Here is a 115,343-nt window from a genome sequence, read left to right on the forward strand (position 1 = left end):
AAAACAACTTCAAATGATTTCTCCTTATCGCGACAATTTCTAAACACATTCTTTTAACCGCTTATGTAGACCTTTGAAAACTGAACAAAGCAAGCAAACGAACCAATGTGTAGGATGCTTCTTTTATAGAAGCAAACAACATGCAAGCAATAGCTAGCAAAGAATCAATTTTATTGAGCTTAACAGTCTTTTGACTGTTCAAACACTTTTTATGAGAGTTTGATCCTGGCTCAGGACGAACGCTGGCGGCGTGCCTAATACATGCAAGTCGAACGCTTCTTTTTCCACCGGAGCTTGCTCCACCGGAAAAAGAAGAGTGGCGAACGGGTGAGTAACACGTGGGTAACCTACCCTCAAGCGGGGGATAACATTTGGAAACAGGTGCTAATACCGCATAATATTAATGAACTCATGTTTATTAATTGAAAGGCGCTTTTGCGTCACTTGAGGATGGACCCGCGGTGCATTAGCTAGTTGGTGAGGTAACGGCTCACCAAGGCCACGATGCATAGCCGACCTGAGAGGGTGATCGGCCACACTGGGACTGAGACACGGCCCAGACTCCTACGGGAGGCAGCAGTAGGGAATCTTCGGCAATGGACGAAAGTCTGACCGAGCAACGCCGCGTGAGTGAAGAAGGTTTTCGGATCGTAAAACTCTGTTGTTAGAGAAGAACAAGGATGAGAGTAAAATGTTCATCCCTTGACGGTATCTAACCAGAAAGCCACGGCTAACTACGTGCCAGCAGCCGCGGTAATACGTAGGTGGCAAGCGTTGTCCGGATTTATTGGGCGTAAAGCGAGCGCAGGCGGTTTCTTAAGTCTGATGTGAAAGCCCCCGGCTCAACCGGGGAGGGGCATTGGAAACTGGGAGACTTGAGTGCAGAAGAGGAGAGTGGAATTCCATGTGTAGCGGTGAAATGCGTAGATATATGGAGGAACACCAGTGGCGAAGGCGGCTCTCTGGTCTGTAACTGACGCTGAGGCTCGAAAGCGTGGGGAGCAAACAGGATTAGATACCCTGGTAGTCCACGCCGTAAACGATGAGTGCTAAGTGTTGGAGGGTTTCCGCCCTTCAGTGCTGCAGCAAACGCATTAAGCACTCCGCCTGGGGAGTACGACCGCAAGGTTGAAACTCAAAGGAATTGACGGGGGCCCGCACAAGCGGTGGAGCATGTGGTTTAATTCGAAGCAACGCGAAGAACCTTACCAGGTCTTGACATCCTTTGACCACTCTAGAGATAGAGCTTCCCCTTCGGGGGCAAAGTGACAGGTGGTGCATGGTTGTCGTCAGCTCGTGTCGTGAGATGTTGGGTTAAGTCCCGCAACGAGCGCAACCCTTATTGTTAGTTGCCATCATTTAGTTGGGCACTCTAGCGAGACTGCCGGTGACAAACCGGAGGAAGGTGGGGATGACGTCAAATCATCATGCCCCTTATGACCTGGGCTACACACGTGCTACAATGGGAAGTACAACGAGTTGCGAAGTCGCGAGGCTAAGCTAATCTCTTAAAGCTTCTCTCAGTTCGGATTGTAGGCTGCAACTCGCCTACATGAAGCCGGAATCGCTAGTAATCGCGGATCAGCACGCCGCGGTGAATACGTTCCCGGGCCTTGTACACACCGCCCGTCACACCACGAGAGTTTGTAACACCCGAAGTCGGTGAGGTAACCTTTTGGAGCCAGCCGCCTAAGGTGGGATAGATGATTGGGGTGAAGTCGTAACAAGGTAGCCGTATCGGAAGGTGCGGCTGGATCACCTCCTTTCTAAGGAATATTACGGAGACTACACAGTTTGTAACTTGTCTTTGTTCAGTTTTGAGAGGTCTACTCTCAAACAATTTTGTTCATTGAAAACTGGATACTTGAAGAAAAGAATCAAAACAAACCGAGAACACCGCGTTGAATGAGTTTTTTAATAAGTTCAATTGCTTATTTTCTTGAGTAAGCTTCTATCGCTAGAAGAACTGCTCAAAACCAGACCGAAAGGTCTTATAAGGTTAAGTGAATAAGGGCGCACGGTGGATGCCTTGGCACTAGGAGCCGATGAAGGACGGGACTAACACCGATATGCTTTGGGGAGCTGTAAGTAAGCTATGATCCAGAGATTTCCGAATGGGGGAACCCAACATCTTTTATAGGATGTTACGTATACGTGAATACATAGCGTATACGAGGTAGACGCAGAGAACTGAAACATCTAAGTACCTGCAGGAAGAGAAAGAAAAATCGATTCCCCAAGTAGCGGCGAGCGAAAAGGGACCAGCCCAAACCAAGATGCTTGCATCTTGGGGTTGTAGGACTCCGATATGGTAGTTCTTTCAGATAGTCGAATGACTTGGAAAAGTCAGTCAAAGAGGGTAAAAACCCCGTAGACGAAATTTGGAAGGCACCTAGGAGGATCCTGAGTACGGCGGAACACGAGGAATTCCGTCGGAATCCGGGAGGACCATCTCCCAAGGCTAAATACTCCCTAGTGACCGATAGTGAACCAGTACCGTGAGGGAAAGGTGAAAAGCACCCCGGAAGGGGAGTGAAATAGATCCTGAAACCGTGTGCCTACAACAAGTTAGAGCCCGTTAATGGGTGATAGCGTGCCTTTTGTAGAATGAACCGGCGAGTTACGATTGCATGCGAGGTTAAGTTGAAGAGACGGAGCCGCAGCGAAAGCGAGTCTGAATAGGGCGAATGAGTATGTAGTCGTAGACCCGAAACCATGTGATCTACCCATGTCCAGGTTGAAGGTGCGGTAAAACGCACTGGAGGACCGAACCCACGTACGTTGAAAAGTGCGGGGATGAGGTGTGGGTAGCGGAGAAATTCCAAACGAACTTGGAGATAGCTGGTTCTCTCCGAAATAGCTTTAGGGCTAGCGTCGAAGTGAAGAATGATGGAGGTAGAGCACTGTTTGGACTAGGGGCCCATCTCGGGTTACCGAATTCAGATAAACTCCGAATGCCATTCATTTATATTCGGCAGTCAGACTGTGAGTGATAAGATCCATAGTCGAAAGGGAAACAGCCCAGACCACCAGCTAAGGTCCCAAAATGTATGTTAAGTGGAAAAGGATGTGGGGTTGCACAGACAACTAGGATGTTGGCTCAGAAGCAGCCACCATTTAAAGAGTGCGTAATAGCTCACTAGTCGAGTGACCCTGCGCCGAAAATGTACCGGGGCTAAACATACTACCGAAGCTGTGGAGTACACCGTAAGGTGTATTGGTAGGAGAGTGTTCTAAGGGCGTTGAAGGTAGATCGTGAGGACTGCTGGAGCGCTTAGAAGTGAGAATGCCGGTATGAGTAGCGAAAGACAGGTGAGAATCCTGTCCACCGAATGACTAAGGTTTCCTGGGGAAGGCTCGTCCGCCCAGGGTTAGTCGGGACCTAAGCCGAGGCCGACAGGCGTAGGCGATGGACAACAGGTTGATATTCCTGTACCCGTTGTATTTGTTTGAGCAATGGAGGGACGCAGGAGGCTAAGAAGTGCAGACTGATGGATATGTCTGTTCAAGCAGTAAGTCTTGAGATGAGTCAAATGCTTATTTCTATAAGGACAAGCTGTAATGAGGAGGGAAATAATAGTACCGAAGCTTCTGATGTCACACTGCCGAGAAAAGCTTCTAGTGAGAAGACAACGGCCCGTACCGCAAACCGACACAGGTAGTCGAGGAGAGAATCCTAAGGTGAGCGAGAGAACTCTCGTTAAGGAACTCGGCAAAATGACCCCGTAACTTCGGGAGAAGGGGTGCTGACCGCAAGGTCAGCCGCAGTGAATAGGCCCAAGCGACTGTTTATCAAAAACACAGGTCTCTGCAAAATCGAAAGATGAAGTATAGGGGCTGACGCCTGCCCGGTGCTGGAAGGTTAAGAGGAGTGCTTAGCGTAAGCGAAGGTACGAATTGAAGCCCCAGTAAACGGCGGCCGTAACTATAACGGTCCTAAGGTAGCGAAATTCCTTGTCGGGTAAGTTCCGACCCGCACGAAAGGCGTAACGATTTGGGCACTGTCTCAACGAGAGACTCGGTGAAATTTTAGTACCTGTGAAGATGCAGGTTACCCGCGACAGGACGGAAAGACCCCATGGAGCTTTACTGTAGTTTGATATTGAGTGTCTGTACCACATGTACAGGATAGGTAGGAGCCGTAGAAATCGGGACGCTAGTTTCGATTGAGGCAATGGTGGGATACTACCCTTGTGTTATGGCCACTCTAACCCGCACCACTAATCGTGGTGGGAGACAGTGTCAGATGGGCAGTTTGACTGGGGCGGTCGCCTCCTAAAAGGTAACGGAGGCGCCCAAAGGTTCCCTCAGAATGGTTGGAAATCATTCGCAGAGTGTAAAGGCAGAAGGGAGCTTGACTGCGAGACTTACAAGTCGAGCAGGGACGAAAGTCGGGCTTAGTGATCCGGTGGTTCCGCATGGAAGGGCCATCGCTCAACGGATAAAAGCTACCCTGGGGATAACAGGCTTATCTCCCCCAAGAGTCCACATCGACGGGGAGGTTTGGCACCTCGATGTCGGCTCGTCGCATCCTGGGGCTGTAGTCGGTCCCAAGGGTTGGGCTGTTCGCCCATTAAAGCGGCACGCGAGCTGGGTTCAGAACGTCGTGAGACAGTTCGGTCCCTATCCGTCGCGGGCGTTGGAAATTTGAGAGGAGCTGTCCTTAGTACGAGAGGACCGGGATGGACTTACCGCTGGTGTACCAGTTGTCTCGCCAGAGGCATCGCTGGGTAGCTATGTAGGGAAGGGATAAACGCTGAAAGCATCTAAGTGTGAAGCCCACCTCAAGATGAGATTTCCCATTTCTTAAAGAAAGTAAGATCCCTGAGAGATGATCAGGTAGATAGGTCAGGAGTGGAAGTACAGCGATGTATGGAGCGGACTGATACTAATCGATCGAGGACTTAACCAAAGTTAAAAGAAAACTCGGAAGAGTTTTGATCCCCTTCAAGATCCAGTTTTGAGTGAATAACATTCACTTTAATTAAATAGTGTGGTGGCGATAGCGAGAAGGATACACCTGTAACCATGCCGAACACAGAAGTTAAGCTTCTTAGCGCCGATTGTAGTGAAGGGTTTCCCTTTGTGAGAGTAGGACGTCGCCACGCGGTTATTCCGGCATAGCTCAGTTGGTAGTAGCGCATGACTGTTAATCATGATGTCGTAGGTTCGAGTCCTACTGCCGGAGTTCTTAAGACAGCTTAATAGCTGTCTTTTTTTGTTATAATTTTCATACCTCCATGATTTATGGAAAACATGGTAAAATACAATATATAGTCCTATTGAGGAGGTATGAACAGTGAAAATTACACAGTTATCTATTGAGACATTATTAAGAGCAAAGGAACGATTTGAAGACTCTTTGGAACAAATGAGTGTAACTGAGGCAAATACTATGCCAGCATCATTAATTAAATCTGTAACATGGTTGATGTGGCATACGGCACGTGAGTTGGACTTTCAGATGTCTGACTTAAATAAATCACAACCTTTATGGATTAAAGAAGGATGGCGTGACAAGTTCGCCCTTCCTCTTGCGGATAAGACTGAGGATTGGCATCATACCCCACAAGAAGCTGCAAAAGTAGTCGTGAATGATAAAAAACTATTAATAGATTATTTAAATGCCAGCATAGATTTTACCAGTAATTACTTGCAGAATTTAAAAGAAGAAAGTTTAAAAGATATCATTGATACGAATTGGAACCCGCCAGTATCGCGCCAAGCGCGTATTGTATCGGCTATCGATGACGCTGTAATGCACTCAGGCCAAGCAGTTTATACACGGCGGTTAGTGATTGGAAAATAGAAAGTTAGTCATGCAGGGAGATACTTTTACCCCTGCTTTTCTTGTGTAAAGTTAATCAGTACTTTTTTGAAAAACGAACAGTTGAATAGATGAACAGATGAATAGAGGTTGCTAAAATGAAAAATATTAAATTAACGATAGAATATGACGGTAGACGGTATCTAGGTTGGCAGAGATTAGGGAACTCAGATAAAACCATTCAAGGTAAAATTGAAAGTATCTTGTCTCAAATGACTGGAGAAAAAATTGAAATTATTGGTTCTGGGCGAACAGATGCGGGAACACATGCAAGAGGCCAAGTTGCCAATTTTAAAACCGAATCCGATTTATCTGAAGTCGAGATGCTCTCCTTTTTAAATCGTTATTTGCCAAACGATATTGTCATTAAAGCAGTGGAAGAAGTGGGAGAAAGATTCCATGCGCGCTATAATGCAATAGGCAAACAATACAGTTATTATGTCTGGAATGATACGATTCCAACAGCTTTTTATCGTCACCATAGTTTCTATGTGCCTCAAAAATTAGACTTATTAGAAATGGAAAAAGCTGCTGAAAAGCTATTAGGAACTCACGATTTTATTGGTTTTTCTGCTTTGAAAAAGACGAAGAAATCGACTGTTCGAACTATTAAAGAAATTCGTCTGGAAAAAGAAGGAAGTATGCTGCACTTCACTTTTATTGGAGATGGTTTTTTGCATAAGATGATTCGAATTTTGACAGGGACTTTACTAGAAATCGGTATGGGAAAATTAGATATGCAAGTGATTGAGGAAGTTTTAGTAAAGAAAGTTCGACAAGATGCTGGTGAAACTGTTCCGGCATCTGGATTATTTTTAGATCAAGTTTTTTATGAATAAAAACGTTAAAGTGGAAAAGCTGGTTAAATAGCCTCAGTTTTAATCTTTTTAACTGTGAATAAAATATTTTTAGTAGTAATTTTTGCCAGGAAGATTAATAATTTAAATATAAAGACAACATGATATGTCAATTAAGTTGGCAATCATGTTGTCTTTTTAAGCAAAGGGATTATAGGATTGTCACTGGGAATAAGTCCGATATACCTCGCCTGTTGATGTTTAGTTTCACGCACGGGCTCTCCACGATAATAAGACAAAATTTTAAATAATGTAAGAGTAATTTATCAAGATTTCGTTTTAGTGTTGAAGAGCTAAAAGAATCCGTTCAGTTTTTCTTCATTGAAATACAGGATAGGATGAAAATTTAAAATAGTTTCGATATATATTATGAATTAGGATATCAATAAGCTTTAATCTTGCGAAAATAAAAAGAATAAAGTATATTTTATCAGTTCGCTTAAATAAAAAATTAAATTTTCGAGAAAGAAGTTATGAAATGACAAAATTAGTGAATAATAATTTTAGTGATATCGCATTAAACCGTAAATCAATTCGACGTTACGATGAAAATGTAAAAATCAGCCATGAAGAAATGCTGACAATGTTAGACGAGGCTAATCGGGCTCCTTCATCTGTTAACTTACAACCTTGGCGTTATGTTGTAATTGATACGAAAGATGGAAAAGAAAAATTGCGTCCTTTTATACATTTTAACCAATTACAAAACGATACGTCGTCGGCTATGATTCTAATTTTTGGTGACCGTAAGCCGCATGAATATGGTGAAGAGATTTACGGCAAAGCCTTAAAAGCTGGTTTGATGCCCCAAGAAGTTCATGATCGCCAATTAGCTACTATTATTCCTCTTTATCAAAATTTGTCGCAAGCAGAAATGGATGCTATTATTTTGCGAGATGCCAGTCTTTCGGCAATGCAGCTGATGTTAGTAGCGCGAGCGCATGGCTATGATACGAATGCAATAGGTGGTTTTGAAACCACTAATTTAGCCCAAACTTTTGATTTATCTGAAGATCGCTACTTACCAGTCTTAATTTTATCTATCGGAAAAGCTGCAGAAGAAGGCTATCAATCCGTAAGACTTTCTGCAGATAAACTTACGACATTTAAATAAGAAAGTGAATGTAATTTTGTGACACTAAAATCGATAAATAAACACCTGTATTTCTCGTATATAAGAGAAATACAGGTGTTTTGCTTAAACAATCAAATTGTATTATTTTAATTGTTGTTAGATCAGACCATCTGATAAGCTAGCTTGTGAAAAGCCACTTTTACGCAGCAACTTCCTTGTCTTTAAATTGGGTTTGATAAAGTTTTGCATATAGGCCAGCTTGTGAAACAAGTTGGTGGTGATTTCCTTGCTCTACTATTCTACCTTGTTCCATCACAGCAATTTGATCAGCATTTGCAATGGTAGAAAGGCGGTGGGCGATGACGATGCTTGTCCGGTTTTGCATGAGATTATCCATCGCTTTTTGAACGTAATATTCCGAAATGGCATCTAGTGCTGAAGTGGCTTCATCTAAAATTAAAATTTGCGGATTTTTCAAAATGATTCGCGCAATGGCAATGCGTTGTTTTTCACCGCCGGAAAGTTTAATACCACGGTTGCCCACCACAGTATCATAGCCTTTTGGTAGTGTCATGATGAAGTCATGAATGTAGGCAGCCTTAGTAGCAGCAATTAGATCTTCATTTGTGGCTTGCTCATTAGCGTACATCAGATTGTCGCGGATAGTTCCATTAAAAAGGAATGTTTCTTGACTGACCACTCCAATATTTTGTCGTAAGCTTGTAAATGTGACATCTTTGATATCTTGACCATCAATTAGAGCAACGCCGTGTGTTGGATCATAAAGACGGGTTAAAAGGTGTGTTAAAGTGGACTTGCCTGCTCCAGATAGTCCAACGAGAGCCAACGTTTCACCTGACGAAATGTGTAAATTGATATTTTTTAAGACTTCATTTTCTTCATAACGAAAATCAACATTTTCAAAAGTTATTTCACCCTCCTGGATGACAAGTTCTTTAGCAGTAGGGCTATTTTTAATCTCAGGTGTAATGTCTAAATATTCAAAAATACGTTCAAATAAGGCAAAGGAGCGCATTAAATCCACTTGAATATTAGATAATTGGGTAACGGGATTGTAGAGTCTACCTAAAAGGGAAGCAAAGGTGATAATACCCCCAATAGTCAACTGGCCTTTTGCAAGTAAAAATCCACCTACTAAATAAATTAACATAGGTCCAATTGCCATTAAGACAGACATAGCCATGCGAAACCAACGACCTGCTAAAGATTCTTTGATCTGTAGGGCAGTTACTTCTTGATTAATTTGATCAAAAGTTTGGAAAGATTCATCTTCTTTGGTAAAAAGTTTCATCAGTGTACTACCACTTGTGTTTAGCGTCTCTTGGGTGTGTTGGTTAAGTCGACTTAGCGCAGTCTGACTTGCTGATGCGATTTGCCACCTTTTTTTACCAACTTTACGGGTAGGTAAAATAAATAGTGGTACCGTCACTAAAGCAACTGCTGCTAGAATTGGACTAATGGAAAACAAAGCAAAAAGAGTGGTGGCTAAAATAAAGATACTACTTAATGCATTGATGAAAGTGGTTTGGAAAACTTGTTGAATGCCATCAACATCACTAGTTAAGCGAGTTAAAATTTCCCCTTCTTTGACAGTAGTAAAGAAACTTTGTGGTAAAAAAGTTAAATGACGATACAAATTGTTCTTCATTTCTAACGTAATATTTTTGGCAATCCAAGTACTCAGGTAGCCTTGAGCAACTTGCAGTAAATTTAATAAAATTGTGGCAGAAATAGAAAGTCCGATTAAGATACTTAATTGCGTCAAATCATGTTGGGGCAATGCTTTATCAACAATTTTTTGTAATAAAAGTGAAGGTACAAGTCCCAAAGCAGAAGTAGCGAGTATTAAAAGAATTACAAAAACCAATTTTAGTGTATGTGGTTTAAAATAATTGAGGATTCGTCGGATAAAAGTAAGTGTCAATTCAGGTTTTTTAGTTTGGTCAAAGTCAAAACGCATTCGCGCCATTAAATCCCCTCCGTTTATTAGTTAGGTACCTAATAATTATACTCTCGTTTTTTGAATTTGTAAATAGATAGGCACCTAACTATTTGACGAAAGAAAAATCTTTGCGTAAACTTAAGAAAATAAAGGATGTGTTTTGATGAAAGAAGAAGTACTATTTGAAGAATTTCAACGTTTAAATCACTTATTGTGCCGTCATACAAAACGAAAAACAACGGAGGAAGAATTTTCTTTTGGGCAAAATCGGTTATTACGAATTTTAGCGCGACAAGAGGGGTATTCTCAAAAAGAATTAGCTGAGATGATGCATATCAGGCCAGCTTCTTTAAGTGAATTATTAAAAAAATTAAGCCAAAAAGATTATTTGACTAAAAAGCAAAATACAGTTGATCGGCGCGTAACGAATTATTTTCTGACTGAGGCTGGGAAAAAGTATATTTCATCGTTACAAGATGAGCGAAAACATTTAGGGGAAGATTTATTTGCGACTTTAACGTTAGATGAAAAACAACAGTTACACCAGATTTTAAATAAACTTATGACCCAGTTGGAGGGAAACAGTGATGAGTAATATCAAAGAACGTGTGGTTGTTTTTGGAGATGCCATTATTGCGATTATTTTAACAATTATGGTCTTAGAAATTCCAATCAAATATGCTACGAATGGTGATATTGTTTGGCAGACATTATTTAGTGCTGTCGGAATTTATTTTATTAGTTTTTGCTTTGTCGCCAACCTATGGTTTCAGACGGCGTACGCCTTTAATCGTATTGAACAAGTAAAAAATAAAAGTTTAGTGGTTTATTTGTTACTATTATTTTTCCTATCTTTAGTACCTGCGGCAACCAGAATTTTAATTGAAGATACTACCAAGCAGACGGTTCTAATTTATGGTGTACTAACACTGATTGTGACAATACTGATGCGTCGTTTAATTACAGCTTTGACTAAGCAGTCAATTTCTGATAAAGCTTTGCAAAAGCGTCGTGTCGATGAATTAAACCGTCAAGATATGATCAGTTTTATTGCCCGCGTGATTATTTTAATAATCGGGTTATTTCAAGTTCATATCGCTCTTATTATCTATTTAGCGTTGCCCATTTTAGCGTTTTTACAAAATATGATTGATCGTGAAGAAGATCTTTTTGTAGATACATTAGACCAAACAGAACAAGCAGATTATTTTGCTGATCGCAATCAAATTTGGGGAAATTCTATGAAACGGTATTCTCATTTATTACGAGATTCTTTGAAAGATCCCAATGAAAAGGATAGCCCGTCGTGGCAAGGGATTATGAAAGAATGGTTGGGAAAAGTTGATCAAGAAATTGCGATGCGTCAAAAAGCGATGACAACAGCTTCTGCTCGTGAAAAAGAGCAATTACAACAAGAGATTAATCGGCTGCAATTACAAAAATCACGTTTACACGAACGTGAAAATCGTTTGGAAAAGCAGCCTTTTGACAGAAATGATTTTAAATTTCATTCAAATCATAAAGCTTTTGGGAGTAAAAAGAAAGATAATAATTTTAAGACAAAATAATTGAAAAGAAAAAAGTTTGGCGTTATCCTTTTTATGTTGCATAAATGGGATATAGCCAAACTGGTAAGGCACTTGACTCTGAATCAAGCAATTGCAGGTTCGAACCCTGCTATCCCAATAAAAAGTCACTTCCAATTTATGGAGGTGACTTTTTTTGGTGAAAAAATCTATTCGATTAAATTTGCTGCAGCAAGGGTAATTCATGTAAATTTTTCTTTTGAGAAGGAGAAAAAGAAAAGGTTTTATCTGCTTTATTTTGTAATGCTATCAATAATTGTTGAAATAAATCACCTTGATAATCAGGATGCTCAAATGATAATAAATAGAGAGTCTCTTTTATGTCAAAGTGATCTTTTGTTACCCCAATATAAAAATCATAAAATTTATTTTCTTCATAAATTTCATAGGAAACAAATTGAATTTGATCGAGAAAATTACATAAGCTGGTCATCATATAGTGATTAGGCAGTGGCTGAATTCCAACACTCAATATGGTTTCGTAGCTTTTCTTTTCTAAATAGGGATAAACTGATTCAGCTAAAAAATAAGGTAAATCAGCAATTTGTTCGTAAGAAAGATTCGTTTCTTTTAAATAGCCCTCATAGTCGGACATAAAGTGCTGGCAAAAATTAATTAAAGTACTATAATTTTTTTTATGTTGAATGGACACAGGGAGTAATGTTTGCAAGCGAGTTGCTGTTAATAAAGAAGGGGACTCTAGTAGATAAAAAATCATAAAAATATTGCATTGCAACACCGCGGTTTCACTAGGCGTGAGAGAATAATGAAAATAGTCACTTTGTAATTTAGCTATGAAATCTTTGCACATACTGGCAGTAGGAACTTGTTTTTCTAAAAAATCTGTGTATAAATGAGTAACTTTTTTTATGCGCCAATCATCTTTAGAAAGATAATGGTTGGTAAACAATCTGAAATATAAAGAGTGAACTGTATTTTCAATTTCTTCTGGATCGCTACTAAAATTCGCAAAATAGGCACGTAAAATCTTTGCTTTATTTTCAAATAATGGTGGTGGACAGTTAGGTTTTTGCAAGGAATAATTATTTGAAAGGCGTAAGCGAGCAATTAATAAGCAAGATATCCCAACCCATTTATTGAGTGCCGTTGCACCCGTATGCATTAATTTTTCTAACACCTCTTCTTCTTCTTTAATGGGGACAGTACCATTAATTAGATCCGATCCAAAGGTGCCTAAACCTAATAAATTAAAAAAAACAGCTTGAACGTCTTCTTCATCTTTGCCAGCAATAGTCATTTGAGCAGTATTTAACGTGATATTATATCCTTTTAAATAATGAATTAAGGCGCGAAGTCTTCGCAGTAATGTAGACCGGCTAATAAATTGTTCTTGGCAAAAATCTAGGAGAGATTTATCTGGAAAGAGCAAAATTGACAGCAAAATTTGATAGCCCATCGATTGACGGACTAAAAAGCGATGGTATTCCAATTCTTTGCCATGATCCTTTTCCCAAATGATAATGCCTTTTTCGAGGATTAAAGCATCCCAGCCTATCTTTATGAAGTCCTGTTCAATCTCCAAAACGAGTTGATAAGCTTTTTTGTAGTTAATATTTAATTCGATACTGAGTTGATTAATAGAAAAATGGGGACCTTGTTGATTGTTTATATGGTGTAACAAGTCTTTTTTTTTCATTACTAATTTTATCAAGCACGACTGAAAATAACTCATTAATAACCATATTTTTTCTCCTTTTTTAGCGTAAAATCTCAATTTTCTTTAGTCTAACAAAATTAGAAAGAGAATTTATCTAAGTATTTTTACGGTTTATTAAAAAAATAACAAAATTATAAAATGATTATCGTGAGATATGGCGAGTTTTGTCAGTTAAAATAAAATATATCAAAAATGACAAATTAATTTTAGTTTTTTGGTAGCGTCTAGAGATTGCTTTTGGAAAAATAGTCATGAGAAAATCAAAATGAAATATTTCCTTTCTCAGTCAATTTGAAATTACGCTTATTAAATGCAAATACGGATAGCAGTTGACTAGTATACAAGGAAAAATAAATGGAGTGATTGCAATGTTTCTATGGGATTATGATATTGACACAGACTTAGCAAAAATGGATAGGGAAACAAAAATAGTGAAACAATTACGTACCCGAATTCTCGTGGCACATTTTAAAGAAGTTCGCCAGCAAACACGATTCTTTTTGGCAATTAATCAAGAAAATACTGTTGAAAAGTGGCGAAAATTAATTGATGCAGATGCTATTTTATACGCGTTGTTAGAAGCTATCTATTTGGGTGTAGTGTTTGAGGATTTGGCGGATTACTCGATTGAAGAAACATTGAACAACATTCAGCGTTATTATAGGCAAGATTATTTTTCATTAGAGCGACAGCAATTTCCTTTTGATAATGATCGACTATTTGTTCAGTATTTAAAATCTACTGCCCCCAATTTTCCCATATTAACAAAATTAGAACAAAGCGATGGAAAATATATGCTTTCTTAACTTAATTTAAAAGTGATACCAAAAAAGACATCTCTATTGTAGTACCTCAAAAAGTCTAACTTTTATGGGGCATTTCAAAAAGGATGTCTTTTTTTTGTAAAAAAAAGATTTATGGCATCATTCAGATTTATTGCGCCTTGTTTTTGTAAAAGAAGTGGGTGCCTATTTAGATGCAGATAATAATGTTAGGCCAATTGGAGCTAAGTTAACCATTTCCAACCTACGAATTGGAGGTGGGCCAACTTGGTTGAATGGTAACAATATTTATCTGTGGGTAGAGTTTTCCAATAATTTATACTCTGGTGTTGTTTATTGTTATGTACAAGGATTTGATATGGATGTTGAATTTTTTGAAAAAGGAAATGAAAGTAAATTAATTACTTTTGGTAATGAAGGAGACAATTCGGTATTTACATTCGCTTCTTTAAATGGTTATGGGAATGGAAGCCTTAATCCTACGCCAACTAAGAATATTAATCGCCATGAATTTGCTGGTCTAAGAAATAATGGTGATGGACAATTAGTCAAGGGTTCTTTGCTTAAAAAACATTCGGATGGAAAATATTTTGCTGACAATTCAACAGATGGTCATTTTACCGACAAATTGGCATCTAAAAATTTTAATTTAGCGGCCGTTTCTTTTCCTTTAAAAGGTACAAAGCATGAGTTTACAATGGGAACAACGTACGGGCGGGCTTGGAATACTTTTGCCAGTAGTCAAGTCAAAAAAGTACAGCAAAAATCCCCAACAAAAACGGTCCAACCATTGCAGCAATACAAAGACGGTGATCTTTGGAGTAACCCCACAGGAGAAGAGTCTGGTTTTAATCAACGTTATTGGAATGATTTAGATAGTTACGATCGTGATGGAAATTTACTGTGGGAATTTCCTGAAGCTTACCGACAAGAAGGGCATAATGTCGAAAAAGGAAACCTTGCAGTCGGTGTTCCAAAAAAAGAGAATCGTTTTGTCGAACCGGGAAAAGAGCATTATTACTTTATTAATCAAGAAACGATTAATGTCTATACCGAATCGATTTTAATGCCGGAAAGTTATGTGATTTCTGATGTACTACCTGAAGGCGTGACAATTGCAGGAGATGTTCAAGAAGCACTCACCCTGTACAATCTAGATGGTTCAAAACTTAGTCTGGAGAGCTCAAATATTTCTTATGATGCCCAAAAGAGAAAATTAGTAGTCAGGATTTCTTCAGACGTAGCTACTCAGATTCATCAAAAAGGCGCTCTGAGTGAATATGGTGGCAAAGACTTTAGTTTACGGTTAAAAGTAAACGTAGTGCAAAAAGATAGTGGGAACAGTAAGTCAACTATGACTAATAGTGCAAAAGTAACATTTGTATACGCAGACGGAACGACCTTAGAGGAAAAGGAAACTAACCACGTGCAGACACGGTTAAAAGAACCCACAATTGATGTGGAATTAAACAAAACTGATAACAGTGGTGCAGCACTTGCTGGGGCAGAATTTGGACTTTTTGTAACGGAAGAAAGTGAAAAAGCAAAATATGCAACAAGTACCACAGCGCAAAATGGAAAATTGAAATTCAAAGATGTATTACCTGGTAGTTATTGGCTAAAAGAAACCAAGACACCTGCTGGTTTTAAAACGATGACACCTATTAAAGTGACGATTAATGCTAACGGAATAATTAGAGGTAAAGATATTACAAATAATCAAATCAAAAACGAGTTAAAACCGATTGAAATTTCTGTTGAAAAAGTTAATCAAAAAGGAGAATTTTTGACTGGAGCTAAATTTCAATTAAAGAAAAAAGATTCGCAAGAAGTATTTAACTTTAGTGAAAATCCAGCCAAGTTGGGAGTCTATATTTTGGCAGAGTGCCAGCCGGGGACTTACGAATTAATAGAGACACAAGCACCCGCGGGTTTTGAAAAAATTCAGGGCACCATTGGTACGCTGAAAATAGCTTCTTCAGGGGAAATCACTTACTCCTTAGCAAATACTGTAGTTAATAAAGAAGGAAATACAATTAAAATTGCGTTGCCTAAGATAGTAAACCAGATGAAAAAATTTGATTTAAATATTATCAAAAAAGATGCTGTAACAACTGAATTACTAGATGGTGTGGAATTTACTCTATTTGATAGTACAGGAAAACAAAAAATAGGGGAATCACAAAAAACAACAAAGGGCGAAGTGAACTTTCAAGGATTACTAGAACCAGGAAAAACATATCGCTTACGAGAAACAACGGCATTGGCAAGCTATCTTAAATTGCAACATGATTTTATTATTGCTGTCGCAGTTGATGGGACTGTCAAGGTTACGTATAACAATAACGACTATGAGTTTACAGCGATTAAAGAGGTAGTTGGGGAAGTAAATAATGCCATTACTTTTACCGTTTTCAATCACCCTCGTACGCCACTGCCTAAAACAGGGGGAACAGGACGCTACCAGTTTAGCCTATTGTCAATAATCGCAATTAGTACGACGCTTACTTTCTTTGCCTATTACCAATCCAAAGCTAAGAAAGGAGGCGACGCATAATGAAAAAAGTAACTGTGATTTTTTTGCTAGCCATCTCTATTCTTTCTTTTTTTGGTGGTATGCTTCCCCAAAGTGGACAAGCTGAAACAGAAGAACACGTAGAGATTGTCTTGCATAAACGAATTTATCGTGATGTCCGCGCACCTGAAGAAAATTTTTATAAAAATGATGGGTTAACAATTAAAGAAGACAGTAACACTGCAGAAGATCGTGAGTTGATTGAAAAGACTGTAGGTTTAAATGGTGTAAATTTTGAAGTTTTTGATGCGACTACCCTTTATAACCAAACAGATTTAGCTTCTGAAAAATTTGTTGAAACATATTCCAAAATGTCCCGCAAAGAAGCTAAAAAAATCGCGAAAGAGGAAAATTTGTTACTGGTAGGAAAGATTACGACCCAAACGGATGAAAAGCTGCAAAAAAATGGAATCGCCCGTATTCAACTACCCAACCAAAAAGGCAAGGCCTATCTATTTATTGAAACAAAACTAAATGAAAATAAACAATTAAATGTAGATTTGGATAAGAAAGCAGCTCCTTTAATGGTGGTATTACCTCAATATCATCCAATCAATCATGAGGTTTTGAAAGAAATTCATTTATATCCCAAAAATGTAGGCTATGTCCGGGATCCTTACTTTTTTAAGTACGGGAAAACCTCTGCTAATGATCTGACTGAGGGAAAACCAATTCAAGGGGCAAAATTTGTCATTTTTCAATATGACAAAAATAATCAAAAAATCTATTTAGATATGAGTCCTGTTAATGACTTGCAAAATACTTGGGTAGCTTCAAATGATCCATTAAATGATATCCGGGTGAATAAATTTATGTCTGATCAAGATGGATTAGTAAATACAGGCGAACGTTTCTTACCAAGTGGAACATATTATTTTGAAGAAGTGGAAGCAGCACCAGGATTTGTTATCGATAGTGCTGCCCAAAAAATCAAAATTGAAATTCCGGAAGCGTGGTACGACGAAAAGGGTGTCTTTCAGCCGGTTATGATTAACGGGCAAGAAATGGATGAACTTATTTCGGGAAAAGTACCAGCATCCGCTTATCATAAAAAAGAACCGCGTGTGTATAACTATCAAGTTCATTCTGCATTATCGAATAATTTAGAAACAGGAGGCCAATTGCCGCAAACGTTAGGAACGATGATGTCGGCAGGTTTAGTTCAAACATTGCGCCAAAATTTACCGAAAACAAATGAAGGAAAGTCAATCTTGTTTGTTTTAGGTCTTGGCATAATTGTTGCAGTAATTTTTAGCTAGAATAAAAAGCTCAACTCTAAAAAAGTAAATAATAAATAGAAGGCTTATTGGCGCAAATGAAAAAATAGGAGGAAGAAAAATGAAAAAAGGTTCGAAGTGGTTACGTATTTTAACGGTAGTATTCGTATTGTTGCCGTTATTTTGGATGTTTGGTGGTAAAAGTGTCGCTGCTAAAGAAGGAAAAACACAAGGTGAAACACCAGCTGAAACACAAAACGTCACTATTCACAAAAGACAGTTTAGTGATGGTGAATATCCAAAAGATCTGAAACAAAATACCGGTAAAGAAATGATAGATTTTGGTGGAGATCCTTTAAAAGGTGTGGGCTTTACAGCATATGATATGACGAGTACCTATTGGGCAGCTTATGAAGCTGCTAATGGAGAAAGCATGAAGCTAAAGAAGAAGCAGCGCTTGCGGCAGCTCTTAAAGCAGGGTTACCAACAGAATCTACAAAAGCAACCGTTTTTGCTTTGACTAACGACTCAGGTGACGCAACGAAGGATTTACCTGTTGTCTCAAATGGCAAAAAGGCTATCTATCGTTTTGTTGAAACCACAAAACCGGCGGGAGTTGTAAGTGAGAAGAGTCAAGATTTCATTTTGGGACTACCAGTTTATGATGAAGTTACAGAAGAAAAGTTAGCTACTGTTCATGTTTATCCTAAAAATGAAGTGAAAGCGCTGAACTTAGAATTCACGAAATATGGTGTTGATGGAAAAGGTGCAGCGACAACTTTAGCAGGAGCAAAATTTAAGTTAAGAAATGACTCTGGAAATTATTACAAATATGGTGCCTTTACTGCACGTGAAACAGAGGCAGAAGTCTTGGAATCAGGAACAGCAGGGAAAGTTTCTGTACCGAATTTAACTTTAAAACCTGGGACATATATTTTCTCAGAAATTGATAGTGATGTTTCGACTTCAGGAAAACAAACAGCTGAAAATAACGAAATTTATCATTACAAAGAAAAAGACGTTGTGACAGCTACGGTTGATGAAAATATGAAAATTACGTATGACTATTTTAATGCTAATCAAGTGAAAGAAGAAGGTAAGGCTACGGCAGAAGCTTATAACTATAAAACTCCTCTTGTAACAAAAGTTGGCAATGATACGACTGTTGAAGCGGGACAAGAAATTACTTATACCATTACCACCACTGTACCAAAAGATATCTCAAACTACACGACTTTTAAATTAGTGGATACATTTGATTCTCGCTTAGCTTTAATTTCAACTGCTGAAAAAATTGTTGCTTCTCTAAAAATTGGTGACAATGTAGTGAACGATGTCGTGCCTGCAGTGGATGTGGATAGTAATGCCAATAAAGTTACTATTGCGTTAACGCCATCACAATTAAAGGCTTATAAAGGGGCAACAATCACCCTGCAAATTGATATGAAAGTAAAACCCGGCGAAAATCTAAAGCCAATTAACAATAAAGTCGATTTTGTGAATGATTTCAATGACAAAAGAGATACCGCAACCGTCAAAACTGGGGGTCATATCTTTAAAAAGATTGATAGTGTCGACAACAGTGCGTTGGCAAATGCCAAATTTGTAATTACAAAAACAATGGATAGTTCAACTTATTATCTTGTGTTAGATAATAAAAAAGGGAGTTCAGTCTCAGGTATCCAAACAATGGCTGATTTAAAAGTCTCTTGGACGACGGTTAAAGATGATGCAACCACTCTTGTTTCAGATGCTAACGGGGCATTTGGTGTATATGGATTAAAACCGGGGGAATATCAGTTACAAGAAACCCAAGCACCTGCTGGTTACGTTCTCTTAAAAAATGCGCTCGATTTTATTGTTACTGACGAGACAAATGCCTTTACAAATTTGTCTGATATGCAGGTTGATAATAAACCAAAAGGCGTTTTACCTTCAACTGGCGGCATGGGAATCGTTGGTTTGGTGGCAGCAGGTATATTAGCTGTCGGAGCTGCAGGGGTTTACTTTAAAAAAGGACGTCAAAAATTTGAAGCTTAATTAATAAGCGTAAGAAAAGCCAACCTATCAGTTGGCTTTTCCAATACATAAGAAGTGAGGATCCTAATGAAAAAAATTAGTCGATTAATACTAGACATAATAATGATTTTAATATTAGCGGTAGGACTCTTTGCGTTGATTTATCCTTTTGCTAGTGATGCGATTAATGATTTTTTGGATGAACAAATTGTTCGTTACCATACCCAACAAATAAATCAACAAACGAAAGCTGCAACCACAAAAAGAAAAGCCCAGCTTGAAAAGAATAAAAAGTTGGCACAAGGAGAGGGAAATCCGGGTCAAGATCCTTTTACGCAAAAAGACATCCCGCAAAAGCTTACCCCAAATTATTACCAACAACATACAATTGCCGTTGTCAATATTCCTAAAATCAATGTAAAGTTACCAATTTTTGATCATACAAACGAATTGTTTTTAAAAAAGGGAGCGGCACTGTTAGAGGGTACGTCTTATCCTACCGGAGGAAAAAGCACCCATGCAGTTATTTCTGCGCATCGTGGCTTGCCTGAGGCAAAGTTATTTACTGACTTACCCAAATTGAAGTTATCTGATCAGTTTTTTATTGAAAATGCGGGTGAAACTTTAGCCTATGAAATTGATCATATCCAAGTAGTGGAACCAATCGATATTGAAGTATTGGATATCGCTTTAGAGAAAGACTATGTAACTTTAGTCACTTGTACGCCATATATGATTAATAGTCATCGTCTTTTAGTGCGGGGACAGCGTATTCCTTTTAAAAAGGCAATGGGAAAAGCATTGCAAAAAAATGATCACCAACGCCAATTGAAGTTCTGGTTGACAGTTATAAGCTGTATCACTATATTGGCAGGAATGCTGAGTTTTCTCTATCTACGTATCCGTTCTTGGAAAATTTGTAATAAAGAATATGATTTGCTTTTTGCTATTTATGACCCATACGGAATACCTCAAGTGGGATTAGAAGCGGCAGTTTTTAGCTCCAATGGCAAATATCCGATTACCCGCAACGGCGCAGCTTTAAAGTCTTATACGACAAGAGAGGGTAAATTGTTTATCCCGCATATGAAAGGGGGACGCTATCAAATTAAAATTGGTTCCCTCGTTTTTAAAGTTAAGGTGAAAAAAGTTAGCGATAAAAACTTCTTTCTTCAAAAAATCGTTCAAAATCCTACTAGCTACCATGTGCAAACTATCGCTCAAAGTAAGGAAGAACCAACTAAAAAAGCCGCTGAAAAATTGATCGTCAAGGCACAAGGATAAAAGATTTTTTATAGGTATAGGGGTTATACGATATTTACAAGGATAAGGCGCAATTTTCTATAATTACGCCTTAATGCTAAAGAGCTACCCCCGGTTGTGTCACTTTTGTTTGAGGACAGAATAACATTTTAGCAGTTTAAAAAAAGGCTATCATTTTGTTAAATTTTACAAAATGATAGCCTTTTTAAGCTGCTTAGTAACAGCGAATATTTTATTTGTTTTTGGGAAAATAAGTAAGCTAAAAGTTCACAGGTAATGTCCGTTTTAAAGGAGTAAATTTTTACTGCTTTAAGAAGCTACTCTGACATAGTTGCATCAATTGCTGCAATTAAAGCATGGCGAAAATTATTAGCTTCCAATGCTGCCACGCCACGAATGGTCGAACCGCCAGGGGAAGTAACGCCATCTTTTAAGATAGCCGGGTGCGCCTTGCTTTCTAATGCTAATTTTGCTGTACCTTGGAGCATTTGTTCCACTAATTCATAAGCTAAATCGCGCTTTAAGCCATGAAGAACACCAGCATCTCCGAGACTTTCAATTAGCATCGCAATAAAAGCTGGCGTACAACCTGCAATAGAGCCGACAATTTCCAAATTGTTTTCAGGTACTTCATAAACTGCACCAAGCGGCTTTAGACTTTCCAAAATAAATGCTTTCGCTTTTTGATCAATATTTTCTGAAAAACTAATTCCCAATACTCCAGCTCCTACTTGAACAGGTGTATTTGGAATTGCATGGGCGATCGGATACTCATTACCTACTACTGCAGTCATGGCTGTTAGATTTATACCACCTGCGACAGAAACAATAGGGATTTTTTTAGCTAATACGGCTTGTGGCAATGATTTTAAAATTGGTAAGACACTACTATTATTTGTAGCGATAATGATGAGATCCATTGCTGTTAAATCATTTAAATCTGTTAAAAGTTGAAAACCCAATTCTTTTTGTAAATTAGTAGCAGTTTGACTACGACCACCTTTTACATAAATATCTTGCGCCGGCATTTGTTTGTCATGGAGCATCCCTTTAATTAAAGCACTGCCGATTTGTCCGGCACCAAAAAAAGTAATTTTCATCTGTTTTCTCCTTTCTCCACTTAAAAATTTTAGCGTAGTTGTAAATCATGGTTGAAATAATTTTTATAAGCTTTGTAGCCAGCAATAATGGCACCTAAACTGGTGGTTGAAAGTAGCATAAAGGTCACCATAATCTGATATTTAATGGCATGAACGGGATCTACCCCCGCAAAAATTAAACCAGACATCATTCCCGGCAAGCTAACTAAACCAACTGTTTTGGCAGAATCAATGGTTGGCTGCATAGCTGTTTTAATGCTTTCTTGGAGAATAGGTAAAGAGGCCAGTTTGACTGGGGCACCTAAGGCTAGCTTTTCTAGCACTTGTTGTCTTTGATCGCGAAATTTTGTATATAAATTACGGTAACATAATCCAATGGCTACCATCGAGTTACTAGCAATCATACCGCTAATTGGAATAATTTGCGAAGGAATGAATTTAATCGCGCCCGCAGCAATTAGAACACCCATTGTAATGTAAGTGCTAATAAAAATTGCGAGTAATGAATCCCAGTAATGCTTATGTGGGCTCGGGTTGCGTTTATGTGCATTCCACGCAGCGTTTAAAACAATGAAAAAGCTCATACAAGTAGTTAGCCAAAAATTATTGACTTGAAATAAATATTTTAAAAGATAGCCTACAATGAACAGCTGAATAACTGCCCGAATGATACTATAAAATATATCACGATTTAAGCCCAATTTTTCCTTATAACTAATTCCAACTGCCACTAAAACGAGAATAAATGCTAAAATGAGTGATTGATTATTAACTGCTAATTGGTTCATCGCTAATACTCCCTTTTTCAAGCCACAATATTTTGCTGGCATTTTTTATTTCCTCTGGGTCGTGGGTAACTTGAATTATTGTGACATTTTCTTTTTGAACAGCTGTAATCAAATCGTGCACAATATTCTTATTTTTTTCATCCAAGCCTGTGGTCACTTCATCTAATAATAAAATTTCAGGCAAAAACATTAAATTGCGAATTAGTGCCACGCGCTGTTTTTCCCCACCGGAAAGTTCGGTAATATTTTTATTGAGATAGTCATTGGGTAAAGCTACCAACTCTAACAATTCTGCTGCTCGCTTATGGTCAAAATTTTGATTGCGTACAGTATAGGGAAAACATAAGTTGTCATAAACTGTTTCACCAAAAAGACTGGGCTGTTGAAAGCAATAAGAGACTTGCTGGCGATAGTTGGTAATTTCGTAATCAGATTGGGACTTATCTTTAAAATAGATTGTGCCTGCAGTGGGTGTCAATAATGTGGCAATTAACTTGAGTAATGTACTTTTACCCCCACCAGAAGGACCGGTTAAAGTTAAAAACTCACCATTTGTTAGTGTAAATGAAATATTTTGGATGATTTTTTGTCCCGCAGTTTCATATTCAACATCCGTTAGATGTAATAGTGTCATAAGACTCTCCTTATATTTTTATTATTCAATTTTTTATTGTAAAGGAGAACCAAAAGAATTTCTAATGATGGAACTTAAATGAAAAGAACTATCAATGACTCAAGGGGGATAAAGCCAAAATTGATTTTTAACGTTATACTGAAAGAACAAGTGATTTATTTAGAAAAGAGGCCAGTAAATGAGAGCAATTAAAGTTGTAATGAGTGATGTCGATGGTACTATTTTGAATTCCCAACATCAGGTTAGTCAAAGATTAAAATCGGCAATTATGCAAATGAAAGAAAAAAACATTCCGTTTGTGTTAGCCTCTGCGCGTTCACCAGAAGGAATGAAACAAATCAGTCAAGAACTAGCTGTCGTAAATTCCCCGTTGGCGGCCTTTAATGGTGCATTAGTGATCAAAAAAGACCAAATAATTTATAGTCAACCGCTAGTAAAAGAAGATGTGCAACAAATATTAGCTACTTTAAAAGTACAATTTCCAAAGATTGCGGTGAATCTATATAGTGAAAATGAGTGGTACGTCAATCGTATGGATCAATATGTGAAATTAGAAAGTGAAATTACGCAGATTAAACCTGTTATTAAGGATTTAAGTCTACTTAGTGAGACACGTCCCGTGCATAAACTATTATTAATTGGCAATGGAGTTGAGATTCAGACTGTAAAAGATTCTTTAGAGCGGGAAGTTGCCGCCAGTGCCCTTTATTTGTCCAAAGATAATTATTTGGAAATAACACACCAAGAAGTTTCAAAAGAAATAGCGCTAAGAGCAATTGCACAATATTATCGTGTTACTGCAAACGAGGTCATGGCTTTCGGGGATAACTTCAATGATCTTCCTATGCTTCAAGCTGCTGGAACTGGTGTAGCGATGGCAAATGCACCCTTAGAAGTAAAAAGAGCTGCTAATCGGATTACCAAATCAAATGATGACGATGGGGTAGCCCTCGTTTTAGAAGAACTTTAATGCGAGAATGTGCGGCACAATAGGGCACAAGATTTTTTTGCACTAGAAAAAGGGAGAACATTTTCTATAAGCCGATTGTTAACGGAATGTAAATATTGTTTGAATAATCAGTGAATTTCGTTTACAACTGTTATTTTACATGATATAACCTTTCAAAAGAGAGTTTGAGGTGAGCCCTTGAAAAAAGAAGAAGTGTGTATAAATGCAGTGTATGATGCAGATGTTGTTGGCTATGATGAGCGAAAAACGGTAAAAGTTATCAGTATTTTTGAACGTACTGCAACAGTTGAAATTTTAGCTTGTGGAACGATAGCATTAGCTAAAATTGATACAATGAAGGAATCTTAAAGTGTATAAAAAAATGCAAGCGTTGAACGGGTCCTTAATTAGGAGACGACCGATCAAAGCTTGCGTTTTTTTATTTAAAATGATAAGAAATATGCTCGTCCTAAGCTTATAGCAAAAGTCACTTATTTTTTTTGGGAATAATCGTGATGCGATAATTTTCAAAGTAACTTGCATCGCTTTTACTTTGTGTAAAAGCAAAAATACCCATAAGAACAGCACCGATGGTATTGGTTAATAAATCGCCCATAGTATCCATCAAGGCAGCGCGTCCAATTAAATCGACGCCCCCAGCACGATAACGTTGTAAGTTCATATCTCCGATAGTGTCGCACAAAAACTCCCAAAATTCCCAAAAAACGCCGCAAACCCCGGCAAATGCAAAGCCAAAAAGTAAGAATAGCCAAGGAGATACATCTTTACTTTGTGCTTTTTTTAAAGCAATTGCTGCAATCCCATACCCTAAAGCCGTCAAAACCATGGGACTAATACTATGAAGTAATTTATCCCACCAACTGATGTAAGCAATCAAATGCAGACACGTTCCTAAAAATACCGAAATTAATAAAAAGAACCAATAAAAAATAACAATCATATCAGGGATCTCAATACGTAGGAACCTGCGGCATAATTGCGGCAAGTAAATCAAAATGATACCCGCGATACATTCAACAAAAACCACTGGGGAATCTGTTCGGGCCTTTGTTATCAATTCAAAAAAGTTAAACGCTAATACAAAAAGTCCAAAGGTTAAAAGTCCCAGTTGGATTTTTTTAATATTCATAAGCAAACCCTCCAACAAAAGTGTCAACAGTAACTGTTGCAATAAGTGCTGGTCTTAGTATACCAAAGATAATAAGATTACTAAATTAAGAGCTATTTGGATTACTCCAGCCACTCTTTTAATGCTTGTAAAACGTTTGTAACAGCAGAATCGGCTTCTTTTAAAAAATTTCCCCAGTTCAATACGCTATATTGGTATTTTAGTTTTCTTGTGATACGATAAAAAAATATGTGAAGAAGATTTTATACTGATTTTTGAAGGGAAGAATAAGATGTCTGTTTTCTTTTATACTGATCGCGGTAACAGTCAAAATGAAGACTTTGTCTATGGTAATGATGATTTTGGCTTTATTTTGGATGGTGCCAGTGGTCTAGGTACTAATTACTTAGCAGGTAACAGCGATGCACAGATTTTTAGTCATTTTATTGGCAATCAACTGATCACACTATTAGCAAATGAAAAAATAGCGACTAATCGAGCTTTAATGCAAGCAGTTACTAATTTTGCTCAAAAATACCGTAAAGAGTTAGGCAAGTTGTCCCCGGACTTATGGCCGAGTGCTACCTTTAGTTGTTATCGTAAAATCGGTGATGAGATGGAGTTTAGTTGGTTAGGGGATTCGCCCATTACCACTTTTTTAACGCAACAAATGCGGACGTTTTATGATCGGACAGTGCCCCAAAATGATCAACGAATTGTTACAGCTTTTCATCAGCTATTAAAAAAAGGTGAAGCAATCGAAGTGGCAAAAGAGGAAATCAAAGATGATTTGATTAAAAATCGTCAGATGAAAAATACACCCAATGGTTACGCTATTTTAGATCCATCCCCAATCGGAATTGCGCGGTTGTCACAAAAAAGGGTTGCTATTATGCAAGTAGAAAAAATTGTTGTGACCAGTGATGGTTTTTATCGTTTAGTGGATACTTTTAATGAGTATACACCTCATCAATTGGGACAATTTAAAGATTATGGCATGCTTGTATCGGCTTGTGATCATCTCCGCCAGCTAGAGAATGAGGATAACAAATTACTAACGTATCCTCGTTTTAAACAAAGTGACGATGCGAGTATTCTTGTGTGGCAGAAATAAAAAACAGAGCATTATTTTTGCATGTGGCAAAAAATAGTGCTCTGTTTTCTTAACAAGTAAAGGAATTGTATGATCTTCATAAAGAATAGGGTTGATATGCCAAGTAGGTGTCTAGCTACATGAACGAACTCTCTACGGCAATAAGCTGAAATTTTCTCTTATTGCTTGAGAGTAGAAAGAACCTATTCCACTTTTTTATTTAAGGGGAAATTTGATAGTATTTGTAAAGAGAATCTCTTAAATTCTCTGGTGTTACTTCATTTTAGTGTCTGTTTGGCAATTTTTCTTACGCATTTTTAACAATTTTTTGAATTTGATCGTCTAAACTACGAATGACAGATGCAGGATTATTTCTAAAATTTTCAATAAAAGAGTCCGCTGCTGTGACAGTGCCAACTTCTTGGTTCATGATATCATAGATGATTAAACTTTCATCTTCTTTGCCCCATTTTACTTTCCAATAAGGACCTTCCAACGCACCATTTAAAATATCTTGTGCGTTGTCTAAAACAGCTTGTAAAATGATTGCTCTTTGGGTGGTTTCAATTCCTCTATTTTTATCTTCGTTCAATTTTTCAGCAACTTCTGTCATATTAGTGGGAACAAGTATGGACATCTCACATTCCTCCTTTTTTTCTATTATAGCTTTAATTACAAAATGTGGGTAAAGATTGCTTTTTTATAATTGCTAAGGTTTTTATTTCACAAAAATAAAAAGAAGGACTACACTTTAAAGTGAAATAGGTAGTGAGCCTCCACAAAGAGAAGGGATGAATAAAATGAATAAACACAGTGAATGTACCACTATTTTGGTAGGAAGAAATGCTTCTATTGACGGTTCAACCATGATTGCTCGTAATGAAGATGGTGAAGCACCATTAAATCCCAAAAATTTTATCGTAGTAAATCCCGCAGATCAAAAACAAGATTATAAGGCTGTCATTAGTGGTGTAGAAATAAAATTACCCGCTAATCCTTTACGGTATACGGCTACTCCAGATGTTTCACCTAAAATTGGCATTTGGGGAGAGTCTGGCATTAACAGTGCTAATGTGGCGATGTCTGCCACAGAAACGATTACCAGTAATTCGCGCATTTTAGGTGTTGATCCCTATGTTGAAGGCGGTATTGGCGAAGAGGACATGTTAACAATTGTCTTGCCTTACATTAACAGTGCAAAAGAAGGAGTAGAGCGCCTGGGGGCATTATTAGAAGAATTTGGGACTTATGAACCCAATGGCATCGCTTTTTCTGATAAGGATGAAATCTGGTGGCTTGAAACAATTGGAGGCCATCATTGGGCAGCGGTTCGTATTCCAGATGATGCTTACGTAGTAGCACCAAATCGCATGAATATTACCAATTTTGATTTTGATGCTCCAGATACATTATGTTCCCAGGACTTAAAAGAATTGATTGATGAAAATCATTTGAATCCTGATTATGATGGCTACAATTTGCGCCATATATTTGGTAGTGCAACGGTTAAAGATAATCAATATAATAATCCTCGTGCTTGGTATATTCAACGTTATTTTACGCCTGAAGTAGAACAATCACCTTTTGATCAAAATTTGCCGTTTATTTGTAAAGCCAATCGCTTAATTAGTATTGAAGATGTGAAGTGGGCGCTTAGTTCCCACTATGAAGAAACAGTTTATGATTGTTATGGTGATGGCACCCCAGAACAAAAACGACAATTACGTCCAGTGGGCATTAATCGCAATCAAGAAGTTCATATTTTGCAATTACGGAATGACGTAGCTGCAGAAATTGTTGGCATCCATTGGCTAGCTTTTGGTCCGAACACATTTAATACTGTCGTGCCGTTTTATGCAAACGTAACGGATACTCCCGTTTTTTATAAAGAAGTAGGAGAAGCGTTTGGATTGGATAGTATGTACTGGTTAAGTGGATTAATCGCTGTCTTAGGAGACACAAATTATAACTTGTATTCTGATGTACGGGATGATTATGTCCAAGATAGTGTGGCTGCTTTCCGTCATATCCAACATCGCGGGGATAAAAATGCGATCGGACAAGCTGATATTTCCCGCTATTTAGCTTCGGTAAATGAAGAGTATGCCAAAGTAGCAAAAGAATTAACAACAAAATTATTAGGCCAAATGGTGATGTTAGGTGCACCACAAATGAAGTTGCGTTTTAATTTAGGTGACTAAAACGACTTATTTTACAGACAAGTCGAAATAAAATATCTAAAGAAAAAGAGAGTTGGCGGTGTCAATTGACACCGCCAACTCTCTTTTGATTACACAACAATGTTAAACTAAAATTAAATTTTTTAATACTTTATTTTAGTTGCGTTAATGCTTTTTGCGGAACAGCTTTTTCAGTAACTTCTTCCCATTGCGTCACGCCATCTTTTTTAGAATTATATGTCACTTTCAAATAGGCATTTTTCCGTAATGGCCGCTCTTTATTAGCTCTAAATGTTAATTCTTTACTTTTGCCTTTGTCGTCATAACCAGTTAGTTGATATTCATAATCCAAATACTCTTGGCCGCTATCGTCTTTTAGCGTGACTTGTTTGCCATCGGTCGTAACTTGTACATAATAAGTATCGCCGCCTACTTCTGTATTTTCAATAAATTTAAATAATCCAAAGGCCGCAGCGATAACTACTACTAAGCCGATTAATAGTTTTTTCATGTGTTCCACCATCCTGTTTACATTATACTCTTATCTTAAATGTATTTTAAAAAAGGTGCCATTGTTTTAGCTTGCGTTAGACTTACAATTTTGCAATGAATTTATTTGAAAAAAAAATAGCCTTAAAAAGGCTAAGATAATACTGTGATTGCTCATAAAAGAAACATTTCCATATGTAATACGGCTAAAGGTTTCAAAAATAGTCAGGCAGAAATGATGGGGAGATAATTTCCGCCTGTTGGAAATTAAGGTTATTGGGGAATATCCTTGTTTCTGTCTTTTATTGTACCTTCTTTTTTAGCATAACTATATTTTAGGCTGAATAAGGTAAATGATCCTTTTTTTAATATCGTTATTTTTAGTGTTTTAACGCTTGTATTGTTGCGTCTTATGGACGATGAGCTGTTTTTCTTCATTTTTTTTTGGATTTTGGAATTTTTTGATAAAAATTTGAAATTGGAAAAAAGACGATTTATTGTGAAGTTAAAGTTATGAAAATAAATTGGGTAATAGACTAAGCAATCGATTGCTTAATATTAAATGTTATTCGTCAGGAATAAAAGGAAAATAAATTTTAATTACTCTATTACAGGTTTTTATGCCGCTCTATTAAAATAGAAAGTAAATACCCTCTGCAATCGATTGCGTAATTTCGTTGTAATGCGCTTTTTTTTATGTCATAATAAAGCTGAAATGACAGTGAAGTATGGAAATTTAACAAGATAAAAAGAAAAGGTGTGATGAAATGAACACAGCAGCAATTGCCCACCGACCAGATAGTGAATTTGCTTACCTCTATCAAAAAGATATCATGCATATTCGTTTAAAAACGGCTAAAAATGATGTCGCAAACGTAGAATTAATTCATGGTGACACCTATACATTAGCAGAAGACAAATGGTACCAACATCCTTTAAAAATGGAAAAGTATCTGAGTACAGCTGTTCATGATTATTGGGTAGTCGCAACGAGTGAACCTTTTAAACGCATGGCTTATGCTTTTCGGGTAGTAGGCAAAGATGGAACGGAAGTATTTTATGGCGATCATGGTTGTTTTCCCTTTGAACAACAACATTTAGAAATGCCCAATAATTATTTTAGAATGCCTTATTTTCATGAAGTTGATCGTTTTAAAGCGCCGGCTTGGGTGAAAAATACAGTTTGGTATCAAATTTTTCCAGAACGCTTTGCTAACGGCGACAAAGCCAATGACCCTAAAGGTACGTTTCCGTGGGGGAGTAAAGTACCTGACCGACAAGATTTTTTTGGCGGCGATTTACAAGGAGTTTTGGATCATTTAGATCATTTTACTGAACTGGGAATTAATGGCTTGTACTTTTGTCCAATTTTTAAAGCCTATTCTAATCACAAATACGATACGATTGATTATTTTGAAATTGATCCTGATTTTGGGGACAAGGCGTTATTCAAAAAACTCGTAGACGAATGCCACAAACGCGGGATTAAAGTTATGCTGGACGCCGTTTTTAATCATATGGGTGATACTTCTCCCCAATGGCAGGATGTCATTAAAAACGGGGCCGATTCACCATATGCAGATTGGTTTCATGTCAATTCATTTCCAGTTAGTTATACAGAAGGAATAGATTTTGAAAACGCAACCGATATTACCTATGATGTTTTTGCTTTTACGCCTCACATGCCAAAACTTAATACTGCCAATCCTGAGGTAAAGGAATATTTATTAAGTATTGCAGCTTACTGGATTGAAGAATTTGATATTGATGCTTGGCGTTTGGATGTCGCCAACGAGGTGGATCATACTTTTTGGAAAGAATTTCGTGAAGTTTGTGATGCGATAAAAGATGACTTTTATATTTTGGGTGAAATTTGGCATTCAGCCCAAAGTTGGCTAAATGGTGATGAGTTCACGGCGGTAATGAATTATGCCTATACCGATGCAATCGTGGGAGCATTTGTCAAAAAAGAAATCAGTTTGGAAAAAATGGTCTCAGAAATTAATCGCCATTTAATGATGTACCGGGAACAAACCAACGCTATGCAATTTAACGTTTTAGATTCCCATGATACTCCCCGTATTCTAACTGAAGCCAACGACGATAAAGACTTAATGAAACAAGTGGAAGCCTTCACTTATTTACAACCGGGATCACCTTGTATTTATTATGGTGATGAATTTGCTATGACAGGTGGGATGGATCCTGATTGTCGTAAATGTATGGTGTGGCAAAAAGAAGAACAAGATCACGACATGTTTGACTTCTTTAAACAACTGGTTAGATTTCGGCGGGAGAATGCTCACATTTTAGCAGATGGAAAAATGATTTGGGAAACGGTGAATTTAGCCAATGATCAAATTGTATTAAGTCGTAAATTGAATAATGAAATAATTTGTGGTCATTTTAACTTGGGTACAACCAAAACTGTATTTGAGAAAAAAGGAACAATTCTCTTGGGGCATTATTTTGAAGAAGCAGACGAGCAGATAACGATTGCGCCAAAAGGATTTGTTATAACCAAAGCGTAGAAAAAGGGTGAAAGAAATGGAAAAACACTGGTGGCAAGAAGTGGTGGTGTATCAAATTTACCCCCGCAGTTTTAAAGATAGTAACGGCGATGGAATTGGGGATATCGGCGGTATTATTCAAAAATTGGATTATTTAAAAGAGCTAGGAATTGGCGCAATTTGGTTATCACCGGTTTATGCTTCTCCTAATGATGATAATGGTTACGATATTTCGGATTACGAAAAAATCATGACCGAATTTGGCACAATGGCAGATATGGATAACTTAATTACAGCGGCCGATCAGCGGAATATTAAAATTGTCATGGATTTAGTTGTCAATCACACTTCAGATGAACATCAATGGTTTATTGAAGCAAAAAAAGGACGTGAAAATTCCTATCGCGATTATTACATTTGGGCGGATCCCAAATCAGATGGTAGTGCTCCTAATGAATTACCATCGACGTTTTCTGGTAGTGCTTGGGAGTTTGATGAAGCAAGCGGACAATACTATTTACACCTGTTTTCTAAAAAACAACCGGATTTAAATTGGGCCAATGAACATGTTCGCCAATCGGTTTATGACATGATGAATTTTTGGATTGCCAAAGGTATTGGCGGTTTTCGTATGGATGTTATCGATTTGATTGGTAAAGTTCCCATGGAAATGATTACGGGAAATGGTCCGCAACTGCACGATTATTTACAAGAAATGAATCAAGCAACTTTTGGTAAACACGATCTTTTGACTGTCGGTGAAACGTGGGGCGCTACACCAGAAATCGCCAAATTATATTCTAATCCTAAACGTAATGAATTGAGTATGGTCTTTCAATTTGAACATGTTGGCCTCGATGAACAACCTCAAAAAAGCAAATGGGATTTGCGACCATTCGTAGTAGCAGAATTAAAAGCAGTCTTTGAAAAATGGCAAATAGAATTAGGGAATGAAGGTTGGAATTCGCTATTTTGGAATAATCATGACCTGCCGCGGATTATTTCCCGTTGGGGCGATGAAAAAAATTATCGCGTAAAAAGTGGTAAATTGTTTGCAATTTTATTGCATCTTCTAAAAGGAACGCCTTATATTTACCAAGGAGAAGAAATTGGCATGATCAATCGATCCATCACAGCGATTGAAGAAGTAGACGATATTGAAAGTATCAATATGTATCATGATCGCATTGCAAAAGGTTATGATCCTAAGGAAATTATTCAATCTATCAATGTCAAAGGACGGGATAATGCCCGTACGCCTATGCAGTGGGATGACAGTGAAAATGCTGGCTTTACCACTGGAACACCTTGGCTTTTTGTCAATGAAAATTATCAAAAGATAAATGTTGCCCAAGCGTTAGCTGACAAAGACTCACTATTTTATACGTATCAAAAATTAATTCAACTGCGCAAAAATAATCCAATTGTCGTTTGGGGAAATTTTCAGTTAGTTGAAACTGTCCCTGAAGTTTTTGCTTATGAACGGCAATATGAAGGGAAGACTTGGCTAGTGGTGACAAATTTTTCTGGTAATGAAAATAAATTTGATTACGACGGGATGATACAAGATATCGTTATTACCAATGGCATCTTGCCGCAAGATTTGAAAAATCTTACTTTAGCTCCATGGGACGCTTTTGTGGTGGAAGTTGGGAAGCCATGACAAGTTGGTGGCAAAATGCAGTTGGTTATCAAATCTATCCCCGCAGCTTTTTTGATAGCAATGGCGATGGAATCGGGGATATTAAAGGCATTATTGAAAAATTACCTTATTTAAAAGAATTGGGGGTCGATTTTATTTGGCTGAACCCCATGTATAAATCACCTAATGTTGATAATGGCTATGATATTTCGGATTACCAGGATATTGCGGCTGAATATGGCAATATGGCTGATTTTCAAGCACTTTTAAAGGCAGCCCATGCCATGGATTTAAAACTTATTTTGGATTTAGTGATAAATCATACCAGTGATCAGCATCCGTGGTTTGTTGAAGCCAAAAAAGGCAAGGATAATCCCTATCGCAATTATTATCACTGGCAAGATGCAACTGAAAGTAAGTTACCTAACAATTGGCAAAGTTTTTTTGGGGGACCAACTTGGACCCTAGATGAAACAAGTATTCAGGCGTATTTCCATGTTTTTGCTCCGGAACAACCGGATTTAAACTGGAAAAATGAAGCTGTTAGAAAAGAAATTTATCAAATGATTCGTTGGTGGCTCGATATGGGAATTGATGGTTTTCGTTTGGATGCGATTAGTCATATCCAAAAAGAGCCATGGGATTTTCAAATTACTGCAAATCCATGGGCACCATTTATGAATGTGGCAGGAATTGACGAGTACATGAAAGATTTACAACATATTTTTAACGAATATGATGTCATGACTGTTGGTGAAGCCAGCGGTGTTTCCAGCAAAAGAGCAGTTAATTGGACAGATAAAGACGGCTATTTAGATATGATTTTTGAGCTTGAACATAATGTACGCATGGGAAAACCAGGTGAAGAACGGATTAACTTACTGGGCTTTAAAAAAGTTATCGCCCGTTGGCAAAAAGATTTAGGTCAAAAAGGTTGGAACGCTCTTTATATTGAAAATCATGATAATCCCCGTTTTAATTCTATTTTAGGAAATGAAACGAGTAAGTCAGCTAAAGCGCTAGCGTTAATGTATTTATTTTTACGCGGAACGCCCTTTATTTATCAAGGGCAAGAACTCGGCATGACCAATTATCCTTTTCAAGATATTGCTGAGATTAATGCTAAGGACACATTGTCTTATTATAAACGCTTATTAGCTGAAAAAAATGACGAAGCACTAAAACTTGCTACTGCTTGGACAAGAGACCATGCGCGTACCCCTATGCAGTGGAATACCACAAAAAATAGTGGTTTTACTACTGGCTATCCATGGCTTAAAGTGAATCCTAATTATGAAAAAATAAATGTTGCTACCGAATCCAAAGATCCTGATTCAGTCTTAAACTTTTATCGGCAGGTGATTGCACTACGTAAAAAGGAAGAGACTTTTTCAACCGGTACTTTTACATTATTGGCGGCAAATGATCCGGATATTTTTACTTACTTGCGAACAGGAACAAAGCAGTTTTTAATTGTCACCAATATTAGTCAAAAGGTGCGCACGTTCTCTTTACCTAAAAAAATTTGGCAAAAAAATTGGCAGCTTGTTATCGCTAATGATAAAACTGCGCCTCAAACAGTTACCCAGCATATGAAAATAAATCCTTATGATGCATGGCTTTTTGAACAAAAGTAATGCACTCTTCTAAAGCAACTGAAAGCTCATTCCTGTTATTAAGATGAGCTTTCAGTTTTTTTAGGAAGGCAAGAGACTGTATGATTTAAACATAGAACAAGTCAGATATACCAAGGTTGTCGATGTTTAGCGTCCCAAACGAAATCTTCGAGACGTTAAAGCGGAATTATAAGAAATTATTCCTCAAGTTTCGTATAATTCCGCTTTAATGCACAAGAGCTGCTTACGTTTGTTCCTCTTTTCCTGTTATCTAGCACATACAGCAACTCCTCAGAAAAAATTTTATCAAAAATGGCTACTCATCTGGATTAGCTCAGACAAAGTCTTATGCCTTTTAATTTAATGCCAATAAATGTTTGCGTAAAATAGGATCAGACGCATAAAGGTAGAGGCCAAATTTTCCCCGTTTTAATAAAATATTGACAGAATTCATCACGATAGTATCTTTTGCTTGGTTTAAAGCGGGAATATCGTTTCTTTTTTTAAAAGCTTCATGATCTTCATAAAGACTGCTATCAATATAGATTTTGTCTGTTTTTTCATCGTATTTGACACTTGGACCTAAGATGACCCCGGCATAATTTAAATCAAAGCCTTGAATAGTGTAAATGGAGCCAACTTCGTCAATCGTTTCCGGACGCTCTGCCCATGGTCGATCGGTAAAATTAATTTTATCCCAAGGAAGTTTTAACTGTCCGGCTGTAACAAACCAAGTCTTATCATCTAAAACGGTAAAAGGAAAATCAGCGGTGGCCAGCATGCGCGATAATCCGACAGCCTTATTTTTCTCCTGTATTTTTTGGTAAAGGGGTAAACCATCAGCAAAAAATTCCAAGTCGAAATTGTTGATTTGGGGTTTTTCTAACAGGTGGCCCCTCGTAAAGGCATTAATCCAATCTGTAACGTTTTTATTTTGAACGCGATACTGTTGATTCAAGTGATAATACTTAGTGGGATAATCTTTTAATAAATTTTTCAGACCGTCATTTTGCCAGTAGCTTTTTAGTTTCACCACTTGTTGGGGATCAAAAACAAAAATGATAATTTTGGCTAACTGCATAATTTCAGTTAATTGATTCTGCTGTTTGAAATTATTAAAGGGATCGTCTTTAGTTAATAATAAATGGCCTTCATCAATCATCACAATATCTGCTTGCTGCTGAATTTTGTGGTAGTGATTAATGAAAGGTGTCGGCTTCATAAAATCTTTTTTATAAAGATAATCAGACTGGGGCGCGAGCTCTTTATAAATTTTTAGCATCTCATTGTGATTAACCAATAATTTGTTGTCAAAGCCGGTAAATGGGGTGTTTTTTTGACGCGCTAACGTTTGCAATTTTTCAAAAGCGCTGGCTAGAACAATACTTTTACCAGCCCCGGCATCTCCATTTAAAATAAAGATGGCTGTTTTTGGTGCGGAAATATTTTGCGCACTGAATTTTAAAATTTCATTTATGACTTTTTGTTGTGACGCGTCTAATTGCGCTGTTTTGGGCAGAATAAAACTACTGCTTAAAGTTTCCATCATTTTCACTTCCTAAACTTTATTGTAGGAAAAATCCTCTTATTTGTAGAACGTTTTGATTCGAGAGGTTATCATTTTCTCTTAGGTCAGAGATTCTTTATAATAAAAGTAAATTCATTTTTGTGAAAAGAGGAGATAAAAATGGCAGAAGAGAAAAAGCAGGGGATGATGGCCGTTATCGCTGCCTTAGTTGCCAATATTTTGGTCGCCATTAGTAAATTTATTGGCTATATGTTAAGCGGCAGTGCCGCCATGTTGAATGAAAGTATTCATAGTGTGGTGGATTGTAGTAATCAAGCACTCTTGTTAATCGGTGATAAGCGGTCGACAAGACCGATTAGTGAATTGCATCAATTTGGCGAAGGACGGGCCAAATATTTTTTTAGTACCATTGTGGCCACAATGCTTTTCTTTGGTGGTGGGGCACTTGGGGTAATGGAAGCATTGGAAAAGCTTTTTCACCCGGCACACGAAGTTGGAAACCAATGGCTGGTAATTGGGATTTTACTTTTTGGGATGATGGTGGAAGGTAGCTCATTGCGCATAGCCCTTAAAGAGATTAAAGAATTAAATGAAGAAAAACTACCGCTATTTCGTTTTTTAAGAGAAAGTCGTCATAGTGAAATTTTGATTATTTTTACTGAAGATTTTTGTGCAGTGATTGGGTTGTTAGTCGCTTTAGCGGGTACAATTTTAACAATGCTGACCGGTAACGCGATGTTCGATGCGTTAAGTGGTTTATTAATCGGGCTCCTCTTAATGTTTGCGGCAATCTTTTTAGCCCGTGAGTTTTATAGCTTAATTATCGGCGAAAGTGTAACAGCCGGTGATTTGAAAAAAATTAAGGCTGCTTTTAATCGTAAAGAGGTAAAACGTCTGATCGATATTAAAACGGTTCACTTAGGTCCAACAGAAATTATGATTGCGGCCAAAATTGATATTGTCGATGAAGATGAAGCCCACAGCTATACGGTCGTTAATGACATTGAACGCGAAATTCGTCACAGTTTACCAGATAAAAAAGCTTATATTTACATTGAAACCGATGAATATGATCCTAACTATGTCAGAAAATAAGCCCTGATTAGATAAATTTTGGCTAAAACTAGCATAAACGCCTCTTGTTTGCTACAATGAAAAAGAATTTTATAACAAGAAAGAAGGATTTAGACAATGATCGCAGCAAGTGACTTACGGGCAGGGATGACATTTGTCCAAGACGGTAAATTGATTAAAGTTTTAGATGCCAGCCATCATAAACCGGGTAAAGGAAACACAGTAATGCGTATGAAACTTCGTGATGTTAGAAGTGGTGCGACTTACGATACTACTTTACGTCCAGATGAAAAGTTTGAAAAAGCCCACATTGATACAAAACCAGTACAATATTTATATACAATGGATGACACCGCCTTTTTCATGGATCTAGAAACATATGAACAATATGAAATTCCAGTAGAAACAATTGAAGAAGAAATGAAATACTTACTAGAAAATATGGAAGTAAAAATCCAATTCTTTGGTTCAGAAGTTATCGGTGTTCAATTACCAACAACTGTTGTCTTAGAAGTAACAGAAACACAACCTTCTATTAAAGGGGCTACTGTAACAGGATCTGGTAAGCCTGCGACAATGGAAACAGGCTTAGTTGTGAACGTACCAGACTTTATTGAAGCTGGTGAAAGCTTAGAAATCAATACAGCTGAAGGTACTTATATTAAGCGTGCCAAATAATTAAATTTAAAAACCAAGAGTTGCAACTTTCACTCTTGGTTTTTTTGTAGATAAATGAAATACATAATTTTTATAAAAAATAAGGTTAATCTATTCGGGATATTAGTTTATTACTTGTGAGCTGAACGGACTGCTTCAGCTTTTCTGGTGCTGCTTTTTTGATAAGAAATTTTTTAAGAGAGGGCGTTGACATGAACTATTTGATTGTAGCTTTTTTTGCCTTTTTTGGCGGCAATGCCCGCTATTTATTAGGAGTAAATTTACCGGTAGTAAATGGTTTTCCGCTGGGGACGTTAGTAGCCAATTTGTTAGGCTGCTTTTTGTTTAGTTGGGTTGTCAAACATATTATGGTTGATAGAGATGTAAATGGTCGGTTGATCCTAGTGATAGGAACTGGATTTTTTGGGGCCTTTACGACATTTTCATCTTTTGCCTTAGATACAATTAAACTTTTTGAATCGAATATATTTTTGGCGTTCCTCTATCTAGTTCTATCGATTGGTGGAGGACTTTGCGCCGCTTATCTGGGAGAAAAATTTTGGCGACCTAAAACAAACAAGGAGGATTTTAAATGAATCTATTACTTGTTGGTTTTGGAGCGGCTCTAGGCGCAATGGCTCGTTTTGCAATTAATCGTTTTTTTGAAAAACGGCCGCATCCTTATCCTAAGGCTACCCAAATTATAAATTTAACCGGTGCTTTTCTTTTAGGTATATTTTCGGGGTTGCATTTAAATGATGGGTTGTATTTATTTTTAGGAACAGGGATGATGGGAGGGTATACAACTTTTTCAACTTTTAATTTTGAAATGTTGACGTTATATCAAACAAAACGAAAACTTTTTTATTACTATTTTGCTCTTTCTTATGGTGGTGGCCTCTTGTTAAGCTTTCTTGGCGTAGCACTTGGTAGTTTTTTGGCAAAATAAAAAGAGCCAAAGAATATTTATTTTCGCTGTCTGATTCTTCAGAGAATTTGTATTCTTTGGGTCTTTTTCCATTTCATTATTTGATAAACGTTTTTTGAAATTTTGGAGATAACTTCATAACCTGTTCCTTGGATACGTCTTAAAGTAACTGATTTTTTGTTTGGTGCTGCTTTAAATAGCGTTCTTTTTGGGGACGGCTTAACTTTTTAAAGGCGGCTTCAGCTTTGGTGGCACTACTCCGGTCCGAAAAAACTTCAGCATGAATCATCTGAAGTGGTCGTCGTTTTTTTAGGCGAGTATATTTTGCCCCCACGCCATCATTGTGTTCTTTTAAACGACGAGCTAAATCAGTGGTGTAGCCACCGTAAAAAGTATTATCGCGACACAAAAGAACATAAAAATAATGTTTACTGGCCATAAAGCATCGCCTTTAAAGTTGGTGTATACTCATTGCTTTCTGAATATACAGTTAAAGGTGGTAGAATCTTTAAGCCATCTTTTTTACCATCTTTGATTCCTTCTACTAAAACAATATTGGCATCTTTATTTTCTTTAGGATAGACAAATTGGACCCGTTTTGGGGCGATACGATAGTGCTGCATCAGCTCTAAAATTTCTAAAAAACGATCTGGTCGATGAACCAGAGCAAGTCGGCCGTTCATTTTCAACATTTGACTCGAAACAGCGACAACGTCTGCTAAAGTCGCATGGATTTCGTGACGAGCAATTGCCAAATGAGGATTGGGGTTCTTTTCATTTGTCGGCAAATTTTTAAAGTAAGGAGGATTACACAAGATTAAGTCTAGGGAATCTTTTTTAATGACCGATAAACTGTCTTTTAAATTTAGTTCGTGAACGTCCATTTGCTCTTCTAAATGATTTAAAGCAATACTTCGTTTCGCCATATCAGCCAAACGTGGCTGAATTTCAATTTGTTCAATTTTTGCTTGTGTCTTGCGACTAATAAAGAGGCCAACAGCACCATTGCCAGCACAAAGATCAAGAATTTTACCTCGTTTGGGAATCTTCGGAAAATTGGCCAGCAATACGGCATCAATTGAAAAGGAAAAAACATCACTACTCTGAATTATTTGGATGCCTTCAGCATATAAAGCATCGATTCGTTCATTTTTATTTAACACGTTTTACACCTGCAATTACTCAAAATTGAAAATATCTATTCGTATTATACTCGACTGACAATAGGGTGCAACTTTTTGTTAAAAGGTATTAAGGTATCCTATCTCCTGCAAAAAAACTTCAGTTAAAGTTTCAAGTGATAAATTAGAAAAGTAAAAAGAAGATTACATTCATGTCGGGCTGATAAGTTTACTAGAAAAATTAGGGTTGCAGTAAATTTAATCCGAATAAAAAAAGCTTGTCAAAAGATATTTTTTTTTGCATACTTAGACCGTATTGTAATTGAAAGTGCCCCTGCCGTTAACAAAATACTTTTAAAACAAAAAAGTTACGACGAGGGATCAAGAGAACGATAGAGAGGAAGATCAGATGTTTTTTACTGTTATGCGGGGAATTGTCCGCTTTCTTTTATTTGTCCTAAATGGTAACTCTGAATTTCAAAATAAAGCAGCATTACCCCAAGATGAAAATTATATTTTAGTTGCACCTCACCGTACCTGGTGGGACCCTTTGTATATGGCCGTGGGCGCAAGACCAAAAAAATTCAGTTTTATGGCCAAAGAAGAATTATTCAAAAATCCAATTTTACGATTTATTTTAGTTCATGCCAATGCTTTTCCAGTGGATCGACAAAAACCGGGACCTTCTGCCATTAAAACACCCGTGAAACTATTGAAAAATTCTGATTTGAGTTTGATTATGTTTCCTAGTGGAACGAGACATTCGACTGAATTAAAAGGTGGGATGGCATTAATCGCTAAAATGGCAAAAGTTAAAATTGTCCCTTGTGTCTATCAAGGCCCCCTTACTTTTAAAGATTTATTAAAGCGTAAAAAAGTTACTATGCGTTTTGGGGAACCCATTGATATAAGTGACATAAAAAAAATTGATAAAGAAGGACTGGCTTTAGTTGAAAGTCGGATACAGACTTCTTTTGACCAATTGGATCAGGCAATTGATCCTAAATTTAAATACATTGCTCAATAATATTTGGAAAACCAGCGTATTATACGCTGGTTTTTTTGTAAGTAGGAAATGATATGATTTTCATAAGGGATAAGGCTGATATACTTTTCTTTGATCTAGCTATATGAACGAACTCTCTGCGGCAATAAGCTGAAATTTCAAGAAATTTGAAGAGCAATTTATTAAAATTCCATCTTCTTACTTGAGAGCTAAACACGTTCATTTCGCTTTTCTTTGATCTAGCTATATGAACGAACTCTCTGCGGCAATAAGCTGAAATTTCAAGAAATTTGAAGAGCAATTTATTAAAATTCCATCTTCTTACTTGAGAGCTAAACACGTTCATTTCGCTTTTCTTTGATCTAGCTATATGAACGAACTCTCTGCGGCAATAAGCTGAAATTTCAAGAAATTTAAAGATCAATTTATTAAAATTCCATCTTCTTGCTTGAGAGCTAAACACGTTCATTCCGCTTTTTTTATTAAGCAGTCAAAGTGTTAAAAGGAAATGAAGTTTCTTTTCTGTTATTTTTCGTATACAAATAAGAAATTAGGCTGCTTTTTATAAAAGAGCAGCGGCGTTTTTAAACGCTAGAGAAAGTGTTATAATGGTCTGAAGATGCTTTTTTTAGAAAGGTTGAGTATAAAGTGCGTTTTTTACACACCGCTGATTGGCATATTGGTAAGAAATTGAACGGTTTTGATTTATTGCTGGAGCAAGCTGATGCGCTTGATCAAATTTTGGCACTGGCTGTGAAAGAACAAGTTACGGCAGTTGTCGTAGCAGGTGATCTGTATGATCGTGGGGTACCGGCAATTGATGCGGTTCAACTGTTTAATAAAAAAATTATTGCTTTTAATTTACAAAATAAGCTGCCATTATTAACCATTTCTGGTAATCATGATAGTTCAGAACGCCTGAATTTCGGTACACCTTGGTTTAGCCAGACTGCTTTTCATTTACATACAGAACTAACACAGGCTTTTCAACCGATTGTAATAGAGGATACGCAATTTTTCTTGCTGCCTTATTTTGAACCATTTCAAGCACGGTTGTATTTTGAAGATGAGAGTATCAAGACTTTAGCAAAGGCGATGGAAAGAGTAATAGCTGCAATGACTGCCCGTTTTGATCCTCAGAAAAAACATGTTTTAGTCGCACATTTTTTTGCAGCTGGCAGCAGTCAGAGCGATTCGGAAACTAAAATTATGGTAGGGGGTTTGGATAGCGTGCCCGTAGATTTATTAGCAGTTTTTGACTATGTAGCTTTAGGACATCTGCATAATCATCAGGCTTTAAAACATCCTTTCGTACAATACAGCGGTGCGCCATTGAAGTATGCCGTTTCTGAAGAGAAGCAGACTAAAGGCGTTTATATCGTAGATACGCAAGATTTTTCTAGAAGTTTTTACCCACTAAAGCCACTCCACGATGTTCGTACACTAACTGCAAGCTATGAAGAATTGTTGGCACCTGAATTTTATCAGAGTATACCACGAGAAGATTTTTTACAAATTCAATTAACCAATCGCGGCGTTATTCCAAATTTAATGAATCAGCTACGTAACATTTATCCTCGCCTTTTGGGTATTGAGCGATTAAATCAAGTACAACGGGAAAATCAATTAGAAAAAGTGAAAAAAAGAGCTGATGTACCAGCGGAAATTGTAACTGAATTTTTTGCTGAAATGACGAATGAAACATTGACTACTAGTCAAGAAGATTGGTTAGCTAAAGGATTGCAAGCAACAAGTAAACAAGTTGAAAAGCTATAATTTTCTAAAATAAAGAACAACTATCCAAAAAAGGTATTTTGGCAAGGAGGAAGCAACTGGAATGCAGCCACGGAGATTACACATGAAAAATTTTGGCCCTTTTATTGATGAAATAGTCGATTTTGGCGCTTTTGCAGATCAAGGGCTGTTTTTAGTCAGTGGAAAAACCGGTGCGGGCAAAACAACAATTTTTGATGGGATGACTTTTGCTTTATTTGGTCAAACTTCTGGTAAATTGCGCAGTGGTAAAGAAATGCGCTCACTTTTTGCTCAACCTGCTGAAGAAACGGAAGTGACCTTTTCTTTTAGCCATGGAGGATTACTTTATGAAGTGATGCGCCGACCGGAACAAGAGGTGGCAAAAAAAAGAGGAACAGGGACCACTAAACGCGCTGGGAAAACAACATTAACAGTTTTTGACACATTAGGGAATGAAAAGAAGCAATATACAAAAAATGTGGATGATGAATTGTATCAAATGCTACACTTGAATGCGGATCAATTTTTCAAAATTATTATGTTGCCACAAGGCGAATTTCGTAATTTTCTAATTACTTCTAGTACTGATAAAGAACAAGTTTTACGTCGGCTGTTTGATACTGAAATCTATCAGAATTTGCAAACTTGGCTGAAAGAACAAGCTACTTTGCAAAACAAAAGTATCGAAGCAAAGCGATTACAAGCTGAAGCATTAGTGGATAGTTTTAAGTGGTTTGAAAAAATAAGTGTTTTACCTAGTTTAGCTGAAACAAAGCAAGCTTGGGAGAGGGACTTATGCGCTTTACAACAAGCAGTTAAGGAGCAAGATGTGCTTGTTTCAGAACTTAATGCTAAAAAAAATACTGCTGAAAAACAATATTATCAAGCAGAAGAATTGAAAAAAACTTTTGATGAATTAGAAAAAGCTATTGTACATGAAACCGTGTTGGCAGATAAAAAAATTGCAATAGCAGAAAAAATTAAGGAACAAAACTGGCTTAGCTGGTTACAACAACAAGCCCCGCTTGTGAATTCTTTAAAAATGGCAACAGAAAAAGTGCAACTCCAAGCAGATAAATTAATACGAACTAAAAATGAAGCGAAAAAGAATACAGCCGCGTTAAGTATTTGGGAAAGTCAACGAATGATGTTTCAAGAAAAAGCCGCGGACTTGGAATTAGCAAAAAAAACATTGCATAATTTGGAAGTAAAATTACCACAAGCGGAACTTTTGGAAGAAAAACAACAAGTGTTTACTGCTCAAGCGGCCGAACTGTCAAAAATGTTTCATAGAATGCAGGAATTAGAACAAAATATTATTAACTTAAAAGAAACATTGGCACAGCAAGAAGCAATAACGCAACAAAGTGGTCCTTGGCAAAAAACGATGTTGGAGTTAGCCAAAATCCAGCAGTTGGTGGTCGACTTTGAAAAATTACAAAACAACAATCAAACGATGCAGACAGAGCTGCGTAATATACTTGAAGCGATTCAAACACAGCAGTTAAACGAGCAGCAGCTAAAATTAACTGGTGAGGCAGCGTTAACCGAGTACACTTTACAAAAGAGCAACTATGCCAAGGCGATGATTGCGCGGTTAAGTTTGGATTTGAAGCCGGGAGAAGCTTGTCCAGTTTGTGGGGCTACAGAACATCCTGACGTTGCCTTACACGCTAAAGAAAAATTGTCTGTGCAAGAAACGGAATCGGCGTTAAATCTAGCAGAGAAAAAGTTACGGTCTATAGAAGAACAACAGATTCGCAGTTCCGCTGAAAAAGAGCAGTTGGAAAAAGAGTGTGATAAAGTAAACCGTCAACTAGCAGAACAAGATACAGCTATTTGTGAGCTAAAAACAAAGATTGAAAGAAAATTTGACGCATTAACAGGAAAAACGGATTATGATGATGTTTTAGTCGCACTCTCCTCATTTGTGGAAAAACAAGAGCAACTCGGACAAGAAATTTCAGCAGCAACAGAAAAAAAAGTAGCATTAGAGCAAAAACTGATTGAACACAATCAAGTTTTAGTTACATGGCAAAAGCGTCATCAAGAGCAAAATAATGGTGTGGAGCAATTAAAAGGTGAAATAGCCAGTTTGAAAGAACAAGTTGGAAACCTGACAGCCCCGCTTTTACGGCAACAAATTAGCGAGATTACGCAGAAAATCAGTACTCTTGTTGATCAGTTGCAAACGGATCAAGTTAAAGGTGAAAACTTAAAAGCTACTGCTAAAAGTTATGCTGTCCAAATTAAAGAAATAATGGCATATCAGCAAGATGCAGTACTGGAAGAAGAAAGTCTAGCAGAAAAACTGCAAGTACGTTTAGCGACTGCCCCACGAAAGATAGCGAAAAGTGATTTGTTGACAGCCGAAGTAGATGAGGCACAGCTTAAAAAGATTGCAACAGAAATTAAAGATTATGAAAATGATATTCTGTTAATCAAAGAACAAAAACAAAAACTACAAGCAAAAGTAATGGGAAAAGAAAAACCAGCAATTAAAGAATTAGCTACAGTCTATGAACATGCACAACTGCAATTAAGTGAAAGTCAGCAACGATGCTCCCTTTTAAAAGCGCAACAAAAGGATAATCAACAGTTGCTAGAAAAGTTAGCGCTATTATTACAATCCCACGAATCATCCTTGGCTGCATTGGCGGAAATCGAACAGTTAAGTCAAGTGTTGAGTGGTAAAAATACTTACAAAACTAGCTTGGAACGCTATGTTTTACAAGCCTATTTAGCTGAGATTTTAGATGTGGCCAATGTTCGCTTACAACAACTAACCAATGGACGTTATCAATTTAGTTTGGCAGAAAAATCTGATGGTGGACGCGGTCAAAAAGGACTAGATATCGATATTTACGATGACAATGCAGGTCAAACAAGACGGGTGCAAACCCTATCTGGTGGAGAAAGTTTTATTGCTGCACTAGCTTTAGCGCTCTCATTAGCAGATGTCATCCAAAACCGCACCGGTGGAATTGCTTTAGATGCACTATTTATTGATGAAGGCTTTGGTTCTTTGGATGAAGAAGCATTGGAGATGGCTTTGGAGGCCTTGAGTACCTTGGAAACAGAAGGGCGTTTAATTGGAATTATTAGTCATGTTCCGGTATTAAAAGAAAAAATTGTAAGACAAATAAATGTGAAGACAAACGGAGCTGGGCAAAGCCAAGTTGCGTTGAAAATTGATTGACAAATAACAGCCATGGCTGTTTGCAATTATTAGATGGGAGAGATTTGGGTGAAGTGGAGTATTCCTGAAAAAGTAATTGAACGAGGACGCACATACCTCAATGAAGGAAGAGTACTATCAGTAACACCGGATCCAGCCAATAAAGTCTGGCACGCTGTCGTTTTGGGCAGTGAAGAATATCTCGTGGATTTGGATGCCACCGCAAAAGAAGAAGACTACTGTCAATGTCCTTACTGGGAAGAACATCATTACTGTAAACATACCGTTGCAGTAGAACTGTTTTTACGCCAACAAGGAAAAACCCGATTTATGAGCAGTATGGAACAACCAGTGAAAAGTAAATTTTCAACTGCAGAAATGTTTACGAATGGTTTTGCCAAATTAAAGTTACCGGCCGCAGAAGGTACAGCTATTCCTTTGCGTTTACAATTTAATATTGATGCGATTGAAACAAATCCCTATCATAAAGAGTTAGCGGTTTTTGGTATTAGTCTAAAAGTAGGGCAAAGAGGAACGACACGTAATTATATTGTTAAAAATATTTACAAATTTTTACAAGCTTATTCTGAACAAAAGAAAATTTTAATCAATAAACAACATAGCTTTTTAATTGAACCACAAGCGTTTACACCAGATGTCAATGAAGCTCTTACGGTTCTGTGGGGCATGGCACAAACGCAGCAACTAATGGGGCAAACCGGCATCTTAGTTAACGGGAAGTTAGATAAGAAATACTTGTTAGTTCCTATTGGTTGGGGGCAAAAGCTCTTGGAAATGCTAGGTAAGTTAGGCGCAACTTTTGGCTACGATGAAAAAAAATTGAGTCCCATTCTTTTTTCTGATGCGGCATTACCCTTAGCTTTTTCAGTAAAAAAAGATAAGAAGCAGTTTGTCTTAGCTGTTGAAAAAGATTATGACCAAGTGTTCAATTACTATCACTGGGGAATTATTGATGAAAAGATTCATCCTTTGAGTAGTTGTCAACAGGAGATTTATTTAACATTAGATCAATTATTAAAGCGCATTGAAAAAAAGGAAATTCCTTACGCTAAAAAAGAATTGTCTGTTTTGTTTAAACAAGTTTTGCCTTTACTCCGTCAAATTGGGGAAGTGAACATTGCCACAGAAGTCTATCAATACATTAGTGATGAGGATTTGGCAATTAGCTTTATTTTACGAAAGAAAAAAGGACAAATTGCTGTCGAATTACAATTTAGTTATGGAGATGCGATTTTTTCTAGCAATGTAGCTAATAATATGGTGAAAGAAAATCAACCGGAAGTTTTACGGGATTATCAAAAAGAAGATCGTGCGCGTCATTTGTTGCAACAACAAGGTTATGAGGAAAACGAGGCAGGCTTTGTTAAAAATCTGCCCACTGGAAGTGACTTATATTATTTCTTTACTCGTGAATTGCCTACTTTGCAACAACTGGGCACGGTAAAACTAGGCAAAAAATTACGGGAATTGTATTTAGATGCCCATAAAATCGAACCAGAAGTAAAAGTTGACAGTGACGGTTCCTGGTTGGATGTTCACTTTGATATTTCTGGTATTGGTGAAAAAGAAATAGATAATATTTTGCGCAGTCTGTTAAATCAAGATGCCTTTTATACATTAACCAATGGACAGATTTTATCGCTTGAAACGCCTGAGTTTCAAGAAACGAGTGCTGTTTTGCAAAAATTGCGCCAAACAAAAAGCCAAGATGGTGTAATTAAAATGCCGCTAAATCAAGGACTTGTTCTCCAAGATCAGTTAAAAGCTGCCAATGTCTCTTTTAGCGATGATTTTACCCAGATGGTCAAAGACTTAACTCATCCTGAAAATTATCCCGCCCAGTTACCAGCAGGCTTAAATGCAGATTTGCGTCCTTATCAAGTAACGGGATTTCGTTGGCTAAAAATGTTATCGCATTATCAATTTGGCGGTATCTTAGCTGATGAAATGGGTCTAGGAAAGACATTACAGACCATTGCTTATCTCCTGTCAGAAAAGCAGGCAGATGCCACTAAAACGACTTTGATTGTAGCTCCTGCCAGTTTAACTTTTAACTGGTTAGCTGAATTGAAAAAATTTGCACCAAGTTTAAAAGCTGCCGTAGTGGGGGGGAACAAACAAGAACGCATGAATTGTTTAGCGCAGGATGTGGATATTTATATCACCTCCTATGCTAGTCTAAGACAAGATATTGATTTATATCGCGAATTATCTTTAGATCAGTTGATTTTAGATGAAGCGCAGATGGTGAAAAATGCAGCCACTAAGACTGCGAAAGCTTTACGTTCATTAGTGATTCCTCATCGCTTTGCATTAAGTGGAACCCCGATTGAGAATAATTTGGAAGAATTATGGTCCTTATTTGAAATGATCATGCCAGGATTTTTCCCAAGTCAACAGCGCTATCGCCAATTATCTGCTGAACAAATTGCCCAGATGATTAAACCATTTGTATTGCGACGAGATAAAGCGACTGTGCTAAAAGATTTACCAGAAAAACTGGAAACCAATTATTACAGTGCGCTAACGGAAGATCAAAAGAAAATCTACTTGGCCTATTTACGCCAAATGCGAGAAGAAATTAGTCAAATGGATGCAGCTGCCTTCAAGAAAAATCGGATCAGTATTTTAGCAGGTTTAACCCGATTGCGGCAGATTTGTTGTGACCCTAAACTATTTATTGACGATTACGAAGGTACTTCTGGGAAATTGGAGCAAGTCAAAGACTTAATCCAAGCTGCTAAAGAAAATGGGCGTCGGGTTCTTTTATTCTCGCAATTTACGGGAATGTTAACAATTATTGAAGAAGAACTAGCCAAACTAGGCTATGAGAGCTTTTATTTACGAGGAAGCACGCCACCAAAAAATCGTATTGAAATGGTGAACGCATTTAATCAAGGTGAAAAAGATGTCTTCTTAATTTCATTAAAAGCCGGCGGTACCGGCTTGAATTTAACTGGAGCAGATACAGTGATATTATATGATTTGTGGTGGAATCCAGCAGTAGAAGAACAAGCGGCTGGTCGGGCCCATCGTATTGGCCAAGAAAAAGTGGTTGAGGTGTGGCGGATGATTGCAGAAGGAACAATTGAAGAACGCATGAATGCGTTACAGCAGGATAAGCGGGAATTGTTCCAAAAAGTGATTCAAGGCAATGAAACGCAACTACAGCAACTCACAGAAGCCGATATTCGGATGATTTTAAGTGCTGGTGAATAATTTATCAGATGTTTCTTAAAAATAAAAAAAGCACATTGTCTCTTTTATACAAGAGAAGCAATGTGCTTTTTATTATGGGTGGCAAGAAAGTATTTGTTTTCTCCTTCAATTATTAAGCAAAAATAGCTTTTATCGTAGGAGCTAATTGATCAAAAGAAGTTAATTCAATATCTTGAATTGCTTTTTCACCAGACGGAATTTCTCGATTACGATGATTGAACCATAAAGACTTCCACCCAGCACTTTTGGAGCCAACTACGTCATTTTCAAAGCTATCACCAACATAAAGTGTGTTTTCTGGCTTGACATCGAATTCCTTTTCAGCCAATTGAAAAATTTCTCGCTCGGGTTTCTGGAAGCCCGTTGCTTGGGAAATAATCACATTATCTGCCTTGACCCAGTTTAGTAGATTTAACTGAATGATTTTTTTATATTGGTGGTCTGTAGGACCGTTTGTAATAATACTAATAGGAATATTTTGTGTTTTTAAAAAGTTTAATGTTTCAAAAACAGACTCATGCATAATAATATTATCTAATTCTTCTTCATAGATTTTTTGAAATTTTAATGCGGTAGTTTCGGTGATATGGGAGTAATCCAAATCTTTTAAAGATTCCATAATGCGATAATTGCGCATATAAGTTAAACTCCATTGTCCTTTTGCAACGTTACAAAAAGTTTCGTCACTGTGAAAGCGAAAGCGAATATAAAGTTCATGCATATCGGTATCGGTTACTAAAGGGAGAACACGGTGAACTGCGTTACGAAAAGGTTGTTGCTGGTCATAAATTGTGTCGTCAACATCAAAAACAATTGCGTTAATCAAAAAAGGCCATTCCTTTCAAATTTTCTGCAAATTTCATAAGATCTGGATTCATTCTAACGAAAAGAACCGTAAAATTAAAGAGGAAAAGGCTGATTTATAAAGGTTTTCTTTACCTAATTAAGAACAGCACTTTTAAAAAAATGCGAATGAGATTACAGTTTTTTTTACTTAAAAAATAATTGTGCTTTTCACAAGAAAAGTAATTCTAGAAAATTTTCTTTTTTATCAAAAGAATAAAATGGTCAAAAATTAAATTAATTTAAAATAAATACGACAAAAAAATTAATTAAGTAGTGAATGGTATTTTATTTCTGAATTTTCTGAATAATTTGGTTTGGGATGAAAAATTAAAAAATATAATTTTTCAAATGATATTTTCACAATCTTTTTGCTGATTTTTAGTTAGTCATTTATTACAGATTCGCTGCTAAAAAGAGTAAAAAAATAACGTATCTTGACCTACACTTTATCTTTTTTTTACTTTTTGCTAAAAATATTGATTAAAAGAGTGATGAGCACTCATAAATTTGTCTAGACAAATTTATTGTTGTGTATACAACAAAATTTAAAAAACGAAATTTCAGAAATTATATAACGAATTTTCTGTTTGTGTTACAGTGCATGTGGCAATTACACGCTGTGCTATATATAAGCAAATAAATGGCAGTTAAATTTGATAATTCTAATCTTTTTAACGTGAAAACGAGTGAAAACGTAAGCAGTCTAGGAATATGTCATTAAGATAACTTTAATTTTTTAAAACTTTTTTTGAGAAAAGGGTAGTATTTTTTTTTTTGATTGGGTATAATGAACTCAGATGAAATTATAAGCGACTTCACAAAGAGGTGACTTATAATAATAAAGAAGGAGTGATACACGTTGTTGACACTTTATACTTCCCCTAGCTGTACATCGTGCAGAAAAGCTCGCGCGTGGTTGCAAGAGCACGAAATTCCCTTTGTAGAACGTAATATCTTTTCTGAACCATTGAATATTACTGAATTAAAGGCAATTTTACAAATGACTGAAGACGGAACTGAAGAAATTATTTCTACCCGCTCAAAAGTCTTCCAAAAATTGAATATTGATTTAGACGATTTACCATTGAAAGAATTGCTGGACTTGGTACAAAAGAATCCTGGTTTATTACGTCGTCCGATTATGATCGACGAAAAACGTCTTCAAGTTGGATTTAACGAAGATGAAATCAGACGTTTCTTACCACGCGAAGTACGCCAATTAGAATTACGGCACGCACAATTAATGGCTGGATTATAAGAAGTTTGACTGTCACGTAATACGTGACAGTCTTTTTGATTTATAAGGTATATTACAGCAAAAAAACGGGTATTTTGAGCCTGCCAAGTTGTTCTATTTTTTATGAAATCTTTTTCTTTTTTGAATGGCTACCTTGTGGTTTAGTTTGGTATTTGTTAAAGGAAGATTTTGCTTCTAGGCAGATAGGTCTTGACCTCATAACGGCTTTTTTTGTTGGGATTTTTAAGATTTACTAAATCACGAGGTTTTCCTTTACATTTGATAAGGTTCCGTTACAATGTAGCTATAATGTTAGAAAAGCGAGGTGTAGCTAAGATGGAAATGGAACATATTAACGACAATACGATTCGTGTTCTCATTAAAAGTGAAGATTTAGCTGACCGAGGAATTACCTTTTTGGATTTGTTAGGTAACCATAATGAAATTGAAAACTTCTTTTATAGTATTTTGGAAGAGGTAGATGTCAATGAAGAATTTAAAGGCAGCGAAGCTGTTACTTTTCAAGTGCTACCAAAAGGCGATGGACTGGAACTTTTTATCAGTAAAAATATTCCAAATGAAGAGTTTACCAATTTAGAACAAATGACAGATGGTAGTGCTGAAGAGGTGAGTGATTTCTTGAAAAAGCACATTGCAGAGCAATTACAAGAAGTCCCAGAGGAAGAAGAGATCACAGATATCAAAAGAGACTATGTCTTTGAGATGATAGATTTTGAACAAATGATTCAATTGGCCCATGAATTCGACGGCGGTGAAGGTGTATTAACCAATCTTTATGAATTAAATCATTTTTACTTCTTAGAAATTCGATTTACCGATGATTATTTGTTAAAAAATCAAATCGATGATTACTTAGCCTGTCTAAGTGAGTTTGCTCGCCTGAGTCAAGTAACACCAGAAGTTTTAGCCGAACATGGTAAGCTTTTGATGGAACGTGACGCGCTAGCAACCACCCGTCATTACTTTTAATACATTAAAAAAATGAGATCTGGATAGCCTCCAGATCTTTTTTTGTCCTATTTTTTCTTGTTGTAAGTAAGTATTAATCCTGTAGAACCTAAGTTTTCTCCATCTTATGCGCATTTTTACCAATTTTGCGTAGATTCTTGCGGGGGATAAAAATGTTAATCGGCAAAAATAAAAAAGGAGAACTTGTAACAGCCTTAGTGGCAAAAAAAGGAGAGGAGTTCATCTGTCCAGCTTGTGAAAAACAATTATGTTTAAAAAAAGGGAAAAAACAGCAAGCCCATTTTGCCCATTGGAAAAGTGATGCTTGTCAGGCTCTATCAGAAGGGGAAACGGCGGAACACTTGGCTGGGAAAATTTGGCTCAATCAACAGTTTCCTCATAGCCAACTTGAAGTTTATTTGCCGCATTTAAAGCAACGCCCGGATCTACTGATGGATAAAATGCCAATTGAATTTCAATGTTCCACTTTAACATTACAACGCTTTAAAGAACGTACTTATAATTATTTGTCTTTTCAATATCAGCCATGGTGGATAGTCGGGCAAAAATTTATTCCGCGTCAGCAAATTAGTCAGTTGCAAAAATGCTTCTGTTATTGGAACCAAACGGCTTACTTGTGGTATTTGGATACGAAAGTACAACAAATGAGAGTTTACTATCTCATCAGTTGGGACTTTAATCGGGGATATCAGTGGCAATGTCAAAATATTGCCAATAGCCAAAAGATGGGAGCAAACGTTCCACTTTTGACTTTAAACCCAGTTAAATCTTATTGGCATGAGGCAGCTTATAAACGTTTTTTGCGGCAGCGATTGTTTCGTCGGCAACAACGTTTTTTGCGGATACAACACTTTTTTTATCTGCATCAAGGAAATATGCTTGACTTGCCTTTTTGGTGTTATAGCAGTAGTCGCTATCATTTTTTCTTTGAACATGAACTGTTGTTATTACGTTTCTTATTTTTACAGAGTAACAGTTGCCACCAATGGGTGCAGCAACTTAACCAACTTGAGTGGCAATGGGATTTCCCATTAGTCTGTCAAAAAACGATTTTAAAGGAAATTTATCAGGAATGTCTCACTTTATCAGGGAATCTAACAAGAAGTTTTTGCCGCTAAAAAAAGCCAGTTGTGATAGTATAGAAAGTAATCGAAGAGAATGATAACTTTTCGTTGAAGTAATTATCAGGAGGTTGAATGATGGCGACAAAACAATTACCAACTAGAGAAAGCTTACCAGAAAAAATGACGTGGGATTTAACTCCAATTTTTGCCGATGACCAAGCTTTTGATGCGGCCTTTGCTGAATTGAAAGAAGAATTAAACCAAGCAGACCAATACAAAGGCACATTGCACAAAGGTCCGGCCGCCTTTTTACAGGCTTTGGAATTTTGTTTGGGGATTTATCGTAAATTGGAAACGCTCTATGTCTATAGCCACTTGAAAAATGATCAAGATACCGGAAATACTGTCTATCAGGGTTTATATGCTCGTGCCAGTAGTTTATTTGCAGAAGCCAGTGCAGCTGTTTCCTGGTTTGAACCTGAAGTTTTAACTTTGTCAGATGAACAAATTTGGTCTTATTTTGACCAAGAGCCAAAGTTAGAAATTTATCGGCACTATGTAACACAAATGGTAGATAATCGGGCACATGTACTGCCGGCAGATCAAGAAGAATTATTAGCGGGTTCAAGTGAAATCTTTGGTGCAGCAGATGATATTTTTTCTGTTTTGAATAATGCAGACTTGGTTTTTCCTACCATTGAAGATAGCGAAGGTGAAAAAATTCAGTTATCTCATGGTGTGTACGGCCAATTAATGGAATCCACTGACCCTGTTGTGCGGGAAGCTGCTTTTAAAGGCTTATACAGTGTTTATGGCCAGTTCCGGAATACTTTTGCGCAAACGCTAAGTTCTCATGTGAAAGGCCACAATTTTAAAGCCAAAGTACGCCAATATGCTTCTGCTAGAGAAGCATCTCTTAGTAATAATCATATTCCTGAAAGTGTGTATGACACTTTAGTTGATGTGGTCAATAAGCACTTGCCTTTGTTACATCGCTACGTGGCACTCCGCAAAAAATTATTAGCAACAGATGCCTTGCATATGTACGATATGTATACGCCAATTTTAGGGGAAGCACCAATCCGTTATTCCTATGAAGAAGCTGTTGAAAAGGCCAAAGATGCCTTACAAATTATGGGACCAGAGTACAATGAAGTGGTGACCAAAGCTTTTGCTAGTCGTTGGATTGATGTTATTGAGAATAAAGGAAAACGTAGCGGTGCTTATTCTTCCGGTGCTTACGATACAGCACCTTACATTTTAATGAATTGGCATGATACCTTAGATCAATTATTTACTTTAGTCCACGAAATGGGACATAGTGTTCATAGTTACTTTACGCGTAATAACCAACCATTCGTTTATGGCGATTACTCTATTTTCTTAGCGGAAATTGCTTCCACCACGAATGAAAATATCTTAACTGAATACTTGTTAGAAACGGAAAAAGATCCGAAGGTACGGGCATATGTCTTGAATCATTATTTAGATGGCTTCAAAGGAACTATTTTCCGTCAGACTCAATTTGCAGAGTTTGAACATTTCATTCACACGGAAGATGCAAAGGGCGTTCCGTTAACCAGTGAATATTTAAATGATTACTATGGTGATTTGAATGCGAAATATTACGGTCCCGATGTTGAAAATGATGAAGAAATTAAATTAGAATGGGCACGAATTCCGCATTTTTACTATAATTATTATGTTTATCAATATGCGACTGGTTTTTCGGCTGCTTCAGCATTAGCGAAGAAAATATTAGCTAAAGAAGATGGTGCGTTGGACCATTACTTGAATTACTTGAAAGCAGGTAATAGTGACTATCCAATTGAAGTAATGAAAAAAGCTGGTGTTGATATGACAAAAGCGGATTATATAGAAGATGCGATGAAGATGTTTGAACAACGATTAACTGAATTAGAAGCATTAGTTGCCAAATTATAAGAAAAGTGAAGTGAACGTGGTTAGCTCTTTGGAGAAATCTCAGAGATTCGTCTTTTGGTATTCTTAATCAGAACTAAATTTTGAATTTTTTACGCGCTACTAAATCTAGTTTTATATTGATACTTAAGTAGCTGCGATATAAAAAATAAGCCTTGGCAAGTGAGCCAAGGCTTATTTTACATTAACTTCAAATGTTTGCTATCGTGAGGCACGCGCCGCTCATTTTTTCGTTGCAAATAACCGTCAATATGAAAAATTTGATAATTTTCTTGATCAACTTGGCAAAGTCGTGGAATATCAGCCAAAGCTTCGGCTCCTTCTAATAATACACCATAATCTCTTTCGCAAGCATAGTTGTAAATAACGGCAGAAGGATGAGTGGTGATACCCATTTCACGAGCAGTATTTTGATCTTCCTGAAATAATGTTTTGACCAAATCGCTGCGTCTATCTTCTTCAAACATTTCCAAATCGCCACCAACGTCAGTTACTAAAGAGAGGACTAATTCTTGATTATACTCTTGGCCATTACAAGCAATTTCTTCTTGCATCTGCATAATAAATTCACGAGCTTTTTTCTTGCCTTGCAGTTGGAGTGCTTTGGCATCTAAAGCGGCAGAATAAGTATTTTCAAAAAGTTGGTTTCTTGCATCAATATCATGTTTAGGAATATTGCGTCGCTGCATTACCGCAGTGATAGTTTGCATATTAACTAAAGGCATCAGCCGAAATTGGATTTTTTGTTCCGATGTTTGTACATAATGCCATAGGTGCTTTTCTGAACCTAAACAGACAGCCCCTAAAGGATTGACAAACAAATAAATTTCAATCACTTAAATCTCCTCCAACAGTTTGAGTCGTTTCTCGCTACTTCAACTTAGCAGAAACGTAGAAAAAATGAAAATAAACAGTTTTTAGCTTTGCATTTTTTTAAGACTCCGGCTAATTTTATTTTCTGCCGGCACGTAAGAAACTGCTAATTCTTTTAATAGTTGGGCAAAAGCAGCTTTGCCCGTTTTGGCATCTTTTACTTCCAACTCCAATTCAAAGTCATGCCCAGTCGATCCATAAAAACTTTCATCTAACGCTAATAAACCGGCAGCAATAGAAAATTCTGCCCGCTTTGTCGTTAGCTGACTAATCATATGTAAATCTGTAATGGCAATATTGAGCGTTGCCAATTTCTTTTCAACAGGTCCATTTTTAGGAATTTGTTGTAAAGTTAAGTATTTTTTTGCTTCTGCCGGGGTTAATCTTTCAGTCGTTTCCAAAAGGCCTTCTTTTTGCGGTGTTTTTAAAGTCACTTCTGCATATTCAGGCAATAAACGAATCCTTAGACCAGTGTGGGCCTTTTTTAGTTTTGCATCGACAGTGTCAAAGTAACAATTTGTTTGTTCCACAATATCCGCAGAGGTAACGTGATAGTACGTCATAATACGTTTGAAATCACTAGCGTTTAACATGGTTTTAAATTCTATTTCAGTTGATTGACTCATCATAATCCCTCATTAGTTTACGTGTTAAGATATGAAACTGCAAGTTTAAGCTGTGAAAATAGAGTATTCTTTTAATTAATAAAAAATTATATAAAAGAAATATACTAAAATTTAGATAATCCTAATAAAAATAGCGTTTTACTTAGAAATTTTACAAACCAGTACGAACTATTTAGGCTATTACCAGTTAATTTGTTCCTGTTTGCAATTTTATCGATTTCCTATTGTGCCATAAAATGCGAATATACGCAATTAATACGATTAAATTGTTGGAATATTTTTTCAATTTGAAGTGATAAAGATTTAAGTGGGTTTATGGTAAAATGACAATGGTATGTATTAAAGAAAATTGAGGGATGATTATGGATCGAGATTGGGATAAATTTTTAGCACCATATGAGCAAACCGTATCAGAGTTAAAAGTAAAATTGCGGGGAATTCGCAAACAATTTCGCGAACAAAATCAACATGTACCAATTGAATTTGTCACTGGTCGAGTAAAACCAGTGGAAAGTATCATTACCAAAAGTCAAATTCGGCACATTCCTATGGAACGGTTGGAAGAAGAAATGTCAGATATTGCCGGTCTTAGAATCATGTGTCAGTTCGTAGAAGACATTCATCAAGTTGTGCAATTATTGCGTAACCGTAAAGATATGAAAGTGATTATTGAACGCGATTATATTACAAATAAAAAAGCGAGCGGCTATCGTTCTTATCATTTAGTAATTGAGTATCCTGTTCAGTTAGTAAATGGCGAAAAAATCATTTTGGCAGAAATACAAATTCGGACGTTAGCAATGAATTTTTGGGCTACGATTGAACACTCATTAAATTATAAATATCAGGGTGCTTTTCCAGAAGAAATGAAGATTCGTTTGCAGCGTGCAGCAGAAGCGGCTTATCAATTAGATGAAGAAATGTCTACGATTCGTGAAGAAATTCAAGAAGCGCAACGCTTATTTTCTCACGGGCGGGGCAAATCAGACGATAGTTATTACCAAGCTTCCATTGATCAGGAGGAAACATAAATGACATTAAAAGTTGCCATTGTTTCAAATCATGGTCTTCAATCTGAAAAGACAGAGCGGCAGCTGCGGAAACTTTTAGCTGAAAATAAGATTGAAATTGATCAAGGACACCCCGAAATTGTTATTTCTGTTGGAGGAGATGGGACACTACTTTCAGCATTTCATCGCTATAATCATTTATTAGATCAAGTGAGTTTTTTAGGGGTTCATACCGGTCATCTAGGTTTTTATACGGATTGGCGAGATTATGAAATACCAGAATTGGTCTCAAGTTTAAAAGAAAATCGCGGAGAAAGTATCAGCTATCCTTTATTGGATATTCGTATTGAATATCAAGATGACAAGCCCGCAAAGCATTTTTTAGCCTTAAACGAGTCGACGATTAAACGAGGCAATCGCACAATGGTAGCCGATGTTTATTTAAAAGGAGAAATTTTTGAACGTTTTCGTGGTGATGGCCTATCTATTTCGACTCCCACTGGTTCTACTGCCTACAATAAAAGTGTAGGGGGAGCTGTTTTACACCCTAGTATTAATGCAATTCAATTAGCAGAAATTGCTTCTTTGAACAATCGCGTTTTCAGAACATTAGGGTCACCTTTAGTGATATCTGCCGATGAATGGATGGAGATACGCTTACAAGACAGTAATGATTATATGATTACAGTTGATCAACTGGATATTCAAAAAGATCACATTGCAGCAGTTTATTATAAAATTGCCCATGAACGTATTCATTTTGCTTCTTTTCGGCATATGGACTTTTGGCATCGGGTAAAAGACGCTTTTATTGGAGAAGATTAGGTAGTTATGGAATTTATGTATCAATATCAAAAAGAAACAGCACAACAATTGAAGTATTTTTTAAAGGAGCAAGGCATTTCCAAGGGGTTATTGGCAAAAATTAAATTCCAGGGGGGCTTGATTTTAGTCAATGATAAACGTGAAAATGTCTTGTATTCTTTACGTCCAAATGATAGGGTTACTATTGTCGTGCCAGATGAAAAAGAGCATGAAACCGTGCTCCTAGACGAAACACCGATTGCCATTGTTTATGAAGATGAACATCTTTTAATTGTGAATAAACCAGCAGCAGTTGCTTCAATTCCTGCGCAATATCACCCCAATGGTACTATGGCTAATCGTGTGAAGCATTATTATAAAATGAAAAATTATAAAGACCAGGTCATTCATGTGGTTACCCGTTTGGATCGGGATACGACGGGGCTGATGCTCTTTGCTAAACACGGTTTTGCTCATGCGCAATTAGATCGCCAATTGCGCGCGAAACAAGTAGAAAAAAGATATCAAGCTCTCGTTGCTGGTGAAATGAATCAGCTAAAAGAACATGGAATGATTGATTTGCCTATTGCCCGCGATTTAAGTTCTTTATTGAAACGAAAAGTTGCTGAGGATGGTCAAGCGGCACAAACAGAATATTGGTTGTTAAAACGTAACGAAAACATGGCATTAGTTGATATTAAACTTCATACTGGGCGTACTCATCAAATTCGTGTGCATTTTAGCGGAATTGGTTGTCCTTTATTAGGGGATGACTTATACGGTGGATGGATGACCGCTGGGATTGAGCGCCAAGCGTTACATTGTTATAAGTTGTCATTTAATCATCCTTTTAGTGGTGAACGTTTGACATTTACTTTAGCTTTACCTGAAGATATGACACAGGTAGCTCAAAATATTTAAGAATGTGTGGTGAGTGTGAGTGGATGAAAATTTAGAACTTGAAGAACGTTTTGCTGTGTTGAAACAAGCATTGCTTGAAGATGATATGCAAGGCTTCAGAGAACCTTTCTTAGAAATGCACATATACGAACAGGGGCAGTTCTACCAGTCCCTCACCAGTGAAGAACGCCACCGCATGTATGGTTATTTATCACCAAAAGAGTTGGCGGATATGTTTGACGTGATTGAAGAAGATGACGAACATATGACAGATTATCTTTCGGAAATGCGTCCGGGCTATGCAGCAGCTATGTTAGCAGAAATGTATACCGATAACGCTGTTGACCTATTAAACACACTAGATAAAAAAGCGGTTAATAAATATTTAAGCTTAATGGATAAAGAAGACGCGAGTGAAATTAAAGAACTTCTCCATTATGAAGATGATACTGCCGGATCAATTATGACAACGGAATTTGTTTCCATTGTTGCCAATCAAACAGTTCGTTCTGCGATGTATGTGTTAAAAAATGAAGCAGATGTGGCAGAAACAATTTATTATATTTATGTCGTAGATCAGGAAAATCATTTAGTGGGTGTTATTTCATTAAGAGATTTAATTGTCAATGAAGATGATACTATGATTCAAGACGTGATGAGCGAACGAGTGATTTCGGTTCATGTAGGGGACGATCAAGAAGACGTTGCGCAAACTTTTCGGGATTATGATTTTTTGGCCTTACCAGTCACAGATTACGATGATCATTTGTTAGGGATTGTTACAGTTGATGATATTATCGATGTTATCGACGATGAAGCAGCAAGTGACTATTCCGGTTTAGCGGGGGTCAACGTTGAAGAAGTTTCTGAAAATCCCGTTAAAGCGGCTAGTAGACGGCTGCCTTGGTTGATTACGTTGTTGTTTTTAGGCATGGCAACGGCAACGTTAATTTCCCACTATGAGGAATTAGTTAGTGAAGCTAGTATTTTGGCTGTCTTTATTTCACTAATTACCGGGACTGCCGGGAATGCTGGAACACAATCTTTAGCCGTTGCTGTAAGACGCTTAGCCATCAATGATGATAAAGAAAATAATTTTGTGAAAACTGTTGTAAGTGAGATTTTAACCGGCCTTGTAACAGGTTTTATTACCGGACTGACTATTTTTATTATTGTAGCGGTTTGGAAACACAATCCAATTCTTGGCTTTGTAATTGGAATGGCTATGATGTGTGCCATTACTGTTGCCAATTTAGCCGGCAGTTTTATTCCAATGCTGATGGATAAACTTGGCTTTGATCCGGCTGTGGCAAGTGGCCCCTTTATTACTACCTTAAGCGATTTAACCAGTGTGCTGATTTACTTTAATATTGCGAGTCTGTTTATGCAGTATTTTATTTCTTAAAACAATACCCAAACGAAAGAATCGTCTCTTTTCCAATGATTCGCAGGAAAAGAAGAGATGACACAATCGTTTGGGTATTTTTATTTTTTTTAACACCTCAAGAAAAGTTCGCTTATTCCAAAAAGCGTCGTTTGTATTCTTCGTACTCTTCTAATGTAATTAACCCTTCATCCAGGGCCTTTTTACGCTCTTTTAACTTTTCAAAGTTTGTTTCGGTGGTTAAAGGCGTTTGTACTTTGACCGTTTCTTGACGAATTTGGCGCGCCCGTTTGCCAGTGGTAATGCCATCCATCACGCCATCTTGCATATCACTTTTACTATCTTCTAATAATTTTGCAATTGCAAAAACAGTCTTTTTTGTCCAAAAGATACTAAAAACTTCGCGGAAACTTTCAATGCGAACTGAGCCCCAAAAAATCCGCGTATTGGGATTAATGGTATTAATATTATCTAAGGGAATACTTTTATAGTCGTGATTAAAAGGTACCCAGCGCGCAAAAATGAGTCGTCCGGCATCTGTGACAGCATAAGCATGAAATCCTTTGCAGTCAAAGTAACGGACTTTACCACTTTGTCTTGTTCGGATTCTTTCTTCAAAAGCAGGACGGTCTTCTCCTTCAAAGGGAGTAAAGTTCTCAATATCTTCTGGATGATGGCGTCCGATAAAACTTGCGATTACTTCTTCATCTTTGCCTAGTGCATCTTCAATTAAACCAAAATGCTTGCGCTGTAACCAGCCTCCTAAAAAAGGGGTGATATTCTGTCCTAATTTGTGATTGCGAGCATACGCATACATTGCATCAGCTTTTTTCATTGTGACTCCTTTCTAAATTCTTTAACGAGAACTTATTTTGACATTCCAAGCGTTTGACCAGTGGAGCAAATAGAAAAAAGGGTGCCAAGTATAGCTTCACTGTAATCTTCTTTTAGTCTAAGTTCACAATTTTTGTGCCGTGGGCTTCATTAACGCCTAACTCTGTCACAATTGACGCAACATTATCGGCATTAATACCAGCACCAGGCAAAATAATAATGCGGTTGTTGGCATAAGAAATTAATTCCTGGAGACGAGGAATATTCTCCAAAATAGGTGTCCCGCTTGGCCCACCATGGGTTAAGATACGATCTACACCATGTTCTACTAACCAGTCGATGGCTTCAAGTTGGCGCTCTTTTACAATGGCGTCAAAGGCCATATGAAAGGTAATTTGTACTCCTTCAGCAGTGTCGATTAGTAACTCTAAAGCTTCTTCATCAAGCCAACCACTGGGAGTCAAACAACCAAATACAACACCATCTGTCCCCATTTTCTTAGCCTCAATTAAGTCAGTATGCATAATTTTCAATTCGGTATCATTATAAATAAAATCCCCGCCTCGTGGACGAATCATCGTCATAACAGGAACATTCTTTTCGCCGGCATAACTTAGTGTTTCTTCAATTACCCCAGTACTTGGCGTTGTTCCTCCTACGGCTAAGTTATCGCATAATTCAATCCGTTTAGCTCCGGCATAAATAGCGGCTGGAATATTAGTAAAATTTTCGGCACAAAATTCTTTAATCATGTTAGTCTCCTTTTGAAATTATTTGAAGTGAGCAGACTCTTTACTTTCATGTAGTATTTTAGCACAGCCTTGTGTTAAAGTAGAGTAGCTAAAAACTACAGATTATTTATATAGATATAAGTAAGCGAGGAAATAGTATGTTAAAAAAAATTGACTGGGGAAAAAATTTTGTGGCAAAAAATAGTAATTTATTTTTATGTCCATTGTGTCAAAGTGAAATGTCCCCTTCACCTACAGGACTCGTCTGTCAATTGGGGCATCGCTTTGATGTTTCGAAAAAAGGAACGTTGTATTTTCTGAAGAAAAATATTCAAAGTGGTTATGATCGCAAATTATTTACTGCCAGACGCCAGCTAATAAAGGCGGGAATGTATGATGGTTTGTTACAAAAAATTCGGGAATACGTCCCAGCAAATACCACCATTTTAGATGTGGGGTGCGGGGAAGGCAGTTTCTTTAATAATATTGCTATAGGAAAAAATATCACCGGTATTGGTTTTGATATCGCTAAAGATGGGGTTTATCTGGCCACGGAGCAACCAGAAGCTTTATTTTGGTGTGTGGCAGATTTAACGCGTCTGCCTTTTGGCCCGCAAGTTTTTGATAGTGTGTTGAATTTATTTACTCCTTCAAATTACAGTGAATTTAAACGTGTTTTAAAAACAGATGGCACCCTTATAAAAGTAGTTCCTCGTAGTGGTTATCTGCAAGAACTGCGACAGGCTTTTTATCCTGACGATAAAAAGAAACAGCATTATGAAAATAATGAAGTCATTCAACATTTTAAAGAACAATTTAAGCTTTTAAATCATCATGAAATAACGTATAGTTTTGATGTTTCATCTGAAAATCAGCTCGCCCTATTAGAAATGTCTCCTCTAGAGTGGGGCGTATCAGCAGCGCAAAAAGATCAAGTAGCCAAAAGTTCATTAAATAAAATTACAATCGACTTAGACTTGTTAATTGGAAAAGAAAATTGAAATTTTTGTGACTTTTTTCGGTTAAAACTGTTGCATTATTTATTCAAGAGTGATATATTACAAACAAGTCATTTTTCATTGGTTTTTATCAGGTTCCTGTTCTGATAAAAGTTAGTGAAAAGAACTTCACTAACGTAGCGACTCGCAGTGATTAACACCGAGCCGATACGTTCTTTTTTTGCACTTTTTTTACAAAAACATTTACTGAAAGTGCTATAGTAAGAGAGAATAATCGCCTTTTTATAAAGAAAAGCAAAATAAAAATAATTATTACACTAAAAGGAGTAATGAAGTTGAATCATATTGTTTTATTTGAACCCCAAATTCCCGCCAATACCGGCAATATTGCCCGTACTTGTGCTGCCACCAATACCCCGCTGCATTTAATTGAACCTTTGGGATTTTCAACTGATGATAAGCACTTAAAGCGAGCTGGTTTAGATTACTGGCATGATGTGAATATCACTTACCATAAAGATTTAGCGGCCTTTTTAGCATACTTAGGAGAACGTCGTCTTTATTTGATTACAAAATTTGCCAATCAAGTCTACAGCGGGGTAGATTACAATGCTGATGAAGAAATTTTTTTGATGTTTGGTAAAGAAACGACAGGACTACCAGAAGAATTTATGCGGGAAAATGCAGAAAAATGTTTGCGTATCCCGATGAATGATACCCATGTACGCTCGTTGAATTTATCCAATACCGCAGCTTTAGTCATTTATGAAGCACTAAGACAGCAAGGGTTTCCTAATTTAGAATTAAGCCATCACTATGAAAATGATAAATTAGACTAAATTTTACTTACTCACAATTAAAGGAGCTTTTATCATGGAGTTATACTTTACCCGTCACGGTAAGACTGAATGGAATAATGAACGCCGCTTTCAAGGAGCAAAAGGAGATTCTCCCTTACTTACAGAAAGTTTGGCGGAAATAGAATTGTTGGGCCAACAGATTAAAGATGTTCCTTTTGAAAAAATATATGCCAGTACAGCCCCAAGAGCGATGAAAACAGCCCAAGGAATTTTGGAGCAGCTGCGATACAAGCCTGAAATTATATACAATGAAGGATTAAAAGAGCTTGGTTTAGGGGAGCTGGAAGGACAGTTAATCGATGACATGTCTAAACGTTATCCGGTAGAATTGCACAATTTACGCCATCATTTGGATCGTTATGACCCTAGTGTTTTTGGCGGGGAAAAAATTGAAGATGTTCTAGCGCGGATTGAAACAGTTGTTTGTGACGCTGCGATGCAAAATAAAGGCCCACTTTTATTTGTAGGACATGGGGCATCGTTGACGGCTGCCATCCAATGGTTAGCGGGTAAATCACTATCCGAGTTACGGGAAATGGGAGGCTTAGTCAATAATAGTTTAAGCATTCTGTCGACCAAAGAACCGGAAAATTTAACGCCATTTGAACTAACAAAATGGAATGACGCCAGTTTTTTAGGTGATCAAAGCAGCTTAGACGCCTTATTATAGGAAGGAGCCGGTATTGCATGGAAGAACGAAATTTTGTCAGTGGGACAGTCGCGGCAATCTTTTTTGAAAATCCCGGCAATTTTTATAAAGTCATGTTAATTGACATCGCGGAAACCAATACTGCGTATCAAGAGCCGCAAATCGTTGTGACGGGTTCGTTTGGCGATATTAGCGAAGATACTTTATACCAATTTTATGGAGAATTGATTGAACATGCTCGCTATGGTTTGCAATTTCAAGTAGAAAGTTATTCTCAAAATCAACCCACCTCTGAAAATGGATTGATTAATTATTTTGCAAGTGAAAAATTTCCCGGTGTAGGTCCCAAAACGGCTGAAAAAATTGTTGCCACGTTGGGGGTAGATGCGATAAAAAAAATTGTTGCGGATGCTTCTGTTTTGGCAAGTATCACCGGCTTAACAGAAAAAAAACAGCAGCAGATCGCTGAAATCGTCCGTGCCAACCAGGGAATGGATGAAATTGTCGTCGGTTTGTCTGAGTATGGGTTTGGCAGTCAACTTTCTTTTGCCATCTATCAAATGTATCACAGTCAGGCTTTGAGTATTATTGAAGAAAATCCTTACCAATTGGTCGAAGATATTGAGGGAATCGGCTTTAAAAAAGCTGATCAACTAGCTGAACAATTAGGAATTGCAGCTACCAGTGAAAAGCGGCTGCGGGCGGCTGTCTTACATCAGGTTTTTCAAAGTTCGCTACAAAGTGGGGATACTTATATAGAAGCTGATCGCTTATTGGATGAAACGTTACTTCTTTTAGAAAAAAGTCGACCAGTAGAAATTAATCCGGAACAATTGGCAGATGTAATCATTGCTTTGACTGAAGAAGATAAAATTCAACAAGAAGCGACCCGTATCTATGAAAATAGTTTGTATTTTGCTGAAATTGGCATTGCAGGTTCTATTCAGCGGATGTTACAACGAAAAAAAGAAATTAAGTACCCTAAAAAAACAATTGATAAAAAATTAGCCAGTTTAGAAAAAGACTTAGGAATTCATTATGGAAATTCTCAAACAGAAGCTATCAAAGCAGCCCTGGCTTCACCGCTGTTTATTCTAACGGGTGGTCCTGGTACAGGAAAGACGACGGTCATTAATGGGATTGTCCAATTGTTTGCTGAATTAAACGATTTAAGTTTGGATCCGTTAGACTACACCCAAGAAGTCTTTCCTATCTTGTTAGCAGCACCAACTGGACGTGCTGCAAAGCGGATGAATGAAACGACCGGTTTGCCAAGTGGTACCATTCACCGTTTGTTGGGATTAACGGGAAGAGAAAAAGCGGGTGAAATGGAGATTAATGAGTTAGCCGGCGGCTTACTCATTGTCGACGAAATGTCGATGTTGGACACATGGCTTGCCAACTCCTTGTTAAAAGCAATTCCTAATAACATGCAAGTTATATTTGTCGGTGATAAAGATCAACTTCCTTCAGTCGGCCCAGGACAAGTGCTGCATGATTTACTGGCAATCAAAGAAATTCCGCAGCGGGAACTAACGGATATTTACCGCCAGGAAGATGGCTCAACGATTATTTCATTAGCCCATGAAATAAAAGAGGGGTATCTTCCGACTGATTTTACCCAAAATAAAGCAGACCGTTCCTTTTTTCCTTGTCATGCACAACAAATTGAGCCTTTGATTGCTCAAATCGTGACTAAAGCCAAAGCAAAAGGCTTTACAGCTCAAGATATTCAGTTGTTAGCACCGATGTATCGGGGGCCTGCAGGGATTGATGCGTTAAATAAGATGATGCAAGAAATTTTTAATCCCAATGATGGTACGAAAAAAGAAGTTTCATTTCACGACCACGTGTATCGAATTGGTGATAAAGTGTTGCAGTTGGTTAATTCGCCAGAAGAGAATGTTTTTAATGGCGATATGGGACAAATCGTTGGAATTATTTTTGCTAAAGATAGCGAGGATAAAGTGGATGAATTAGTTATTCAATTTGATGCCAATGAGGTGACTTATAAGCGCAATGATTGGCAAAAAATCACTTTATCTTATTGTTGCTCCATTCATAAATCGCAAGGTAGTGAATTTGAGATGGTGATCTTGCCTATGGTCTTTCAATACCAACGCATGTTACAGCGTAATTTACTTTATACCGCTGTTACCCGCAGTAAAGATAAATTAATTTTATTAGGAGAAAGTCAGGCTTTTCAAACGTGTGTCTCCAATCAATCAGCTAACCGTTTAACAACTTTAGCCCAAAGAATAGCAGTCTTAACTGCTTCAAAATCAGATGGTCTAATCACAACAGAAATAGAAAAATCAACTGAAACAACTGAAAGTCAAAAACAACATCAGCCTTTAACTTATGAATCTGAATTTTCTTTGACCCATGAGGCTGTCAAAGAAAATTCGGCGGTCAATTTGGTTGAAGAAAATAATTTGGCCCAGGTGGACTCAAAAGAAGATATGCCACTTCGCTTTGTTTTAACCCGACAATTGGTCCGAGAAAACGCCATTGATCCATTAATTGGAATGGATGGGTTAAGTCCGATGGATTTTATGTAAGTCCCAAAAAAATGTGGTCTGCAAGTAAATATAAATCTCTATGAGACAAAAAAAATACGCTAACTGACTTAGAGCTCGGATACGAGAAGGCAGTTAGCGTATTTTGTAGTTAAAATTTTAATCAGAATAATACCAAATCAGTTGGGACTTAGTCGCAAAGGTAATATCAAAAGGACGAGAACCCATTACCTCGCCATCAGCTTGACCATATTGGGGAACAGTGGAGATGATCCGTAGTTTATGACCACTATAATGATGATAATGTTTTGAAGTCGTTAATTTATTGGTGATTAAGCGCAAGACCAAACCCAAAATTTTTATCATTGAAATTCTTTCCACGATGACGAGATCGAGATTATCTTCATTGGCCTTAGCCATTGGAGCAATTGCAACACCACCGCCAAAATAAGGATGGTTTGTTGTCGTACATAAAAAGGCTTTTTTGAAAGTATGTTCTTCACCATTTACTTCCAATAAAATGGAAAATCCTTTTTGTGTGAACAAGACTTTTACAATTGAGGCGATATAGGCAAAAGAACCAAGATTGTACTTGTTTAAAGCTTTTTTCGTCAGAGAATTATTTGTAGCCGCAACAATGGCGGCATCTAAGCCAATCCCGACATTGTTAATGACCAAACCTTTTTCATTTTGAATTTTTTCATCATAGGTTAAAGTGTTAACCATTTGTGGTTCTTTGGCTCGTTGGATAGCCCAAAAGGCTTTTTGCGGATCTTTTGGTAGTTTAATACCGCGAGCAAAATCATTTCCTGAACCTCCAGGAATATAACTCACCGGGAACTCTTTATTCATGCGGTAAAATTGATTTAAAACCTGATGTAAAGTACCATCGCCACCAATCACTACCAACAAAGGATAAATCTTATCTTCATACGCAGCTTTTATTTCATCATTCCAGCCAACCAATTTGGATAGGGCCAATTCTTCGACAATTTTTGCTTCATGGCCGGCATATTCCGTATAATGGCTTTCATAACTCATATGCTGTTCATTTAATAAATTTTGAATAATCTCACCGGTTTTTTTACCATTACCATTACCGGATACTTGATTAATCAAGAGTATGTAATGAAATTTCACAATTTTTTGCTCCTCTTTTACACTTAATGTTCCATATTTTAACAGAAAAAACCGAGGAGTGAAAAGAAAAAAGCGCACAAAAAAAGATCTAGTGAGTTTTTTTTCGAAGGTGTTGCTGTTTTGGTGCTTTTTCGTCTATTTTATTAAGGTTCTGATGTCCACTTAATAAAGATTCAACTCACTAGACCCTATTCAATTAGTAAGGAGTAACTCAAATTCCCACATCCTTTAGCTGTTTTTTTAAGTCTCATAACAATTCTCTGCTGTGTAGAACCTACATCGTCTACGTTACTGGGAATTCCTATGACCCCTTACACCTATTTTATACCATATTCCAATAGTTTTTGCAAGCGTTTTCTTTTTGAAGGGGTTAATTATTTTCTGCTTGGCTTTAACTAGAAGATAAAAGGAAAAATTGAAGACCATTTGCTAATTTGCTTTCTTTAGCAAAAAATACTGGTCAAATGGTGACAATGTGGTTAAAATAGAACAAGTTGTAAGTGGTTTTGAAAAAATCACTGAAAAATATCGCGGTTCATCAACCATCCCGCGTCATCAAAACTCGGAGAAAGAAGGAAAAATTTGTGCAAATGAGTAAAAGTAACAGTAATATTAAAGTCTTGGCAGTAAATGCGATTGTGGCGGCTTTGTATGTGGCCCTATCTTTAATTACACCATTTTCTGCGGGACCAATTCAATTTCGAATTTCAGAAAGTTTAAACCATTTAGTCGTTTTTAATCGGAAGTATTTATGGGGGATTTTTTTAGGTGTTGTCATTTATAATGCGCTATTTGGCTACGGTATTATGGATGTGCTTTTTGGTGGGGGACAAACCTTACTGGCATTAACACTAACCAGTCTCTTACAAAATAAAGTGAAAGATAAAAAAGTGTTATTAGGCTTTAATATTGCCTTTTTCACTTTCAGCATGTTTTTAATTGCCATTATGCTGATGATTACGGCGGATTTGCCATTTTGGCCAACATATTTGACGACGGCTTTAAGTGAGTTAATCATTATGAGTATCTCCGCACCGGTAATGGTGTGGTTAAATAATCGCCTACACTTTAATAAACAACTATAAAAAAAGATTTGGGGTTTTCCCAAATCTTTTTTTAGTTGAAGAGATTGACGGCGCTACAATTTCAAAAAAATTGTAGAATAATCTAGCAAATCGCCGTCTTATTGTTTGTGAGCTGAAAGAGTCCGTTTCGCTTTCCCTATTCGGCAGCAGTCAAATCTTCTAATTCGACGACTTTGAAATTTTTACTTTCCAAGTGACTAATAATTTTATCACAAACCACTTTATCAGTTTTTGCGGGTAACGTGATAAGTGTCCGACGAATAAATTCATCTTTACCAATGTCTAATGTAATACAGCTAGCAATGCTGCTGTATTTAGCAATAATTTTACTAATTGCAGCTAAATCACCTTGTTTACCTGTTGAAGCAATCGTTAAAACGTAGCTTCCTTGATCGACACTCCAAGATTGGGATAACATGTTCAAAAGTGAGCTGTGGGTTAAAATACCATAAAATTCATTATTTTCATTTAACACAGCAATATAGGGTAATTCTTTAATTGTGAAAAAGACTTTGAAAAAAGAAGAATTCACATAAATAAATTTTGTCGCATTTTTTAATAAGTGAGTCACAGGTAAATTCATATCGCCGCCGTTAGCTTTATGACGATAAATATGCATTTTATAAATATTTCCGCGGAAGATTTTTTCATTTTCATCGAGTATCGGTACACAGCGATAACCTGAATCTTCCAAAATTTTAAGTGCTTCAGCCAGTGTTGCTGTTTCTTTGACAGTTGTCAAATCTCTTTTTTTATAGACCATTGTTTTTAGTAGCATAACAAACCCTCCATTGTTTCCAATTTAACAAATTTATCATATCATATTCTCTTAAAAAAGGCATAACTGGTTAGCTTCATTGACAGTCAGAAAAAAACATGCTAAGTTAAAGTGTACTTTTGTAAATAAATCAGTGGTTAAAAATGGCTGGTTGAATAAAAGTCTGATCAATTTGAAGGAGGCCATAAAGATGGGTGCGAAAAAAGCCGCTTTAGCCTGCTCCGTTTGCGGATCTCGTAACTACACAAAATCTGTGAGTGAAGGGAAAAAAGGCGAACGTTTGGAGATTAATAAATTCTGTAAATATTGCAATCAATATACATTGCATCGAGAAACCAAATAGGAGGCAGTAGGCATGAAATTTTTACGTAGTGTAGTAGATGAAATGAAAAATGTAACATGGCCGACAAAGGCACAGTTACGCAAAGATACACTGGTTGTTATTGAAACATCTTTGATTTTTGCCGCCATGTTCTTTGTGATGGACACAGTGATTAAGAGTGTCTTCGGCTGGATTTTAAAATAAATTAACTAGCTGAACAATGTAAAAAATGCTATAATAGCCAAGAAGAAAAACTTCGGGGAACTGAGGTTTTTTTATTTTAGACAAAAGGAGCCAAACAAATGGAATCATTTGAAAGAAACTGGTATGTGCTACACACGTATTCGGGTTATGAAAACAAAGTCAAAGCAAATATTGAATCACGGGCACAAAGTATGGGTATGGGCGATTTTATTTTTCGTGTTGTTGTCCCAGAAGAAACTGCAAAAGAATTAAAGAACGGTAAAGAAAAAGAAGTCGTTCATAAAACTTTTCCGGGTTACGTCTTAGTGGAAATGGTCATGACTGATGAATCGTGGTATGTAGTACGAAATACACCTGGCGTTACCGGTTTTGTCGGCTCACACGGTGCCGGAAGCAAACCCGCACCTTTACTACAAGAAGAAATCAATCATATCTTGCGTTCAATTGGTATGAGCGCACGGACAAGTGATTTAGAAGTCAACGTTGGCGATACTGTTAAAATTATCGAGGGTGCATTTGCTGGTCTGGAAGGCCAAGTTGCTGAAATCGATGAAGAAAAACAAAAGTTGAAAGTGAATATTGACATGTTCGGCCGCGAAACAAGTACAGAATTGGACTTTGAACAAGTAGACAGCCTATCATAAAACATGGAGAAATTGGCACTTAGCATTTTGCTAAGTGCTTTTTTTTATAGCTAGATGGATTACAAAATTGACACAAGTAATAAGGCAATATATCTTCCGGTTTTTGGTGTCTAGCTATATGAACGGCCTCTCTTGGACAATAAGCTGAAGTTTTAAGAAATTTAAAGGACAATTTAACAAAATTCCATCTTATTGCTTGCGGGCTAAACGAGTGCGTATAACTTTTCTCATTCTTCGAGGTTATAACCAGTTTAAAAATAAAAAAAATCTGTATAAAATTTACAGTTTTGTTCTTTATTAGTGGCAAAAACCTTAATTAACCTCACTTATTAAATGTGGCACTGCTATTTTTAATTTGCAAATTTTCCTTGACAGAAGATGTTAGCGCTTTTATAATTGGTTTGTGGTTACTACCAGATGAGTGACGTTATTATTTGAAGGAGGCGGTAAAATGATTGGTTGCGTATTAACTGGTCATGGTTCGTTTGCACCAGGTCTTTATGGTGCTTTAACGATGATTGCGGGCGAACCAGATTTTTTTGAAGTCGTAGCTTTTGCTGATGGCGAAAATGTTGACGATTTTGAAGCACGAATGAAGCAAGCTGTACAAACATTAGCAGATACTTGTGAAGGAGTTTTAGTTTTTAGTGATTTGCTAGGGGGGTCTCCTTTCAAAACAGCGATGATTGCAGCACAAGATTTTGAAAATGTTGAAGTAATCGCCGGAGCTAATTTACCAATGTTAATTGAAACAATTGGGTTACGCTACGCTAACACTGAACTAAATCAATTGGTTGATCAAGCAGTTGCTGCAGGTCAGAGCGGTGTCGTTCACGCACAGTTAGTCATTCATGATGATGAAGATGAAGCAGCGGAAGCGGAAGAAGGGATTTAGCCAATGAGCATTTGGAACAGTATTCTAGGTGCCTCAATTGTGGTGCTGGTTTTTGTAATCGCTTTTGCTATTATTTATTATTTTATTGGCGCTCGTGGTATGAAATCACAAAAGGAGCATTTCAAAACACTTCACCAATCTCTTGCACCAGGGCAAGAAGTCAAATTTGCCAATGGTCTTTATGGCACCATTAAAGTCATTAACCAAAAAAAAGAAACAGTCGATATTGAAGTGAAATCCGGGACAGTTATTGAAGTTTCCCGCTATGCAATCTCAGAAATTGTGAAATAAAAATTTAAAAATTCAGTACCTATATAGGAGGAATTACTATGACAGAACCAAATATTTTATTAACACGTATTGATAATCGTTTAATTCATGGTCAAGTTGCAACACAATGGAACGGAACTTTAGGGGCTAATTTGATTTTAGTAGCCAATGATAAAGTTGCTGGAGACAAGGTACGCCAAGGCTTGATGGACATGGCGGCTCCAACTGGTGTTCAAACACGGTATTTCTCGATCCAAAAAACGATCGATATCATCCATAAGGCTTCACCAAAACAAAAGATCTTCATTATTGTAGAAAATCCTGAAGATGTTTTGAAATTAGTTGAAGGAGGCGTGCCAATTAAAAAATTAAATATTGGAAATATGCACATGGCTGAAGGAAAACGCCAAGTTGCTACCACTGTTGCCGTGGATGATGAAGATGTTGCAGCCTTTAAAAAGTTACAAGATTTAGGGGTGGAACTTGAAATACGTCGCGTACCAACTACAGCAGTAGAAGACAGCAGCAAACTATTCAACTAAGCACGTGCTTAAGGAGGGAGTTTAAGAATGGATTATAATTTCATTCAGATCTTATTGGTCTTTCTTGTGACGTTTATCGCCGCAATCGATCAATTCAGTTTTTTGGAATCATTATATCAACCAATTGTAACAGGTATGGTAATTGGTCTTATTTTAGGGGATTTACAAACAGGTTTAATTGTTGGTGGTACGTATCAGTTAATGACCATCGGGAATATGCCAGTTGGTGGAGCACAGCCACCTAATGCTGTTATCGGCGGAATTATGGCTGCCATTTTATCTATCACATTGAAATTAGAGCCAACAGCAGCAGTTGCAACAGCAATTCCATTTTCATTATTAGGTCAATATGCTGTAACTTTGATTTTCTCTGCGATGTCACCTGTAATGTCAGTAGCAGATAATTATGCACATGATGCCAACACCAAAGGAATTGATCGCATTAACTATTTAGCTATGGCTGCCATTGGTGCTATCTTTGGTTTAATCGTTGTTTTATTCTTTATCGGCGGTGCAACTTTTGGGGAACAAGTTGTCAGTGCAATTCCAGAATGGTTGATGAAAGGTTTATCAGCTGCTGGGGGCATGATGCGTTATGTCGGTTTTGCAATTCTATTAAAAGTAATGGTTTCTCGTGATATGTGGGGCTTTTACTTCATGGGCTTTGGTCTAGCAACAATCGTAATGGCAGCTCCAAGCTTATCTGGTCCTGCTTTGATTATCTTGGCATTTATCGGATTTGCGTTAGCTTTCTGGGATTACCAAATCCAATCTAAATTCAAAACTGCAACAGCCAATGCAAATGACTTCGGAGGTGACGAAGATGGCATATAATATTCCGGATACGTATCAAGATCAATCGGTCGGAGAAACACTAGATAAAAAAACATTAAATAAAATGGTTTGGCGTTCCTTGTTCTTACAAGCATCTTTTAACTATGAACGGATGCAAGCTGGCGGTTGGTTATACGGTATTTTGCCAGGTTTGAAAAAAATCCACAAAAATAAAGATGACTTAGCAGCTTCTATGAGTCATAACCTTGAGTTCTTTAATACCCATCCATTTTTAGTAACATTCGTAATGGGGATTGTTTTATCATTAGAACAAAATAAAGCAGATATTCCGACTATTCGGGCCGTTCGTGTGGCTGCAATGGGTCCTTTAGGTGGGATTGGGGATGCATTATTCTGGTTCACTTTAGTACCAATTACAGCCGGTATTACTTCAAACATGGCAATTAGCGGTAATGTTGCAGCTCCATTTATTTTCTTGCTTGTTTTCAATATTGCGCAATTTGCATTACGTTTCTTCTTGATGAATTGGTCCTACAAACTAGGGACAGACGCAATTGGGGTCTTAACTGAAAATGCCAAAGAATTTACGCGGGCTGCAAGTATTTTAGGTATCTTCGTTGTTGGGTCATTAACTTGTGTTTATGGCGCAACAAAAGTTGATGTTCAAATTCCAAATGGTGAAACGAACACTGTGCATTCAGTTACAACGGTTGTGCCTGCCGGAGAAGAACACAAATACGATGAATATGTTTATAAAAAAGACGACAATGGCAAATTGACAGAAGATGTGCAAGATGCTGCTGAAGGCGAAAAAGCTTTAGGCGTTGTGAAATTACCTTCAGGAGATTTTGAAGTAACATTTAATCGTAACGAAACAACTCCTGTAACGATTGATATTCAAAAAATCTTAGATGGTATTTTGCCACAAATGATTCCATTAGCAATGACCTTACTTTTGTACTTCTTGTTATCAAAACGCGGTTGGACACCATTAAAATGTATCTTGCTATTATTGGTGATCGGCTTAGTTGGGTCAGGGTTTGGTATTTGGCCTAATATTTGGCCTTAAAAAACTGTGACAGATTATACCACTTATTCCTTTGTGATAAGTGGTATTTTTTTTACGAGTGGTCTAGATAAATACAGCTGATAAAACGCTTTATTAATTATTTTTATTGACTTAATTGTCAAAAAAAGATAAACTCATCTTGTGGTAGTAACCAGTTGTGAGGAGGTGTCATATGACGCGAGCAAAAAAACAGCCTTTATACGATCAATTAGTCGAGTTGTTAAAAGAAAAAATTGAAAATGAATACGAAGCCAATATGATGTTGCCTTCTGAACGGGAACTATCTGACATTTATGGATTGAGTCGCACTACAGTTCGCCTAGCTTTGCAAGAGTTGGAAAAAATTGGTTATATTTATCGTCAACATGGTAAAGGAACTTTTGTCTCTGATTTAAAAGAAACCAGTGTTAATCTCCAAGGAATGTATAGTTTTACTGAACAGATGAAGTCTTTAGGCCGTACACCTCAAACTGCAGTATTAGAATTTGAAAAAATTGAAGCAAATAAATTTTTGGCTAATCAATTTAACGGCAAGTTAGGGATGAAGCTTATTAAAATGAAACGTTTAAGAAGTGCAGATGGGGAACCGTTAATGTTAGAGCGAACTTATTTGCCATTGAGCAAATTCTTGGATTTGACCAAAGAAGATTTAGAGCATAAAGCACTTTATGATATTTTTCGAGAGGATTATCACGAGGTGGTCAAAATTGCAGAAGAAGAACTATTTGCCAATATTGCCCGTCCCAAAGATGCGCCCTTTTTGGAAATTCGAGAAGGCGCTCCAGTTTTGGCTTTAATGCGTAAAACCTACAATCAAGCCAATGAAATTATCGAATTTACATCGAGTGTTGCCCGAGCTGATCAGTTTCGTTATAAAATTGTTCATCAAAATGTGCAACCACAATGAAATTAAACTAGACAAGTCTATGTCTAAAGGAGGATAAAAATGTTTCAATTTTCAACCGAAGAGTTAACCAAGATGGGGGCAGAAATCACTACCCGTGAAATTAAACAACAACCTGAATTATGGCAAGAAGCTTTCACTTATTATAAAGAAAATGTCGAACGGATAGATGCCTTTTTAACAGATGTAAAAAAAGCATCTGAAGGGAAAGTACGTATCATTTTTACTGGTGCGGGGACTTCGCAATATGTAGGCGATACGGTAAAACCTTATCTAAACAAAGTAGGAGATAATCGTCATTTTGTTTTTGAAAGTATTGGGACGACTGATATTGTGGCGGCACCCGAAGAATACTTGCAACCAGATGAATGGACAATTTTAGTTTCATTTGCTCGTAGCGGAAACTCGCCGGAAAGTGTTGCAGCAGTGGATGTAGCCAATAAATATGTGAAAAATTTACGACACATTACCATCACATGCGCACCCGAAGGCCAACTAGCCAAAGCCGCAACTGGTGATGATCATAACTTATTATTGATGATGCCGACTCGTGCCAATGACCAAGGCTTTGCTATGACAGGTAGTTTTTCTTGTATGGCATTAACAGCATTACTTGTTTTTGATGAAAAAAATAACCTGGATACAAAAGAAACTTATGTAAAGGCAATGGCAACATTAGGAAACGAAGCAATTGTCAGAGAAGATGAAGTACAAAAAATTATTGATTTAGATTTTGATCGTATTGTTTATCTTGGATCAGGTAGTTTATCTGGTTTAACAAGAGAGGCTTCCTTGAAGGTCTTAGAACTTACTGCTGGTAAGATGGCAACTGTTTTTGATTCTTCAATGGGTTTTCGACATGGCCCTAAATCTTTTATCAATGAAAAAACAATTATGTTTGTATTCGTTAATAACGATACCTATACACGCCAATATGATGTCGATATTTTAGAAGAAGTTCACGCAGATAAAATCGCCCCATCAGTTTTAGGAATTACGCAAAAAGCAACCGAAACTAATTTTAGTGGTGATAATTTTGTTTTTGAAGCCAGTGATGTAACATTACCAGACGGCTATGCAACATTACCGTTCTTAGTTGTTGCACAGACCGTTTCCTTGCTTTCTTCGATTAAAGTTGGCAATACTCCTGATACGCCATCGCCAACAGGAACTGTTAACCGCGTAGTAAAAGGGGTAACAATTCATCCTTTTGAAGTGTAAATGCTAACTACTAACTCCAATGTACACATTGGAGTTTTTTGTTTGGCCAAATCATGGGAAAGTGTAAAAGATTATTTTGAAAAAAGAGATTTATCCTTTGCTTGAAAGTTTGGCGTATAATGCAAGATGAGGATGTGAGACAATGAAAAAAATAATTATAATGGGGCTATTTATGCTTGCTCTGGCTGGCTGCGGGACTGCACAAAAATCTTCTATCTCTCTTTCTTCATCAACGAAGACGGAAGAAAAAGTCAAATCTCCAACGCCGCAAAAAACAGCAATTCCCACTTTATTTATTCATGGCTACAGCGGCACAGAGAATTCTTTTTCAGGCATGATGAAACGAATGGAAAAAAATGACTTTGCCAAAAAAGAGTTAATGATGAAAGTTTCACCAGCTGGGACGGTTACAATGACAGGACAGCTGAGCGGTAAAAAAGATAATCCTATGATTCAAGTTTTATTTGAAGATAATAAAAATACAGAATGGTCGCAAGCTCAGTGGCTGTACAACTGTTTAGCAGCTCTAAAAAAAGTTGGAGTAGACAAAGTAAACTTGGTAGGACACTCAATGGGTGGCGTTTCGGGGCTACGTTACTTAATGACTTATCCGAATGACGATACGCAACCACAAGTTATCAAATTTGTTGCTATTGGCGCACCTTTTAACGATTTTTTAGATACGAGTGAAACACAGAGTATCCAAGAGTTATTAAAAAATGGTCCCAATGAATACTCCAGTCGCTACCAGGATTATCAAAATTTAGCCGGAAATTTGGACAAAAAAATCCAAATATTACTTTTAGCAGGACAGTTAAATCAAAATACTTTTAATGATGAAACCGTACCAACAACTAGTGCATTAAGTGTCAATGCATTATTAAGTCAGACCAATAAGGTATCTACGCAAATTTTTTATGGCGCAAACGCGCAACATAGTCAACTCCACGAAAATAAAGAAGTTGATAAAGCTGTGGCTGATTTTTTATGGCCGCAGTCAATACATTAAAATTTATTCCGCAGAAAATGAGTCAAGGCAATAAGCAGGGAGGATTAGCAATTTTAAAAGAACGCACCTCAACTTTACCAGTTGTGGCGCGTTCTTTTATTATAGGTAGTGGATGTTATAGTTTTCACTAGGAGTAAACACATTTGTTCCATTTTTCTTATGTCTAAATTTTTATAGCTTAATTGCCTATTTTGCTAAATGAAAGAAACGATTTATTAAAATGCTTTTTCAAATATCTTCACTTCAATAAGTTTACAAAATTTCTTTAGCGTGGTGCTAAACCTTTTAGCAAAACCTCGCTCCATTCTTCGATATAGGGAAGGGCTCGACTATAAATTGCCGGTTCAGCAATTCCAGCCACCATGGACTCTGTGTAAATAAAGAGAAATTCATCAGTATATTTGGGATCAATTGCGCCTTCTTTGCGTCCTTGTTGAAATAAAGTAAAAAGAGTCTCGTTACTACGGCGAGTATAACTTGTCATAAAGGCAGCCAATTCTTTATCTTCAGTTTGTGAATAACAGCCCATTAAGTCAAGATAAAATTGTTGGCTTACTTGATCCAACCGATTGATTTTTAACTGTGTTAAGGCAGAAAAAGTATCCGTGAACGATTTTCTTTCTTGCAAGACACTTTCTGCTTCTTTCGCCATTTCTGTCAAAAAATTTTTAAAGACTGCTTGCAGTAGTTTATCTTTTGAATGAAAGTATTTAAAAATGGTTGCTTTGGAAATTTTGGTCGCAGCCGTTACTTTGTCGATTGTTAATGCTTTACTGCCTTCAGGACTATTCATAATTTCAAAAGCTGCAGCCAAAACTGCTTGCCTTTTTTCAGCACTTCTTTTCTCAAAGCCGTTCAATTCTGCGCCTCCTTTTCCCATCAATGTTTACTTATATTATAGTAAAATAAATTTAAACTGCAAATTTAAAACGAGTTCAAAAAAAGGCGGTTTTTGATTGACAATTGCAGGGAATATGCCTAATATTGAACTCATATTAAAGGAATAGTTCAAAAAATGCTTTTTGAAAAAAGGAGTCTTAAATATGACGCAATTAATTGAAATTACGAACTTACAAAAAAGTTTTGGCAAATTTCAAGCACTAAAAGATGTTAGTTTTGCTGTTGCTCCAGGGGAAGTAGTAGGATTTATTGGACCAAATGGCGCAGGAAAATCAACTACTATTCGAACTATCTTAGGTATTTTAAAAAAAGATGCAGGTAGTGTGAGGGTATTTGGCAAAGATGTCTGGAAAGATAGTATCGAAATTCATAAACGATTATCTTATGTCCCAGGAGATGTGGCTTTGTGGGGAAATTTAACCGGTGGTGAAATTATCGATTTATTTATGAAATTGCATGGCGGCGGCAATTTGCAAAAGCGGGATGAATTAATTCAAAAATTTGAATTAGATCCTCGCAAAAAAGCGAAGAGTTATTCCAAAGGAAACCGACAAAAAGTAGGTTTAATCGCAGCTTTATCAGTTGAATCGGACCTATACATTTTAGATGAACCGACTTCTGGCTTGGATCCTTTGATGGAAGCCGTTTTTCAAGATGAAGTTGAAAAGATAAAAAATGCTGGCAAATCTATTTTACTTTCTTCCCATATTCTAAGTGAGGTCGAACGTTTAGCTGATAAAGTGGTCATCATTCGTGAAGGTAAAGTAGTTGAAACGGGCACGCTTCAAGAATTGCGGCATTTGACTCGCTCGACAGTTACATTAGTGGCACAAGGGGACGTAGCGCATTTAGAGAATATTACTGGGGTTTATGATTTTAAACAAAAAGGAACAGAAGTGAAATTTGCCATTGATAACAAAGCACTAAATACTATTTTAGCGGCTGTCGCAAAACTTGAAGTTGAGAAATTTGAAGTAGTTCCGCCGACACTGGAAGATTTGTTTATCAGACATTATGAAAGGTGATGGCGAAAATGACAGAGAAATTTTCACAATGGAATTTATTGTTTTGGCAATTTTTAAAAAGAGATTGGAAAAAAATTGGTGTCTGGTTACTGGGACTTGGGCTATTTAGTGGTGGTTTTGTCCCCGCTTTTGAAGAGCTGGCAAAAGGCCAGGGGCTAGTTGGTATGTATCACACTATGCAAAACCCAGCGATGATTGCGATGATTGGAACCACTCCAGTTAAAAATGTTCAAAATTATACAGTGGCTGCCATGTATGCCAATGAAATGTTACTTTTTTGTAGTTTGTTTGCTATGATTTTAGCAGCGCTACATGTGGTTAGCCATACCCGTAAAGAAGAAGAACTGGGCCTAACGGAATTGATTCGTTCGTTTCGCGTGGGACGCCAAGCCAATTCCCTAGCTATTTTGGTGGAAACTTTTTTAATCAATTTGGTCCTAGGTTTATTGATTGGTTTTTTAATGGCAGCGTTTGGTGTAAAAAGCATTGATTTAAATGGGAGTTTATTGTTTGGTCTATCAATCGCTTTAGCTGGCATATTAGGGGCGGTCTTTGGCTTATTATTTGCTCAGATTATGCCCACTGCTGCCGGTGCCACAGGAGTTAGCTTGGGCTTTATTGGTCTTTTATATATCCTGCGGGCGGGCACTGATATCAGTAATGGTGACTTATCAAAAATTAATCCGATGGGTTGGACTTATTTAACCTATCCTTTTACTGAAAATAACTGGATCTATTTCGTAATTGGTTTGTTTTTTAGTTTTCTTATTGTACTATTTAGCTTCTTTTTAGAAGGAAAACGCGATTATAACGCCGGCTATTTACCTGAAAAAGAAGGACGTTCCCATGGAAGTAAGGCCCTTTTGTCCGTAGCAGGATGGTATTTACGAATTAATTTTGGCATGATTATCAGCTGGATGGTCGGATTTGCTTTAATGGGGGCTGCTTATGGTTCAGTGTATCAAGATATGCAAAGTTTTATGGAAGGTAACGAATTAGTAAAACAAGTCTTTGTGCATAGTGGCGGCAGTCTAGCTGAATCTTTTACAGGCACGATTATAGTGGTGATGGTGGCGTTAGTCGCTATTTTGCCAATTGCGATTTTAAATAAATTGTTTACTGAAGAAAGCAGTGGTCGGATGAGTCAACTGTTTTCCACCCAAGTTTCCCGCCTAAAACTTTATAGTAACAGTGTTTTGTTAGCGGTAGTAAGTAGTGCAGCCGGTGTTTTGGTCAGCTCGCTTTGTTTAGGGGCAACAGCGGTAACTGTTATGGAGAACACTGCCGCGATGCCGTTAAAAGAATTTTTAGCAGCAGGCTTTAATTTCTTGCCGGTTGTTTTATTCTTTGCTGGTTTAGCAGCATTTTGCCTCGGATTTGTCCCTAATTTCAGTAAAGTTGTTTATGTGTATTTGGGATATTCGTTTGCAATTAGCTATTTTGGCGGTATTTTGAATTTGCCAGAATGGTTTAGTAATACCTCTGCTTTAAAATGGCTGCCACAATTACCCACTGCCGATTTTGACTTCGCACGCTTTGGCATGGTGACTGTAATTAGTTGTGTTTTACTCCTATTAGGGTTTATCGGGTACAAGCGGCGCGATTTACAAGAGTCGGCTTAATAAAAAAGCAGCATTTCCTTTTTTAGATAAAGGAAATGCTGCTTTTTTTGGGTCAATAGATTATATGATTTCCACAAGAAATAGAGCTGATACATTAAGATTATTGCGGAGAGTTGAACAAATCTTTTCGTCTTTTCTTATTTCATGAGGAAATAATTTGGCAATTATTCTTGCTTAGCAAAAATTTCTTTTTGTAGTCGTTGCGCAGTAGGGGTCATGGCGAGGCCGCCTTCGGCAGTTTCCTTGAAAATAGAAGGCATCTGGCGCCCTACTTGATACATTGCAGCTACCACTTCGTCAGGCGGAATCACACTTTCAATGCCGGCTAATGCCATATCAGCTGAAATAAAAGCTTGGGAAGATCCTAAGGCATTGCGTTTGACGCAAGGGACTTCAACTAAACCTGCGACAGGATCACAAATGAGTCCCATCATATTTTTTAAAGTGATGGCAACTGCTTGGGCTGCTTGATGGGCAGTACCACCATTTGCACAGACTAAAGCCGCGGCAGCCATCGCGCTAGCGGAACCAACTTCCGCTTGGCAACCACCCTCAGCGCCAGAAATAGAAGCGTTGTTGGCGATAACCAATCCAAAAGCGCCAGCGGTAAACAAAAAATTTATTTGTTCTTCATGGGTCAAATTTAAACGATTCCGCACGGCCAATAAGACTCCGGCAACAACACCGGCACTCCCAGCAGTAGGCGTAGCACAAATCAATCCCATTTTGGCATTCACTTCATTCACAGCAATCCCATTTCGAACTGCAGTCAAAATTGTTTCACCACTTAAAAAATTGCCACTATTTAAATAATCGTTCATCTTTTTTGCATCACCTCCAGTAAGACCGGTAACAGATTTTACACCGGCAACGCCTTCAGCTACCGAATTTTCCATAACGGATAGATTGCGTTCCATTAAAGCAATAATTTGTTCTTTTTTACGTCCTGTAACTTCCATTTCAGTTGCAACCATTAAATCCGAAACTGAATCATAAGCTTGAGCTTGTTCTACTAAATCCGCAATCGTATAAAACATGCGCGTTTACTCCTTAATCAAAATAATTCACTGTGTACATGTAATCCAGTGCTTTTAGTTGTTCGCAAATACCTGGTTGTGGTTCATCCACTTCAATAATCATAATGGCTTTTTCACCTTTTGACTCTCGCGTGACAGTCATTGTCCCAATATTTGCACCGCGCTCGGAGAGAATATTTGTGACTTTGGCAATCATCCCCGGTACATCTTGATGGACGGTGATAAAAGTGGGCGTGCCCATTGAAAGCGAAATTTTAAAGCCGTTTAATTCTGAAATTTGAATATTGCCGCCACCAATAGATTTACCAGTCACAGATAGTGTACGCCCATCTTTGTGGAGGATCATCTTCACGGAATTGGGATGTTCTGCTTTTTCACTTTTGGGAATAAAGTAAACTTCCATGCCATGTTCATAGGCGATTTTTAAAGAGTCGGCTAGATGTTCATCATCTGGGTCCATCCCCAGTAACCCACCTACTAAAGCAATATCAGTTCCGTGACCGCGATACGTCTTAGCAAAAGATTCATATAAATAAATATCTACGCTGTCTGGTTGTTCACCAAAAATACTGCGAATGACTTTGCCAATTCTAGCTGCACCAGCGGTATGAGAGCTGCTAGGACCTACCATGACGGGGCCGATAATGTCAAAAACACTACGATATTTCAGCTGTTCCATTGTGACACCTCATTTTTATTTTCTGCACTTGTAGTCTAACACAAAAATAACGACTTTTAATCCAAATTTTCTTATAAAAAAGATAAGTTTTTTGAAATTCAAATACAGTTGAACAGGCGCAATAATAGCAAAAAAAATCAAAAATCACAATAAGTTGACACGGGAGATTATATTTACGATATAATTATTATATAAAGCGTTTTCAAAATAAAGGAGTGACGAAAATTAATGAAATTGATTATTGAAAAAGACTATGAAGCCATGAGTCAAGTTGCAGCAAATATTTTATTAGGACTAATGAATGAGAATCGCCGGATTAATTTGGCAATTACAGCCGGCAATACTCCCAAACGTTTATATGAAATTATGGTACCACAAGTAAAAGGGCGTTCGTATTACGAAAATGTTCATTATTATAATTTTGATGAAATTCCCATTGTCGGCAGTAACGGTTACGGGGTCACCATGCGTAATTTAGATAATCTATTTTTTACACCAGCGGAAATAAAAAAAGAGCAACTCCATCCTTTAGATGAGACCAACTGGCAAACGCAAGATGAACGGATTAAAAAAGCTGGGGGATTAGATTTAATCTTAATGGGCATTGGAAGTGACGGACATTTTTGTGGTAATCTGCCAGGTTGGACAAAATTTGGGGCAGAAACATATTCTGTTGATATTTCAGGAGACAAAGCAGTCCGTGAGGCTTTGGCAGCAGAAGTAGGAGGAGATATAAATAAAGTGCCAACTGAGTTTTATACGATGGGGCCTAAAAGTGTAATGGCAGCCAAACACTTGGTAATGTTTGCCAATGGCAAGAAAAAAGCGGCTATTGTTAAAAAAGCTTTCTTTGGAGCAGTAACAGAAGATATTCCATCTTCTATTTTACAATTACATCCTAATTTAACTCTTATCTTAGATGAAGAAGCTGCCAGTGAACTGAGTAATTAGTGGATAAATACTTTCTTACTATTTAACAAACAAATTCAATTTTGTTCGGTTAATATATAGTAGGAAAGTTTTTTACTGTAAACAATTTAACCATACGTTTTGTCAAAATAGCATTTGTGGGATGAGATAAAATAAGATTTTTTTACGTTTCATCCATAATTCAGTAGAAAATCATTGCAATTTTAAGGATTCTTGCTATAATATTTCAGTGTGCGTGGGCTCACGCTTATTTTGAGACGCGCATTTTTTATTGGTCTTTTATATTTGTAAAAGGTAATTACTTACAACTTATAAAAGCATCAAGTACGTGGGAGGGGAAATATGCATCTCCAATTAACCACATCACGGACTCAAGGAGGTATGTCTCGTGGCAAAGAAAGTAGAAAAAATCGTTAAATTGCAAATTCCTGCAGGTAAAGCAACACCAGCTCCCCCAGTAGGTCCTGCGCTAGGTCAAGCGGGTATCAACATCATGGGCTTCACCAAAGAATTTAACGCCCGTACTGCTGATCAAGCAGGTTTAATCATTCCAGTTGTGATCTCTGTATATGAAGATCGTTCATTTACATTCATCACAAAAACACCACCAGCTGCAGTATTATTGAAAAAAGCTGCCGGTGTTGAAAAAGGTTCTGGCGAACCAAACAAAACAAAAGTTGCAAAAGTTACGCGTGATCAAGTAAAAGAAATCGCTGAAACTAAAATGGCTGACCTAAACGCTGCCGATGTAGAATCTGCTATGCGCATGGTCGAAGGTACTGCACGAAGCATGGGGATTACTGTAGAATAATTTATTCTTACCCCAAGGAAGTAGCTTCTCAGTTCGCTCGCTATTGAAAAATACGGGACACGTGGGAGGTTCTACCGTTATAACCACATCAAGGAGGAAACAAAATGGCTAAAAAGAGCAAAAAAATGCAAGAAGCATTGAAAAAAGTTGATGCAACTAAAGCATACTCAGTTGAAGAAGCTGTTGCTTTAGCAAAAGAAACAAATATCGCAAAATTCGACGCAACGGTTGAAGTTGCATACAAATTAAATGTTGACCCTAAAAAAGCGGATCAACAAATTCGTGGTGCTGTTGTATTACCAAACGGTACTGGTAAAACACAAACAGTTTTAGTTTTTGCTAAAGGCGAAAAAGCAAAAGAAGCAGAAGCTGCTGGCGCTGACTTTGTTGGCGACGACGACATGGTTCAAAAAATCCAAGGTGGCTGGTTTGGCTTTGACGTAGTTGTTGCAACACCAGACATGATGGCTACTGTTGGTAAATTAGGTCGTGTCTTAGGCCCTAAAGGTTTAATGCCTAACCCTAAAACTGGTACTGTTACAATGGACGTTACAAAAGCTGTTAACGAAGTAAAAGCTGGTAAAGTTACTTACCGTGTTGATAAAGCTGGTAACGTGCATGTGCCAATTGGTAAAGTTTCATTTGAAGATGACAAATTAATTGAAAACTTCAAAACAATCAACGATGTATTAGTGAAAGCTAAACCATCAGCAGCAAAAGGTCAATATATCAAAAACATTTCAGTGACAACAACATTTGGTCCTGGTGTTCATGTTGATCAAGCTTCATTTTAATTAAATGTAATTTAAACATTGACTTGACTATCTTATCTATGGTAAGGTAGTCAAGGTTAATAATTAACTGTACCGAAGACAGTAGGTGACGCAAGTCTTAATTTCCTACCGAGGACATTTATTGAAGAACATTCAATAGTCCCTCTATGTCTACGGTGACAAGGAGAGGCTTTTTTCTTTGCCTTAATGCCTTGTTCATCAAAATCAGGAGGTGAAATACAAGTGAGTGAAGCAGCAATCGCTAAAAAAGCGCAAATCGTGGACGAAGTTGCTGAAAAATTCAATGCAGCTGCATCAGTAGTAATCGCTGATTACCGTGGCTTAACAGTTGAAGAAGTAACAACTTTACGTAAACAATTGCGTGAAGCAGGCGTTGAAATGAAAGTTATCAAAAACTCTATCCTTTCTCGCGCTGCCAAACAAGCCGGCTTAGAAGGTTTGGACGAAGTTTTCACAGGTCCTACTGCCGTTGCATTTAGTAACGACGATGTAGTTGCACCAGCGAAAATTATGGACGAATTTTCTAAAGACGCAAAAGCATTAGAATTAAAAGGCGGTATCATCGAAGGTAAAGTGGCTTCTTTAGAAGAAATCACAGCTTTGGCAAAATTACCAAACCGCGAAGGTCTATTATCTATGTTGCTATCTGTACTACAAGCGCCAGTCCGCAACGTGGCTTACGCTGTCAATGCAGTCGTGGAAAGCAAAGATGGAGATGCAGCCTAAGCGCCGCATAATCTAAATAAAAAATATAAAACCTAAATTGGAGGAAAATCAATCATGGCATTGAATATCGAAAACATTGTCGAAGAGCTAAAAGGCGCGACAATCTTAGAATTAAACGACTTAGTTAAAGCTATCGAAGAAGAATTTGGCGTATCTGCAGCAGCTCCTGTAGCTGTAGCTGCAGCTGGTGCAGCTGGTGCCGCAGAAGAACAAACAGAATTTACTGTTGAATTAACTGCAGCTGGCGACCAAAAAGTTAAAGTTATCAAAGCAGTTCGCGAAGCAACTGGCTTAGGCTTGAAAGAAGCTAAAGCAGTAGTTGATGGCGCTCCTGCACCAATCAAAGAAGCAGTTTCTAAAGAAGAAGCTGAAGAATTGAAAGCTAAACTTGAAGAAGTTGGCGCATCTGTAACAGTTAAATAATCTTTGATTATTAAAAAAACCGAGATCCTTATGGATCTCGGTTTTTTTTGCGTCTTACGATTATTTTGGCACTTTTAAAGGATTAAAAACTTTGTTAAATTTAGCACAGTATTCATACTTTTAATAAAGTAAAAGAAATGTATGAAAAAAAGAGATAGTTATTAAATTGGCACATAATGGAAAAAATAGTTATATTTTGCACTAATATGATTATTTTCACAAAAAACTACGCTTTGCCTAATATTCTTCAAAAATATGCGCGAATTAGGAATTTAGCTTTTGGTAGATTTTATTACAGAAAGCATAACGCCTTTTTTTTTACTCTAGAGTTTAGATGCATCTATACCAATCTACCTTCTAGATTAGAATTATTAAAATAACAGATAATTTTAGCGGTTATTTTTAAAGCGATTTTTTTGTCAAAAAAATATAAAAAAATAATTCTTTTTTGAATTTGTTAACAATTGGTTTCCTTCATACAATGATAGTGTCTCATCTAATAAAGGAGTGAAAACAATGAAGGAAAAAGTATGGAGGAGTAAGTGGTCTGTTTTTTTTAGTATCCTGATTGTTCTATTGCCATTTGCTCAATTTTTCGTTGATGGCCTTACCGCGATTGCGTTAACGAATAACGGTGAGAGTAATATCCAACAATTGTTTGACAATGAATATGGAAAAGCGAGTCTTTCCTATCAGACAAAAGAAAATAAAATTATCTGGCAAATGAATGTCGACAAAAAAGCAGCTGAAAAGGCAACCCGATTTTTATTTTCCTTAAAAGACAAAAAAAACAAGAGTATTTTACCAACTCTTAGCGAAGAAAATCAAGCAACTGATCTTTTCACTGTCATTTCAAAAGAAACAGAAAAAGATTACGCTGCAGTATTTGAAAGAGAACCTTCAAATACAAACAAAAATTATAAAATTGAATTTTCTACGCCATTAGTAAGTGCGTTGACTTTCAAAGTTGCTTTTGATGCAGCTTCTGATCAAACGAATGAGCAAAAAACGCTCTTTACAAAAGAGTATCCTATTAGCATCAAAGAAAATGACAGAACTCAAGCTTCAACTGAAGAAACAATGACCTCAGCTACGAAAGAATCAAATGATGCAAGCTCAACAGAAATTTCTTCTACTAGTGAAGAATCTACTAGTGAAGTTAAAAATCTAGGCGACGCAGATGAGGCCACTGTTGATTCAGCTAAAAAAGAAGCTGAAAAGAAATATGATGAAACAGGAGTGCCGCAAAAAATTACGCGGAGTGCGGCTGTGTCATCAAAAAGTTTAAAAACGAAGACTTATGCAAATATTCCTCCTGTTTATATAAACGAGAACGGAACATATCCTAAAAGCTATTGGGAAACAATTAAGAATGGAAATGTTCGAAACCACCCAGGAAATATAGATGGCAGTTCCAATTGGCGAGAAAATGGTTCAAATAAATACAATTCATTTATTGAGTACGGGGGGACAGGAGATAATTCGGACTTCGCAATTAGCAAATATGCAGAAGAAACTAGTCAAGGGCTATTCGATGTTTATCTAAATATTCGAGGGAATGTTCAAAAAGAAATAACACCAATTGATATTATGCTAGTTGTAGACTGGTCTGGCAGCATGAACGAGAATAATCGGTTAGGTGAAGTGAAGAGTGGTATTAGTCAATTTATTAATACATTAGATAATAGCGGAATATCCGACAAAATAAATATTGGATATGTGGGGTATTCTAGTCCTGGATATTTAAATAAAACAATTGATTTACAATCGTTTAATAAAGTTAAGCAACAAATAAAAGAATTTACACCAACTAAATCATCGGGTGGAACATTTACGGAAAAAGCATTGCGAGATGCACAGAATCAGTTAGAAAAAGAGAATCCTGAGCATAAAAAAATTATAGTTCTACTTACAGATGGAGTTCCTACTTTTAGCTATAATCCTATTAAAGTTAACGAAATAAAAAATGCACAGAATACATCGTTAGATGGTGAAAAATATTTTGCTACACAGGTCGATTCTACCAAAACAATAGGGCGTGGAAATACTTCATCATTGTATGGGTATGGTGCATGGGGAGAAAATTATCCTAAAGCAATTTTGGGAAATACAGGTAGAATTGTAGATGTTGAAAATTCATTTGTTTCTACAATTGGTCAAGCGATTCAAATTAAAGAAAAAAATACCGAAATACATGCTCTTGGTATTCAGTTACAGTCAGATTCTGGTGCCAGATTGAGTTATGATGATGTTCAAGATAGGATGGAGCAAATTGCTACTAAAAGTGATAGTGGTGTACTTTACTATGAAACTGCTAATAAAGCTTCAGAGATAGCAAATTATTTATCTAATAAAGCTGTTCAAATCATCAGTACAGTAAGTGGAGGGAAAGTAAGGGATCCAATTGGTGACCAGTTTAATTATGTTGATAGTTCGTTGGAGATCAATTCTGTTGGAAAAACGCCTACATCAGAAATAAATTATTCAGATCCTGTAGATAAAGTGATAAGTATCAATAATCTTAACTTAGGTAAAGGTCAAGAAATTCAAATTCATTATAAAGTTAGAATGAATACGGAAGATGAAAATTTTGTCCCGAGTAAGTGGTATCCAATAAATGGAAAAACGACTTTTGCTCCCAACCAGGAACTTCCTGATAATATAGTTGATTTCGGAGTTCCTTCTGCGAAAGCTCCAGGTGTTGATTTATCGCTGAAAAAAAATTGGGTAGAATTTGATGGAAATCCAAGTGATCGAAAAAATTTGTATTTTTCTGTAGGAAGAAAAACAAAAAATTCTCAGGGAAACGATATTGGATATGTAAAACTTAGCGGGAATAATAATAAACAAGTTTGGGAAAGAGCAAATATCTCTCAAATTTCATCGACAGCGGATGACTCTTCTTATAAGGAAACAATTTGGTTACCGAAGTTTAACAACTCAGGAGAAGATTTTAACTATTTCTTTTCTAAAGAAATAAATTCGCCAGAAAATTATGTACCTAAAGATATTAGTGAGAACGGTGACGGGACTGAATGGGAAAATGTGAAAGAGTTTAAAAAGCTAAAAATTCAAATTACCAAAATTGATGCAGACAACAAAGAAATAATAGATAAAGAAGCTAGTTTTAAATTGTCCGGTGGGGATTTGAAAGGTCCTATAAGCTTTGCATATAACGGCAAGGGAATGTATACATTGCCAGATGATGTTTTGCTTGATAAAGGACAAACTTACTTTTTGACAGAAATTTCTGCACCTGAAGGATATCAAAAACTAGCTGCTCCACTTGAAATAAAGATAGCAGAAGATGGAGCAATTACAATAAGTGAGAATTTAGGATTTACGGTAAAAGATAATAATTTGGTGTTCAACGTTCCTAACAAACCTAAAGTACCCCTTCCTGCTACAGGGGGTAGTGGCGTTTGGCTAATTTATGGTGCGGGAATCACAGCACTTATTGTAGGTGTAGGTTATTACTTCTTGCGCAATAAAAGTAAGGGGGAAGCATAAATGAAAAAAATTTTACTAGCCCTTACAAGTATGCTTTTGTTTTTGCCCCTATTAATGGGGATGGCACCTGCACAGCAAGAACAGGCAACGCAAGTCCAATTTATTTTGCATAAAATTGTTTTTCCAGAAGGTCAACAACCGCAAGACACCCCGAATACTGGTCGCATTGATGATCAACATGCCAATTTGTTAAAAGAATATCATGGTTTAAATAACGTGACGTTTACGGTTTTTGATGTTTCGAAAGAGTTCTATGAACTGCGAGAACAGGGGGCAACAGTTGAACAAGCGCAAGAAAAACTAGCCGAAGTAGGAACAAATAATCAAAAAGTGGCAAGTGGAATTACTGCTACTGTTAATGGCGAAGACGGCACGCTCCTTTTTTCATTACCAGGAAGATCTGATAATGTAGCTGGAAAAGATGCAGTCTATCTTTTCCACGAAGCAAAAACACCAGATTATATTAAAGAAAAAAGCAAAGATTTGGTTGTCGTCTTACCAATCTATGACGGTAGTCAAATGTTAAATGAAATTCATCTTTACCCAAAAAATGAAAGAAAAACTGCGGATCATCCTACGTTTACAAAAACGATTGGAAATGAAAAAGCAGACTATAGTTATGGTGATACAATTCCTTTTTCTGTTCAAACGACGATTCCTCATGATTTGACAGATTACACATTTTTTAAAGTATTGGATAAGGCTGATGAAGCACTCCAATTTAACCCAGAAAGTTTATCAGTCACAATTGATGGTGAGGATATATCTTCACTTTATGAAAAAAGCATAAATGATCATGGCTTTGAATTACTTTTTAATGACGTAAAAAAATTAGTTCCTTATGAAGGCAAAACAATTGCCATTAGCTATAAAGATACCTTGATTAGTCAAAGTAAAGTAGACGCTGAAATTGTGAATAGAGCTTTTCTTACCACAGACAGCGATAAAATTGTTAAAGATGTCTTTGTTAAGACTGGTGGTAAACGATTTGTAAAAGTCGATGCCTATGATAATACTAAAAAATTATCAGGCGCAGAATTTCTTATCACCAATAATAAAGGTGAATACTTAATCCAAGCTAAACAAGGCTTTACTTGGGAAAAAAATGCTGCGAATAAAAATGTCATCAAACTAGTTTCCGATAAACATGGTGAATTTGAAATTCGAGGCTTGACTTATGGTACTTATCAGTTAGAGGAAATAAAGGCTCCGAGTGGTTATGTGAAAAGTAATGAAAAAATTTCTTTTAAAGTAACTGCCTCCAGTTATAAACAGACAGAAGGAACTTTGAAAGTTGTGAATACCACGCAACGTTCCGAAATTCCTAAGACTAAAAAACCGAATACAGGTCTTTTGCCAAAAACAAATGATATGGCAAATAATAAATTAGTTTGGTTCGGCGCATTCATAATTTTGATTGTTGTGATTGTGTTTGTTCGCAATACAAAAGGAAAAGAATAAGAAGGGGTTAAAGAAGATGAACACGAGAAAACATAGAATTTGGAGTATATTGGCAACTATTATTATGGTATTCCCATTAATTCTAGGACTAGGAAATACTAAAGAAGTATTTGCAGATAGTGAAGGAAATAATACAGTTATCATTCATAAAAAGAAAATGACAAAATTACCTGACTCGCTAATTCAAAATAGTGGGAAAGAAATGGCAGAATTTGATAAATATCAAGGATTAAAAGGTGTAACTTTTTCTGCTTATGATGTGACTGAAGATTTCTACAACGCAAGAAGTAATGGTACTTCTGTCACTGATGCTAAATTACAAATAGAGAAAATTTCAGTAGATGGAAGAAAACCAGTAAAATCTGGTTCTACAGATACTACTGGTGATTTAACATTATCGTTACCTCAAAAAAGTAATAATCAAGATGCAGTTTACTTGATTGTTGAAACTCCTCAAGATGGTGTAACAACCGCTGGGAATATGGTCGTAGCATTTCCAGTATATGAAATGATTAAACAATTAGACGGTACTTACAAGTATGGAACAGACGAATTAAAGGAAATTCATTTATATCCAAAAAATATTGTATCGAATTCTGGTTCTTTAACCGTAAATAAAGTAGGTACAGCGGAAAATGAAGCACTAAATGGTGCTGAATTTGTTATTTCAAAAGAAAATAGCTCCCAATATATTACAAGTGTAAAAGATGGTTTGTACACTTGGTCTACTGATAAATCTGTGGCTAAACATTTTGTGACAGGTAAAAGCTATGAGATTGGAGAAAATGATTTTATTGAAGCTAATGTGGCTGAAGGTGAATTAAAGATTAGTGGCTTGGAAGTTGGCTCATATACATTAGAAGAAGTAAAAGCTCCAGATAATGCAGCTCTAATTACTGATCAAACAAAAACAGATTTTAGTATTGATACAAATAAAGATTCAAAAGCCGAATTAACAGTTAAAAATGACACATCAAAGGTTAAAAAAACAACACCTGAATTAAACGGACAAGACGTTGCAATTGGAGAAAAAATTCAATATCAAATCTCAGTTAATATTCCTTTAGGGATTGCAGATAAAGAAGGTGAAAAAAATAAATATAACCAATTCAATTTAACTGATACACATGATGAAGCGTTAACTTTCGATAATATAAATAGTGGCGATTTTGCCTATACTTTATATGACGGTGATAAGGTAATTAATCCTGAAAATTATACAGTAAACGAAAGCACAAATGGGTTCAATGTTGCAGTTAGTTCAGATTTTATTCCTTCATTAACACCTGGTGGCACCTTGAAATTTGTTTATTTTATGCACTTAAATGAAAAGGCAGATCCAACTAAAGGGTTTAAAAACGAAGCGAATGTTGAAAATGGGCACACTACGGATACCACACCACCAGATGTTACCGTTGTAACTGGTGGCAAACGTTTTGTAAAAATTGATGGTGATGTTACTGCCGATACAACATTAGCAGATGCTTCATTTGTTGTCCGTGACAGCGTTAGTGATAACGCAAGCTATTTGAAAATTGATGACAAAAAAGCAGCCACATGGACAAAAAACAAGTCCGATGCAACCACATTTACTACAAAAGAAGATGGATTAGTTAATATTACTGGTCTTAAATATGGTACTTATTATTTAGAAGAAACCCAAGCACCTGAAGATTATGTTCTATTAACAAATCGTATCAAGTTTGTAGTTAATAAAGATTCTTATGGTACAACTGAAGAACTAGTTAAGCCAGAAAAAGTACCTAACAAACACAAAGGTACACTCCCTTCAACTGGTAGTATTGGAATTTACTTCATTATTGCGGCTGGTGTAGTTGCGGCTGGTATCGCAGTCTTCTACTTTACTAAAGGGCGCAAGCAAACTGAAGCGTAAATGATTTTTGTTTATGTTGCACTAAGACAATTAAGACAGGGCAGAGATTTTTCTCTGTCCTGATTTTTAAGTAAGGATGCGTGTCATGAAAAAAGCCAGAAAATGGAAATGGACTGTTTTGGATATTCTGATGGGTCTCTTATTGCTTTTTGGCATTGGGGCGCTTTGTTATCCTTTTGTTAGTGATACAGTGAATACATTTTTAGATCAGCAAATTATTGATTACTACCAAGCAAAAGCAAATCACGAAAATGAAGAAGCAATGCAAGCTGCGCAAGCAAAAATGGAAAGTCAAAATAAAAAATTAGCGAAAGAAGGCAGTAATCCTGGTGCAGATCCTTGGTCTGAAAAGACCAAAGAGAAGAAAGTACCGGCAAAACCAGCGAAAACATATTTTGAACAGCACACCATTGGTATCGTAAACATTCCGAAAATCAAAATAAAATTACCGATCTTTGATACTACAAATGATTTATTTCTAGCTAAAGGAACTTCTTTACTAGAAGGAACCTCCTATCCGACTGGCGGCAAAAACACCCATGCAGTCATTTCTGGCCACCGCGGTTTACCTTCGGCTAAATTATTTACCGATTTGCCGGATTTGAAAAAAGGTGACGTATTCTTTATTGAAATTAATCAGCGTACGTTAGCTTATGAAGTCGATCAACTAAAAGTAGTGGAGCCAACAGAGACTAAAGATTTATTAATTGAAAAGGATAAAGATTTAGTTACTTTATTGACATGTACGCCTTATATGATTAATAGTCACCGTTTATTAGTGCGAGGACATCGCATCCCTTATACACCGAAGATGGCGAAAAACTTACAACGTGCAGATGATTATCAATTATTACGAGTTGTCTTAATTATTGTCGGCACACTTTTGTTCCTTGGTTTGTTAGTGGCCGCGATTATAAAACATGCCAAAACATTAGCAATTGCTAAAAAGCGCTATCTATTATTATTCACTGCTACAAAAGATGGAAGACCACTTTCTGACTTGACATTTACGGTCTATGATCGTAAAGGAAAACGCCAAATTACCCGTCAAGGCGAGCCTTTAAAAGCAGTCACTAATGAATCCGGAGAAATCCAGATTGAAGCAATGAAAGGTGGCAAATATGTCTTAAAATCTAAGGCAGGTAATCTAAAGATTCGCATTCAAAAAGTGACAGATGAACGTTTTTCATTGTCAACTGTAAAGAGCAACTGGCAAAAGCAATCCGATTTTGTTGTCGAAAACAAATCATGATTCCATTAATTTCTTTATTTTTTTGATTGTTTTGAAGCTGTTTCATTGGGCAGTTAATCATATTTTTGCTACACTTAACTTGTAGTAAAGAATAAGGAGGATACAATCATGGATAAAGATCAAGTTAAAGGTAAAGTAAATGAAACAGCAGGTAAAGCAACAGGTGATGATTCACAAGAATTAAAAGGTAAAGTGCAACAAGAAGCTGGCAAAATTAAAGAAAAAGCTGAAGATTTAAAAGATAACGTTGCTGGTGAAATTAATAAATTATTCGATAAAAAAGATAAAGAAGATAAAAATAGATAGCTTACTTACAGGTGCGTGGCGCCTGTAAGTTTTTTTGTGGTAAAAGAGATTATAGGATTGTCACCAGAAATACGATGATCTATATAGTGGTGGTGAGCTTCATAAACGAGTACGTTCAGCTTTTCTTATAAAGTAAAGTTTTTAGCAGTATGGTTAGATTTTGTAATATCCGTTGGAAATGAAATTTAGAAAATTTTAAAACTATCGCTTTTTGGTCTAGACATTTCTTGATTAAATGAAAAACTGGTGCTATAATTGGGCTATACCAAACAAGTGTAGAAAGAGGTTATCGAAATGGAAATTATCCGCGTAAAAGATGCCGCTGCTGGCGGAAAAAAAGCCTTTGAAATTATTCAACAAGCCATGAAAGATGGTATTCATACATTAGGTCTAGCAACAGGAAGCACACCAATCACGTTATACCAAGAAATGACAAATAGTGATCTTGATTTTTCAAATATGACTTCGGTTAACTTAGATGAATATGTTGGTTTAGGTGGCGAAGATAAACAAAGTTATCGTTACTTTATGAATGAAAATTTATTTAACCAAAAACCATTTAAAGAAACATTTGTACCAAATGGTAAAGCTGAAGACTTACAAGCAGAATGCCAACGTTATGATGATGTCATTGCAACTCATCCAATTGATATTCAAATTTTAGGTATCGGACGTAACGGTCATATCGGCTTTAACGAACCCGGAACACCTCTAGATAGTAAAACTTCTGTTGTTAATTTAACAGAATCGACAATTGAAGCAAACAAACGTTTCTTTGATAAAGTAGAAGATGTTCCAACTAAAGCAGTTTCGATGGGAATTGGCTCAATTTTACAAGGTAAAAAAATGGTCTTAATGGCGTATGGTGAAGATAAAGCCGATGCGATTAAAGGTATGGTTGATGGACCAGTAACAACCCACTTACCTGCTTCTGCGCTTCAAAATCACGCCGATGTTGTCGTAATTGTCGACGATGCGGCCGCAAGTAAATTATAAAAATTAACGCTATAAAAAAGACAGATCCCAATTTTGGGATCTGTCTTTTTAAATAATTTGTAAAATGATGGCCAAAAGTAAAATGATAAAGCCACTCATTGCATTGACCGCATCGTTATCGATTAATCGGTAACCATGAATTAATCGACAAGGTGTCTGATGATGACTTTCGTGCTCAGTGATTTTACCGCAGATTTGGCACTGGTACTTCCTTTGTAAAGTGGCTCCTAACAAACTGTCGATCAACATGCCGCCAATACCTAAACCCAATGGGAGCCAAAAAATAGCATTATTAAATAATTTTGGCGTAAATAACCACAAACCAAAAGCATAAGTAGCAGAAATAAGGAAGCTGCCTCCTACTGCCGCTAAACTACCTAAAAGGGTCACGCCACCTGACAATCCTGGGGATACTTTTTTGAAATTTACGAGATTGTAAGGCTGGCTGTTGGCAAGAATCCCAATTTCTGATGCCCACGTATCGGCTGTAGTGGCAGCAATAATTGCTGCCATAACAAGGCTCCAATTAATATTTAGTAAGGGAAAGCAGGCAAATATCACGGCAACAATTAAGGGCAGGCTGTTTGCCAGCAGTTGTTTGCCATCCCGCTTGGCGCCTTTTTTGCCAATAATATCGTATTTTCTTGTTCTGTATTTTTTTAAAGTGTGAATTAAAATGGCACTCCCGAAAAATAACCCTAACAAGAACCAGGTAAAAGGAGGAGCAAATGCTGCCAAAAAAATACCCAAGAAAATAAAAGTAAGATACCCAGAACATGTCAAATAGTTCGCAATAAAAAGAAAGAAACCAACCAAGGCCGTAAAAATCAAAGCACCGCTGGCGAGATAAAAAGTTATCATAACTGACTCCTTAAACTTAAGAATAATTCTAGTGTTAGTGTAACACGAAAAAGCACTGTCAAAATGCTTTTCCTTATTCAGGTTAGTAACCCAAGAATAAAGAAACATTCTAACAGTGCTTTTTATATTTTAAAGGCCAATTGTATAGTCGTCGTCTGCCATGGCTTCAACTTGGCCCAATAAGTAACCATTTCCTACTTGCGAGAAAAAGTCGTGATTACTTGTACCCGTTGAGATACCGTTCATAACAATTGGATTAACATCGTCAGCGGTATCTGGAAATAGTGGGTCTTGCCCCAAGTTCATCAAAGCTTTGTTGGCATTGTAACGTAGGAAAGTTTTGACTTCTTCAGTCCAACCAATTTCATCGTATAGTTCTTCAGTATAGCGTTCTTCATTTTCATATAATTCATACAATAAATCATACATCCAATTTTTTAACGCTTCTTGTTTGGCTTCTGGTAGTTCATTAAAACCAAGTTGGAATTTATAACCGATGTAAGTACCATGTACGGATTCGTCACGAATGATTAATTTAATGATTTCCGCTACATTGGCTAATTTATTGTTGCCTAAATAATAAAGTGGCGTATAAAAGCCAGAATAAAACAAAAATGTTTCCAAAAAGACACTGGCAATTTTCTTTTCTAGCGGTGTGCCGTTCTTATAAATTTCATTGATTCGTTCTGCTTTTTTTTGTAGGTAAGGATTTGTATTGGTCCATTCAAAGATTTCGTCTATTTCTGATTTTGTGTTTAAAGTTGAAAAAATAGAGGAATAACTTTTCGCGTGAACGGATTCCATAAATTGAATATTATTTAACACCGCTTCTTCATGTGGTGTGCGGACATCATTGCGTAATTGTTCCATGCCGCTTTCAGACTGCACAGTATCTAATAAGGTTAAACCACCAAAAACGTGACCCACCGTTTGCTTTTCTAAATCAGATAAAGTCCGCCAATCATCTAAATCATTTGATAGGGGAATACGTGTGTCTAACCAAAATTGTTCCGTTAATTTTTCCCACGTTGATTTATCAATAATATCTTCAATTTCATTCCAGTTAATGGCTTCGTAATAAGTTGCCATGATTTGCCTCCTAATCTAAGTTGTTGTATCGTCTAGAACTAATCGTCGCAAGTAGAGCTTTGGTATCTCAAGTTCTACTATTGCAACTAGTTGAAAAATACAACTTAAATGACACAGCTTTCACATTGATTGCTACCGATTTCTTCGGCATCGTCTGTAAAGGTACGAATATAATAAATCGATTTAATTCCCTTATGAAAGGCATAATGACGTAAAATATTTAAATCCCGCGTTGTTTGTTTGGTTGTTGCAGTTTTCCATTCATAAAGACCTTTTGGTATATCAGAACGCATAAACAAGGTTAAACTCATGCCTTGATCAATATGTTGTTGGGCTGCAGCGTAAACATCAATGACTTTGCGCATATCCATATCATAAGCAGACGTATAGTAAGGCAATGTATCATTTGATAAGTAAGGTGCTGGATAATAAATTTTACCGATTTTCTTTTCTTGTCGTTCTTCAATCATTCGCGTAATCGGGTGCAAACTTGCACTCGTATCATTAATATAAGAAATCGAGCCATTTGGTGCTACTGCCAAGCGATTTTGATGATATAAGCCATCTTTTTGGACGGCTTCTTTTAGTTTTGTCCAATCTTCACCTGTTGGAATAAAAATTCCTTCAAATAATGCTTTAACTTTATCTGATTGTGGCAAGTGATTTTCAGCAATATATTTATCAAAATAGCTACCATCGGCGTAAGCGGATTTTTCAAAGTTGTAAAAAGATTGTTGCCGTTCTTTGGCGATTTTATTACTTTCCACTAGGGTCCAGTAGTTTAACAACATAAAATAAATATCGGTAAATTCAACAGAGTCTTTGGAGCCATATACCAAATGATTTTTGGCAAAGAAAGTGTGTAACCCCATACCGCCAAGTCCAATCGTATGAGCTTGATTGTTCCCATTGGCAATAGAAGGAACCACATCAATATGCGAGTTGTCCGTTACAAAAGTCAACGCGCGGGTCATTGCTCTAACTGATTTACCAAAATCAGGACTGTCCATTAAGTTGACAATATTTGTTGAGCCTAAGTTACATGAAATGTCTGTTCCTAAAACTTCATATTCTTGACGGCCATTTAAAACTGAAGGGGTTTGGACTTGTAAAACTTCTGAACATAAATTACTCATGATAATTTTGCCATCAATCGGATTTTCGCGATTGGCGGTGTCAACATTTACAATATAAGGGTAACCAGATTCTTGTTGCAATTTAGAAATTTCATTTTCCAATTCCCGTGCTTTGATTTTTTGCTTCCGGATATTGGGGTTTTTGACCAAATTGTCATATTCTTTGGTGATGTCAACATAAGAAAAAGGCACGCCATATTCTTTTTCTACGCTATAAGGACTGAACAAATACATATCTTCATTATTGCGCGTTAATTCATAAAATTTATCCGGCACTAAGACACCTAGGGACAATGTTTTAACCCGAATTTTTTCATCGGCATTTTCCTTTTTGGCAGATAAGAAAGCCATGATGTCAGGATGAAAGACGTTTAAATAGACAACACCGGCACCTTGGCGTTGACCGAGTTGATTGGAGTAACTAAAAGAATCTTCAAACAGCTTCATAACGGGCATAACACCACTGGCTGCACCTTCATACCCTTTAATTGGTGCGCCTGCTTCCCGTAAGTTGGATAAAGTAATGCCAACGCCGCCACCAATACGGGAAAGTTGCAAAGCAGAATTAATACCGCGACCAATTGAATTCATATCATCGGTAATTTGAATAAGGAAACAAGAAACCAATTCGCCACGGCGTTTACGTCCAGCATTCAAAAATGAAGGAGTGGCAGGTTGATAGCGTTGATGAATCATTTCATCGGCTAATGTCATTGCCAATTCTTCGTCACCATTAGCAAAATACAAAGCATTAATGGCAACGCGATCTTCGTAATTTTCCAAATAAAAAGCACCATCATTCGTTTTTAAGGCGTATTGAGAATAAAACTTATAAGCTGCCATAAAGGATTTGAAGGTGAAGTTTTGGGCTAATAAAAAGTCATAGAGTTTCGTAATGAATGCTTGAGAATATTTCGCCAAAAATTCTGTTTCTAAATAATCTTCCGCTACTAAATAAGCCAGTTTATCATTAAAGGTAGCAAATTGTTTTGTGTTTGGAATAACATTTTCACTAAAGAAAGCTGCTAAAGCTTCTTGATCTTTATTTAAGGGGATTTGACCGTCAACAGGTCGGTTGATTTCATTATTCAGTTTGTAATAACTGACGTCTTTAAGCTCTTTTAAACTCATGGAAGGACCAACTTTCTTTTTTAGACTCTAAAACAAAAAATGCGAAAAAAAGAAGGTGTCCCGCGGGTTTTCAAATAATGGAAAAGCAACTGGCGAAAATAATAGCAACACAAATTCATAAAAAACTGCCAGTGTAACTGCTAGGCACTATTCTAACTGCGGTACAACCTTAATTAATTGTGTCTAAGAAGCAAGACTGCGTAATTGGTCCGGTCTAAAACCGATAATTGTTGTCTCGCCTGCGGTCGTTACTGGCACACTTTTGAAACCTTGCTCTTTTAGAAAATTCAATGCATTCGGTTCTTCATCTATATTAATTTCTTTAAAATTGACGTGATTTTCAGTTAAGAAGCGTTTTGTCATTTTACATTGCATGCAGTTATTTTTTGAAAATAAAGTAATTGTCATTGTAATGCCTCCTCTAATTTCTTTATATACTCAGTATAGAGAAGTGAAGGTGAATGTCAAACAAAAAACACTAGATATTGTGTTTTGTAATATTAAACACACTATACATTGTGGTTTTGTCTTAGGCGAGTGTTTGAGATAGCACTAGGACAAGTTTTCTTTCTTGTTTTCATAGAAGAAAAATAAAGTGGTCTAGCTCTAAATTAGAATAATTATTACTATGTGAAAAATATTACAATCTTGTAAATTTCATTGACTTTAAAGGCAACAAACCTTATTCTAAATGAGAATAATTATCAGTCGCAATTGGTTTTTCGTTATAAAGGAGTAATAATGGAAAAATTAGCAGAAGTAGCACCCAATCAAACATTTGTTGTGAAGAAAGTAGCAGCACCCACAGAGGTACAAAAACATTTGCAAAACTTAGGTTTACTACCTGGAAGTCAAGTGGTGTTGTTAAAAAGTAAAGGACTAGATGGGATTGTGTTGGTGCAAAATGCCCGACTGGCTTTGGATCAAAGCTTATTAGCTGCTATTTTGGTTGAGCCAGCGGCAGAAAAAGGTGAAATCTTATCGTTGGACCAATTAACAGTGGGAGATAAGGGAAAAGTGATTAAAATTTTTGGGGAAGGTGCTGTGAAGCGACGTTTGATGGATATGGGATTGACCAAAAATGTCCTTTTAACAGTACGAAAATTAGCCCCCTTAGGCGATCCAATTGAAATTAATTTGCGGGGCTATGAATTGTCTTTGCGAAAAAGTGAAGCTGAATATATTTTAGTAACCTTAATTAAGGAGGGCTAGTATGGAACAATTGCAATTTGCGTTAGCGGGAAATCCCAATAGTGGGAAAACCAGTACTTTTAATCAATTAACCGGTTCCATGCAGTCAGTGGGTAACTGGCCGGGGGTAACTGTTGAACGGAAATCAGGAACCTTGAAAAAACAAAAAAATATTACCATTCAAGATTTACCCGGAATTTATTCTTTATCGCCTTACACACCAGAAGAAATTGTCGCCCGTGATTATCTTTTAACCGGTGCTCCTAATACGATTATTAACATCGTTGATGCAACGAATTTAGAACGCAATCTATATTTAACGACGCAACTAATGGAAACTGGCATTCCAACAGTTTTAGGTTTGAATATGATGGATTTAATCAAAAAAAGCGGTAAAACTATTAATTTGACTAAATTAGCTTACGGTTTGGGTATTCCAGTTGTAAGTATGAGTGCATTAAAAAAACACGGCTTACAAGAACTGATTCAGCAAAGTACAATGGCTGCTGAAAAATTTCCGCCTGAAACGACGTATCCTACTTATGACGATCGCTTAGAAGCCGCTTTAGCGGAAATTATTGATGTATTGGGAAATACTGTGCCACAAAAACAAGCACGATTTTATGCTGCCAAATTATTTGAAAAAGATGAACTGGCAACAGGTGCTTTAGATCTAAGTAAAATTCAAAAAAAAGAAATTAATGAAATTATTGCCATTACAGAAAAAATTTTTGATGATACCAGTGATGCGATCTTAGTCAATGAACGTTATGAATTTATCGCACGTTTGATGGCGTTATGTACTGTCAGCGAAGGTGAATTAAGGTTAACTGTCAGTGATAAAATTGATCAAATTGTTACCAATCGCTTTTTGGCAATTCCAATTTTTGCTTTTGCAATGTGGGGAATTTATTACTTATCAATTCAGACAATTGGTGTTATGGGGACGGATTGGGTCAATGATATATTGTTTGGCACGATGGTTCCGGATTTTGTGACGAAAAATTTACAAGTATGGCAAGTGGCACCGTGGATGCAAGATTTAATCGTAAATGGCATCATTGCCGGTGTTGGCGCTGTTTTGGGCTTTGTTCCCCAGTTGTTAGTCTTGTTTTTCTGTCTGTCACTACTAGAAGATTGTGGTTATATGGCGCGAATAGCGTTTGTGATGGATCGCTTATTTCGTAAATTTGGCTTGTCGGGAAAATCATTTATCCCCATGCTAATTGCAACAGGTTGTGGTGTCCCGGGAGTCATGGCAAGCCGTACGATTGAAAATGAAAAAGATCGCCGTATGACCGTGATGGTGACGACTTTTATGCCTTGTTCTGCCAAATTACCAATTATTGCTTTAGTAGCGGGTGCCTTTTTCCCACAATCCAGTTGGGTTGCCCCTTCTGCTTACTTTGTTGGAGTAACGGCAATTGTTTTATCTGGTATCGCTTTGAAAAAGACACGCATATTTGCAGGCGATCCCGCACCATTTATCATGGAACTGCCTGCTTACCATCTACCGCAAGTAAAAAATGTCTTGCGCCAAACTTTTGATCGAGGTCTTTCCTTTATTAAAAAAGCAGGAACAATTATTTTTGTTTCCAGCATTATTTTGTGGTTTATGTCAAATTACAATTTTACTTTGCAGGCAGTCGCAGGAGACCAAAGTATTTTAGCGAATTTAGGCCGGGTGGTGGCACCGTTGTTTGCGCCTTTAGGTTGGGGAAATTGGCAAGGTGCTGTAGCAACTATTACGGGTCTGATTGCAAAAGAAAATGTCATTAACACCTTTGGCATTTTATTTGGTCATTTAGATGAAGTTTCTGAAAATGGGGCAGAAATTTGGGGGCCGTTGCAAGCAGCGTTTACCCCAGTAGCAGCTTATTCCTTTTTAGTGTTTAACTTGTTATGTGCGCCTTGTTTTGCGGCAATTGGGGCTATTCATCGGGAAATGGGCAATGCCAAATGGACATGGGTTGCTGTTGGCTATCAATGTGGACTGGCCTATGCGGTTAGTTTTGTGATGTATCAATTTGGTCATGTTCTCTTTGAAGGTGGTACCATTAATGTTGCGACAATCATAGCACTGGCCGTGTTAGCATATGGTGCTTATGTTTTATTACGTAAATCATCCGTACCAAAAGATGATGTTATTTCAATGCATCAATTAAAAGAGGGAGTGGAATAAATGGTTGCGACGATAATTTTAAGTATCTTAATATTTGGTGCAGCAGCCTTTGTTGTCTATCGACAAGTAAAAAAAGGCAGTAGTTGTGAGGATTGCAAAACGAGTTGTCCAGTAAAAAAAATAGATTAAAACAGAATATTTTTTGAGAAGATAAAAATAAGAGGGGCTCTACTAAGCTTTGCACAGTAGAACTTCTCTTATTATTTTTTCTAAAAAATACTGTTATTGTACCGAAAATAGCTTTTTGTAAGGAGAATGAACTTCAACTTGATTAGCGATTTATCAAATACAAGAAGTGTTGAAGTTTTCGCACTATTTATTAATGCGTTTATATAAGTAATATTTTGTTACGCCCCGCATTGGTGTATCAGGTAGATTACCAAAGATGACAAAGCCATTCTTTTGATAAAATTCTACAGCTTGATAACTTTTTGTTGTTAGCGTTAGATTGATGACGCCTTCTTCTTGTGCCCAATCTTGTAATGCTTGCAAAAGTCTAGAACCGATACCTTGATTTTGAAATTCCGGTTTGACTGCTAGCAGACTGACATGAAGATTTTCAAAATCTTCTTTGGCGATTAATCCCCCCACTAATTCCTCATCTAAGATGGCAGCAATCGCCAGTTTTTCATGCTTTTTTGGCAGCTCCTCGTGGAATTGCTTGTAATATTGGGTAGTAAATACTTCCCTTAATAAAGGTTCAATGGTCTCTGTTTGACTGGTTTCAATTCGAATCATGAAAATTCCTCCTGTCTATGCTCATTTAGTATAGCAGTTCCAAGGATAAGAATGTAGTGATAGTAATTTAATTGTTAAAGGGAAATATAATTATATAAGAAGATAGATGGATAGATGAGAAAATGCAAAATAATGTTTGAATATGTTTGTTAGCGCTGCTTTTTCCAGGAAGAACAGAGAATAATGTTGGAAAGGGTTTACAAATGTTTATTTACGTGTTACTATACCAGTGAAGTTAATACTTAGTGGATTGTTACTATTCGATTAGGCAAAAACCGCGAATGAGAGGTCAATACCAGTGTCTTTACATGGTATGATAAACCTGTCATTTGCGGTTTTTTTATTGGTTTATAAGAGGAGGGAAGTTATGTACCGCATTATTCAAGTCTTAAATAATAATGTTGCCATTATTCGAATAGAAAACGATGAGCAGGCTATCGCAATGGGAAAAGGAATTGTCTTTCAAAAGAAAAAGGGTGATTTATTAAAGAAAGAGGAAATTAGTAAACTTTTTATGTTGCGTAATAAAGAGTCTCAACAAAATTTTTCATCTTTACTAAAAGACTTGCCCTTAAATTTTATTACAACTGGCTATGAGGTGATTGATACAGCCGTTCGTAAATTCAATTATCCAGTTCAAGAATACATCTACGTTACTTTAACAGATCATATTTATTGGAGTTATCAAAACCAACAAAAAGGTTGTTATGAAATGAGCCGCTTACCTGATATGAGTAAAGAATATCCCACCGAATATGCCATTGGCAAAATGGCGGTAACAATCATTAATAACCGTTTAAATACGAATTTTCCTGATGATGAAATTGGAAGAATTGCTCTTCATTTTATCAATGCTAAGCGCGAAGGAGAGGCAACAGAAGAAGTGGTTGATCCTCGTCAAGATATTGTTAAGTTAGTAGAGAAAGTATTAAATCAAAAAAATATTCATCGAACAGAAGAAAATAAAAATTTTTATGATCGTTTGATGATACATTTGAATTATTTTGCTGACAGACTTAATCAACCAGAAGAACAGGTTATCTTTTCTAAAAATCTTGAAACAAATATCAAAACAGATTATCCCAATGCCTACGAGATAGGCCATGAAATCTATCAATTGATTAGTGATTATGCTGGACGAAAACTTAGTGATAGTGAACGAGTATATCTGGCAATTCATATCCAACGACTACTACGAAAGAAGGTTTAACAATGAAAGAAATGAGAACGCTACCAAAAGATTTTATTATGGGTGGTGCAACCGCTGCTTACCAAGCAGAAGGTGCAACAAAATTAGATGGTAAAGGATTAGTTGCATGGGATACATGGCTAGAAGAAAAAGGACGTTATACTGCAGACCCTGCTAGTGATTTTTATCATCAGTATCCAGTTGATTTAAAACTGTGTCGGGACTTTAAAATTGATAGTTTACGCATGTCTATTGCTTGGAGTAGAATTTTTCCTAATGGATTCGGGGAGATTAATCAAGCCGGTGTAGATTATTATCATCGTGTTTTTGCTGAATGTGAAAAACAAGGAGTAGTTCCCTTTGTAACGATTCATCATTTTGATACACCCAAAACATTATTTGATAATGGTGATTTTTTAAATCGAGAAAACGTTGAACATTTTGTAAATTATGCAAAATTTTGTTTTGAAGAGTTTAAAGAAGTGCATTACTGGAGTACATTTAATGAAATTTATCCCGTTGCTACTAATCAATATTTAACAGGTGTCTTTCCACCCGAAATAAAGTTTAATTTAGAAAAAGTTGTAACTTGTTTACACAATATGATGTGGGCACATGCCAGAGCAGTAAATATTTTTAAAGAGGGTAATTACGAAGGTGAGATTGGGGTTGTTCACTCCTTAGAACCAAAATATCCTTTTTCTGAAGATGAGAAAGATGTCCATGCTGCGGCTAAAGATGACGCCTTGTCGATAGCATTTTTATTAGATGCGACCTATAAAGGGCGCTATTCAGAAAAAACAATGACACTAGTTAATGAAATATTAGCAGCGAATAATACGAGTATTGAATTTGAAGAATCAGATTTCGTTGCAATGGAGAAAGCGGCGACGCAAACTGATTTTTTAGGAATTAATAATTACCAAAGCCACTGGGTGCAAAATTATGATGGAGAAAGTGAGATTGGCTTCAACGGTACTGGTGAAAAAGGAACGAGCTATTATCGTATTAAGGGAATTGGAGAACGGGTTCAAAGAGAAGATATCCCTAAAAATGATTGGGATTGGTCAATTTATCCCGAAGGCTTGTTTGATTTATTAATTCGTATTAAAGAAGACTATCCAAACTATGGAAAAATTTATATAACTGAAAATGGCTTAGGCTTTAAAGACGATTTCAGTGACGGTGTGATTATGGATGATTCTCGAATTGAATATTTGCGTGGCAATTTTAATTCGATTTCAAAAGCAATTGATGCTGGAGTAACAGTTAAGGGATATTTTATTTGGTCTTTAATGGATGTATTCTCTTGGGCAAATGGCTACAATAAGCGGTACGGTCTCTTTTATGTTGATTTTAAGACACAAAAACGTTATCCCAAAGAATCTGCTTATTGGTATAAGTTTGTTAGTGAAACGAAAGTAATTATTTAGCACGATGATGAACCTAGTTAGTACAAGTATGCGAAAAAGTCAGAATATTGAAAAAACGGAGTGGAAGAGATGAACAAAGAAGATTTACAAATGCTAGGCTTTGAGATTGTTGCTTATGCGGGAGATGCCCGAAGTAGTTTATTAACAATTATTAAAGAAGCACGTGTTGGCAATTTTGAAAATATTGCTACGCTAATGGCCGATGCGGAGGAGAACTTGAATTTAGCTCACAATGTTCAAACAAAGTGTTTGGCAGCAGAAGCAGAAGGTGAAGAATTAGATATCGGGTTTATTTTTGTTCATGGTCAAGATCATCTAATGACTACTATTCTTTTGAAGGAGTTAACAGAAAATTTCGTTGATTTGTATAAAGAAAAATACAATAAATAAAAGTTAGGGAGAAAATGAAATGAACGCTATTATCAAACAAATTGAAAAGCACCAGGCAACTTTCCAAAAGATTTCACGGAATATTTATTTGTCTGCAATCAAAGATGGCTTCTTGGCTGCAATGCCTGTTATCTTATTTTCAAGTATTTTTATTCTAATTGCTGCGATTCCACCAATTTTTGGTGTTACTTTGCCAGCAAGTTTTGAAACATGGTTATGGAAAATTTACGATTTTACTATGGGATTAGTGGGAATGTTGGTAGCTGGTACAACAGCACGTTGTTTAGCTGGATCAATGAATCGTAAAATGCCAGATGGTAAAGTCATTAACGAAACTTCAGTTATGTTAGCTTCTATTTGCGGTATGTTATTACTTGCGGTAAATAAAACTGATGGTGCTTTTGTTGCTGATTATATGGGAACTAAAGGATTATTATCTGCTTTTGTTGCAGCTTTTATTACGGTTAATATGTATAAGTTCTGTATTAAACGTGATATTACAATCAAGATGCCACCAGAAGTACCCGGAAGCATCTCACAAAACTTCCGTGATGTTTTTCCATTTTCTTTTTCAGTAGTAGTCTGTGCAATCATCGATTTGGTTTCCCGCTATTTTATTAATGCTCCTTTTGGTGAGATGTTTTCTAAATTATTATCACCACTTTTTTCTGCAGCGGAATCTTATCCTGGAATGGCATTAATCTGGTTTTTAGTTCCGATGTTTTGGTTTGTGGGAGTTCACGGTCCATCAGTAGTTAAACCTGGATTATCATCTGCTTTATATGGGAATACTGAAGCAAATTTGAAATTGTTTCAAAATGGGGAACATCCTTTTCACTCTTTAACAGAAAATTTTGGTAATTTCATTGGGGAATTAGGTGGCACAGGAGCGACGTTTATAGTACCAATTATTTTTATTTTATTAATGCGCTCTAAACAATTAAAAGCTGTTGGTAAGGCATCTATTATTCCGGTAATGTTTGCAGTAAATGAACCATTATTATTCGCAGCACCAATCATCTTAAATCCATACTTTTTAGTACCGTTTTGTTTGGCACCAGTTGCAAATGTACTTATTGGTAAAGTGTTTATCGATGTTTTTGGTATGAACGGCTTCATGTATGTCTTGCCATGGGCGACGCCTGGACCAATTGGGACAGTACTGTCAACCAATTTTCAACCAATTTCATTTGTGTTGGCGGCGACATTGCTGATAGTAGATTTCTTTATCTATATGCCATTTTGTAAAGCTTACGATAAAGTTTTAGTTGAACAAGAAGCACAACGATCAGAAGAAATTGATGAAGTTGAAGAGCTTGCACCAGAATTATCACCAAATGTTGCAGCAGCCGTTGTTGATGGCAACGAAACTGTTGTGATAGAAAACAGTCCCGCAATTAGTTCAAAAGCTAGTGGTAAAGGAATTGATGAAGATTTAAATGTTTTAGTTTTGTGTGCAGGGGCAGGAACCAGTGCTATGTTGGCAAATGCTTTAAAAAAGGGAGCATCTGAAACTGGGAAACACATAAATGCCGCAGCTGGTTCCTATGGTTCTCATTATGATATTATGAACAATTACGATGTTATTGTCCTAGCGCCACAAGTAAATAGCTACTATGAAGATATTAAGATGGACACGGACAAATTAGGAATTAAACTAATTGCAACTAAAGGAGCACAATATATCAATTTAACTCGTGATCCAAAAGGTGCAGTTGATTTTGTATTGGGAGAATTGAATAAATAAATTTGCTAAGTTTCCTGCTTAGTTAAGGTAGAACAGCCGAGGTTCTACCTTTTTTCTTATAGTGGTTTGGGTGGAATAAGCTAAATAAGTTAATAAACATTTTTTTCACGGATTGGTGTGAGAAGAAAAGATTCTTAAGAGACATTCAGTAATGGAGGTAAGTTCAGATGGAGAAATATCTGATTAAAGATTGGCGTTTTTATTTAGGTGATAATGAAATTGCTTGGCAAAAAGATTTTAACGATGAAGATTGGCAGAAAATAACTGTTCCCCATGACTGGAGTATTGCTCAAGATTTTACTAAGAACGCTTCTAGCGGTACAGGATATTTGCCTGGTGGTATTGGATGGTATCGGGCTCATATTGTGGCAAAAGAAATTGGAGAATTTACGGATAAAATTACACAATTACGTTTTGATGGTGTTTATAAAAATTGTCAAGTTTGGGTAAATGGTTACCATTTGGGCGGCTGTGTATCTGGTTATAGTTCATTTCAATTTAATTTGACAGAAATTTTAAGTTATAACACCAATGACGAAATTGTAATTGCCGTTAGGGTAGATCACACAGATATTGCGGATTCTCGATGGTACAACGGTAGTGGTATTTTCCGTCCCGTAACAATTGTGACTAATCATCCTATTATGATAGATCGGTATGGTATCACCTTTGAAACGGCAGAATTAAGATGTGATGAAGCTGTTATTCAAACAAAAATAACAGTAACGAATTTTAATGAAGAAAAAAAAGTAGCACATATTAAGCAAAATTTAACTGATTCAGCGGGCACAGTCGTAACCATTGGGCAAAAAGAAATCACATTATCTGCAAATGAAAGTCATGAAATTCAATTTGAAATGACTCTATCGGAGGTAAAATTATGGCGACCTGAAACGCCCAATTTGTATACTTTAACAACGATTATTTTAAGTAATGGCAAGGTAAATACTTATCAAGAAAAGGTAGGAATTCGCACCTTTGAATTTACTGCTGAAGACGGCTTTATTTTAAATAATACAGCTAATATAAAATTAAAAGGCGTCTGTCTTCATGAAGATGCGGGTTGTTTTGGTACTGCTGTTCCTAAAGCAGTCTGGCTGCGCCGCTTACTAAAATTAAAAGAAGCAGGCTGCAACGCGATTCGTATGGCACATAATCCTCATGCACAAATTTTATATGATTTGTGTGATGAACTAGGCTTCTTTGTTTTTGATGAAGCCTTTGATGAATGGGAAAATCCGAAAAATAAATGGTGGCGAGGGCACAATGTTTATCCGCCTAAATATGAAGGATATGCTAAAGACTTCCCCGCATGGCATGAAAAAGATCTAATTAACATGGTACAGCGAAATAAAAATCATCCTTCAGTTATTGCTTGGAGTATTGGGAATGAGATCGATTATCCGAACGATCCTTATGCCAATGATTTGTTTAATGAAATGGAAGGAAATAACGATGCTAATAAACCAGCGGCAGAACGAATTTATAATCCTAATAGACCAGATACACGCCGCTTGACAACAATTGCCAAGCAATTAAGTGAAATTGTCCATAAAGAAGATCGAACTAGACCAACTACATTGGCTGCGGCGTTTCCAGAACTATCTTATCAAACAGGATTATTAGACAGTGTAGATGTGGTTGGTTATAACTACAAAGAACATCTATATGAAGAACATCACCGTTTATTTCCTACAAAACCTTTTGTCGGTAGTGAAAATCGACATAGTTACCAAAATTGGTTAGCTACTAGAGATAATAATTACATCGCTGGACAATTTTTGTGGACAGGCATTGATTATCTAGGTGAATCTCGCGGTGTTTGGCCTAAGCATGGGACTTATCGTGGATTACTTGATATGTGCGGTTATGAGACAATAATGTTTTATAAACGTAAAAGCTGGTGGACTGAAGAACTAACCGCCCGTCTTTTTACCCGACCGGCTAAAGAGAAATCAGCTGATCCCTGGGAAGCTGTTTATCGTAAGTGGAATTACATTGTAGATGAACAAGTGGAAATTCGTTTGTATACTAATGCAGAAAAGTTTGAATTAACGTTAAATGATGATGTAATTGATTTAGTCTTTGATGAAATAGAGGGGTACTATTCTGGGATTATTCCTTATACAGCAGGTGAACTAACTGTATTGGCAAAAAAAGATGATAAAGAAATTACAGATACACTAAAAGCAGTCAACCAAGCTCAGCGATTGGAAGCAAATGTTTGGCAAGTACCAATGGCTTATGAAGTTTTTTTACCCAAAAATGAAATCATCAAACAAATTGAATTGTCATTAGTAGATAAAGATGGCAATTTGACAAATGAAAATGAAGTCATCGGCTTTACTGGAGAAAACTGCGAATTTTTAGGATTTGAAAATGGTGATATGGACGATATGACTAATTATAGCCAAAAATATCGTCGAACGCGCTATGGCCGCGCTATTTGTTACCTAAAAATGTCAGTTGATACGCAAGCTAAAGCAGTCTTTTCTGTTGCTGGGTATCATGATTTAGTAGTTGAACTATAAAAAAATAATTGCAGTGATTTTTTAAGGCTCATTATTGATTCCCTTAAAAATTACTGCGATTAATTATTGATTAGTAAAAAAATACCACCGCATACAGTCTCTTCGAAACGTCTAAAAGACGCCGAGACTGTACCGGTGGCGTGGGTTTGGCACCCAATGGGCCGTGAGGGGCTCGAACCCGCGACCCGCTGATTAAGAGTCAGCTGCTCTACCAACTGAGCTAACGGCCCAAAATACTTTAAGAAAAGTACTTTTTTATGTTAGCACTCTGTTTTTGAAATTGCAAGAAGAAACCCAGAAAAAAGTTTTGACTTCTTAATTTATCGCAAGAAAAAATTTACAGTAGAGCAAAACTTCATTCACAATTTTTTCACACATTCTCGTTAGTATACAAGAGTACCAACAATAACCTGTCTTTTTAAGACAAACCCTAACACTTTTTCATTTTTACTCCTGCCTGTCGGTTCCCCGCCGACAGGTCTTTTTTTATTTATTATTTTTTTGAGTTGTGTTTCCTAACATACTTCTAAAAATTTCCTTTAGTTGGCTAGTCTTGTGGAGTAAAATATGTTATATTCTATCTAGTTTTTAAAACTACTTTATATAATTGTCATAAAATTTATGTGGGGTAATGAATATGAATGATAGTCTTCAAAATGAAGCTTTAAAAAAATGGGGCGAAGCGATTAGTGAATTCCATTTGCCTCGTTGGGATCAATTACCAGACTTAGAACTATATATGGATCAAGTAATTCAATTGGTAGACCAATACTTATCTCCTGTTACTACTGGGGACAAGCATCCTCTTTTAACAAAATCAATGGTGAATAATTACGTCAAACTTGGACTAGTTCCAGCCCCTGTAAAAAAACGCTATACCAGAACGCATGTTGCTTTTTTATTGGCTATTACAACCTTAAAACAAGTATTAACAATTCCAGAAATTAAAGAAGCAATTGTTTTTCAAGGCCGTACTGACGGAATTCGCGAAGCCTATAACTTTTTTTGTCGGGAACAGGAGAGTGCGATCCACTTGATTGCCCGTCAAGCAAAAGGAGAAGGTGTAACGTATCCGACTGAGCCAATTCCATTTGCCTATTTAGCTGCCCGCACAGCAACGATTGCTTTTGCTAATAAAATATTGGCCGAAAAAGTGATTAGTTGTGAGATTGATTATGTACGACAAGGAGAAAAAAATGACTAAAGAAAAAATTGCGCTATTAGTAGATTCAGGAACAGATGTACCAGAAGAAATAAGTGTTGCCAATCATATGTACACAATTCCTTTAAAAATTATATACAAAGATCGGGAATATACCGATAAAGTGGATATTACACCAGATGAAATTTATCGTAAGCTCCGCCAAGAAATTCCTTCGACATCGTTGCCTGATGGGGATACGATTAACAAAATTTTCGACCAAATTAAAGCAGATGGCTATACCCATGTGCTGGCCATTACGATTTCAAGTGGTTTAAGTGGCACAAATAATGCGGTCCGCCTTTTGGGTGAGCATTATGAAGGATTAACCACTTATGCTTTTGATACGAAAAATATCGGGATTGGAGCAGGTCTGCAAGCGATTCGGGCAGCCGAATTGTTACAAGCGGGCTTATCTTTTGAAGCATTAATTTCCCAATTAGAAAAAGAAGTTTTACAAAATAAAGTTTACTTTAATGTGGCAACTTTAGAATATTTGCAAAAAGGTGGACGCATTGGATTAGTGGCGTCCATTTTAGGCAATGCTTTAAAATTAAATCCGATTATTTCTTGTAATGATGAAGGAATTTATTACACTGTAGCCAAAGCCAGAGGACGCAAGAAAAGTCTTGAGAAAACTTTAAGTTTGATTCGAGAAGCAGTAGGTAATCACCAAAAGGTACGCTTAGCTGTCGCACATGGTGATGCGTTGGAAGAAGCTAAAATGATGTTGGAAGTGTTGAAAAAAGAATTTCCTCAAGTTAAAGAATTTTTCTTTGGTCAGATTTCTCCGGCATTGGTTGTTCATACCGGCCCAGGTTTACTAGGATTTGGGATTCAAGCATTAGATTAATTAAAAAAATAATTATTTTGTAGCTTAACAAGCAAAGAATTACGTAACTAACAGAAATATTATAGTTGCGTAATTCTTGTCCTTTTGTTAAGCTTTTTGTTTTTAAAAGGTTGATAGGACTGGAAATTTTCCATTTAATGAAATGCCTGCCAAAATGAGTTATAATGGTAGAGACAAATTTAAGAAGCATAAAGAGGTGTCTTCTAATGAAGAAAATATTAGTAGTTGACGATGAAAAACCGATTTCAGATATCGTCAAATTCAATTTAACCAAAGAAGGATACGAGGTCTACACGGCTTTTGATGGTGAAGAAGCTATCGAAAAAGTAAAAGAAGTCGAGCCGGATTTGATTTTATTGGATTTAATGTTACCAAAAATTGATGGGCTAGAAGTAGCCCGCGAAGTACGAAAAAATTATGATATGCCAATTATTATGGTAACAGCTAAAGATTCCGAGATTGATAAAGTTTTAGGCTTGGAGTTAGGCGCAGATGATTACGTAACAAAACCATTTTCCAACCGGGAATTGGTGGCGCGTGTTAAAGCCAACTTGCGTCGAGGCTCTACGGCAGCTAAAGAAGCAGAAGAAGCGCCAAATTCAGAACTCTCAATTGGCGATTTAACAATTCAGCCTGAAGCCTACATGGTAATGAAAAACGGCGAGGCGATTGAATTAACACATCGAGAATTTGAGCTTTTACATTATTTAGCCAAACATTTAGGTCAAGTTATGACCCGAG

100 protein-coding genes, 3 tRNA genes, 3 rRNA genes and 1 other annotated feature (1 of these 107 running past the window's edge) are annotated in these 115,343 nt (G+C 36.8%); of the genes, 79 read left to right on the forward strand and 27 right to left on the reverse strand.

The window, feature by feature from the left end; genetic code table 11:
- Positions 1-207: 207 nt before the first annotated feature.
- The 7 genes from RK01_RS00005 to RK01_RS00035 all read left to right on the forward strand — a co-directional run bounded on the left by RK01_RS00005 (position 208) and on the right by RK01_RS00035 (position 7,798).
- Positions 208-1,766, forward strand: a 16S ribosomal RNA gene (locus tag RK01_RS00005).
- A gap of 231 nt (positions 1,767-1,997) precedes the next feature.
- A 23S ribosomal RNA gene (locus RK01_RS00010) occupies positions 1,998-4,912 on the forward strand.
- Positions 4,913-4,992: 80 nt separating this feature from the next.
- Positions 4,993-5,108, forward strand: a 5S ribosomal RNA gene (gene rrf / locus RK01_RS00015).
- The 16S, 23S and 5S rRNA genes sit together here with 1 tRNA gene alongside, the layout of an rRNA operon.
- Positions 5,109-5,114: 6 nt before the next feature.
- Positions 5,115-5,188, forward strand: a tRNA-Asn gene (locus RK01_RS00020).
- A gap of 111 nt (positions 5,189-5,299) precedes the next feature.
- Positions 5,300-5,809, forward strand: a complete 510-nt coding sequence (locus RK01_RS00025) for a DinB family protein (protein ID WP_016171237.1) — start codon at positions 5,300-5,302, stop codon at positions 5,807-5,809.
- Between the two features lie 116 nt (positions 5,810-5,925).
- Positions 5,926-6,666, forward strand: coding sequence for a tRNA pseudouridine(38-40) synthase TruA (gene truA, locus RK01_RS00030; RefSeq protein WP_016171238.1), 741 nt, complete (start codon positions 5,926-5,928; stop codon positions 6,664-6,666).
- 496 nt (positions 6,667-7,162) lie between these two features.
- Positions 7,163-7,798, forward strand: coding sequence for a nitroreductase family protein (locus tag RK01_RS00035; RefSeq protein ID WP_016171239.1), 636 nt, complete (start codon positions 7,163-7,165; stop codon positions 7,796-7,798).
- A 160-nt stretch (positions 7,799-7,958) separates the two neighbouring features.
- On the opposite strand, the gene RK01_RS00040 is transcribed toward RK01_RS00035, so the two are convergent.
- The gene (locus tag RK01_RS00040) at positions 7,959-9,749 is read right to left on the reverse strand and encodes an ABC transporter ATP-binding protein (protein ID WP_016171240.1); all 1,791 of its coding nucleotides are present in this window, start codon (positions 9,747-9,749) and stop codon (positions 7,959-7,961) included.
- Between the two features lie 136 nt (positions 9,750-9,885).
- Between RK01_RS00040 and RK01_RS00045 the strand changes: the two genes are divergently transcribed.
- The 3 genes from RK01_RS00045 to RK01_RS00055 all read left to right on the forward strand — a co-directional run bounded on the left by RK01_RS00045 (position 9,886) and on the right by RK01_RS00055 (position 11,408).
- A complete protein-coding gene (locus RK01_RS00045; RefSeq protein WP_016171241.1) occupies positions 9,886-10,317 on the forward strand; it encodes a MarR family winged helix-turn-helix transcriptional regulator in 432 nt (143 codons plus the stop codon).
- Complete coding sequence (locus RK01_RS00050) at positions 10,310-11,290, forward strand: TMEM175 family protein (protein ID WP_016171242.1); 981 nt, start codon at positions 10,310-10,312, stop codon at positions 11,288-11,290. The genes RK01_RS00045 and RK01_RS00050 overlap by 8 nt, the downstream gene beginning before the upstream one ends.
- A 45-nt stretch (positions 11,291-11,335) precedes the next feature.
- Positions 11,336-11,408: transfer RNA gene (locus RK01_RS00055), tRNA-Gln, on the forward strand.
- Between the two features lie 57 nt (positions 11,409-11,465).
- On the opposite strand, the gene RK01_RS00060 is transcribed toward RK01_RS00055, so the two are convergent.
- On the reverse strand, positions 11,466-13,001 hold the full coding sequence (locus RK01_RS00060) for a helix-turn-helix domain-containing protein (protein ID WP_016171243.1): 1,536 nt from the start codon (positions 12,999-13,001) through the stop codon (positions 11,466-11,468).
- 353 nt (positions 13,002-13,354) lie between these two features.
- Here RK01_RS00060 and RK01_RS00065 point away from each other — a divergent pair, with 353 nt between their 5' ends.
- The 6 genes from RK01_RS00065 (at position 13,355) to RK01_RS00090 (ending at position 20,863) form a co-directional block, all read left to right on the forward strand.
- The gene (locus tag RK01_RS00065) at positions 13,355-13,792 is read left to right on the forward strand and encodes a hypothetical protein (protein WP_016171244.1); all 438 of its coding nucleotides are present in this window, start codon (positions 13,355-13,357) and stop codon (positions 13,790-13,792) included.
- A 247-nt stretch (positions 13,793-14,039) separates the two neighbouring features.
- Positions 14,040-16,325, forward strand: coding sequence for an MSCRAMM family protein (locus RK01_RS00070; RefSeq protein WP_244874941.1), 2,286 nt, complete (start codon positions 14,040-14,042; stop codon positions 16,323-16,325).
- A complete protein-coding gene (locus RK01_RS00075; protein WP_016171246.1) occupies positions 16,325-17,602 on the forward strand; it encodes a pilin N-terminal domain-containing protein in 1,278 nt (425 codons plus the stop codon). Before RK01_RS00070 ends, RK01_RS00075 begins: the two co-directional genes overlap by 1 nt.
- Positions 17,603-17,681: 79 nt before the next feature.
- Positions 17,682-18,080, forward strand: a complete 399-nt coding sequence (locus RK01_RS13960) for a pilin N-terminal domain-containing protein (protein WP_016171247.1) — start codon at positions 17,682-17,684, stop codon at positions 18,078-18,080.
- A complete protein-coding gene (locus tag RK01_RS13970; protein WP_016171248.1) occupies positions 18,077-19,600 on the forward strand; it encodes a SpaH/EbpB family LPXTG-anchored major pilin in 1,524 nt (507 codons plus the stop codon). The genes RK01_RS13960 and RK01_RS13970 overlap by 4 nt, the downstream gene beginning before the upstream one ends.
- Positions 19,601-19,666: 66 nt before the next feature.
- Complete coding sequence (locus RK01_RS00090) at positions 19,667-20,863, forward strand: class C sortase (protein ID WP_016171249.1); 1,197 nt, start codon at positions 19,667-19,669, stop codon at positions 20,861-20,863.
- Positions 20,864-21,159: 296 nt separating this feature from the next.
- Here RK01_RS00090 and proC read toward each other — a convergent pair whose 3' ends face one another.
- The 3 genes from proC to RK01_RS00105 are packed head-to-tail and all read right to left on the reverse strand — an operon-like array spanning position 21,160 to position 23,364.
- Complete coding sequence (proC, locus tag RK01_RS00095; RefSeq protein ID WP_016171250.1) at positions 21,160-21,942, reverse strand: pyrroline-5-carboxylate reductase; 783 nt, start codon at positions 21,940-21,942, stop codon at positions 21,160-21,162.
- Positions 21,943-21,971: 29 nt separating this feature from the next.
- On the reverse strand, positions 21,972-22,730 hold the full coding sequence (locus tag RK01_RS00100; RefSeq protein ID WP_034864651.1) for an ABC transporter permease: 759 nt from the start codon (positions 22,728-22,730) through the stop codon (positions 21,972-21,974).
- Positions 22,711-23,364, reverse strand: a complete 654-nt coding sequence (locus RK01_RS00105) for an ABC transporter ATP-binding protein (RefSeq protein ID WP_016171252.1) — start codon at positions 23,362-23,364, stop codon at positions 22,711-22,713. The genes RK01_RS00100 and RK01_RS00105 overlap by 20 nt, the downstream gene beginning before the upstream one ends.
- 178 nt (positions 23,365-23,542) lie before the next feature.
- Here RK01_RS00105 and RK01_RS00110 point away from each other — a divergent pair, with 178 nt between their 5' ends.
- Together RK01_RS00110 and RK01_RS13650 are read left to right on the forward strand one after the other, a co-directional pair.
- On the forward strand, positions 23,543-24,334 hold the full coding sequence (locus RK01_RS00110) for a Cof-type HAD-IIB family hydrolase (protein WP_016171253.1): 792 nt from the start codon (positions 23,543-23,545) through the stop codon (positions 24,332-24,334).
- A gap of 177 nt (positions 24,335-24,511) precedes the next feature.
- On the forward strand, positions 24,512-24,682 hold the full coding sequence (locus RK01_RS13650; RefSeq protein ID WP_016171254.1) for a hypothetical protein: 171 nt from the start codon (positions 24,512-24,514) through the stop codon (positions 24,680-24,682).
- Positions 24,683-24,800: 118 nt separating this feature from the next.
- Here RK01_RS13650 and RK01_RS00115 read toward each other — a convergent pair whose 3' ends face one another.
- Complete coding sequence (locus tag RK01_RS00115; RefSeq protein ID WP_016171255.1) at positions 24,801-25,463, reverse strand: DUF2238 domain-containing protein; 663 nt, start codon at positions 25,461-25,463, stop codon at positions 24,801-24,803.
- Positions 25,464-25,734: 271 nt separating this feature from the next.
- Here RK01_RS00115 and RK01_RS00120 point away from each other — a divergent pair, with 271 nt between their 5' ends.
- Positions 25,735-26,556 (forward strand): hypothetical protein, encoded by an 822-nt coding sequence (locus RK01_RS00120; RefSeq protein WP_016171256.1) that lies wholly within the window; start codon positions 25,735-25,737, stop codon positions 26,554-26,556.
- Positions 26,557-26,842: 286 nt separating this feature from the next.
- Here RK01_RS00120 and RK01_RS00125 read toward each other — a convergent pair whose 3' ends face one another.
- Positions 26,843-27,172 carry a hypothetical protein gene (locus tag RK01_RS00125; RefSeq protein ID WP_016171257.1) on the reverse strand — a complete coding sequence of 110 codons (330 nt, stop codon included), beginning with the start codon at positions 27,170-27,172 and terminating at the stop codon, positions 26,843-26,845.
- A 154-nt stretch (positions 27,173-27,326) separates the two neighbouring features.
- Between RK01_RS00125 and RK01_RS00130 the strand changes: the two genes are divergently transcribed.
- Positions 27,327-28,736, forward strand: a complete 1,410-nt coding sequence (locus RK01_RS00130) for a C69 family dipeptidase (RefSeq protein ID WP_034864648.1) — start codon at positions 27,327-27,329, stop codon at positions 28,734-28,736.
- Positions 28,737-28,866: 130 nt separating this feature from the next.
- Here RK01_RS00130 and RK01_RS00135 read toward each other — a convergent pair whose 3' ends face one another.
- Complete coding sequence (locus RK01_RS00135) at positions 28,867-29,226, reverse strand: YxeA family protein (RefSeq protein ID WP_016171259.1); 360 nt, start codon at positions 29,224-29,226, stop codon at positions 28,867-28,869.
- A 745-nt stretch (positions 29,227-29,971) separates the two neighbouring features.
- On the opposite strand from RK01_RS00135, the gene RK01_RS00140 reads away from it, so the two are divergent.
- Genes RK01_RS00140 through RK01_RS00150 form a run of 3 tightly spaced genes read left to right on the forward strand, consistent with a single transcriptional unit; the run spans position 29,972 to position 34,993 of the window.
- Positions 29,972-31,735 carry a glycoside hydrolase family 13 protein gene (locus RK01_RS00140; protein WP_016171260.1) on the forward strand — a complete coding sequence of 588 codons (1,764 nt, stop codon included), beginning with the start codon at positions 29,972-29,974 and terminating at the stop codon, positions 31,733-31,735.
- Positions 31,736-31,751: 16 nt separating this feature from the next.
- Positions 31,752-33,377, forward strand: coding sequence for a glycoside hydrolase family 13 protein (locus tag RK01_RS00145; RefSeq protein ID WP_016171261.1), 1,626 nt, complete (start codon positions 31,752-31,754; stop codon positions 33,375-33,377).
- On the forward strand, positions 33,374-34,993 hold the full coding sequence (locus RK01_RS00150; RefSeq protein ID WP_016171262.1) for a glycoside hydrolase family 13 protein: 1,620 nt from the start codon (positions 33,374-33,376) through the stop codon (positions 34,991-34,993). The genes RK01_RS00145 and RK01_RS00150 overlap by 4 nt, the downstream gene beginning before the upstream one ends.
- A 334-nt stretch (positions 34,994-35,327) precedes the next feature.
- On the opposite strand, the gene RK01_RS00155 is transcribed toward RK01_RS00150, so the two are convergent.
- Positions 35,328-36,521 (reverse strand): DUF2075 domain-containing protein, encoded by a 1,194-nt coding sequence (locus tag RK01_RS00155; RefSeq protein ID WP_016171263.1) that lies wholly within the window; start codon positions 36,519-36,521, stop codon positions 35,328-35,330.
- Between the two features lie 138 nt (positions 36,522-36,659).
- Between RK01_RS00155 and RK01_RS00160 the strand changes: the two genes are divergently transcribed.
- From RK01_RS00160 to crcB, 4 genes are all read left to right on the forward strand, one after another.
- Positions 36,660-37,595 carry a cation diffusion facilitator family transporter gene (locus RK01_RS00160; RefSeq protein WP_016171264.1) on the forward strand — a complete coding sequence of 312 codons (936 nt, stop codon included), beginning with the start codon at positions 36,660-36,662 and terminating at the stop codon, positions 37,593-37,595.
- Positions 37,596-37,691: 96 nt separating this feature from the next.
- A complete protein-coding gene (gene efp / locus RK01_RS00165) occupies positions 37,692-38,252 on the forward strand; it encodes an elongation factor P (RefSeq protein WP_016171265.1) in 561 nt (186 codons plus the stop codon).
- Positions 38,253-38,443: 191 nt separating this feature from the next.
- On the forward strand, positions 38,444-38,827 hold the full coding sequence (locus tag RK01_RS00170) for a fluoride efflux transporter FluC (RefSeq protein ID WP_016171266.1): 384 nt from the start codon (positions 38,444-38,446) through the stop codon (positions 38,825-38,827).
- A complete protein-coding gene (gene crcB / locus RK01_RS00175; RefSeq protein ID WP_016171267.1) occupies positions 38,824-39,180 on the forward strand; it encodes a fluoride efflux transporter CrcB in 357 nt (118 codons plus the stop codon). The genes RK01_RS00170 and crcB overlap by 4 nt, the downstream gene beginning before the upstream one ends.
- A gap of 139 nt (positions 39,181-39,319) precedes the next feature.
- Here crcB and RK01_RS00180 read toward each other — a convergent pair whose 3' ends face one another.
- Both RK01_RS00180 and RK01_RS00185 read right to left on the reverse strand, forming a co-directional pair.
- On the reverse strand, positions 39,320-39,598 hold the full coding sequence (locus RK01_RS00180; RefSeq protein ID WP_016171268.1) for a GIY-YIG nuclease family protein: 279 nt from the start codon (positions 39,596-39,598) through the stop codon (positions 39,320-39,322).
- Positions 39,588-40,322 carry a tRNA1(Val) (adenine(37)-N6)-methyltransferase gene (locus RK01_RS00185; protein WP_016171269.1) on the reverse strand — a complete coding sequence of 245 codons (735 nt, stop codon included), beginning with the start codon at positions 40,320-40,322 and terminating at the stop codon, positions 39,588-39,590. The genes RK01_RS00180 and RK01_RS00185 overlap by 11 nt, the downstream gene beginning before the upstream one ends.
- 367 nt (positions 40,323-40,689) lie before the next feature.
- Here RK01_RS00185 and RK01_RS00190 point away from each other — a divergent pair, with 367 nt between their 5' ends.
- The 4 genes from RK01_RS00190 (at position 40,690) to RK01_RS00205 (ending at position 49,459) form a co-directional block, all read left to right on the forward strand.
- Positions 40,690-41,307 (forward strand): lysophospholipid acyltransferase family protein, encoded by a 618-nt coding sequence (locus RK01_RS00190; protein WP_016171270.1) that lies wholly within the window; start codon positions 40,690-40,692, stop codon positions 41,305-41,307.
- A gap of 627 nt (positions 41,308-41,934) precedes the next feature.
- A complete protein-coding gene (locus RK01_RS00195) occupies positions 41,935-43,062 on the forward strand; it encodes an exonuclease SbcCD subunit D (RefSeq protein ID WP_016171272.1) in 1,128 nt (375 codons plus the stop codon).
- A 61-nt stretch (positions 43,063-43,123) separates the two neighbouring features.
- A complete protein-coding gene (locus tag RK01_RS00200) occupies positions 43,124-46,240 on the forward strand; it encodes an SbcC/MukB-like Walker B domain-containing protein (RefSeq protein WP_016171273.1) in 3,117 nt (1,038 codons plus the stop codon).
- 48 nt (positions 46,241-46,288) lie between these two features.
- On the forward strand, positions 46,289-49,459 hold the full coding sequence (locus RK01_RS00205; protein ID WP_016171274.1) for a DEAD/DEAH box helicase: 3,171 nt from the start codon (positions 46,289-46,291) through the stop codon (positions 49,457-49,459).
- Between the two features lie 112 nt (positions 49,460-49,571).
- Here the strand turns inward: RK01_RS00205 and RK01_RS00210 are convergent, their stop codons facing one another.
- Positions 49,572-50,285: an HAD family hydrolase gene (locus tag RK01_RS00210; protein ID WP_016171275.1), complete on the reverse strand. Its 714-nt coding sequence runs from the start codon at positions 50,283-50,285 to the stop codon at positions 49,572-49,574.
- Between the two features lie 879 nt (positions 50,286-51,164).
- Between RK01_RS00210 and spxA the strand changes: the two genes are divergently transcribed.
- From spxA to pepF, 4 genes are all read left to right on the forward strand, one after another.
- Positions 51,165-51,563, forward strand: coding sequence for a transcriptional regulator SpxA (spxA, locus tag RK01_RS00215; RefSeq protein ID WP_016171276.1), 399 nt, complete (start codon positions 51,165-51,167; stop codon positions 51,561-51,563).
- A 315-nt stretch (positions 51,564-51,878) separates the two neighbouring features.
- On the forward strand, positions 51,879-52,532 hold the full coding sequence (locus RK01_RS00220; RefSeq protein ID WP_016171277.1) for an adaptor protein MecA: 654 nt from the start codon (positions 51,879-51,881) through the stop codon (positions 52,530-52,532).
- Between the two features lie 152 nt (positions 52,533-52,684).
- Positions 52,685-53,650: a competence protein CoiA gene (locus tag RK01_RS00225; protein ID WP_016171278.1), complete on the forward strand. Its 966-nt coding sequence runs from the start codon at positions 52,685-52,687 to the stop codon at positions 53,648-53,650.
- 78 nt (positions 53,651-53,728) lie between these two features.
- Positions 53,729-55,540, forward strand: a complete 1,812-nt coding sequence (gene pepF / locus RK01_RS00230; RefSeq protein WP_143139803.1) for an oligoendopeptidase F — start codon at positions 53,729-53,731, stop codon at positions 55,538-55,540.
- A gap of 176 nt (positions 55,541-55,716) precedes the next feature.
- On the opposite strand, the gene RK01_RS00235 is transcribed toward pepF, so the two are convergent.
- Positions 55,717-56,373: a DsbA family protein gene (locus RK01_RS00235; RefSeq protein ID WP_016171280.1), complete on the reverse strand. Its 657-nt coding sequence runs from the start codon at positions 56,371-56,373 to the stop codon at positions 55,717-55,719.
- Positions 56,374-56,454: 81 nt separating this feature from the next.
- The gene (locus RK01_RS00240; protein WP_016171281.1) at positions 56,455-57,036 is read right to left on the reverse strand and encodes a CYTH domain-containing protein; all 582 of its coding nucleotides are present in this window, start codon (positions 57,034-57,036) and stop codon (positions 56,455-56,457) included.
- 362 nt (positions 57,037-57,398) lie between these two features.
- Between RK01_RS00240 and yjbM the strand changes: the two genes are divergently transcribed.
- From yjbM to mgtE, 4 genes are read left to right on the forward strand one after another with little or no spacing between them, the layout of a single operon-like run.
- A complete protein-coding gene (gene yjbM / locus RK01_RS00245) occupies positions 57,399-58,067 on the forward strand; it encodes a GTP diphosphokinase (protein WP_016171282.1) in 669 nt (222 codons plus the stop codon).
- Positions 58,068-58,871, forward strand: coding sequence for an NAD kinase (locus RK01_RS00250; RefSeq protein WP_016171283.1), 804 nt, complete (start codon positions 58,068-58,070; stop codon positions 58,869-58,871). It abuts the gene before it with no gap.
- 6 nt (positions 58,872-58,877) lie between these two features.
- Positions 58,878-59,771, forward strand: coding sequence for an RluA family pseudouridine synthase (locus tag RK01_RS00255; RefSeq protein ID WP_016171284.1), 894 nt, complete (start codon positions 58,878-58,880; stop codon positions 59,769-59,771).
- 19 nt (positions 59,772-59,790) lie between these two features.
- On the forward strand, positions 59,791-61,155 hold the full coding sequence (mgtE, locus tag RK01_RS00260; protein ID WP_016171285.1) for a magnesium transporter: 1,365 nt from the start codon (positions 59,791-59,793) through the stop codon (positions 61,153-61,155).
- Between the two features lie 112 nt (positions 61,156-61,267).
- On the opposite strand, the gene RK01_RS00265 is transcribed toward mgtE, so the two are convergent.
- On the reverse strand, positions 61,268-61,969 hold the full coding sequence (locus tag RK01_RS00265) for a hypothetical protein (RefSeq protein ID WP_016171286.1): 702 nt from the start codon (positions 61,967-61,969) through the stop codon (positions 61,268-61,270).
- A 112-nt stretch (positions 61,970-62,081) separates the two neighbouring features.
- Positions 62,082-62,720 carry a copper homeostasis protein CutC gene (locus tag RK01_RS00270; protein WP_016171287.1) on the reverse strand — a complete coding sequence of 213 codons (639 nt, stop codon included), beginning with the start codon at positions 62,718-62,720 and terminating at the stop codon, positions 62,082-62,084.
- 137 nt (positions 62,721-62,857) lie between these two features.
- Between RK01_RS00270 and RK01_RS00275 the strand changes: the two genes are divergently transcribed.
- The 4 genes from RK01_RS00275 to recD2 all read left to right on the forward strand — a co-directional run bounded on the left by RK01_RS00275 (position 62,858) and on the right by recD2 (position 67,728).
- On the forward strand, positions 62,858-63,700 hold the full coding sequence (locus RK01_RS00275) for a methyltransferase domain-containing protein (protein WP_016171288.1): 843 nt from the start codon (positions 62,858-62,860) through the stop codon (positions 63,698-63,700).
- A 287-nt stretch (positions 63,701-63,987) separates the two neighbouring features.
- A complete protein-coding gene (gene trmL, locus RK01_RS00280) occupies positions 63,988-64,497 on the forward strand; it encodes a tRNA (uridine(34)/cytosine(34)/5-carboxymethylaminomethyluridine(34)-2'-O)-methyltransferase TrmL (RefSeq protein WP_143139802.1) in 510 nt (169 codons plus the stop codon).
- Positions 64,498-64,531: 34 nt separating this feature from the next.
- On the forward strand, positions 64,532-65,188 hold the full coding sequence (locus RK01_RS00285; RefSeq protein WP_016171290.1) for a histidine phosphatase family protein: 657 nt from the start codon (positions 64,532-64,534) through the stop codon (positions 65,186-65,188).
- 17 nt (positions 65,189-65,205) lie between these two features.
- Positions 65,206-67,728: an SF1B family DNA helicase RecD2 gene (recD2, locus tag RK01_RS00290; RefSeq protein WP_016171291.1), complete on the forward strand. Its 2,523-nt coding sequence runs from the start codon at positions 65,206-65,208 to the stop codon at positions 67,726-67,728.
- Positions 67,729-67,845: 117 nt separating this feature from the next.
- Here recD2 and RK01_RS00295 read toward each other — a convergent pair whose 3' ends face one another.
- Positions 67,846-68,826: a diacylglycerol/lipid kinase family protein gene (locus RK01_RS00295; protein WP_016171292.1), complete on the reverse strand. Its 981-nt coding sequence runs from the start codon at positions 68,824-68,826 to the stop codon at positions 67,846-67,848.
- Between the two features lie 590 nt (positions 68,827-69,416).
- On the opposite strand from RK01_RS00295, the gene RK01_RS00300 reads away from it, so the two are divergent.
- A complete protein-coding gene (locus RK01_RS00300; protein ID WP_211212144.1) occupies positions 69,417-69,911 on the forward strand; it encodes a QueT transporter family protein in 495 nt (164 codons plus the stop codon).
- Positions 69,912-70,047: 136 nt separating this feature from the next.
- Here the strand turns inward: RK01_RS00300 and cbpA are convergent, their stop codons facing one another.
- The gene (cbpA, locus tag RK01_RS00305) at positions 70,048-70,689 is read right to left on the reverse strand and encodes a cyclic di-AMP binding protein CbpA (protein WP_016171294.1); all 642 of its coding nucleotides are present in this window, start codon (positions 70,687-70,689) and stop codon (positions 70,048-70,050) included.
- Between the two features lie 190 nt (positions 70,690-70,879).
- Between cbpA and rpmG the strand changes: the two genes are divergently transcribed.
- The 11 genes from rpmG to RK01_RS00360 all read left to right on the forward strand — a co-directional run bounded on the left by rpmG (position 70,880) and on the right by RK01_RS00360 (position 78,564).
- Entirely contained in the window at positions 70,880-71,032 is a 153-nt protein-coding gene (gene rpmG, locus RK01_RS00310) for a 50S ribosomal protein L33 (protein WP_016171295.1), read from the forward strand.
- A gap of 12 nt (positions 71,033-71,044) precedes the next feature.
- Positions 71,045-71,215, forward strand: a complete 171-nt coding sequence (secE, locus tag RK01_RS00315) for a preprotein translocase subunit SecE (RefSeq protein WP_016171296.1) — start codon at positions 71,045-71,047, stop codon at positions 71,213-71,215.
- A gap of 98 nt (positions 71,216-71,313) precedes the next feature.
- Positions 71,314-71,859, forward strand: coding sequence for a transcription termination/antitermination protein NusG (nusG, locus tag RK01_RS00320; RefSeq protein WP_016171297.1), 546 nt, complete (start codon positions 71,314-71,316; stop codon positions 71,857-71,859).
- Between the two features lie 451 nt (positions 71,860-72,310).
- Positions 72,311-72,754, forward strand: coding sequence for a PTS sugar transporter subunit IIA (locus RK01_RS00325; protein WP_016171298.1), 444 nt, complete (start codon positions 72,311-72,313; stop codon positions 72,752-72,754).
- Between the two features lie 3 nt (positions 72,755-72,757).
- Positions 72,758-73,045, forward strand: coding sequence for a preprotein translocase subunit YajC (gene yajC / locus RK01_RS00330; protein WP_016171299.1), 288 nt, complete (start codon positions 72,758-72,760; stop codon positions 73,043-73,045).
- A gap of 38 nt (positions 73,046-73,083) precedes the next feature.
- Complete coding sequence (agaV, locus tag RK01_RS00335) at positions 73,084-73,566, forward strand: PTS N-acetylgalactosamine transporter subunit IIB (RefSeq protein ID WP_016171300.1); 483 nt, start codon at positions 73,084-73,086, stop codon at positions 73,564-73,566.
- Between the two features lie 27 nt (positions 73,567-73,593).
- Positions 73,594-74,400, forward strand: coding sequence for a PTS mannose/fructose/sorbose/N-acetylgalactosamine transporter subunit IIC (locus RK01_RS00340; RefSeq protein WP_016171301.1), 807 nt, complete (start codon positions 73,594-73,596; stop codon positions 74,398-74,400).
- Positions 74,390-75,430, forward strand: coding sequence for a PTS system mannose/fructose/sorbose family transporter subunit IID (locus RK01_RS00345; RefSeq protein WP_016171302.1), 1,041 nt, complete (start codon positions 74,390-74,392; stop codon positions 75,428-75,430). Before RK01_RS00340 ends, RK01_RS00345 begins: the two co-directional genes overlap by 11 nt.
- Before the next feature lie 172 nt (positions 75,431-75,602).
- Positions 75,603-76,337, forward strand: a complete 735-nt coding sequence (locus RK01_RS00350; protein WP_016171303.1) for a GntR family transcriptional regulator — start codon at positions 75,603-75,605, stop codon at positions 76,335-76,337.
- A gap of 39 nt (positions 76,338-76,376) precedes the next feature.
- Complete coding sequence (locus RK01_RS00355; RefSeq protein ID WP_016171304.1) at positions 76,377-77,555, forward strand: SIS domain-containing protein; 1,179 nt, start codon at positions 76,377-76,379, stop codon at positions 77,553-77,555.
- 142 nt (positions 77,556-77,697) lie between these two features.
- Positions 77,698-78,564, forward strand: a complete 867-nt coding sequence (locus RK01_RS00360) for an alpha/beta fold hydrolase (protein WP_016171305.1) — start codon at positions 77,698-77,700, stop codon at positions 78,562-78,564.
- Positions 78,565-78,829: 265 nt separating this feature from the next.
- Here RK01_RS00360 and RK01_RS00365 read toward each other — a convergent pair whose 3' ends face one another.
- Positions 78,830-79,423: a TetR/AcrR family transcriptional regulator gene (locus RK01_RS00365; RefSeq protein WP_016171306.1), complete on the reverse strand. Its 594-nt coding sequence runs from the start codon at positions 79,421-79,423 to the stop codon at positions 78,830-78,832.
- 184 nt (positions 79,424-79,607) lie between these two features.
- Here RK01_RS00365 and RK01_RS00370 point away from each other — a divergent pair, with 184 nt between their 5' ends.
- Together RK01_RS00370 and RK01_RS00375 are read left to right on the forward strand one after the other, a co-directional pair.
- Positions 79,608-80,489: an ABC transporter ATP-binding protein gene (locus tag RK01_RS00370; RefSeq protein ID WP_016171307.1), complete on the forward strand. Its 882-nt coding sequence runs from the start codon at positions 79,608-79,610 to the stop codon at positions 80,487-80,489.
- An 8-nt stretch (positions 80,490-80,497) separates the two neighbouring features.
- Positions 80,498-82,111: an ABC transporter permease gene (locus RK01_RS00375; RefSeq protein WP_034864640.1), complete on the forward strand. Its 1,614-nt coding sequence runs from the start codon at positions 80,498-80,500 to the stop codon at positions 82,109-82,111.
- Between the two features lie 164 nt (positions 82,112-82,275).
- On the opposite strand, the gene sdaAA is transcribed toward RK01_RS00375, so the two are convergent.
- Both sdaAA and sdaAB read right to left on the reverse strand, forming a co-directional pair.
- Entirely contained in the window at positions 82,276-83,148 is an 873-nt protein-coding gene (sdaAA, locus tag RK01_RS00380) for an L-serine ammonia-lyase, iron-sulfur-dependent, subunit alpha (RefSeq protein WP_016171309.1), read from the reverse strand.
- Positions 83,149-83,161: 13 nt separating this feature from the next.
- Positions 83,162-83,827 (reverse strand): L-serine ammonia-lyase, iron-sulfur-dependent subunit beta, encoded by a 666-nt coding sequence (gene sdaAB, locus RK01_RS00385; RefSeq protein ID WP_016171310.1) that lies wholly within the window; start codon positions 83,825-83,827, stop codon positions 83,162-83,164.
- A gap of 228 nt (positions 83,828-84,055) precedes the next feature.
- On the opposite strand from sdaAB, the gene RK01_RS00390 reads away from it, so the two are divergent.
- The 11 genes from RK01_RS00390 (at position 84,056) to nagB (ending at position 96,930) form a co-directional block, all read left to right on the forward strand.
- Positions 84,056-84,778: a glucosamine-6-phosphate deaminase gene (locus tag RK01_RS00390; RefSeq protein ID WP_016171311.1), complete on the forward strand. Its 723-nt coding sequence runs from the start codon at positions 84,056-84,058 to the stop codon at positions 84,776-84,778.
- Between the two features lie 367 nt (positions 84,779-85,145).
- The gene (gene rplK / locus RK01_RS00395; RefSeq protein WP_016171312.1) at positions 85,146-85,568 is read left to right on the forward strand and encodes a 50S ribosomal protein L11; all 423 of its coding nucleotides are present in this window, start codon (positions 85,146-85,148) and stop codon (positions 85,566-85,568) included.
- 104 nt (positions 85,569-85,672) lie between these two features.
- A complete protein-coding gene (gene rplA / locus RK01_RS00400; RefSeq protein WP_016171313.1) occupies positions 85,673-86,362 on the forward strand; it encodes a 50S ribosomal protein L1 in 690 nt (229 codons plus the stop codon).
- A 54-nt stretch (positions 86,363-86,416) separates the two neighbouring features.
- Positions 86,417-86,548, forward strand: a sequence feature (ribosomal protein L10 leader region).
- 36 nt (positions 86,549-86,584) lie between these two features.
- A complete protein-coding gene (rplJ, locus tag RK01_RS00405) occupies positions 86,585-87,088 on the forward strand; it encodes a 50S ribosomal protein L10 (RefSeq protein ID WP_016171314.1) in 504 nt (167 codons plus the stop codon).
- 54 nt (positions 87,089-87,142) lie between these two features.
- Positions 87,143-87,511 carry a 50S ribosomal protein L7/L12 gene (gene rplL / locus RK01_RS00410; RefSeq protein WP_016171315.1) on the forward strand — a complete coding sequence of 123 codons (369 nt, stop codon included), beginning with the start codon at positions 87,143-87,145 and terminating at the stop codon, positions 87,509-87,511.
- Positions 87,512-88,027: 516 nt separating this feature from the next.
- Complete coding sequence (locus RK01_RS00415) at positions 88,028-91,021, forward strand: VWA domain-containing protein (RefSeq protein WP_016171316.1); 2,994 nt, start codon at positions 88,028-88,030, stop codon at positions 91,019-91,021.
- Positions 91,022-92,482, forward strand: coding sequence for a SpaH/EbpB family LPXTG-anchored major pilin (locus tag RK01_RS00420; RefSeq protein WP_016171317.1), 1,461 nt, complete (start codon positions 91,022-91,024; stop codon positions 92,480-92,482).
- 16 nt (positions 92,483-92,498) lie between these two features.
- The gene (locus RK01_RS00425; protein ID WP_016171318.1) at positions 92,499-94,376 is read left to right on the forward strand and encodes a SpaH/EbpB family LPXTG-anchored major pilin; all 1,878 of its coding nucleotides are present in this window, start codon (positions 92,499-92,501) and stop codon (positions 94,374-94,376) included.
- 85 nt (positions 94,377-94,461) lie between these two features.
- Entirely contained in the window at positions 94,462-95,628 is a 1,167-nt protein-coding gene (locus RK01_RS13975; RefSeq protein WP_016171319.1) for a class C sortase, read from the forward strand.
- Between the two features lie 108 nt (positions 95,629-95,736).
- Entirely contained in the window at positions 95,737-95,934 is a 198-nt protein-coding gene (locus tag RK01_RS00435) for a CsbD family protein (protein WP_016171320.1), read from the forward strand.
- Positions 95,935-96,228: 294 nt separating this feature from the next.
- Positions 96,229-96,930 (forward strand): glucosamine-6-phosphate deaminase, encoded by a 702-nt coding sequence (gene nagB / locus RK01_RS00440; protein WP_016171321.1) that lies wholly within the window; start codon positions 96,229-96,231, stop codon positions 96,928-96,930.
- Between the two features lie 48 nt (positions 96,931-96,978).
- Here the strand turns inward: nagB and RK01_RS00445 are convergent, their stop codons facing one another.
- The 4 genes from RK01_RS00445 to nrdH form a co-directional block, all read right to left on the reverse strand.
- Positions 96,979-97,791, reverse strand: a complete 813-nt coding sequence (locus RK01_RS00445; protein WP_016171322.1) for a DUF92 domain-containing protein — start codon at positions 97,789-97,791, stop codon at positions 96,979-96,981.
- A 129-nt stretch (positions 97,792-97,920) separates the two neighbouring features.
- On the reverse strand, positions 97,921-98,883 hold the full coding sequence (gene nrdF, locus RK01_RS00450; protein WP_143139801.1) for a class 1b ribonucleoside-diphosphate reductase subunit beta: 963 nt from the start codon (positions 98,881-98,883) through the stop codon (positions 97,921-97,923).
- Between the two features lie 101 nt (positions 98,884-98,984).
- Positions 98,985-101,147 carry a class 1b ribonucleoside-diphosphate reductase subunit alpha gene (gene nrdE, locus RK01_RS00455; RefSeq protein WP_016171324.1) on the reverse strand — a complete coding sequence of 721 codons (2,163 nt, stop codon included), beginning with the start codon at positions 101,145-101,147 and terminating at the stop codon, positions 98,985-98,987.
- Positions 101,148-101,330: 183 nt separating this feature from the next.
- On the reverse strand, positions 101,331-101,555 hold the full coding sequence (gene nrdH / locus RK01_RS00460) for a glutaredoxin-like protein NrdH (RefSeq protein WP_016171325.1): 225 nt from the start codon (positions 101,553-101,555) through the stop codon (positions 101,331-101,333).
- A 333-nt stretch (positions 101,556-101,888) separates the two neighbouring features.
- Here nrdH and RK01_RS00465 point away from each other — a divergent pair, with 333 nt between their 5' ends.
- The 3 genes from RK01_RS00465 to RK01_RS13415 are packed head-to-tail and all read left to right on the forward strand — an operon-like array spanning position 101,889 to position 104,649.
- Positions 101,889-102,359 carry a FeoA family protein gene (locus RK01_RS00465; protein WP_016171326.1) on the forward strand — a complete coding sequence of 157 codons (471 nt, stop codon included), beginning with the start codon at positions 101,889-101,891 and terminating at the stop codon, positions 102,357-102,359.
- A gap of 1 nt (position 102,360) precedes the next feature.
- The gene (gene feoB / locus RK01_RS00470; protein ID WP_016171327.1) at positions 102,361-104,520 is read left to right on the forward strand and encodes a ferrous iron transport protein B; all 2,160 of its coding nucleotides are present in this window, start codon (positions 102,361-102,363) and stop codon (positions 104,518-104,520) included.
- The gene (locus RK01_RS13415; protein ID WP_016171328.1) at positions 104,521-104,649 is read left to right on the forward strand and encodes a FeoB-associated Cys-rich membrane protein; all 129 of its coding nucleotides are present in this window, start codon (positions 104,521-104,523) and stop codon (positions 104,647-104,649) included.
- 183 nt (positions 104,650-104,832) lie between these two features.
- Here the strand turns inward: RK01_RS13415 and RK01_RS00475 are convergent, their stop codons facing one another.
- A complete protein-coding gene (locus RK01_RS00475; protein ID WP_016171329.1) occupies positions 104,833-105,258 on the reverse strand; it encodes a GNAT family N-acetyltransferase in 426 nt (141 codons plus the stop codon).
- 367 nt (positions 105,259-105,625) lie between these two features.
- Between RK01_RS00475 and RK01_RS00480 the strand changes: the two genes are divergently transcribed.
- The 5 genes from RK01_RS00480 (at position 105,626) to RK01_RS00500 (ending at position 112,548) form a co-directional block, all read left to right on the forward strand.
- A complete protein-coding gene (locus tag RK01_RS00480; RefSeq protein ID WP_016171330.1) occupies positions 105,626-106,468 on the forward strand; it encodes a PRD domain-containing protein in 843 nt (280 codons plus the stop codon).
- An 11-nt stretch (positions 106,469-106,479) separates the two neighbouring features.
- On the forward strand, positions 106,480-107,880 hold the full coding sequence (gene lacG, locus RK01_RS00485; protein ID WP_034864841.1) for a 6-phospho-beta-galactosidase: 1,401 nt from the start codon (positions 106,480-106,482) through the stop codon (positions 107,878-107,880).
- 69 nt (positions 107,881-107,949) lie between these two features.
- Positions 107,950-108,270 (forward strand): PTS lactose/cellobiose transporter subunit IIA, encoded by a 321-nt coding sequence (locus RK01_RS00490; RefSeq protein ID WP_016171332.1) that lies wholly within the window; start codon positions 107,950-107,952, stop codon positions 108,268-108,270.
- 19 nt (positions 108,271-108,289) lie between these two features.
- Positions 108,290-110,017 (forward strand): PTS lactose transporter subunit IIBC, encoded by a 1,728-nt coding sequence (locus RK01_RS00495; RefSeq protein ID WP_016171333.1) that lies wholly within the window; start codon positions 108,290-108,292, stop codon positions 110,015-110,017.
- Between the two features lie 167 nt (positions 110,018-110,184).
- A complete protein-coding gene (locus RK01_RS00500; protein WP_016171334.1) occupies positions 110,185-112,548 on the forward strand; it encodes a glycoside hydrolase family 2 in 2,364 nt (787 codons plus the stop codon).
- 157 nt (positions 112,549-112,705) lie between these two features.
- Here RK01_RS00500 and RK01_RS00505 read toward each other — a convergent pair.
- A tRNA-Lys gene (locus RK01_RS00505) sits at positions 112,706-112,778 on the reverse strand.
- 401 nt (positions 112,779-113,179) lie between these two features.
- Here RK01_RS00505 and RK01_RS00510 point away from each other — a divergent pair.
- From RK01_RS00510 to yycF, 3 genes are all read left to right on the forward strand, one after another.
- Positions 113,180-113,752, forward strand: a complete 573-nt coding sequence (locus RK01_RS00510) for a DUF1836 domain-containing protein (protein ID WP_016171335.1) — start codon at positions 113,180-113,182, stop codon at positions 113,750-113,752.
- Positions 113,745-114,602, forward strand: coding sequence for a DegV family protein (locus RK01_RS00515; RefSeq protein ID WP_016171336.1), 858 nt, complete (start codon positions 113,745-113,747; stop codon positions 114,600-114,602). Before RK01_RS00510 ends, RK01_RS00515 begins: the two co-directional genes overlap by 8 nt.
- Positions 114,603-114,808: 206 nt before the next feature.
- A protein-coding gene (gene yycF, locus RK01_RS00520; protein WP_016171337.1) for a response regulator YycF crosses the window boundary here: on the forward strand, positions 114,809-115,343 show its 5' portion. 170 nt of this gene lie beyond the right edge of the window; 535 of the gene's 705 nt are visible here — the first part of the coding sequence; the start codon lies at positions 114,809-114,811; the stop codon falls past the right edge of the window.

The sequence above is a fragment of the Enterococcus dispar ATCC 51266 genome, from assembly GCF_000406945.1.
Taxonomy (GTDB): domain Bacteria; phylum Bacillota; class Bacilli; order Lactobacillales; family Enterococcaceae; genus Enterococcus_C; species Enterococcus_C dispar.

Coding starts and splice junctions, on each gene's coding strand:
- truA (WP_016171238.1), top strand. CDS start 5,926: ATGAAAAATATTAAATTAACGATAGAATATGACGGTAGACGGTATCTA.
- RK01_RS00035 (WP_016171239.1), top strand. CDS start 7,163: ATGACAAAATTAGTGAATAATAATTTTAGTGATATCGCATTAAACCGT.
- RK01_RS00040 (WP_016171240.1), bottom strand. CDS start 9,749: ATGGCGCGAATGCGTTTTGACTTTGACCAAACTAAAAAACCTGAATTG.
- RK01_RS00045 (WP_016171241.1), top strand. CDS start 9,886: ATGAAAGAAGAAGTACTATTTGAAGAATTTCAACGTTTAAATCACTTA.
- RK01_RS00050 (WP_016171242.1), top strand. CDS start 10,310: ATGAGTAATATCAAAGAACGTGTGGTTGTTTTTGGAGATGCCATTATT.
- RK01_RS00060 (WP_016171243.1), bottom strand. CDS start 13,001: ATGAGTTATTTTCAGTCGTGCTTGATAAAATTAGTAATGAAAAAAAAA.
- RK01_RS00065 (WP_016171244.1), top strand. CDS start 13,355: ATGTTTCTATGGGATTATGATATTGACACAGACTTAGCAAAAATGGAT.
- RK01_RS00075 (WP_016171246.1), top strand. CDS start 16,325: ATGAAAAAAGTAACTGTGATTTTTTTGCTAGCCATCTCTATTCTTTCT.
- RK01_RS13960 (WP_016171247.1), top strand. CDS start 17,682: ATGAAAAAAGGTTCGAAGTGGTTACGTATTTTAACGGTAGTATTCGTA.
- RK01_RS00090 (WP_016171249.1), top strand. CDS start 19,667: ATGAAAAAAATTAGTCGATTAATACTAGACATAATAATGATTTTAATA.
- proC (WP_016171250.1), bottom strand. CDS start 21,942: ATGAAAATTACTTTTTTTGGTGCCGGACAAATCGGCAGTGCTTTAATT.
- RK01_RS00100 (WP_034864651.1), bottom strand. CDS start 22,730: ATGAACCAATTAGCAGTTAATAATCAATCACTCATTTTAGCATTTATT.
- RK01_RS00105 (WP_016171252.1), bottom strand. CDS start 23,364: ATGACACTATTACATCTAACGGATGTTGAATATGAAACTGCGGGACAA.
- RK01_RS00110 (WP_016171253.1), top strand. CDS start 23,543: ATGAGAGCAATTAAAGTTGTAATGAGTGATGTCGATGGTACTATTTTG.
- RK01_RS00115 (WP_016171255.1), bottom strand. CDS start 25,463: ATGAATATTAAAAAAATCCAACTGGGACTTTTAACCTTTGGACTTTTT.
- RK01_RS00120 (WP_016171256.1), top strand. CDS start 25,735: ATGTCTGTTTTCTTTTATACTGATCGCGGTAACAGTCAAAATGAAGAC.
- RK01_RS00125 (WP_016171257.1), bottom strand. CDS start 27,172: ATGTCCATACTTGTTCCCACTAATATGACAGAAGTTGCTGAAAAATTG.
- RK01_RS00130 (WP_034864648.1), top strand. CDS start 27,327: ATGAATAAAATGAATAAACACAGTGAATGTACCACTATTTTGGTAGGA.
- RK01_RS00135 (WP_016171259.1), bottom strand. CDS start 29,226: ATGAAAAAACTATTAATCGGCTTAGTAGTAGTTATCGCTGCGGCCTTT.
- RK01_RS00140 (WP_016171260.1), top strand. CDS start 29,972: ATGAACACAGCAGCAATTGCCCACCGACCAGATAGTGAATTTGCTTAC.
- RK01_RS00145 (WP_016171261.1), top strand. CDS start 31,752: ATGGAAAAACACTGGTGGCAAGAAGTGGTGGTGTATCAAATTTACCCC.
- RK01_RS00150 (WP_016171262.1), top strand. CDS start 33,374: ATGACAAGTTGGTGGCAAAATGCAGTTGGTTATCAAATCTATCCCCGC.
- RK01_RS00155 (WP_016171263.1), bottom strand. CDS start 36,521: ATGATGGAAACTTTAAGCAGTAGTTTTATTCTGCCCAAAACAGCGCAA.
- RK01_RS00160 (WP_016171264.1), top strand. CDS start 36,660: ATGGCAGAAGAGAAAAAGCAGGGGATGATGGCCGTTATCGCTGCCTTA.
- efp (WP_016171265.1), top strand. CDS start 37,692: ATGATCGCAGCAAGTGACTTACGGGCAGGGATGACATTTGTCCAAGAC.
- RK01_RS00170 (WP_016171266.1), top strand. CDS start 38,444: ATGAACTATTTGATTGTAGCTTTTTTTGCCTTTTTTGGCGGCAATGCC.
- crcB (WP_016171267.1), top strand. CDS start 38,824: ATGAATCTATTACTTGTTGGTTTTGGAGCGGCTCTAGGCGCAATGGCT.
- RK01_RS00180 (WP_016171268.1), bottom strand. CDS start 39,598: ATGGCCAGTAAACATTATTTTTATGTTCTTTTGTGTCGCGATAATACT.
- RK01_RS00190 (WP_016171270.1), top strand. CDS start 40,690: ATGTTTTTTACTGTTATGCGGGGAATTGTCCGCTTTCTTTTATTTGTC.
- RK01_RS00200 (WP_016171273.1), top strand. CDS start 43,124: ATGCAGCCACGGAGATTACACATGAAAAATTTTGGCCCTTTTATTGAT.
- RK01_RS00220 (WP_016171277.1), top strand. CDS start 51,879: ATGGAAATGGAACATATTAACGACAATACGATTCGTGTTCTCATTAAA.
- RK01_RS00225 (WP_016171278.1), top strand. CDS start 52,685: ATGTTAATCGGCAAAAATAAAAAAGGAGAACTTGTAACAGCCTTAGTG.
- pepF (WP_143139803.1), top strand. CDS start 53,729: ATGATGGCGACAAAACAATTACCAACTAGAGAAAGCTTACCAGAAAAA.
- RK01_RS00240 (WP_016171281.1), bottom strand. CDS start 57,036: ATGAGTCAATCAACTGAAATAGAATTTAAAACCATGTTAAACGCTAGT.
- yjbM (WP_016171282.1), top strand. CDS start 57,399: ATGGATCGAGATTGGGATAAATTTTTAGCACCATATGAGCAAACCGTA.
- RK01_RS00250 (WP_016171283.1), top strand. CDS start 58,068: ATGACATTAAAAGTTGCCATTGTTTCAAATCATGGTCTTCAATCTGAA.
- RK01_RS00255 (WP_016171284.1), top strand. CDS start 58,878: ATGGAATTTATGTATCAATATCAAAAAGAAACAGCACAACAATTGAAG.
- RK01_RS00265 (WP_016171286.1), bottom strand. CDS start 61,969: ATGAAAAAAGCTGATGCAATGTATGCGTATGCTCGCAATCACAAATTA.
- RK01_RS00270 (WP_016171287.1), bottom strand. CDS start 62,720: ATGATTAAAGAATTTTGTGCCGAAAATTTTACTAATATTCCAGCCGCT.
- RK01_RS00275 (WP_016171288.1), top strand. CDS start 62,858: ATGTTAAAAAAAATTGACTGGGGAAAAAATTTTGTGGCAAAAAATAGT.
- trmL (WP_143139802.1), top strand. CDS start 63,988: ATGAAGTTGAATCATATTGTTTTATTTGAACCCCAAATTCCCGCCAAT.
- RK01_RS00285 (WP_016171290.1), top strand. CDS start 64,532: ATGGAGTTATACTTTACCCGTCACGGTAAGACTGAATGGAATAATGAA.
- recD2 (WP_016171291.1), top strand. CDS start 65,206: ATGGAAGAACGAAATTTTGTCAGTGGGACAGTCGCGGCAATCTTTTTT.
- RK01_RS00300 (WP_211212144.1), top strand. CDS start 69,417: ATGAGTAAAAGTAACAGTAATATTAAAGTCTTGGCAGTAAATGCGATT.
- cbpA (WP_016171294.1), bottom strand. CDS start 70,689: ATGCTACTAAAAACAATGGTCTATAAAAAAAGAGATTTGACAACTGTC.
- rpmG (WP_016171295.1), top strand. CDS start 70,880: ATGGGTGCGAAAAAAGCCGCTTTAGCCTGCTCCGTTTGCGGATCTCGT.
- secE (WP_016171296.1), top strand. CDS start 71,045: ATGAAATTTTTACGTAGTGTAGTAGATGAAATGAAAAATGTAACATGG.
- nusG (WP_016171297.1), top strand. CDS start 71,314: ATGGAATCATTTGAAAGAAACTGGTATGTGCTACACACGTATTCGGGT.
- RK01_RS00325 (WP_016171298.1), top strand. CDS start 72,311: ATGATTGGTTGCGTATTAACTGGTCATGGTTCGTTTGCACCAGGTCTT.
- yajC (WP_016171299.1), top strand. CDS start 72,758: ATGAGCATTTGGAACAGTATTCTAGGTGCCTCAATTGTGGTGCTGGTT.
- agaV (WP_016171300.1), top strand. CDS start 73,084: ATGACAGAACCAAATATTTTATTAACACGTATTGATAATCGTTTAATT.
- RK01_RS00340 (WP_016171301.1), top strand. CDS start 73,594: ATGGATTATAATTTCATTCAGATCTTATTGGTCTTTCTTGTGACGTTT.
- RK01_RS00345 (WP_016171302.1), top strand. CDS start 74,390: ATGGCATATAATATTCCGGATACGTATCAAGATCAATCGGTCGGAGAA.
- RK01_RS00350 (WP_016171303.1), top strand. CDS start 75,603: ATGACGCGAGCAAAAAAACAGCCTTTATACGATCAATTAGTCGAGTTG.
- RK01_RS00355 (WP_016171304.1), top strand. CDS start 76,377: ATGTTTCAATTTTCAACCGAAGAGTTAACCAAGATGGGGGCAGAAATC.
- RK01_RS00360 (WP_016171305.1), top strand. CDS start 77,698: ATGAAAAAAATAATTATAATGGGGCTATTTATGCTTGCTCTGGCTGGC.
- RK01_RS00370 (WP_016171307.1), top strand. CDS start 79,608: ATGACGCAATTAATTGAAATTACGAACTTACAAAAAAGTTTTGGCAAA.
- RK01_RS00375 (WP_034864640.1), top strand. CDS start 80,498: ATGACAGAGAAATTTTCACAATGGAATTTATTGTTTTGGCAATTTTTA.
- sdaAA (WP_016171309.1), bottom strand. CDS start 83,148: ATGTTTTATACGATTGCGGATTTAGTAGAACAAGCTCAAGCTTATGAT.
- sdaAB (WP_016171310.1), bottom strand. CDS start 83,827: ATGGAACAGCTGAAATATCGTAGTGTTTTTGACATTATCGGCCCCGTC.
- RK01_RS00390 (WP_016171311.1), top strand. CDS start 84,056: ATGAAATTGATTATTGAAAAAGACTATGAAGCCATGAGTCAAGTTGCA.
- rplA (WP_016171313.1), top strand. CDS start 85,673: ATGGCTAAAAAGAGCAAAAAAATGCAAGAAGCATTGAAAAAAGTTGAT.
- rplL (WP_016171315.1), top strand. CDS start 87,143: ATGGCATTGAATATCGAAAACATTGTCGAAGAGCTAAAAGGCGCGACA.
- RK01_RS00415 (WP_016171316.1), top strand. CDS start 88,028: ATGAAGGAAAAAGTATGGAGGAGTAAGTGGTCTGTTTTTTTTAGTATC.
- RK01_RS00420 (WP_016171317.1), top strand. CDS start 91,022: ATGAAAAAAATTTTACTAGCCCTTACAAGTATGCTTTTGTTTTTGCCC.
- RK01_RS00425 (WP_016171318.1), top strand. CDS start 92,499: ATGAACACGAGAAAACATAGAATTTGGAGTATATTGGCAACTATTATT.
- RK01_RS13975 (WP_016171319.1), top strand. CDS start 94,462: ATGAAAAAAGCCAGAAAATGGAAATGGACTGTTTTGGATATTCTGATG.
- RK01_RS00435 (WP_016171320.1), top strand. CDS start 95,737: ATGGATAAAGATCAAGTTAAAGGTAAAGTAAATGAAACAGCAGGTAAA.
- nagB (WP_016171321.1), top strand. CDS start 96,229: ATGGAAATTATCCGCGTAAAAGATGCCGCTGCTGGCGGAAAAAAAGCC.
- RK01_RS00445 (WP_016171322.1), bottom strand. CDS start 97,791: ATGATAACTTTTTATCTCGCCAGCGGTGCTTTGATTTTTACGGCCTTG.
- nrdE (WP_016171324.1), bottom strand. CDS start 101,147: ATGAGTTTAAAAGAGCTTAAAGACGTCAGTTATTACAAACTGAATAAT.
- nrdH (WP_016171325.1), bottom strand. CDS start 101,555: ATGACAATTACTTTATTTTCAAAAAATAACTGCATGCAATGTAAAATG.
- RK01_RS00465 (WP_016171326.1), top strand. CDS start 101,889: ATGGAAAAATTAGCAGAAGTAGCACCCAATCAAACATTTGTTGTGAAG.
- feoB (WP_016171327.1), top strand. CDS start 102,361: ATGGAACAATTGCAATTTGCGTTAGCGGGAAATCCCAATAGTGGGAAA.
- RK01_RS13415 (WP_016171328.1), top strand. CDS start 104,521: ATGGTTGCGACGATAATTTTAAGTATCTTAATATTTGGTGCAGCAGCC.
- RK01_RS00475 (WP_016171329.1), bottom strand. CDS start 105,258: ATGATTCGAATTGAAACCAGTCAAACAGAGACCATTGAACCTTTATTA.
- RK01_RS00480 (WP_016171330.1), top strand. CDS start 105,626: ATGTACCGCATTATTCAAGTCTTAAATAATAATGTTGCCATTATTCGA.
- lacG (WP_034864841.1), top strand. CDS start 106,480: ATGAGAACGCTACCAAAAGATTTTATTATGGGTGGTGCAACCGCTGCT.
- RK01_RS00490 (WP_016171332.1), top strand. CDS start 107,950: ATGAACAAAGAAGATTTACAAATGCTAGGCTTTGAGATTGTTGCTTAT.
- RK01_RS00495 (WP_016171333.1), top strand. CDS start 108,290: ATGAACGCTATTATCAAACAAATTGAAAAGCACCAGGCAACTTTCCAA.
- RK01_RS00500 (WP_016171334.1), top strand. CDS start 110,185: ATGGAGAAATATCTGATTAAAGATTGGCGTTTTTATTTAGGTGATAAT.
- RK01_RS00510 (WP_016171335.1), top strand. CDS start 113,180: ATGAATATGAATGATAGTCTTCAAAATGAAGCTTTAAAAAAATGGGGC.
- RK01_RS00515 (WP_016171336.1), top strand. CDS start 113,745: ATGACTAAAGAAAAAATTGCGCTATTAGTAGATTCAGGAACAGATGTA.